Here is a 115,343-nt window from a genome sequence, read left to right on the forward strand (position 1 = left end):
ATAAGAACCAAGAACAAACATCTGCACAGTAACAAGCACACGAGACTGCGAAATACCAGAAACAAGAACCAGCAAAGCAACAACAGCAAGCAACAGCACAGCAACAACAACAAGCGCCAACACAACAACAACAACAAGCGCCTGCACAGCAACAACAACAAGCGCCTGCTCCGCAACAACAACAAGCGCCTGCTCAGAAACAACAACAAGCGCCTGCTCAGCAACAACAACAAGCGCCTGCTCAGCAACAACAACAAGCACCTGCTCAGCAACAACAACAAGCACCTGCTCAGCAACAAGCACCTGCTCAGCAACAAGCGCCTGCACAGCAACAGCAACAAGCGCCTGCACAGCAACAGCAACGACCGCCTGCTCAGCAACAGCAACGACCGCCTGCTCAGCAACAGCATGATGTTTCTATGGATTTTGATGACGATATCCCGTTCTGATCCAAAACTTAAGTTATTGATTTTAAAGGGATAAGTTAAATAACGGCTTGTATTTTATACAGGCCGTTTGTTTGTCTGGACTTTGGTTTACATATTGACACAAGGTTATATAATGGTTATAATTAGTCAAAGTTATTAACATTTGTTAATTCAGATTAATGTTAGGAAAGTTATTATGTTAGACAGTGCTCTTAAAAAGCAAAATGAAATAAAATTAAGTAAAGAATCAAATAAAGTACAAGTTGTTGCAGCGCCTAAGAGATTTGTCTCTGATGAAGATATTGAAACATCGAGAAAAATCTATAATTTATGGAAGGAGTACAAAAAAGCACATAAAGATGTATGTCAAAAAACATTTGCTAAAGAAAAATTTGGTTGGTCACAAGGTTTATTCTCACAATACTTAACAGGAAAGGTGCCTATTAGTCTAAAAACAGCATTAAAGTTTGCTGAAGTTTTTGAATGCGATCCTGGTGATATACGAGATGAGTTCAAAAACACAAAAGCATATGATTTAAATGTGAAAATGGCTAAGCAACTAACTCAGGTGCTTTCATACCTTAAAAATAACTGCGGAGTTGATGTTGAAAATGATAGTTTATGTACTGAAATATTAGCTACGTTATCTACACCATCTATATTACTGGCTCTTTTAGATAATTAGCGGACTAAATTATTAATCTTATTAAATATTGCCACTATAGGTGGCAAATAAAGTAAAAAATGGTTTTAATTTCTTATTTTTGGTATATTTTGTCAAAATTAAATTTAAGGCCTTTTAAATGAAAAAACTAACACTAGTAGCACTTTCACTGGTTCCACTTTTTGCGTCAGCAAGCCCAGTTCTAAATTCATGCGACTACTTGGGAGACTCTGGAAGAGAGTTTACTTTTCTGCAATCTGATCCCTCTTTATCTTTCAAAAATAGAATGACTGAAAACACTTACCCATTCATTGTCAGTGACAAATTCCATGGTAATAAATTAAATGTTGCAAAGTATGAATACCGCCACGCAAAACTTAACGATAAATCCTTTTTTAGACGAACAGAGCTATCTTCTAATGGAGTTGAAGAGCCAGTAAGATATTATAATGCTCTTGTAGATAATTGCGATACAGTTTGGTTCAAGGTTAATGAGAGTAGTGGCCCAGCAGAAAAATATATGGACTCGGAAAATGACAATGTAACCGGGAGAGTTCCTTGGGATAGGTTAGAGGATGAACTTTCGATCAGGTTTACCGACACTTTCTTCAAAATTAAAAAGCACATTGGTAAATTCATTACTGCAATGCCGGCTTCAAGTGGTGAAAAGTTAAGAGGTAAATCGCTAGATATACAGCAATGGGTTGATATTGATGACTTTGAAAAGTTGAAAGTCCTGAATGTTCTAGCGAGTGACTTCGTCTATGAGGGTCGTAGGTTAGGTAGTACACAAATTAAAGTTAGTAACGAAAGTGGAAGTGAATTTTACGTTCCTTGGAATATAGAAAAACTTTATTTGGGAAATCCATTTAATAAAAAAGAAATCAGGTCTAAATTTTATGGCGATATTAAACGAGGCAATATTCGTTTCGGTATGAATTATGATGAAGTTACAATGACCTGGGGCGAACCAGACTTTATTAAAGATCTTCCTTTATACAAAAGAAGTGACCATCGAATGTTTGTTAAAGATGTTAGCTATCCATACGGTGATGTATTTACTCGCTATACGGTAGCTGAGCCTATCGAAGGAACTATTAAAGGAAAGTTTGTAGAAGCTCATTATCTCAATCGCCTAAGAGCTGGTGAAAGCCTTAAGTTTGATACTAACGGTGTTCTTCTTGAAGACAATCAAGTAAATAATCTCCACAAAAATGAAGTCAACACGCCTTTAGCTCTTCCACTTAAATAAATTTAATTTATTTATCTAATACTAAAGCCTGAAGTTATTCAGGCTTTATTACTTTTTAATAATAAATATTGACTGAAAATACAAATATTGATATATTATTTGCATTGCAGAAAGCAGCCAAATTAAACTTATTATTGGAAGGTTATCATGAACAAAGTCGCGTCAATTTCATCTCTTACTCACTATATTAATAGCGTAAAAGATATTCCTTTATTAACACATAATGAAGTAATTGAACTAAGTAAAGACTATTTACATAATGAATCATTATTGTCCAAAAATAAGCTAATTAAACATAACTTGCGATTAGTTATTAGTCTCGCAAAAAAATATGAAACAAATGATAGCGCCATGATCATGGATTTAATTCAAGAGGGCAATGAAGGCTTGATGACAGCCGTAGAGAAGTATGACTATGAAATGGGTTATAAGCTATCAACCTACGCCTCAAATTGGATAAGATACCGCATAGAGCTTCATTTAAATAAAAATAGAAAGATTGTTAGTGTTCCTGTTCATACTATGAAGTTACTAAACAAAGTTGCAAAAGAAGTAAGCTTAATGAGGGGGACGGATGCGCTTATTACGCCAGAGTCTGTTGCAAAGAAAGTTGGCATGGCTGATGAAGTTTCAAAAATCAGTGCGGTCATGGATCTAATGCAGTGGGAACACTCATTAAACCATAAGCCTAATGATGATGAAGATGGTGATGAAATGATAAATCTAATCAAAGGCGAATCTTCAATGGAGAGTGATGTAGAAGACAGAGAAGCATCAAACTGGATAAGCGTAGCACTTGAAGAGCTTTCGCCTAAACATAAAGAGATTATCTGCATGCTATATGGATTACACGGGTATCCAGAGCAGAATAGATCTCAGATAGCGACTGTATTCGGATTAAGTAGAGAGCGAATCAGACAGATTGCTAATGTAGCTACCGACAAACTACAAAAGTTTGCATCAAGAAAAGGCATCGAGTTCTCTCAGTTAATATAGAAGAAACACACGACACCAGTTTGACCATTTGACTATTTTTAATTATAATTATTATTAATTATATAAAGGTCGAACTAATGAAAAAACTAAAACCAGTGAATAACCCCGCAAAAATTGATTTTTGGGCTAAGTGGGTTGGTATAGCACTAACAGTTAGCGTTGTGTGTTCTTATACCGCCTACAAAGCTCATAGTGTACAAAAAGACCACGATGACAATCTATCTAAGTCAGCACATATAGACGCCGTAGCACTTAGACAGTACGCACGAGCTATACAAATGTATGAACACGCTGCTAATTTAAGTGGAGGCGCTTCATTATCAACATTTGGCACCATCGACCGAATTGAAACTGAGCTTAAGAATCATAAGCTCATTGCAATTACAGCAAAACCTCTTCTTGGTTCTCGAATTGAAGTTTATAAAAACATAAAATTTGTTGGATTTGAAGCTGACTCGAACCAAAGTTGCGAGATTTTTAATCATTACTATCAACAAAGTAAAGAAAAAAAGATTGCCCATGATATTGATAAAGCCTACGAGATTATCGACAATAAATCAGATCCCTTTTGCGTCATAAACAGTGTAGATCTCAGTGCTAATTCAGATATCGAAAAGCCAATAGTAATCATCTCTATTAGAGACCAGGTTCTTAATAACTCAATGAATATTTATAACTAAATATTCCCGAAACAAGGAAAGGGCTAAAGGTTATTTGTGTTATTTAAAGTAAAATTTAAGCTTTAGCCCATTAAATATATGATCAAAAAAGAAGACGTAGTAGATTATTTTTTCATGTTAATGGGTTCCATTTCTACAGTTAATTTCTCTATAGGTAGAACATCATTATTGCTGGCAGCAATAAAAGAAATGGAGCCTGAATTTTCAGAAAACTCGTTTGAAGAATTGCTTAACGAGTTCGATGATGGGACTAAACATGGAATTGCTAAATTTAGAGAAAAATTCCTAGTTAATAATAAATGATAGGCCCTTGGGTCTATCATTTATGCAAAAGACTTAATCTTAGATTTAAATAAAAATAATAATAAAGGATTTGTTTTGACTGAACATGCCAATAAAAAAATTAACTTAAAAGACATTAAAAACAAAGGCTTTTCTGTATTAGAGATCCCTGAAATTAACAAGTTTGATTCTAGCAGTCTGAAAAAAACAATGTCTGCAGGCTCTGGTAGCGGGGAGGAAAAAGCAGTTGATGGGAAAATAGTTTTAGCAACAACATTTCCTTTTGGGACATTGAAAATTGCCTACTATAGAATTCGAGATATTATTAATAATTCTCCTCTAGGTAAGCTAAATTATTTTGAAAACTATGAAGCTTGGATTCAAATTATTACTATTTCTAATAATGAAAAGTTTACTCTTAGTAAAAGCTCATCAGATTCAGACGTCGAAGTTTTATTTATTATTAATAGCGACAAACAGCCTTATTGGCTTAGCTCTAAATGTAATAAAACTGTCAAAGGAAGTATGCCACTCTTACCAGGAACGGCAGTTGTATTTAAGGAATCAAATAATGACTTCACCTACGACCTTACAAAGGGTAAAGGCAAATCTCTAGCTTTTAGACTGATCCTTAAAAAAATGTAATAAGTTAAAACCAATCCTCAGATAATGTCTATTGTTTAAGGGTTGGACTTTCTATTTGTGTCATACATAGCGAAACCAATTTTGTTAAATATGTTATATTAAATAGAAAAGGATATTGTTATGAATAATATTACAAAATCGTTCCTTTCTCGATTCGGAAATATTGAGTCATGGAATACTGATAGGCTTTATCCGTCCGACGGTATCGAAGGATACCATGGCGTAGATTCTGTCTCTTTTTTAAGAGATCTAATCAATGATTTTGATGACAAAACTCCAGACGACATTAAAGAAGAAATTACCTACCTCAATAGAAACCGAATCGACTACGACGAAAGCACCCCAGAAGCGTTACATGAACAACTAAGTTTTAGGACGTATACCATCCCTTTGGTTAGAATTGAAAAGGGCTATGCAGCCGGGCTTATTGATGCTGTAAGTAACTCATATGCGAAAACGGACAAGGGCTGGGTTGATACACATTTAAATGTGGTCGCGGATAAGAATAGTTCATTCGAAGAAATCCTTAATCTCGTTCGTGAGAAAGCAGAGATAGTCGATTCATTTTCAGTCAAAGACTTAGTTGAAGCCGAAGAAAAAGAACAACTGATTGTTAATAAGAACATAATCGCTAGTAAAAATGAGCAGGGTATGTGGATTAACCAGTACGGTAAGTTATTTAAAGCCGGTGAAGTGTCAAGAATTATTGCTCATTCTGATGAACCAGCATTCACGCTAATGGGATATGATGAGGATAAATACTATCACGGCCATGCGTCTAATAAGTTAGAGCCTGAAGCGGAACATCATTCTAGAGGCTTATCTGTCCAAGGGAGAGCCGCATACGCAACCGGTTCGATTAATGAGGCTATTACGTATGCAAATCCCTATGGCTTTGAAACAAGCGGCAAGCTGCTTAGTCTTCAAGATTCAGGTGAGATACAAAATAGAAAAGATTTTGTGTTTAGCCATATTTATGAATTAGGTCCAGGTCTTTCCACTCTCTTTCATGCAGATGCCACACCTGTTACTAGCAGCTTATTAGCCAAACCTAGTTTATCTTCACTTCTTTTGATGACGAGATTAACGGGAGGGAATGAAATATACGTAGCAAAACAATGGGTAGACCTTATTAATACAAAAACTTCTTTTGATTCATATGCATTAATGAATAATTTAAACTCTTATTTTATGCAGCACGACAATGAATTTGAAGCTCTTAGGAAAATGACCAGTAGCTTAGGCTTCGATGGATTAAAAGTGGTGTTTCCGACCGAAAAAGAACTAAGTGATATTGAATCTAAAATTGAGAAATTTAAGGCTGAATTTGAAATTGAGTCTTATAGTGATTCTCAGGTTTTAAAAAACTCATTGAAAGCGCTTGATAAGGGAATGACGTCTTTAAAATCGGCGATACCGGCTAGAGCAAAGCACAGCCATTTAATTCTATTTGAAGACAAAAATCTTGTTAAAGAGCACTTGAAGTTGCTGCCTTTTAATGAAGGGGGATTCTTAAATCAGGACCCGCTATACAGTCAAAAAGTCGAGATGAAAAAAGAAGATTTACTTGCATTAAAGAGCCCTGAAGTCAGTGATGCCAAGCTGTACTTTGTTAAAAGAAATGAAAAGGAAAACAACGTCTCTTTTTCGCTTGCTTAAGTAATGACCCTAAGCTGTAAATTGGTATAATATTTGACGATATTAAGGGGATCGTTTATATTTACCCCTTACTGCAGATCACATTAAAAAACTCTAAAATAAGGCGGACTAAATTAGTGTAGCTTACTGATTGCCGCCTTAAGACAGGAATGAGACTAATCTCTATGATAATAACTACGAAAAATATTAACGCTCCTCTAGTTTTCGTTCTGGCCTTGACTGTGGGGCATCCAACTTATGCAGAAACATTTACAATAAGAGCACCAATGTCAGATTCGATTTCTGTCTGGGAGGACATATCAACAGTCGAAGGTGACTGGACTGATGTTGACGGGCAAAGGACTTGTACATCTTGGAGTCCTACTACTTCTTCGGTTCTTTTAGATGAAAGCTTTATTCAGAGCCGCGATTGTGAGCAGCTTCAAGAGCAGGAAGTTACAGCGGAGCAAGAAGACAGTGTTTCTGGAGAGACTAGGACGACAACATATACTAATGAGAGATATGTTACCGAAACAGAAGTTCAGGACGCTATTGGCACCATGAGCTCTTGGATATTCACAGACTCAGAATTTACAGACTGGGAATATACCGGGGAGACTGAGTATAGTAACTGGTCACCAGTTTCGGCAGATCAAACAACTGACTATGACCAGGAGGGTACTTACTATATCTACAAGGAACAATATGAACAGCAGATGCAGATTTACAACTCAACGGGTGAAATAAGAGAGTACGGTAGTCCAATATTGATTAGTAGTTATGATGAAGAAGATGCTGAGCGCTCTGTTACTGTAACAGAAGGAGAGTGGGTATATGACGGAACATACTACGACTGTGGTAGCTGGTCAGATGAAGACGAGGACTTTGAAACTGATGAAACGTATTATCTTCATGAGAAAACTTGCTTATGGAGTAATACACGGGATTGGACTCATACTTCAGAAGATGAAGTTATCTATACCTATACCGAAGAAAGAACGCCTAGTGGAACTGTTTATCAGTACGTCCAGACATATTCATGTACCTCTACAGCTTCCACTGAATGGGGTCTTCAGGACATATGGGATTCATGTGTTGAAAGAGAATAAATAAAGTTCTTTTTATTGCCTATACCGAGCCACTTAGCGATTTGTTAAGTGGCTTTTTTAATGCGGGCTTAACCACTATTTCACTCATTTTGTTTTAGCATAAACTTTATTTTCAATCCCGTCGCTGTTAAGAATGAGTAATAGGGATTATTGCTATGCTGCATTTGCAAATATGAATATATTGACTTTAAAGCTAAAATCATTATACTAAATATTATATTAATTGGGGACTAGGAAAGAAGTTATGCTTGACGCAAATTTTATTAGAAACAAAATATCAGATTCAATCTTAATGATGCATTTAAACACGGAGCACTTAACAGATTTTGGCGGAACAGCCAATATTAGCGCAATCGATCTTGGGTATGGGTACGTTAAGTACATTAAAGATATTATTAATGGTGACATTGTTTGTGATTTGTTTCCATCTCAAGCGGCATATTCGCCAGAAGAAGAGATTTCTGGAGACTTTTTTACAACCAGAAATACCAAACGAGTTAGTTTTGGCGGTAATAATTGGGAAGTCGGCCCAGACGTTTATGACATTATTTCTAAGAATGATGTAAGAGCAATGCACGAGGACTTTATCTCTACTGAGCAGTGGATGGTTTTATTTCTAGGCACTTTAGCCTACATTGACAAAGAAGTTATTGATGTATTGATTCTTGGGCTGCCTGTAAACAACATGGGTAAAGAAGAGCAAATGAAGAGGCTTGTTATCGGCGACCATGTTGTAGGTGATAAAACGTATAAAATTAAAGACGTTCTCGTTGTTCCTCAGCCTCTGGGAGCTTTATATAATCATGCAGTCTCATCTACAGAAAGCTTTGAACGTTTTTCTAAAACAACAACATTAATTGTAGACCCTGGATACCTGACGTTTGATTTCCTTGTGTCAAAAGGATTTAAGGTTATCTCTCATCGCTCAGGTGCTAGACCAGGTGGAATGAATGCCGTTTTGTGTGCAATTTCAAAAAGCATTTCAGAATACATTAATGACACATATGATGATCACAATGAATTAGATATGGCGCTAGACTTAAAAAACTACTCAGGTGTAAAAGATACTCGTCCAATATATATTTATGGCGATGAAATAGATTTAAATGATCATATTCACAGCACAAGACCAGTTATTGATGCTAGTTTAAATTTCATGCACAGTAGAATAGGGTGGAGTAAGGATATTGCTCAGATCATTATGGGTGGTGGGCCATCGAAGATATTTGAGAAATCGATTAGAACTCAATTTTCAAAGCATGAAGTGAACACAATGGAAGATGGGATCTTTTCAAATGTCATAGGATTCATGTACTGGGGTATGATTTTGTACTATGCAATGAGAATGAAGAACGAAAAGATGCTTGCTAATGCATAGAAGATGAGTAAAGCCCTCAGATAAGGGGGCTTTACGTTACTGATGAGTCTTATGGGTTAAGAGACTCTTTCATGAATTTTCCAGGTTTGAAGGCTGGTACTAGCTTTGCGCTGATATTCATTGACTCACCTGTTTGTGGGTTTCTTCCAGTTCTAGCAGCTCTAGCTGAAACCTTAAATGTACCTAGAGAGGGGATTTGAACGCTTTCACCGTCTTGTAACGAGCTAGTGATTGTATCTAACGTAGCTTCTAATGCCTTTTTTATCTCTGACTTTGACATTCCAGTTTTGATAGCGACATCTGCAATAAGTTGTGTTTTATTCATTTTAATCTCCGTTATATATTTAATAATATACTAAGAATAGCTTGTCATGGGCATACATTACAAGAGTATTAAAGATATATTTTCATTCATAACCTGCTGAGTTAAAAGATAATTGATTAATTGACCAAAAATGCAATTGTTGCTATATTATATCACCAGAAAATAACTAGGGTGCTAAATAAAAAATGGTAGATAATCTGACCAAAAAACTATCTTGTGGGATAGTGTTTGTTAATTCAAAATCGCAAGTCCTTATGCTGCATCCGATGGACCAAAGACACTGGGACATTCCTAAAGGGACAAAAAATACAGAAGAAACTGAATCTGAAGCAGCTATACGTGAAACAAGAGAAGAAACAGGTATTGTTGTTGATCCATCAGCACTGCTTGATTTAAGCTGGTTTGAGTATAATAAATATAAAGATTTATGGCTGTTTATTACAAAAATGCCTGATATTGAACTTGACCAGCTTTATTGTACTAGCTTCTTTACAAATGAAGATGGTAAAGAAGGCCCAGAAGCTGACAGTTTCGAGTTGGTTGACCTGTCAGAATTTGAAGAAAGAGCATGCTATAGCATGCAAAGAATTTTCCGCGACGGTGGGTTAAAAAGAGATATTGAAGATTTTGTTGCAGACAATTTTAAATCTAGTTCGAACCACGAGTAAGAGAAATATGTAAGTCACACACAGGACTTGCATCATCAAGTGCTTCTTTCCATTGGTCCATTTCAGATTCGTCTTCTGGATAATTATCCATATGGATATTTATAATGGAAAGTAAGCCATCTCTAAGTTCATCGAAGTCATAGCTTTTATCAGTAAAAGTATGAACCCTAGAATCTTCATCTAGTTTCATCTGCATTTTGGTTATAAATAAACTTTCATCTGTATCATCGGTGAAGAAAGCTGCAGAACATATTTCATCAATACAGTTCGAGTTAATGAGCATAGCTATTAAAGAGCTTTTTTGTTCCTGCTCTATCTGTCTTATTGCGTTACTCTTCATAATCTAAATCCACTTCTTTAAAGTCTGTAGTATTGGTAACGATATAATCGTTACCAATCCATTATACTTACTACTTCCAATATAGCAAATATAGTATACTTATTTAGAGCGAATTCCTGATACCTTTATTCTTTGTTTTTAATTTTAATATTTGCATTAGTATTTTCTGATAATTTGTTGGTTTATCTAATATAGACTTAAAGTATTTGCTAGATTGTGGTGCTTTGGTTACTGCTCTATCGGCAGTAAGGCAAATGATTGGAGTCTCTTTGTTATGGTTAGAATTTGAAATGCTCTTCGAAATGTCCGCGCCATTTTTTGTCGTGAAATTAAAGTGAAAATCAGTAATGATTATGTCATATCTTCTGTTTGTTAGTTTGATCAACGCATCTTCATAGCCTAACGAAGCATCAACCAATGCCCCATCATTACGCATAAGCTCAGACATAGTCGCTAAATGATCCTCATGGCCGTCAACCAGCAGGATTGTAGTCCCGCTAAGAAGCTTTTCGTCTTCATAGGGAATGCTTTGTATAAGGTTACTTGTTACGCTTGTTCCGATTGATGATGCGGTGCCTATTCTTGAAATGTTACTCGACATTTCCTTCTGACACATAATTATTCTCTTAATAAAATCGTATGGGCTAGTGTGACGATGAAGAATAAGATCAATGCCTACGCTTTTGTACAAGGACATATTGTTTGTTGAGTTAACCTCGAAAACAATAAGTCTTTTACATCGACTCTTAAGCTTAGACACAATATCCTGTGAGTAACTAGGAATGTCGACACAAACTATGATGTCATGGTCCTTAATTTCATCAAGTGAGCTGTAAAAACAGCAATTAAGCATTAGAAGCTGTAAAATTCCTCTGTGAGACTTTATTAACTCAGGATCATAGGTAAATAATGCAATATCCACATCACACTGCGATAACGCTCTATCGGATCTTATTTGGGCAGGCGATTTCTTCGCATGTATCGAAACAGGTATGATAAAAGTAAACTCAGTTCCAGAGCTTTGATTGCTATCAACAAAAATTTCTCCATTCATGCCCTCTATCAGAAGTTTACAGATATATAGACCAAGACTCGCACCATGTATACTATGTATGCTTAAATCAGACTGGTATGAGTCGTTGCGCAGCATCTCTAATTCGTCTTCGCATAGGCCCAGACCATCGTCTTTAATCGTTACTTTTAGGAAGTCTCCATTGTCGTCGCTATAAGCGTTAAAAGTAAGAAAGATGCTTCCTTCATTTGTTAGTTTAAGCGAATTACTTACCAGGTTGTTTACAACCCGGTTAACCCATTCTTTATTCATGTAGATGAAGTTATGTGAGGTCTCATCAATCCGCGTGTAAACCTTAACTGATTTGTTCTCGTTAATTACTCTTGCATTAACAACACACTTTACCAACAATTCAAGAAGATCAACTTCGACTTCTGTCTGTGCAGAGTCAAGCAGGGAAGAGTCCATTATATTTTTAGCAAGATAATCGATTTCAGAAGATGCTCTTGAAATTCTGTTGATCCACTCTACGTCTTGTGAGCTTAAGTTCGTCGCTTGAATTATCAACTCTGCAGTTTTTTCAATAACATCCACAGGGCTTTTAATATCATGACCAATGGAGGCAACCATTGTTTTGTGCTCTTTATATTTTTCACCTAATATCACGATACTCTCATTCAGATTCGCAAAGTTCTTTTCTAACAACTTTAGCTTTTTAGTCGAATCACTAGCCTCTAAAATAAGATTTTCTTTTTGATCTTTAAGCTTGTTAATTATTGCACTCGAAAGCTGCTTTAACTCTAAAACATCAAATGTGGAAGTGTCCAAAATTAATTCAAACTTATTTGCTGGTGTGTTTTTAATTTTATTAGTTAGTGCGTTAAGCTGTTTTAATTTTAAGTTAAAAATAAATGAGATAAAAAGAAGAAATGCCATCAAAAAAACTATTGCAACAATCGTTTCATAATATACATATGAAGTAACATAGTAATAATCAAAACTGATCACCACATACCCAATGGGCTTCTTATTAATGAACTGACTTAAAGAGGGGATATCCATTTCACGTTTATGAATGGATTGGTATATCGGCGTAATTTTAGATGTCCTGCCGTTCTCAATAAAATAGCTACTTATACTATACTTTGATATTTCATCGGAATTAGATGAAATAGTATTTTTAGCTAGCACTCTTTTTTTATCATTAAGAATTTCAACAGAATGTATGGAGTCAGGTTGCTCTAATGATGTTATTAAAGCGTAAAGCGCTTCAGAATTATGACCTACAATGTCCCCTATAACCGCTTTAGACATAATGTTCCCATAGTAACTTATCTGCTTAGATAATCGAATTCTATTATCTGATGCTTTGGTTGTCTGGTAATAGACAATTAAAACCATGGCCAGTAAGAATAAAGGAATGATGACCTTAAAAATAAATTTGGTAAATGTACTACTCATTTCTGTTGCTGTTCCTTGGGGGATGCGAAAGGTTGCGTAGTATGAAGAAGAATTGACACAAAAAAAAGAGCAGATATGATTATGTGTCTTCTCATTCATCAATATAACGACTATCATTGAGCTCTTAAGATGATAAGAACTTGTTTGTTGGAGAGAACTTTTTGAATTCGAAAATAAAAAAAATAATAGATGAATCTGGATACGTAGTCATGAACGTGCATGATGGAAGCATAGAAGGTCTTGAAATCAAAAGAAGCCTGGCTGCTTTTACAATAGGCTTAAGTAGTGTTGTCGATGGGCCTGAGCTTATATTTGTAGATGAAGAAAGTGAAACTGTATCTAAATTTATTGACCGGTATTTATTTTATAGAAAGATGGATATTCCACTAGAAGAATTAGTTAACTTTACAAAATTAGGTGATTCTCCAGTGCAGTTCAAAGTAGTAAAGCAAGAAGTAGCAAGCAAGTACACTTCTCAAATGTTTGAATATTTTAAAGAAAAAGATAGCATTAAAGAACTTCCAGAAGTGGTCTGGATTGGCAGAAAGAGTGGAAGTTTCCCTTTCTTCAATATTGATAATTAAGACCTGGCATATGCACATTGAATTAAATTAAGAGGTTTATTGTTTTGGAAGCAAACTTTTCATTGGATGTAAGTAATACCAAAGGTGCAAATCAATTTATTGATCAAATCAAATTTAGAGTATTTAAAGAAGACCAACTCGTATTCTCAATTTGTGCAAAATCATTCAACTGGGCACTAGCTAATGAGCTTAGTCTTCATCCTGTGTGGGCGAAGAACATTGATCCTATGATTAAGAATTATTATCCAATTATTTTTGATGATGGTGCTAAAAAAATATCATTAAGCAAGGTTATGTCGGACATGATTTTTTTTGACGACCCAGTTGTTTACATTGAAAGTATTAATGCTTTCGACTCAAAAATATCAAGCTTAGAAATTTTTCTAGGGATGTTTAACAAATACTTTGAAGATAGAATCTCTTTGCTAGTAATTCCTAAATGGAAGATGCTTGGGGACGAATTTACGCTTCTGGAATCAGAGACGATAAATATATTAAGTACTTTGGGAATTTCAATTTATGATGATGATGTAGCGATCAGGTTTATGGAATCAAAGACCAAGATTGAAGAGAAAATCCTTGATTCCGATAATTACAGCTATTTCGATTAAGAAACCGACAATGGCTATTTTAGTTGCTGTAATGATGTATCTATTACAGTGTTGCTTGGAAGATAAATCGGGCAGTAGAAAAGCTTAATAGAGTTTTTACTGATGCCTGATGATGATCTTATGTTCTGTAAAGGTGCATCTGGTGTAAGTACATACTCTATGTTTTTCACCATCGCCTCAGAAATCGATGTAGTTAGATCAATTTTTCCAGTATTCGGAATTTTGAATCTATATCCGTTAATAAGTACATCTTTCACGCTGTTTACTTTTCTGTATGAGAGTTCGACAGAAAGACTATCTTTATCTAAGTTCATCCAGCCTGTGTATGATAGGCCCACCTTCAAGCCCTCAGGCGTAACGACAAAATTGTTTTCACCATCTTTTGATACCAATGAACCATGAAGAATATGTGTTTCCTCAGTCGTTCTATCTGAATGAATAATTGGATTGTCTTTACTGCTTTCTTGATTTCGATTGAAGTAAGCCGAAGATTCATAGTTTATCGTGCTGCTAGCATCCACAGAGCCGTCTTTATTGAGTTTGCTTTGCTCGATATATAAAGTGATGCCTCTTTGTGCCATGCCCTCTAATTTTGGTGCACACACAACATTATCAATATGAGATTCTTTAATGTTTTTATCATTCAGCAATGAGCATCCAGTTAAAGAGATGAGGGACGCCGTTGTTAATAGTTTTAAGATAGTCGATTTCTTCATTATTATTTATTAACAAATATCATCACTGGTATTTGTTGTTTTCCTTTTTTATAGTTCGGAAAGTGATATTTTGACTACTGCATAGAATTTATCTATCAGAGAATTAATCACCAAATTAAAGCTTGTAGCATAAAAGTTTTTGGGCAAAAAGCCCTTAGCTGACTCCTATTAATATATCCATTTTCGTTTACTAAGGCAAATATATTTGTTAGTATTTATTATATATATCAATTAAATATAGTGTTTTTTTATAAAAAATAATGTGCTTCCATTAAAATATTAAGAGGTTAGAAAAATGGCTCTAAAAGTTACAGATAAAGCGAGATTTGATACACTTGAATCATCAATTAAAGGCATGGTATCTGCCGGAGTGGATCTCGAAACTGTCAAAGCAGGTTTTGCCGAACAAATACGTTTTTTTGAGCAAGAAACGGGAGTGCTCATCAAGTTACGTGGTGAAGGTGAAGATTTTGAAGTGGGGATCATTGACAGCTCAAAGGACTTTGTCCGAGTCAGAAGTTCAAACCCTGAAAACAAAGTGCTAAGAACAAAAATATTAGGTGTTGGTATTGAAGTAAAAACATTTAAAAAGTGTGAGTTTGAACATAGCAATAAAGAAATCCATGATTCTCTAATTGCGTTAGCAGAAATTGTTTTGTCTAGCCCAGTCGATTTTGCTAAATGCGATAATTTAAATGTAGAACATCCTTTTAAAATTACTGCTGAACAGACTGAAGAAATTGAACCGGCTGAAGAAGCTGAAGAAACTGAAGAAACTGAAGAAGCTGAAGAAACTGAAGAAGCTGAAGAAACTGAACAGTAATCTCCGAACAGTTAGGCCAGCATTTTTTGCTGGCCTAAGATAAATTCATGGTTATTAAATCGCTCCTTCATCAACCATTCTCGCGATTTCTTCCTCGCTGTAATCAGATAGTTCACCTGTGCCTAAGTAATCATAGTCATCATCAGCCTCGTCGTCTTCAATATCATTTTCGTGTTCAGGTAAATCAAAGCCGTTAATTGACTCTCCTGTGTCGAACATAGAATGATTGAAAGATGGAAAGTCTTGTTCACCTGACATAGAGTGCGCTAGTTGAAAGACATCATCACCACTGAGCTCATCAGAGTCATGCTGGGCCAGCTCCTGTGAAGGGGTTGCATGTTCCTTTTTAACAGTATCTACCTTAACATTCTCTTTATTAGAAGGTTTCGTTTCAACGGTGTCTGCTTTAGTAATCTCTGTTTTAACACTTTCTTTTTTAACAGCTTTGGCTTTAACGGTGTCTACTTTAGCAGGCTTCACTTTAACGGTGTCTATTTTAGCATTGGCTGCTTTGTTGATCTCAGCCTTAGCATGTTCAGTTTTAGAAATATCTGAACTAGCAGGCTCAACTTCTAATTGGGATGATTTAACAAGACTTACTTTTTTCCCTGACGGATTAGTACTCATGACGTCTAAGGCAATAGCGCGTATTTTGTCCGCCTCATCGTTTCCAATTTCTTTATATTCTTCATCAATAGGTTCAGAAAGGAAAGTGAGCGAATCTTCTGATTTTTCACTATTATTTTGATTATCCATTATTTCACCAATAATCTTTCTTTTGTATTCTATGCTTGCATTATCACTGCCCGTCGCGGCATACAAAGAAAGAAAAAGGTTTATTGCAGTCCTACCTGAGATTCGATTGTTTTTATCGCTAGAATTCATTACGTAGTCATAGAGTACCGGTTCTACAGTATATACATCATAGCCAGGGTTAATCTCATTGCTTTTCTTTAGGGATGCAGCACAAGCCAGAGTGCATTTTTTTACTTCAGGGATTCTTGCTATAACACTAGCAAGTTCTTCTACTTCTTTTTTCCTGAAATAAAAGAAGGAGGTTAAGGCTACAAATGGGATCATTCCGAATAAAGAGACGTTAGCTACAGCCAGCCAAGATATGAAGAATATCGGCTTAATTATTTTATTATAGTTAGTATTGTGGCCTTTCATTACATTAACAGGCGACACCTTTGACGAAAGAGATTCCATAACCATTTTATCGATAACCGGAAATTTAAGTATTGCTTCCAGTCTTTCGATAACAGGAGAGAAAATCAACGATGCTTTAAGTCGATTTCCGTGAACATTATTATTATTATTATTGTTGTTTTTCATTTAAAATACCAAACGCATTAACTTTCAAATAATATATAGCTATTGTTAGTAAAGGTCAATATTAATGAAGTGTGTGATATTCGTAACCCACTTATTTAATTGGAGATTTTAAATTTAGTTATAATAAATCAGGGATAACATACATGAAAAAAGTTAAAGATATAAATGATTGGAAGATGATATTAGATCATCTAATGACAGTTGAGCCTTATGATAACTTAAAAAAAATGCGAGCTTCAATTTTAAATAGTAGAGGAATAAATAAGTTTTCAAGCCCCGAGGTGGTGATTGCCAAGAAAAGTACGATAGGGCATCACGAATTATCAAAAAGAGAAGTTTTAGCCGTTTACGTTTGTGATCTTATCGGAGGTCAAGCTTATAAGGACGAACAAGGAGACTTTTTCTTTTTTGATTACAAAATTAATTCAAGTGACTTGATGAACAATCGTTTTTTAGATGGGTTGAAACTAGTTGATATGGAAATAACTAATTCTTTTCCGACACAGATAGAAGACTATGATAGAAACTGGGGGTATCCGAGCATAATTAGAGCGGCAAGAGAGGGAAAGATAGAGCTTTCTGATTCTAAACTGTCTCTAACTCATGAAAATGGATCTTGGGCTATAGCGGGAGCTAGTTCATCATCAAAAGCTATTGTAAAATCATTAGAAAATTTTAATGAAGTCTTTTACGACTCAATTAATTCGATATTGGATTCACAAAAAAATCTAGAATCAGGAATGGCGTTCGATTAACACAAAAAATTGACTAAATTCAGCTAAGTATTTATATCTTATTTTACTGTAAAAATTTAATCAAAAGCTTGCGGTACTTATTCGTTTGTTTGATGAAGAATATAAAATAAGATATAATTTAGAGGAACTTACTTATGGAATTACCCAATGCAGTCCTTGATTCATCGACTTGTCGATAAAAAAAACAATTATAAAATTGATAAAGTTAGCCGATCAGATTTGTTTGGCAAAGGATCTGAGCACATGATTCATGTTGCTCATGTTTCAAAGGATACTATTCCATGCAGAATGTACCAAATTGTATTTACGGGCGACAGAGTTTTAGATATTGAACTAATTGGAAAGCTTTTAGGTGAAGATCACCTTTCAGTAAGAAGTGCTGGTAATTTAAATCGTTCAACGATTCAAATGCCACTAACAGAGCAAGATAGCTCAGACTTCATTACAGTATTTGATGAATCTATTTTAGAAAAAGAAACTGTGCACGTTGCTAAAGGTATTAATAACGAAGGAGTGTGGATTAGCCCAAACGAAATAATCTCTTTATTTCAAAACTATAAAATTCTTCCTGTATCTACATTGGCAAATACTGAAGGCCTCAACCTAGACACCAATGGTGAGGGCTTTAAGAAAGAAATGCTGGAAATAAAAAGTCATCTAAGTAAGCATATGTCAGCAAAGGACTTGCCAGTTCTATTTGATTCAACAAGAAAAGAAATTGACTTAATGGATACTGATGACATCGATTTTTTAGAAGAGATTATCGATATTGACCCTTATATCTATGGGCATATCCTAATGAATTACTATAAAAATGGTGGCCGAACAAAAAGCCCAAGTATTTATGAAATGATAACAGAAATAGGGCCACGCAATATCTATTTAACGCTAAAGGAATTGACTCTCCCTGGTGGTAGTGTTTCTCCATTAGATGTTAACTTTTCAATTGGTGAGTCTGTCTACAAGAACATCAGCATTATCACATTTTTAATGACGGAAATTCTCAAGACCACTAAGTCTAAATTAGGGATAGCCCCTCGACTAGGTGGAACATTAGGGCGATTAATTGGATATAATACTGCAAGGTGGCTATGTGATGGCGGGGCTGACAAATCACTTGATCTCTCAGACCAAATGAAAATTAATAGACACAGATATTTGCCAGATATTCAGAAGAAATTCAGAGGATTCACTCAAATATCGCTGTCTAGCTACATAATGGAAGAGTTTAACGTATCTGAGGATATTGCGATTCCAATCACAAATCATTGGAATCCATTCTATCAAGGTGAACACTTTGTTACTTGTAACCTTCTTTATATTGTAAGAGCCAAAATGGATGAGTTAGATATTCTCGACATTAGAATGTTTTCGCCCGTTTCTCGAATCCATAACATTCTCGCCAGAAATTTGGGCGTAGAAAATGAGATAAACGCAGCTTTTGAAAAGTTAGATACAGCGTTAGAGCACACAGAAAGAATGAGCTGGCGGTTTAGGTAAAGTCGACTAAAAATAACGGTTAATTAAACTTAATGATAATGTGTGACATTGCATAACACTCTTTCATTAAGTTACTATTTAAGAAATTGTTTTCGAGATATACAGATGAAGAACTTAGAAGAAACATACTCAAAGGAAATTCAGCCATTAGTTGAAAGAATTGCACTTATAGCAAAACAAGAAGATATGCCTATTTTCTTAACTTTTGAAGATAGCGAAAGCGGATTCAGCACAACCTGCCTTAACGAAGATAAATCAAAGTTTGAAAAAATACGACTTTATCGATGGATTAACGAAGTTTGGAACATCGATGAGCTGTTTAAAAAGATAATAGACAATGCCAGGAAGAAAGGGCACAAATCGTCATACTTAAAAGCGATGGGAGTTCCCTCGACGCCATCAGAGGAGTTTCCTATTCCTACCAGAGACTGCTAATAATTGGTCAAAAATAACCGTCTACCTCAAGAACCTCTTATTTGACAAAAAATAAATTGAAGTTATATTATTAAGATATTGAATCGTTGATTGCTTTCGTTTATATTGCGTCAATACTGGCGCTGTAGTCATATTGTATCTGGTTTTTAATTGGTAGAAGAAGAATTGCTTTCTTGCTTCCTTATAAAATAAATAAAAAAGCTTAGATGTTTGTCTAAGTTTTTTGTCTTTGTATAAGTTGAACAACAAACTTGTACTGGTTTAAGTTATTGAAAAGCGTTAGCTGTCCAATAATAGGATTATTCATGCGTTCTAAAGTTATGCATTATCTTAGTAAGTTATTCTCAAGCAATAGGAAATACTCCTTTTGCGACGAGCTAACAGGCCTAGGAAATATTAAATATTTTCATGAGTCCCTAGCCTTACATGCTAGCTCAAATAAAGATGCAGATAAATTATCAGTGATCCTAATAAATATTGATGGGTTCAAAGACATTAACAACTGTTACGGTTATAGCGCAGGAAATGAAATACTTCTCGAGATCAGTAAACGAATTCAATCTGCAATTAATTATTGTATTCATGAAAGCATAGATGAATTTATCTCCTACAACCTCTGTAGGGTCTCTGGAGACGAGTTCTCAATTGCCATTAATGGATATGATAAATCAAGCTTTATTACATCTGTGATGAGAAAAGTGTCCTCAGGCTTTAAAGAGCCAGTTGCCACAAAGTCAGAAACTCTGGTCATCTCAGCCAGTATCGGTGCGGCTGAATATTCAACACAGGCACAAAGCAAACAAGAGCTAATTAAATTTTCAGATATGGCGATGTGTAACGCTAAATCATCTGGCAGCAATCAGTACCGTTGGTTCTCGAGAGAAATGGAAACGGAATCAATAGAAAAATCGGTTATGATCTCGAAAATAAAAAAAGCTATTCAAGAAAATGAGTTCTCACTTTCATACCAGCCAAAAGTGAATTGCAAAGAGGGCGGTACAGAACTCAAGGAAGCTGAAGCACTCATTCGATGGAAAACAAAAAGTGGTGAACAGATTTCTCCTGCAGAATTTATTCCCTTTGCTGAAAAAAACGGGTTATCAAATGATATTGGCAAATGGGTGTTTGAGCAGCTATGCAAAGATATCAAAGGTCTTGAAGATAATAATATCTCAAACATTAAATTTTCTTTCAATGTGTCTCCGAATCAATTAAAAGATGAGGTTTTCAGGCTTTTCATTGAAAAGATGATACTTAAGTACAAAGTAAATCCTAATAAGCTACAAATGGAAATTACAGAACATTGTATCGCTGAAGATATAAGTAAAACAAAAGAAACCTTGCTGAAAATAAAGAAGTTGGGGATTGAAATATCGCTTGATGACTTTGGCACGGAATACTCATCACTTCAATTTCTCTCAGAGCTACCAATAGACATAATTAAAATTGACAGAATATTTGTGAGTGGATGCCATGAAAACCGCAAGAGAGGCGCCATAATCAATGCAATAGTCGCCTTGGCAAATGGTCTTGGAATGCAATCGGTAGCAGAAGGTGTTGAGTCTATCCAAGAAGCGAAATTCATAATAAAATCAGGGTGTACTCAAATACAAGGGTTTTATTACCATAAGCCGATGCCTTTAAAAGAATTTGTTACCGCGACACAGTAAATTGGCATAAATAATTAAAAGAGTTATAATAATCCAAGTTGATAACAAGAGGGTTTATAATGACTACAAAAAAAACACACGATGATTTTGTACTTGCTCATGCTAAGAAAAACGTAAGCATTATGTTTGATGACAAAGAAATGTTTAAGGGCAGTATAGAACTTCAAAAAAATGAATTTATTAAAACAAAGCTGCAAAGACTTTTGAAAGTAAAAAAGTCAGCGATATACGTATGGGTTGGTTGCATACTTACTTTGTTCACTCCCTTCAAGTTACTGTTTCTTTTATCTGTTCTTTACATGGCCGTCGTTCACTTGGCAGGCTCATCCCTTAAGTCATACATCATTGACGGAATGAAGAACTCAGAAGAATTTTATAATGAGGTGCTGGATAAAAAGCTGGTGCATTTGGAATATAAGTAACACTGCGCTTTAAATATTTAAACAAAGATTCCCAAAGTGTGAATTAATATGATTAGTTTATAGAATGTGGCCTGGTTAATTAATATATAATATACTTAAAAATAATAACTAGTCATTACATCTTTGGGAATTTAATCAATGAAAAAGAGAAAAATAGTAACATCTCTTCTTATGGCCTTCACTGTAAGCTCAAATGCAGCAAGCTTTTCATACACAGCCTACACGCCTGGAGACGAGACATACAGCGAACTCCTGTCCAAATGTGGAAGCTCATCAGATGTTGGATACTCATCAGTATTTGGTTCGTCGGAATCTTACGAATCAAACTTTCCAATAATGGGCCAATTCCATTCTGAAATTGAAACAATGCCAGCAATCTCCTCTTCTAGTAGTGCCTCCGCATATACAATATTTTATGAGGCAGAAATTGCCAAGAATAATCTTTATGGCTACTCATATGATATTGCAGCAATGATGAACCGAAATAGTGACTCCATTTCTGTAACTGAGGAAATATATGACAGCACAATGGATACCTACCAAGAATCAGCAGATCAAATTCAGTCAGAAAGTGACTACGTAACCGATACAGCCATAACAGATGCGCTTGACGTAATGTCTACCAATATATCAAGCTCAGAAGATTATTCTGACTATCAGGTTTGGTCAACATGCTTAGGGTGGTGGGTTTCTGGAATGCCGTTTTATTTAACTGACAGTGAAGTGGATGCCCATACGGTAAGATTAAATGGGTGGAGTGATGGTGAATTAACTAACTCTGTCTACGCTTACCCTAGCACAAGTATTAGCCAGATAGTTATTTCGGACGGCACATACAGTTATGACCGTTCAGCATATAATGACTATGTCGGTAGCGATGATGATTCTTCATTATCAGACACATCTGAAGCCGAAACCACTACAGATTCATCAAGTGATCAATGGTGGGAAGATGGGTATTCCTCTGATACGACTACAGATGATTCTGAATCCGTAAACTGGTGGGATTAAAAATAGACTTTAATACTTTAAATAGCTAAATTAAGTTGAAATTTAATTAAAGAGAAAGCCCTTAAGTAGGGCTTTCTTATTTAGTTAATCAATCAATTTCTTTCAATAAATTCAATCAGATCATCTTCTGAAATGATTTCAATGTTATTTTCATTTGCCTTATCTAATTTACTGCCCGCATTCGGCCCAGCAACGACCTTTGTTGTCTTTTTGCTAACAGAGCCTGCTACTTTCGCACCTAACCCCTCAAGCGTTGCTTTGGCATCTTTACGTGTAATCTTGTAAAAAGAGCCTGTAATCACCCATGTTTGGCCTTTAAGCGGTGTTTTAATAACAGGGATTTCAAATTCAAATCCTACTGCAAGTAAACGATCGATAATTGAAATATTATTCTCATTTTGTAAAAAATCATAAAGGTATTTAGACATCAGCTTTCCAAAGCCATCTACTTTATCTAAAAAGTCCTTTTCGCTCGCAGAGCGGATCTCTTCAAGGCTTGAGAATGCTTGAACAAGGCTCTTACTTGCTGTTGAACCAACATCACGAATTCCTAGGGACGAGATAAATGTAGATAAAAGCACTTTTCTTGTTTTATCAATGTTAGCAATTATCTTTTTAGCACTAACTTCGCCCATTCCGTCAATACCAGCAATATCGTTAACTGTTAAGTTATAGATATCAGGAATTGTTTTTACTTTTCCAGCTTTAAAAAGCTTTTCAGCTAAAACATCGCCTAAGCTTACAATATTCATTTGCTCTCTAGATGCGAAATAAATAATGCTCTTTATTGATTGTGCTTCACAATAAAGTCCGCCAGTACAATACATTTTTGCTTCTCCCTCTGCTTGTTTGACAGGAGAATCACAAACAGGGCAGGTAGTTGGCATTGTGAATAGAACTCTATCTTTTTCTTTTCGTTTCGAAACTGATTGGATGCCAGGAGCAACATCTCCGTTACGAGCGACAACAACTGTATCTCCAGGGGCAATGTTTAGCTTGTTGATGTTATCCATATTATGGAGTGTTGTGCTGCTTACTGTTACACCACCGACAAAGACTGGGGTAAGGGTGGCACAAGGAGTGATTGCACCTGAGCGACCGACAGTTGTGTGGATGCTTTCACAAATAGTTTCTCTTTCTTCTGGTGGAAACTTGCGAGCGATAGCCCACTTAGGAGCACGAGATATGTAACCTAAGTCTTCTTGTTGCTCAACATTATTAATTTTGTAAACAATGCCATCGATATCCATAGGAAGATTAGGGCGCTTTTCTTTAAGTTGATTATAGTAGTTGGTTGCTTCAGTCACGCCTTTAAGCGACTTAGTTTCTTTGTTTTTAGTGAAGCCAAGCTCTTGTAATAGATCAAGAGTTTCCGCTTGTGTTTCAGGTAAAAAACCAGGTGATACATCACCTACACTAAAGGCAATGAATGAAAGATTTCTTTCTGAAGTTACTCGCGAATCTAAGTTTCTGAATGAACCTGAAGCTGCATTTCGTGCATTAACGAACTTGTTTTTTCCAATGCTTTCGAATCGTTCATTATTTTGTTTAAAAGATTGATGGCTCATGAACACTTCACCGCGAACTTCTAGAAGCTCAGGAGGGTTATTGGTTCTAAGTTTAAGCGGGACTGAGTTAATGGTCTTAGCATTTGCAAATAAGTTCTCACCTACCTCACCATTTCCTCTGCTTCCAGCAGAAACAAGAATGCCGTTTTCGTAACGTAAATTACCTGTTAGGCCATCTAGCTTAGGCTCAGCAACAAGCTCAATTTGTTCAGGGTGTACTCCCAACTTATTCGCAGAATTAGTAATAAAATCGGATAGCTCTTTATCATTAAAGGCGTTATCAAGAGAGAGCATTGGGATTTTGTAATGAACTTCATCAAATCCAGGCAAAGGCATTTCGCCCACTCGTGACGAAGGAGAATAAGGTATTTTTATGTCAGGGTTGCTAGCCTCAAGTTGCAATAACTCTCGGTAGAGCTGATCATATTCGCCGTCGCTAATGCTTGGGGCTGCAAGAGTGTGGAATTCATGGCTAAACTCATTTAGTTTATTAACAATGTTGGTCATTTTTGCCAATACATTTTCATTATTGTTTGGAGTCATTACAAAATCTCATATGTTTTCTTAAGGTGCATATATTATATAAGATTTTGTATCTGAGGTCAATTATTTGCCTAGTCTAAATAGAAGGTTTCTTTTTATTTTTTTGCTCTCACTAGATAAAAATTTATTTCTTATTCTAATCAAATTATTACTTCGATTTTTAATTGACTCTTCAATCCCAGAGTTTTTAATTGTAGACGAAAATAGTTTTTGGAAAGAGCCGTCAGACATAGATATTTCAAGTCCTTTTTTTATAGTTTGATATAGCTTTTCATTGCTTTTATTTACATAAAAATAGAGGTAGTGAGGGTAAAATATATTTAAGTTATTGCACTCAACTAGCTCTTCGTTCTGAGTGATACGTTGCTTTTCAAGAACCTTAGACTCGAAAATGCTTCTTGTAAGAATATCAATTTTTCCTAACGATGTCAGTTCGAATAATGGATTTTCATTTAATCGAACAGTTGAGAATCCGTGATCGGCGTATACTTGAGTTTCAGTCCAACCATATCCTACTCCAAAAGTGAATTCAGTTAGATCTCTTAGCTCTCTAGAGTTACATATGTATTTTGATAAATGTTTACTTGTGAGCACCGCTCTATACCCTAAAAGTCCCCTATAAATTGGGAAGTAGATTGCCCTTGCTGATGATTCCATATCCCTGTTAGAACCACTCCACATAATGGTGATGTCATCGCCTTCAATTAGCGATAGAGACGCGGACAGGTCATTATTAAACCTTTTGCTTGATGGCTTAGGTAGCTGTTCGACACCTGATTTAGACGCAGCTAAACGAAGAACATCTTTGACGTATTTGCTTTCGTTAGGAATTTCCCCTTCAAATGCCGGGAATATGATTTGTGTAGATTCACTTAAGTTGGATTCTTCTGCAAACAATGACTGAGGGATGAAGGGTATGAGTAAGAGGAACAAAGACTTTATCACTAAATAATTCACTTTTATATATGTTGAGGGGTAATTGACACATACAATATCATGATTAAGTATTTATATAAAATCACATATATTGGTGATATTTTATTTTATAAAATAAAGACGTTGTAGTGGCCTAAGGCAATGAGGTGTGGATGTTTTTTAATGTCTTTAATTTCCGAAAATGTCAACATTACTTCTTTATTTACTTTTAAGGTAGGTCATTGTATTCTATATTTATTATTAAATACACTTTTCGAAGCTAAGAAGGACTTAATGAGAGCAGATGAAATAATAAAAAACAAAGATAATATATCTCTTGTTGAAATCACAAAATCAAAAATGACAATTATCACTTGTTCAGGAGCAAGGCACGATCTAGGTAAAGAAATTAATGGAATTAGCTTGGATTATCTAAGCGCTTCAGGAATTACAATTGTGGATTTCTCTAATTTATCCCTTGATAAAATAGGCGAACTTGCAGTGTTACTTCCTCTCCCTAGTCTACTTCCTGACCCAGCACCTTATGGCCCGATGAGTAGGGCGCCGATTGCTATATTCTTAAGTTTAGCTCAAAAAATTGGTGCTAAAGTTCATAATCATTCAATTTCTGAGTTCCCGAGGTTTATCTTTAAAAAAGATATCCAGTCTGAAATAAAGATGTTTAATGATGTAATGAAAGACAGTAGTTTTTTAAGTGATGAAAAAATAAAACAAGCACATGCTACTGACATCGCAGGTCTCGAAAGAAGAGTTATGGAAATGTCGCCTATAGACCTTTCTGCAGTATTAAAGAAAATTAAGTTAGTTACGTCTAATAATGCCAGCCAGGTTGTAAAAGACTACAAGTGGTGGGTAATGGGTCTAATTCAAGAATTTATAATTCTTGGTCATTTCACTGCTAATGAAATTGATGTTGAAAGAAGAATTGAGCTGATTGAAAGTGCTTTTAACTCGCAAGAGGGTGCGATGACTTCTGTTGATAAAGAATCTATCCTAACCTTAATTAAACTATTAAAAGGAATTGATTTTTCCCTTATTGCAAAGGGTGACATAACTAAATATCATTAATACGAACTTCTTTTAAAATTGCTTCCCTTTAGGGTGGCAATTAACCTCTTCCCCCTATCTTCTTCACGTACCTCAATTTATTTAAAGCCAAATTAGATTTTTAGCCTGTTCAATAAAATATGATACATAATATAGTATTATTCGATATAATGGCAAATATCGCGTATTAAGTAGTTTATTGTGACTTTGGCATAACTAAAATTCGCATACATAAAACTTTAAATAGAGGAAGGGTTGGTGATCATTACTATAATCATGGTAAATATTGCTTTTGCTCAAATAAAAACATGAATGATAGCAATATTGTGAGAAACAAGTTTCAAGAGCCAATGCTTAAACAGGTTGGCGGAAAAAGATGGGCCAGAGATTTTATTTATGAGTTCTGGAAAAAGAATGGGTCTTCGGTTCTTGTTGAACCTTTTGCAGGAGGAATAGCTAGTATATTGGCCTGCTCCCCCCAAAAAGCCTATGCATTTGACACCAATATTCATCTTGTTAATTTTTACAATAAAGTAAGAACAGGCCTTATTATCGATATGCCAACTAATAATAATTCTGAATATTATTATATGGCTAGAGATCGTTTTAATCATCTTATTCGTGAGGGCAAAGACGACTCTGAAGCCGCTGCAAAGTTGTATTATTACTTAAATAAAACCTGCTACAACGGACTTATGAGATTCAACAGAAAAGGATTTTATAATACCCCGTTTGGTAGCTATAAAAACCTTCAATACAAAGAGCACTTTCTAAACGAACAGGATGCGATTCAAAACATTGAATTTCTATCTTGTGACTTTAGAGACATCCCTGTTGAAATCATGCCTGAAGATACTACATGGGTGATTGACCCTCCATATTACGGCACCTCATTCGATTACGGCCTATGTAAGTTCACTTGGGAAGACCAATTAGAGTCAATTGAGTGGGCAGCGAAACTAAAAGGGCCGGTTCTCTATACGAATACTGCAGACCCAGAGATTATTAAAAACCTCAAGCGACTTGGATTTAAAACTCAGATTGTGCTTAAAAAACACACGGTAGGGGCTTCGTCTGAATCTAGAAAAGAATTTAAGGAAGTTTTTGCTTGGAAAAATGCCGAGCTCCCAGACATGTACCCAGAAGGCTCTGACTGGAAAAAAACGATGAAGAAAAGATCCGCCCTTGCTAAAAAAATCAAATAATAAAGGTAGATATTTATGCAATTTGTTCATGGTTCAAAACAAAAGCTAACTAAATTTCAGCTTTTTGATCATACAAAAAATAATAATGTATTAAGTAATGAATTTGTCGACAATGGTATTGATGCGAGAGGGCCAGGTGTCTATTGTTTTTCCATGGACGACCCAAATACTAGAAGTGCCGCCATTGAAGCTGCACAAAGATATTCTGGGCCAGATGGGTATTTGTACTTTTTTTCTGTCGATGCTGAGGAAGAAGACTTATTAAATAATATTGATGTTGAGGAAATGAGTGAGAGAAACTGGGAAATAGCAGTAGAAAATGTTGTCGATAGTATTCGCGGTCAGGACTGGGAAACTAACTTTGATCAATTGACACAATCAATAAAGACTAGGCTAGAAGATGGTGAAGAGATTGAAGCCAGTGAGGTTGTAAATCTTTTTTCTGCTTACGACATTAGAGCGGATGACTGTGATCCGACAGACCTAGACCCCGATGACTGGGAGCAGGAAATGCAAGATATCAAGCTTGTTGAAGATCCTGCATCGAGAATATTTGAAAATGGGGGGCCATCTGGAATCATTGAGTATGCTAGAAACAAATCCGATCACGGCTGGCAATTTTTGATGGCAGTATGGGAGGGTTCATCAGTAAGTTATACCAACGGAGGCATCGAGACACTTAACAATACTTTTTTTCATGCAGTATCACGGATATTTAAAGAAGAAACGCCTGTTGGTGCTTATATTGAGGAGGATGACTTTTACGTCATGTTCGATGTTGATGCAATTAGTATTGATAAGGTAATTGAACTAACTCCTGTAGAGCCTGAACTAGCTTATTAATTTATATTAATAGACTTGTTATGATTACTTAACAAATTTATGTTGGATTATAATTAATTTTAATCCAACAAAAACCTGTAACTCCCTCTGAATCATATCTAAAAAACTCTTATACTTGCAAATACACTTCAGTGTATACATACTGTGCCGCTTTTTGTGAGCAAATTAAAAAGGATATTCCAGCCTTTAAAATAAAAGTAATTATAGAATGAATAAAGTACTACTTATCTTATGTTTTTTGACACCTTTTTCCTGGGGAAATACTGTCGAAGAAAACTACCCATCAATAAATATTCTCGCTCAGAAAGGCGATTTTTCAACAGGTATTATTGATTTTGCAGAAAAAATATTAAAAGTTAACATTAAAGTGACTTTTGAGTCGAATGAAAATGAGATGCACGATCGGCTTCTTAAATCAGATGGATATGGATACGATATTATTTATGAGTCTGGCATAAACCTTAAAAACTTAGAGTGGCAAGGATGGATCGACTCTGTGCCTGAAATGCTTAAGGATGGCAGGATAAAAGTATGGAAAGCCGGTCTGTATGGGATTATGAAAAGAACAAGTATGCCTAATATTAGCTGGGCTCAAGCGTTTATGCTCTGTGAAGGATTAAAAGGCAGAATAAAAATAACAAATAATGGGCTGGTTAACACTGTTCTGGCGTCTGGAAAATACGAACCAACAGAAAGTGATATGGTGAAAGTAAGGGATAATGTATTTAATACATGTCGCTTTAGACTTCCATCCTCATCAAAATCAAAAGATATACGCAATCTCTATAATAACAAAATCATTTATTCACTTACAGATAATGAAGAAGCTAAAAAATCATCATCATTGCACAAAGAATTTCGCTTTTACATCCCTAAAGGGAAGCGGTATGGATGGTCAAAGAACTGGGTTATATTGGGCCACTCAAGAGATGTAGAGTTGTGCCGGTCGTTTATTGCCTTTATGTCTAGTGCTAGAGTTTTACGGTTTGAGTCAACCTTAAAGTATTCATCTATCCCAGGGTTAATCTATGAGAAAAATGATTTATTAGGAATTTCAAACTCATATCGACCAGAGATGCAAATTCAACCAGTTAATCTCACAGATAGAGTCCTTATTAGAAAAATACAGGCAAAAATAATAGGTAATTCAATTGATAATTAAAGTAAATAAAATGAGTCCTTACCTTATCCTTTGTCTTGTGTCAGGCGTAATATTTCTATCCATGTTTCATTTTGTTTATCAATACAAGAAAAACATAACTGAAATAAAACAACTATCCTTATCAGAACGAGTAATGGATTCGATCTCAACCTCAGTAAGAAGTAAAATATCAATGATTGCCGTTGAGAGCTTAAGGATCTCTGAATTTACTGAATATAGGGAGTATGAAAAATATGGCAATCAAAGGTTTGCTTTTCTTTACTCTATAGTCTCGGCAAAGATGTCTGATATTACTAGTCACTTTGGTGAAATTTCTAGAGTTTCGCTATACAACAAAGGCGAGCTAGAAATAGATTCATTTTCGAGAGAATATATTAAAGAAAAGTATAAAAGATTAGATTCCTTCAGTTACATAGAGAATCAATCTGTTATTAATTTCAATGTACTAAAGGGAGTTTCTACTGAGAAAATAATATTGATGGCAAAAATATATCTATCCAACGAATCGCTGACTCCAATCAATACTGGAGCATATTTCCAGGTCTACAGAGAATTGGATATAGATGGTTATTATTCATCTATAAAACACAGCTCAGCTTCTTTAATTGTTCTATCAGATCAATATGAAATTGAAAAAGAGATCGGTGCTGCAGAAAATAAAATAATTAATGAAGCTATTGAAATTTTGAAAGGTGAAGAAAATCTTTTCCGTTTGAATAGGGCGGAAAGAGAAGGCATTGACTCCAATAAGGAATTGATAAACACCCTAAAGAATAATCACATGGTTATTTGTTCGATAGAAATCAGTCCTAAGGTTAAGTTGCTCTATGTTGAAGAGTATAAGGGACATAGCGCAAAAAACATGATGGCCTTAAATGTAGCTTTTTTTTGTTTGTTAGTAGTACTTATTTTTTTAGGTCTGTTTTATGTCATTAAAAAGATTTATATTGATAAAAATATTGACCTACTTAATATTTGTATAAAACAAATAACACAGCTTCACTCAGACCAATTTTCAGACTTTAATTCCCCAAATATCGTGATGCCTGTTAGTACAAAAAAACACATAAGTCTCATTAAAAACATTCAGGCTCTAGAATCAAATGTAAAAAGAAAGTCGATGTATCTGCACAACCTTGAGAGAAGAGATAGTTCGACAAACTTACCTAATGATAAAGAATTAAAAAGTAATATCGAAACTCATGATAGAAATAAAGATGAAAATATATATCTAGCTCTTTTTTATATTCAGCCATCACCCGGCATGTCCAAGGCAGTCATGACGTTAATGTCGCAAACTAACTCAGTATACAGCCAGATTTCAAACGAGATGAGTGATTTAGTATTTGATTACAATTTATTAGAGCTTGGCAGTGCCACTATCTATAAGACGTCTTCTGAGACTTTCTCAGTTTTAATGGAGACTGAGCACCCAGAGCATTTTCATTTATTAATTAAAACCATAGTGAATACAATCTCGCAAGACAGGTATGAAAACAACTTTCATTTTAGAACATCTTGTTTTTGCGCGTGGTCAAAGTTGGATTTTAAGTCAGAAATAAAGCAGACCTATTATTCTAAATTAAATAGAACGATTGAATTTTCTGTTAAAAACAACCGTAAAATACAGGAATTCGATTATATTGTCTCTCAGAGCATAGCCAGAGAGAATGATCTTAAGTTTGAAATATTAGATTCATTTAAAAATGACGAGTTCAGCCTGTTGTACCAGCCAATATTTTCAGCAAAGAAAAGTATCATGACAGGCGTCAGAGTTTACCCTATTTGGAATCACAGTATTTATGGGCAAGTTAGCCCAGATGAATTTATGCCTATTCTAGAAGACTTAAGAATGGATCAGCAGGTCCAAAATTCTTTTATTTGTGAATCTTTAAGAGAAATTAATGAATGGAGCAAAAGTGGATATAGGAAGCTCCAGGTTTTTATAACTGTCACCCAAATTCAAATGTCTTCAAGCAATTTTTTTAATGACCTAATTCAAATGGCCAAACAGAACTCAGTTGTCCATAAGCAAATAAATATCTTAGTAGATCCCAAGATATTTGAATCTGAAAGCGATGTGATTAACGCGAATATTCAACATATTGTTGATAGTGACTTTAACCTAGGTCTATGTAACCAAAACTTTTCTTTTAATTCTCCTTCATTAATCGGTCTATTAAAATACAAGATCAATAAAGTAATATTAAGCGTTGAAAATATAAAAGACATTATTAATTGTGAGGAAAATAACAGTGTTATTACGCATACCTATAAAACATATAAAGATTTCGGAATTGATCTATCATTTAGCGACATAGATGACATAGACCTGGCTAGGAAGATAACTAAGTGTGGCGCAGAGGACTTATCTGGTAAATGTTTGGCGCTCCCAGTAGAGAGCTTCAAAATAAGTAGGTATTTTGACTACAATATAAAAAACAGACTTAACTTATAACACTTTAATTTCCTCTAAAGTACAGTTTGTGCTTTAGAGGAAAGGCAATGAGTTTAAATTAATCTAAAGTCTCAAGAAATTCCGTTGTTGTTTCCACTCGCATACCTAGTTTAACCATCTTATCTAAAAAGCATTGGCCTTGCTCTTCAAACCCAGTAACGGCACTTGAGGTGTCCACCAGCAAAACAAAACTACTTATCTTGCTTGGGCTTACGTTATCAACTATTTTCTGAACGGTGCCAGATAAACAATGAGATAGCGCTTGTCCAGAAAGAATAATAAGCTCATGTTCATCAACACTGTTGATAAAGTCCATATTAAGCAAAGTAGATGTGTCTTCAGCTATTGGATATTCCGCTTCACAGCCATCATAATGCTCGGTATCTGGATTAGTACCTTTAAATATCGTCGTAGTTGCCGAAAAATGGTGTTTTTCCCAGGATAGAATCGATTCCATTACCGGTGCGACAATATTGTGTCCAGGAGTACCCAGTAGGCAATGAGGAGGCCAAATAATCAGAGGCTGTTTGTTATTTTCACTTAGGTATTGTGTATAGCTCAGTGCATGGCTTAGCTTATCTTTGTTAGTCGGAAACCATTTTCCTGTCAGAACATCGTCGTGACTAATAAGAGTAAAGTGTTCAGGGTGATTACCATCAACATCGCTCCAGTACATCGGGCTCGCGATATGATACAACTGATGAGTGTCTAATGTGACGAAAACACTATTGATGCTAGCACGGAATTTATCAATAAAACTTGATAGGCGAAGAGAGTCATCCCAAGAGCCAGGAATAGCAAGAGATGGTTCTACAGTGCTTGGCTTGTCGTTAATAAGTGTTACCGCTTTAAGATTTTCAGGTACATCATGAAAGTCATATTGTGGATCAATGATGACTAGCGCTACTTTTTTGTTATTTATCATTGTTTATCGCCTTAAACTGTTGCTTTTTGATAGGTTAGTATCACTTCGATACAAAGTCAATATAATTACAATAAAGTAATTCCAAAAGCTCTTGTTATCGACAATAAACATAAAATTGGTTATACTATGTTTTGTATGCCTCTCCTCTTTTTACTAATTTAAGGACCAAAGAATGAGCTCTATTTACGACTTTGATATTTCAATGCTTGGCACGAAAGGCGACTTAGCAGGCATTGGTTCTAGAGCAGTATGTAAGAACAGATCCTTTATTATGTTTAAAGCAGGATTCGCCATGGCACTTTCTGGATATCACTTGAGGTCAGGTGCAGCGGATGGTTCTGACACGGCCTTTGAATATGGTTATCGATGTGCAATAGCGTTCTTATCACAATACATAGAACTTCCTATTGATATACAGGAACGAATGATGACAATTTTTTTGCCATGGAAAGGATTCAGTGGAAGGGAGTCTGGCAATGGCATTACCTGCTTCTTAAATGAAAATTCCGAGGACCTTAGCAGCAAATATCATCAGGGTTGGATCTATCTATCAAGTCAAGAGAGGCTGTTAATGGCAAGAAATGCGATGCAGGTACTTGGTATTTGTTTATCTAAGCGCGCTAAATTCATTATAGCCGACACAGATGATGGTGCATTTAATTTGTCGTCAACAACATCAAGAACAGGTGGGACAGGGCAGGCAATTAGAATAGCTTGTGATTACAATATCCCGGTGTTTAATTTGTCTCATCCAGAACACTCATCAAGAATTGAAAGCTGGATCACCAAAGTAGAAGCAGAAATGCTAGATAAATATGGTATTGATGCGGGCTCTTTTGCAAATAATTGGTACCACAACCACATCGGTATAGAAGACTGGTTAGAAGGCGACTTGATTAGCATGGCAAAACGCGGCGAAGTCGACGTTTTGGTACATGGATGCAACATATTTAATGTTAAGGGTTCAGGGTTTGCTAAGTCTTTGTTTGAAGCTTTCCCAGAAGCTTATAGTGCAGACCAGAAAACCTCAAAGGGCAGTAGTCGTAAGCTGGGCACCTACACCAGCGTTGATGTCATTGTTAATGGGCGCAAAATGACAATAATCAATGCTTATATTCAAAAAACATATGGTAGAGACCCTAATGTACTTTATTCAGACTACAAAGCTATCAGAAAGGTCTTTAAAGCCATATCAAGGGACTTCAAAAGAAGAAGCGTTACAGTTCCCCAAATAGGTTCAGGGCTGGCTAACGGGTGCTGGATAACCATTTCAAACATCATCAAAAGTGAGATGAAGTATACTGTGCCACCTAAACTTGTTTTATACCGGGGAGCACAGGCATATGCAGATGAAAAACTGTCTATGAGAGACTATGTTTTCCAGCTTGAACATAACGACCAGTTTGTTTTGTTTTTTGGGCAAGAGGACCCCTTTAGTAACTGGCACTATTCTCTCATTGTAGAAGACGGCATTAAGTTTAATAACATAGAGCAATATATGATGTACCACAAAGCACTCTTAATGGGCGATACAGGAAGGGCCTTTGAGGTGCTGAATGTAAAAAATGGCGATCCAAAAGAATGTAAAAGGATTGGCAGGTTAATTTGTTCTGATGTACCTGGATTAAGTTGGGACGAAGCTAAGTGGATTGAAAGCCGAGAAGATATTGTTCTCAAAGGTTCTATTTTAAAATATAGTCAAAACCCATACTTGTTGCAGCCTTTACTCCACTCTGGAAATAGAACAATGGTTGAGGCCAGTAAATATGATGCTATCTGGGGAGTTAAGATGGGGGCAAGCAACAAAAATATCTTTAACAGGAATAAGTGGAAAGGGCTTAATTTGTTGGGGAAAGTGCTTGAGCTGGCCAGAGATCACATCAAAAGCAATCCAGCCATCTTATGCCCCGTCGGACAACGATTGTTGTCTGAGGCAATTGAACTTAATCTTTTTAACGTTGGAGGGAAGGGTAAACAAATAATGTTGATATGAAAACGCTATTGTCATCGCCAAAAGAATGCATTAAAAAGCCTTCTCACCATAGGAAAGAAGGCTAATGTCGATACACACTAAACCGCGTATTCAAGATTTATTAGTAAAGGCTTTTTGGGAAAAAAGAGCCTGCAAATTCTTCGTTTAGCTGATAGATATTAGGTGGTGACCCGCCTGCATTGCCTGGTATCCCTTTGAGTGGTTTACCGTCAACAATAACTGCCTCTACTAAGTTTCGTTTTCTAACACGGTCTCTAAAACGACTATCGTTAATTGGTTCTCCAACCAGGACTTCCACCAACGTTTTTAAAGTAGGGATAGTAAAGTGCGTTGGAAGCATCTTTAATACAACTGGCGAATGCTCAGCTTTTGACTTCAGTCTTTCATAAGCAACAGTAAGTACTTCATGATGATTAAAGGCAAATGCATCTGAATCTATTTCCAGTAACTCACTCACTGACATCCACTTAGATGCGGACTCGTCATTTTCAGAGGAAATTATATTGATGTCTTGCTTCTTTAGAATAGAGATATAACAAATGTTAACTGTATTGATTCTAAGCGGATCGATGTAATCACCGGAGAAAGTGTATAATTGCTCAATGTATGGAAGCACAGCATTCACTTTGCTCTTAAGGGCGATTTTAGCTGCTTCATCAGAAGATTTAACGAGCTGTCTATCATAAAAGCCATTTGGTAGTGATATCTTATTAGGAAATACTTCAGCAGTTTTTTCACGAGTATAAATAAGCGTTTCAATTTCGCAGGTTTCTTCATTGTAAATTAAAGGAACGACGGTCACTCCAACATTAGGTCGAGAGTCATTGTGAACACTTGCGTTATATTTGTTTTGCATTAAGTATCTCTTTTTAACGATTTAGTATTGAGGATTGTATAACAAGTATAGTAGGTGCCAAGTATTTGGTAAAGATAGAATATTAGTATAGGAAATGGATAGTTGTACGAATTCAGTCATAGGATCGTACAACTATACAATTTTAATTTATTTACGACCTTGCTTTATTTTTATCTCTTCGATTTCTTGGCAAACAAGACAGCGAGCTGCAGTAGGATTATTTAGAAGGCGTTTGTGTTCGATATCACCAAAACAATCTTTACATAAGCCAAAGTCGTCGAAATTTGTTATCGTATTTCTAATCGCATCGATAGATATTTTTTTATGGTTTGATTTTGCGATCAAAGAATTTCTTTCTTCAATAGCTTGAGCTTGCTCGACAGTGTCTGGGCCGCCAGTATCTAAATTTCTTAGTTCTTCGTTTATTGCGCCCACATCATTCACTAAAATAGTCAGTTGGTTATTTAGGTCTTGGAATATTTCTTCTTTTTTTAAATCAGTTATTACATCGTTGCTCATAATTTTCTCTTTAAATAGGCAAGCAAAAGGACACTCGTAGAGTGCCCTGATTAATTATGGCGACATACTATATTACTTTTAACACATATGCCATATTAAAAAGCAAAAAATTAAAACCTATGCTATTTGAATATGCCTTATTTTATAGCGCCTTATGATTTTGAGGTTTTTTAAATTTAAAATACTAAATTATATATTCATAATTTTCACCAGTGCATTACCGCGCCGCAGAATGTGTTTATATTTAGACTTAAAGCTCACTGACTCAATACCACCAAACATGGCCGCATTAGAGTGGATCTCTGCAAGTCCTGTCAACAGCAGTGTAGCCGCTTCTCTTCTTTGAGAGAATGCATCCAGGTCGACTGCCTTCAATTGATGAATATCCATGTCCATTCCAATGAGTTCGCCTATTTCCACTTCATTGCTTATAGAATTCCAAATGATTTTTGATGTGGCAGCATGTTCAGGGAAGTGGACGTTCCCTTCATCGTCATATGTTATGCACATAGGTTTACCGCAGTCATGGAAGATATGGTATTGCTCAACCATGTCATCAGGTAAAGTTAATGACCAAAGAGACTTGTTTTTTACCCATGCTGGGAGCTTCCAGTTTCCCTTTAACTCGTCTCCTGTAATGATATGCGATTTTAGCTCCTTGTAGTATGAAGACACAGATACTCCATGCTCATAGATAGAAACACCTTTCGATTGCTCAAAAGACTTCATGCATTTAATGAGCGCTTGCTTGTTATTAATTTTGATACTCACCATCGCCCCCTAGACACAATTAAATTTCTTGGTGACTTCCCTACACTGCTCTTTAGTGCATGGACCTATCCCTAATGCCGTAATGACAGGGGAACCGTCGAAATGTGGTGGAAGTATATGGTGCTGATCAACAATAAGAGCACAAGGTATATTTAGCGCGATAAGCTTTTTGTATGCAGTTAAAAGTTGATTTGTATTTTTTGACTTGAGAGTGACTTTCGAACCACCTTTATCAAGGTCTCGATAGTTATTAACAACGTCGGGGGATTGCTCTAGTGCGACCATTAGCGCATCTGTGTATGCGTGGCCTGCCTGAGCAGATAACTTACCTGGGGGCATCTCGAGATCGCGTCTAACGACCGCGTACATATAGAGATGGTTTGATTTTTCTTCTGGAACAGGCCTTTTGAAGGCTTCAATTATTTTCTCTGCAGTTAATTCAGATGATGCAGAATCATTTTTCGGTCCAATCCGTTTCACGGCGTTAGCTAAATGGTAGTTTCATTTTATTTCCTATTCTATGGTGTTAATTTAAAAGTTGGCGCCTCATACAGGATTCGAACCTGCTACCGATCGGGGTTAATAATCCCGCCACTCTGCCAATGAGTTAATGAGGCATTGTTTGTTTGCTACAGAGATAATATAGCGACATTAATAATTAAGTCAATACCAATAAGAGGGAAAACTAACAACTTTTTTAAATACCATAAATTGAAAGAAAAAATTGTGTTTCCAAAGCACAGGAAAATTGACCATAATGCACAAATAAATAAATTAACTAGAAGGTATTACAATGAATTGGTTTAATGACGTTTTTCTCCAGATGATAGACAATAAAACATGGCTTTATAACTTAGGGTTCTTTAGTGATGGCTTGCTATTCATGGCAATAGCACTGTGTCTCGTCTCCGTATTTTCAGGGAAAATGACAAAAAAACACTATTTTCTATCATTCTCGATCGCCGTCATCATGCTCATCCTAGATAAGATGGTAGAGCTCCCGTTTTATGAGTTGTTTGAACACCCAAGGTTAAAGTTTTTAACAATGGACACCATACTATACGTATTAGCGATGGTAGTCGGATTAACTTCATTTATATTGATAGCAACCTTAAAAAAGCTGAGAACAATTGAATCCATCTCATTTACGTCAGCTTTGCTTGTCATGTCAGTCTTAATTTATTCTTATCACCTCCTTATTTTAAATGCCGGTTTAAAAACAGCAGTTAAAGTAAATGAATCTTTTTACGCGGAAATAATGTCTGGAGACAATCATGTCTTTGACTTTTTCTGTGAGGGCGGCAAGGTTACTTGCTATTCAGGTGATATCAATGACTTCCCTAAACACCTTGCTGAATTACCCAATGACTTCGTTCTTGCATATAAAGAGCTTGCAGCCAAGCCGACTCCCCCTGTATTCATGCTGTCCAATGTAGCGACCACAGCAGAAACGAAATACACGAGTGTTTTTGCGCAAAGAGGAAGTGAGTACAGGATGATTTACGACACAAAGAAAGCCGTTAGACTGTTTAATAGTCAGAAAATGCAATTTATGGCTTTGGCTAACGCTGCGGTTTTATTCTGGTTTATAGGATCATGTCTTGTTGTCCTTATCCATAGGAAAATACTGTTCAAAAGAAAGTAGTGTCATCTAGTTGCTCATAATGAGTTGTCGATTAAGTAACTAAAGATCACAACTCAATAAAGAACACAATTCAATATTGACTAAAACATTAAAACAGTTATATTATTTGCATTAATTCTTAAAAAAGGTAAAAAACAATGGAAAAAAATGAAAATTTAAAACTGAATAAAATGAAAAGTCTCCCGTTAAAGTCTATATTCACTGGCCTCACGGCTCTTACTATTATGTATAATAGTTTTTATACAGTAGATGAAGGTCATGTCGGTATTGTTATGCGCTTTAGCGAGGCTAAAAGTCAAGTTGACCCCGGCTTACATACAAAAGTCCCATTCATTGATTCTGTAAAAGAAATTGAAGTCAGAACACGTAAAAACCAAGAAAAAATGTCATCAAGCACAAAAGAACAAATGCCGGTGACCGTTAGTGTGTCAGTTAACTGGACCGTTGAAAAATCTGCAGCACTAGAGTTGTACATAAAATACGGCGGTTTAGACCAGTTTGAAAATCGCATCCTTGACCCACGATTCAGATCTGCAACTAAAGATGTGATCCCTCAATTTGATGCAGAAAAACTCATTCAAGATAGAGCGTATGCAATTAAGCGCATAGAAGAACGTTTGATTGAAGAAATGAGCGGTTACCCTGTAACTGTTGATAATATCCAAATTGAAGATATTAAGTTGCCTAAAAAGTATTTAACTTCAATTGAAACCAAGCAAACTGAAAAAAACCTTGCTGACGCAGAAAAGCATAAGTTGGCTCGTCAAAATCTAGAAGCACAAAGAAGTGTTAATACAGCAAAAGCAACTGCTGACGGCATTAAATATGTTGCGATTGCAGAAGCCGAAGCGATTCGCATTAAAGGTTTAGCTGAAGCTGAGTCTATTGAAGCTAAAGCTAAGGCGCTCATAAATAATCCATTGATCGTTAAGCTAACTGAAGCCCAAAATTGGGATGGAAAGTTACCAGCGACAATGCTAGGTAATTCTAATATGCCTATTTTAGACATGCGTAAAAAATAACTTAGTAAAAGGGCGATGATTCGCCCTTAGGTTGATTTATCTCTCCCTGGCCTCACCAGGGAGAATTCCCCCCCTCATCAAAGCATTCTTCAATCTCATTCAAAACCATTGCATTAAACACAAGTCCAACATGTTATTTCATATAAGAATAGATGGTGTAGGAAACACAGAATTTAAAAGATCATTTAATAGTTGTCGCTCAGCCCCAGGTGGGGCTTTATTCTCAAGGTGAGTATCTGGAAGTTGTTTTAGCTCTTCTTTGTGATAAGGGGGCCTAGTTTAGATTCAATCTCTTTGCTTCTGCTTACCCAAATTCGGTTTCTTCCTGAGTTCTTCGCTCTATATAAAGCCTTATCAGCATGAAAGAATACACTTTGATGGGTGTCATCTTTTTCAATGAAAAATGAGACGCCGATTGATACCGTTATATTTAATGTAATGCCACAAGTGGTAAACACTTTCTCCTGAAGGAACTTGTGCAACCATCTTGCAGTACTCATTAATAAGCTAGGGGTTGCGTTGTCTGAAATGATCGCAAACTCTTCTCCCCCATACCGATAAGATTTTAATTTAGAATTTTTTACTTTAATGACATTTAATATTTTCCCAAGCCACTTGATAACCTCATCACCAACTTGATGCCCATGCGTATCATTGATTTTTTTAAAGAAATCAATATCTATCAATATAAGGCCGAAATTCTTATTGTTTTCAGGTTCGCGCCACTGCCTTTGGATTCCCGCCATCGTATCATCGTAACATCTTCTATTGCCCAGGCCGCTTAAGCTATCTATGCTGGTCTGCGACTTAACGCTTACAAGCTCTTTACTTGCTTCATCAAGTTTTAAATTCGTAGAATCAATGATCTTAGACTGATTCTTAATTACCTTGCTCTGCTCATCTAGCAAACTTTGTTGTTTTGAAGTGAACTCAATGGTTCTTTTCTGCATCTTTTCTACATTGGCCATCAACCTTGCCTTCATCTCAGAAATGCTTGTTGCGTTGTTGCCCACGTTTTGAATGTCTTTTATTTGCATCTCGAAGTCAGACTCAAAAGCACTTATTTCTTCTGAAATTTCGTCGTTAAAGCTTTTGGTTTTGCTCAAGCCGGTTGCAAATTGTTTAAAAGCATTTGCGAGGGATGTTAATTCTTCTTTATCCTGACTAATCCGATTGCTGTTTATTCTGTGAATGGCCCACGTAATTCTAGACAGTACATCCATTGCTTCAAAAAACTTAGTGCTTTCAGATGATTTAACCTCTATCGCTTTGCCTCTTAAGGTGGTTATCTCATCATCATTGGGGTATTGCTGAGACAGTGTTGCAGATAGTCGGTCTAGATCTCGTCCAAGTCTTCGAGTGGCCACGGCTAGATCAGCCTGGAGTACCTTTTCGGTTCCCTCATAAAATATGCCGTCTTTTAGCTTCTGCTCTCCAAATATGCGTGATGTAAGTGCTTTAGAGTTGTCTGAAATGTCGTTTAACATCTCGGCCATCGCAAGCATGCCATCCTTTATTGATGATTCTTTTGATTTTACTTTTCTTTGGATTGAAATAAGGAGTTCTTTTTCCTTTTCACCTAAAAGCTGGTTTTCAAAAAGACTTAGTTTTGAAGACAAAGTAATGAAAACATCCTCTGTCACTAAGGACTCTTCCGACATCTTTTTATTGATGTCTTTTGCCATGAGGGAAAGTATCGAGTAAAAATCGGCGGTTTCACCAGATTTAATTGATTGAAGGCACTTATTTAAAGCGAGATTTATACTCTGATTTAAACTAGGAACATTTTTTCTAATTGACTCTAATAATTCAAAGATGCCCTTTAAAATAACGCCCGGTTTAGGTTCAGAATATTTTTCTGCGATAAGATTATTTGCCGTCATTTTCACCCAACTTTTCAGTTAAAATACGAAATGTGCCTATGATAATTTTATTATTGTTATAGCAGGCACCACACTAACAATACTAGAGTGACTAATTATTACGATCTTTAACGGAATAACGAACAAAATATCCATTACCAATGTTAACGTACCGCTATCGCCAGTCACTTTTAAGCGCATAAGTATACACTATTAAGAATAAAAGCATAAGTGAATTTATGTTGTTTTACTTGCATATAGTCAAACAGGTTTAATGCAATTATATCACTGGGTTGTGCTCGCTGAATCCCTTAATAAATTAATGACCTAAAACCCTAAGGTGATATAATAAAAAGAAAAGGAGTTAATATGGAAGAGCTAAAAGACAGAGTTGTAACTATAAATGGTATTGAAGAATTAGTGCTACGCAAACCAAAGAGTCGAGATGATTTAGTCAGGATAACCCAAGGGGGAATGAGTGAGTTTGCAACTGAAATTACGATTGAAGACTTTGAGAGTTATACAAATAAATATTTTAAAGGTCTTGAGCCTCACATGACAGGTGATTTAGACCATCATATCGAACGGCTGAATAAAGAGATGACCGACTTGGGTTTCGAAGTGGACTTAAACACTCAATACGGAATTGTCTCAGGGGTAGTGAAGTTCTCTACAAATAGCAGCGTATTCGATGTTGATTTTATTGTTAAGGAAAGTGATGAAAAGGGCTACTTATTTGCCGTTAGAAAGAGCGGGGGATATGGGTTAATTTCATCTTTAAGTTCAGACTCAAAGCACATTCAAAATGTTGTCGACAACATTGTAAAACAGGCTAAGAAGTACACCAGCGCAATGGTTCAGAACTTAACGCTAGGTAAGTCTCAAATGAAAAACAATACTGATAGAGTAAGAGAAATTTCAGATGATGGCATACCGAAGTTATTGCCTGATGAAACATTATCAGATTACTTCAAAACACAAGATATGCCAGCAGGCGCGGTTATTAACGGCAAGGGCAGATACCAAACATTTAGCTCTTATGTTGCTGTTGGAAACAAGCTAACACTGCATTATATTACTAAAGATTATGCCAGCAAGAAGAACGCTGAGAAGGCGTTAAATAAGTTTGGGTACGACATTGATGGAAAGCAGTTAGACTCTATGGACACAGCTTATGTAAAAGAGCAGCTATGTACCGAACTATCAAGAAAGATTGGTAGCTCATGGAGTGATGACTACATCGCAGAATGTAGTATGGGCGACGTATTTTTTCAAGTATCTAACATCCAAAGTAAAGAAGATCCAAAGTTTGGCGTTGAGTATTTTGTTAATATAAATATGGTAGACATTATCAGCGGCAAAGAAAAGTCAGAAACTATTAATATCGACGCTAGAAGTGGCGGCAACGTTTACTCTATACAAGCTAATATCAATGACAAAATAAATGATTTGATCAGGTCTTATAAAGCAGTGGAAGTAGAGTTTGACGAAGACTTGCGAACTGACGCTGAAAAAATTGCTTATCATCATGAACAAATCGCGGGCCATAAGAAACAACTGGTACATTATAAAGCTCGATCTGAAGAAATGACGGCACCTCGGGATAAAGAAAGATTTATTCAGTATGCAGAGGAACAAGAACAATCGATTGATAAGCATCTTGAAGAAATTTCAAAATTCGAAATAGATGAACCCTCTTTTTCGATGTAATCATTTGTGAATTAAAAGTTGAGGGGATTTTTTCTAATCCCCTTTGATGAACTTCATTAAAAAGGTATAATAAGTAGAAAATAATTCAGGAGTAACAAAATGCCTAGCTTAAATTTTCCAATTAAAATAACTGGTATTTCAGACCTTAAAAAATATCTTAAACAAGAAGGGCTCACTGCATCAACAGTGAATTCAAATGTAACATTAAACCATGATAAGTTAGGCCACTTGGATGAAGACATTGTTACTACATCTCTTCCGATAGAGTCAACAATGCTGACAAATGCAGAAGGCGAAAAAGCCGCTTTGTTTACTTATTTAGGGGACCAAACGCTCCGCTCTTTTGTTATTCCTAGTAATAACTTGGATTCAGTTACAGCGCTTGACCGTAGCGTATCGTCTAATGAGTTTTCTGCAATTAGTCTTAGTCCTAGCTATGACAGAGGTGTTGAGCACTCTCAGGTCAAAGAAATGCTGAAAAAAGAAGAACAAATCAGGGGCTCTGTTGATGTCTTTCATGTAAAAGTATCACCTGAACACAAGTTCGGCGGGGTTACTGAAGTCAATACTTTACCAACCCGAGCTAAGCGCGTTATTCATGATCAAAAAGTGATGTATTTAATTAGTAATGACTTTGATAACTATGCAAGACCAGATCTTGTTTCAGAAAACTATCTAAGTTCAGAGCCTGTCCTGTTGGAGTCTACGACACCTGTTGCGGATGCCGCAGCAAGGCAAGCTGAAAACAATGCTAGAGAGAAAGCTCTTCAAGAAAACAGACAGGCAAAATTGAGTGAACAGTTTGCCCGAATGAGTCTCAAAAAAGTGCAAAAAGGTAACGAAGTCCGTCAAAAGATTAATGAGCTGTTTCATAGTAAGCTGGTGACAGAAGCGGGTATGAAATTGCCGGTAGATAGACTTATTTCTCTTAATATGTTGGTAGACAGAATCACTGAAATGACTGGCCAGGCGCCGCTGCTGAGTGTTAATCCACAAGATGAGCCTATTGACATGCTTAACTCTCTTCATGAGCAAGCCAAGCTAGAAATGTTCAAGGAACTGAATGGGTTTTATGTTAAAGCTGACTTTAATGAGCCAACAAATAAATATGTCGCCTCACTTTTTGATAAAGATGACGCATTGTTGTCTACCATTTCTGTTGATGGAGATAGTTTTGAAGTTGAAGATGTGATTTTCAGTAATGCTTTCGAAGATGTTATTACAGAAAAAGTAGAAGTCATGCGAATTAATGAAGTTGAAGAAGGTTTATCCGTTATTGAGCTTGGAAAGGAAAACACTGACCAGCTTAAATTTGAAGCGTTTTTCAATTACATGTCGACACTTTCTTTTGCTTATGAGGATGCTGAACATCCGCCTTTATCACAGGCTGAACAGCTTAATTCATTAGCAGATTTCAATGGCACATTTATGATGGAAAACATGTATAAAGCACCTGGGGTTATTAGTGAAATCAAAGGTGAAATTAATGAGTTCATGGATAGTCTTCCGAAATATGATGATGAAAGTCATACATCAATGGCGATCTAGTCCTGGTCAGTTAACCATAATTGCTTACCCTATACCCTGAGATTAATCAGGGTATTTTTTTGGTAACAAATGCACTATTTCATCCAAAGCTTGGCGCGTGTTCTAGCACTTTATTTAAAAACCTTCTAATTGCCCCTTCATCTTTTTGTGCACTATCAGCCTTGGTTATGACAGTAGGGCTGGAGAAAGGTCCACCAGGGAAGCCAGTTCCTTTTACATGCGCAATTAAATTTTCCTTTGATTCGTCAAGAGGAGCAAAAAATAGTTTTGAAGTATGAACCTTTGCATCCCCATTTAATCCTGCATCTTTTAAATAATTATCTGAAACATCTCTTAAATAAGTAAATGTTGATGTAAATCGGTCACCATCCCTTACTTGTTCATGATTAATATTTTTTTTAGGCTTATAAGAGTTGATCATAAAACTTTGGAGCTCATTGCTTAAGCCACCAATTGACAAAGAAGCCTGAATTCGAGCGCCTTTTGCTGTCTTTAATATTTTAAATTTAGGATGAGAGCTCTTTAGTATTTCACTAACTCCTCCTTTTTTTTCAATCTCATTGAGCATCTTAACGTAATAAGGGTTAACCTCGTGTGATTCAGAGGACATGTGTCCCTCTCTTTTTTTATTATTATTCACCGATAATAACAACAGAAAAAAGGCTCGTAAACTAAACAAGATATAATATGTTGAAATAACAAAACCCCAAAAAAGCTTTTAAAACAAGGTTATGTAATGACTTTCTCTAAAAATTATGGAATGATTTTGACCTTTGATTATCAGCAAAGAAGCTGCATTTGACTAATTAAAAGTGAATTTTAAATCGAATATTATGAATAGTTATTCGAGGCGTTTACTTTATTTAAAGCAATTGATTTCCAAAGGCCCAAATAAGTTTATTGAAATGTGCTTTTTAACACTCTAGGTGTTACTATTAATCATAACGTAAACAACAAGGTTTACAGCATTATGTTTTTTAACACTAGGAGTGTAACTATGTCATCTAAAATAAACTGGCTAATTAAAAACACACTGCCAGGTGAATTGGTGCTGCAGAACTGGTTAACACAGAATGGGATCAGTTATTCATTGGCCCAAAAATATGCTCAAAGTGGCTGGCTAAGAAAAATGAGCACCGGTGTCTACTATAGACCAGGCTCAGATGAACAGTTAATGCCGGGATGGCCAGATGCTGTTCATGCTTTAGATAAGCAACTTAAAATGCCCGCTCATCTAGCTGGATTAAGCAGTTTGACTCACCAAGGCTTAAGCCATTATCTTCAGTTGAGAAAAGAAACGGTTTGGATTGGCGTCAAAAACAAGCAAACATTGCCAAAGTGGTTTCGTGAGTTTAACGAGCAGGCATGGATCTATTGTGGAAATCATAAAATAACTCAATTGTCTGAGAAAGACTTTAAGTTCGTCTATATCAAAGGAAAAGAGGTAAAGGCCAGTTGTCCGGAATTAGCCGCATATGAGGTGGTTGATGCTATCGGTAAGCATATTACCTTTGAGCATGCATCAGAGTTGTTTCAGGGGTTAGTTAATTTGAGTCCAAGAAAAGTGCAGTCCATTCTTGAGCGAAGTGCGTCAGTACAAACTAATCGCGTTTTCCTATTTATTAGTCAGTACCATGGCCATAAATGGGCGGAACGACTAGATGAATCTTCCATAAACCTAGGCTCAGGAAAAAGGTCTGTTGTAGAAAATGGACGATATAACGAGCGCTATCAAATCACAGTCCCAGATGTACTTAATCAAAAAAAGGAAATTAACTAATGGATAGAGAAAGTACCTACTACAAGCAAGTATCGCTCTTGATAAGAATGCTGCCCATTGTTGACAAGGAAGAAATTTTTGGCCTCAAAGGCGGTACAGCAATCAATCTTTTTGTACGTAACTTTCCAAGGCTATCTGTGGATATTGACCTCGCATACCTACCATTGGAGCCGCGTGATGTCGCACTGAGCAATGTAAAAAGCGCGCTCCAGCGAATAGCAAGTGAAATTGACGAACAACCCAATACAAAAGCAACAATTCAAGATAATAAGCCCGATGAGCTTAGAATTGTTGTTACAACAAATGAAGCAACGATTAAGATAGAAGTTTCACCTGTTTCAAGGGGGACTTTACACGAACCGGTTAGAATGAATGTGCAAGAATTAGTTGAAGAAGAGTTTGGTTATGCTGAAATTGCTGTTGTAAGCCTGCCAGACTTATATGGTGGAAAGTTATGTGCCGCTATGGATCGACAACATCCACGCGACTTGTACGACGTTAGAATGCTCTTGCAAACAGATGATATTGATAGAGAAATATTCATTGGCTTTTTGACTTATGCATTAGGTCATCCCAGACCAATAAATGAGGTTATGTCACCTATATGGCGACCACTTGAAGAAGCCTTTAATGCAGAGTTTGATGGGATGACAAAGGAAGAGGTTACCCTTAAAGACTTGTTAGCAGTGCCACAGGATATGGTCGCTGCCTTACAAAGTCACTTAACAGCTAAAGATAGGGCGTTTTTACTGTCTTTTAAGCAAGGAGCCCCAGACTGGTCGCTGTTTGACTATCCAAATGCAAAAGATTTACCTGCGATACAATGGAAGCTATTAAACATAAATAAGCTTGCTAAAAACAAGAAAAAGCATGAAGAACAACTGAAAAAGCTAGAAAACGTGCTGGATACATGGGTAGAAAATTAGCCTAAAACATATCCCTAATGGCCAGAATATTCTGGCCAAATACTTGAGTATTGGTGTGAATGGCAGGGCCTAAATACATAGATAATGCTCTAGTTATGGAGAATACTGTTGTGTTTATGTTTATGCTTTTTCCCAAGTGTATTAGTTAAAAACAAGTAATTACTACATTAAGATTCAAAGCTCACTGATCTTTAATGGCCAGAAAGTTCTGACCATTCTTTATAGATTAAAACATCATAGCCAGCATAATATTCTACTTATTATAACTAAACTGGCTTATTCAGAAAATAATATGCTTAAGCACAACTTAGATTTAGTATCCCATACTGCAGCTCATTTCATAATCAAGTTCAGATTTACTAACTTCTTTTATAGCGATACGACTGGCCAGCTCTTCATCAGTAATAATTAGTTCGGAAGCACCTGACTTTCCGTTTAAGCTCGATGCATAAAAGCCGGAGATGCCTTGCTTACAAAGAAATGATGAAGCTTTTTTCTTGCCGTTTGCTTCATTGACTAGCGCCTGCTCTACAGAGTTCAGCTTTCCTTCATCTGTCGTGAAAGCAATTGAGATGGCGCGATACAGGTCGCCATAATCAAAATCGTTATTTATAGTAAGATCATTATCGATGACCTTATCAAAAACTGACATGGTTTTTTCATCAAGAATATCAATAAAATCCTCATCGGATGATTTCTCGGTAACATCATCTCCTCTTAGTTTTCGATATAATAAGTCCTTTATATCATCTGAATCTATTAAGACGTCACTCGTCGACATTAATTCATATTCAAGGTGACTTGCCGTGTTATCGATAAATGTTTCAATATCGTCAGAGATCTCATAGTTTAAGCCTGTATCTTCAATCTCATTGGATAGCCGACCTATCTGAGCATTGTGGCCTAGCTTGTTATAAAGCTCGACAGCAATCGAGTTTAAAACGTCCTCATCAACGTTCTCGTTCCATTTTTTAATAGAAGAGAGATCAGAATTTCTAATAGATGCTCTGTAACAAACGCCATTATAGCTTTCAATGGCCTCATTTTCGTCGACTAGCTCGCCATATTTGTTCATATGACTCTTATCGGTTTCATCAAAATGCTGGTAGGTTTCCAGATAAGAGGAAACATTGTCCGCTTCCCCTAAATAAATACCGAAAGCATATCTATTAACTTCTTGCCCAGTTCCTACAAAGCTTAAATCGAATTTTTCAAATCTTTTTCTAGATGCATGAAACATGTCCACGGCGCACCTCCAATTTTTTAACCAATTCTATCAAAACATCCCGTCTGTAAAAAGAACATTTGATACTATTAAAATCTACAAAAAACATGTTTAATCAACAAAATGTTTAATCTTCTGTTTGAATTGCAGTGAAGGGGATTTTAGATGGTTGATAATAACTAACATAAGGGGTCAGCATGGCACTAATCATAATACCAGACCAATATGTAGAATCATTGTTTCATGGTTCGGATTTTGGTGCGTTAATAAATAATCGAACAACAGAAAAACGAAGCCATTTATATAAAACGATAACATCTCTATCTAAAGGGAATTGGTCTGGCCATTCATCTTATAGCATAGCTCTAAATGGCGGGTTTATCGCTGATGGCGATATTGGTTCACCTAAGCAGCTAACATTGCTTGGTACTGCGTTTATTGAGGCGTATGAGACAAAAATTGAGGCGGGGCAAGCCTGAAGTAGGTAAAGACGGTGACAGCAAGCCAGGGGGAAATAGGAACTGGAATATAGGCGCGAAGCGCGGACATAATCGATGCCCGCATTAATGAGTATTATACTTTTCTAACTTTCCCTGTTTTACCACGTTCCATTAGTGTTGACTGTATGTACTCTTTATCAGTTGTCGCCATGCTGGTGTGCCCTAGATCATCAGATAGATGTTTAATAGGGCGCGTTAGTGCATCAATACTAGCCCCAGTATGTCTCAGCCAGTGTGAGCTTGCTGACATTATCTCAGTCGCTTTTGATATCTGTCCTTCTTTTGTTAGTCTGTTGATCACAATAGTAAAAGCATCTTCAATCAGTCTTGATGATTGCTTTGTAGATATGCCACCTCTGCCTTTAAGCTTGGAAATAAGAGGGGAGTTATCCGACTGTGTAGGCATTGGCGTGAGGCCTCTGTATACGCGGTACCGTTTTAGATACTTAAAATAAGCATCAGGTATTGAGACGCGCCTTTTTTTACCGCCTTTACCAAACGCCCAGAACCAGTAGCTTTCATTTGACTCATGAAAATCAGACATTTTAGGCTGCCAGTTATCACGTTCAGATATTTCAGATATCCGAAGATAGAGAGATTTTAAAGTAACGACAGCAAATAGGTTTCTTTCATACAGCGGATCTTCATCTGCAGCTTCTGTAATGTACTGAAGAATGGTTTCCCAGTCATCTTCGCTAAACCTTTTAATAGTAGGGGGCTCAGACGACTTAATGATGTAAGGCGAGCGTTTTTTAGCAACTGGGACCGGGTTACCTAATGCATAGTCCTCATCTATCATGAAGTCATAAAACACTTTCATGATACTAAATTGTCTTTCAATGCTTTTAGTCTGAGGTGTTCTTTTTACTCTTGTTGCACGAGGACTAATTGGTTCAGTTACCTTAAATGGCTTCCAGGCTTTATTTGCCGTGTATTCTTCTAATTTATCGTCATCACCAGAAGTTTTTGAATTTTTACGCACAAAATGAGCCGCTTGTTGAGTATTTACCCACGAAACTGGCGGATTCATACAAAAGTCGATGTAATCGTTAATATCCGACTTTCTGAGGCTAATAACCGATTTTTCTGCAATAAGCCAAGACCAAAGTAAAAACCGCTCAGTTTCAGTTCTAAAGGCGTTAAAGGTCTGTGCGCTCCTGCGGCCATATTCAGAAAGAAAGTGAACTGCTTCAGCATAATCTTGCTCACAGAAAGGTAGTTGAGCTGAAATTAACAGAACCTCCCTTCTGATAAACGGAATATCTTCAGGGTAAGGAAAGTTCCTATTAAGTTCTCTGACTTGTTTATGCGTACCAAATATTGGAAAAGGTGGTTTTATTTTAGTATTCACAAAAGCTCTAAATGATTGGGTTATGATGGCATGTTAGTTTTGGCCAAAGGATATGTAAAGAAAGACATAATGTTTTTTTATTTTTAATGCTTTAAACTTGAGGTAGTTGGCATTTTATAGGGATTGATATATTTTAGGTTTACAGATAAAAAGGCTCGCAAGCCCCTGTTTTACAAAGCCTATACCATGTCTAGTAATAACCATTACTAGACATTTTACACTGATAGTTGCCCTATCATATTTCTAAACACACTGTGTATTGACAATAAAGTTGGCCCCTAAGCAAAATAGTTGGCCCGTAAGAGACAAAAAAACAATAAAGTTGGACCGTAGTGGTTAACTTGCTGATTTTTATATCTGGTTTGTAACACAAACAAACTTCATTGTTGCTGCTACAACGCAAAAGTGCACTGGTGAACAGCTCTTACGGGCAAACTTTAGTGTATTTTTGATGGTTGTTGCAGGCTAACTTTATTGTTCCTGCACACACACATATTGAAAGCAACTGACAAGGATTAAGACATTTGTTAGATACCTGTATTTTAATTGAATAAGTAATTTTGCATAAATATTCAGTATCAGAATATGATTACCACGAAACAACCAATTCTATTTCGATAATTCCTCAGCTAGACCTTTAGCCAAAAACCAAAACGGTTTCGTCGCATTTACGCGGAATACAATTGGTTGGCTCGAACACCTCAACATTCGACCATATGAACGCAAAAGCTTATATTATATAATAAAGCAACATTTATGAGTTATTCGCTAAGGTGCGAATTTAAGGAATGAAAATGCAGGATATTAATTTATTTCATGCGACAAATAAGGTTTTTAAGAAGTTAGATACAAAAAGAGGATTTGGTGCTCATCTAGGCACAAAAAAGGCTGCTTTAGCTAGAATGAAAGCGCTAATTAATGATCCTGTTGAATTCGAAATTGAGCAGATTAATCCGTCAAAAAAAGACTACAACTGTAAAAAGCTAATGGACTTGATACAACTGAAGGAATCAGACCCTACAGCACTGCGAATGCAAAGAGCTAAACAGCAAGGGTTTGATCCAACAAAAGTATATTATCACGGAACAACTCGTTTTAATGAGAATGCGTCGGTGGACATTCATCAGTTTAGTAAGGCTAAAGTCGGCGAACGTTGTTCGTTAGATAGCGAAGGCTTTTTCTTTTCTAATCAAACAGCTATTTCAAATAATTATTCGGCCCTAGAAAGCTTTGGCGAAGATTCAGATAACTTAAACGGTGCCAACTACCCTGTTTTATTGAAGCTAAACAAGCCAATGATTGTAGATGAAGCATTTTTAGCAAAAGAAAATATGAGCAATGTACTTGGAGTAAGAGAGGATGTGGTCAATTTTTGGGATATTTACCATCCATTTTTACTTGAAGAATATCACTCAGGAAACTTCGATAGCATCCTCATTAGAGATGAGTCTCAGTCAAAGGATAACCCGGTTGAGATGCCCATTGTTTTCGAGCCAAATCAAGTAAGGTCAGTTACTTCATTTTTCCACCCTAAAATGGCACATACAAGTTACCTACATGAATTGTCAGTGCCCTCTTCATTTGAACGCATTTTACTGATTGATAAATGCCTGGAACAAGTTGCACCGAAAACCTCTCTTGACCCTGATGAGCTTTTAAGCAAAATAGAGCTTATGAGCACTCAAGAGATTAAATCAGTGATGTCTCAATACAAATCCCTGCCTAATTCATATTCGTTCGACAAGTCGGTCATGGAGGCAAATATGGGCAATGCTTTCAGGGTAAAGGCCGACAATAGGTATTGTGGTACCGCGAAAAACAAATCCTCTGCAAATAAAATTGTAAGAGACCTAAAGAAATCGCTAATGAAGGAAGTAACACTTAGTGTTGAGCGCCCTCTCCGATTACCTGATCTGGGTATTTGGTCTAGTGAGATCATTGCCAATGAACTGTCTCTCTCTGGGCAGCAACGTGAAGAGATGGCACTTTGTCATGATGAAACGGATAAGTTTGATTATTTAAAATCGCTTATCTTTGAAATGGGATATGACTCTGTAGTTTATAAGAATGAGGTTGAAGCAAAGGGACATGACAGCTATATAGCATTAAAGGATGACCAGATTTTATATCCAGAAGAAATGGAGATGGAAGTTAGCTGTACTTTCTAAGATTAAACGCTTTAGTTATTTTATGCCCAGCTAGGACGCTGGGTTTTAATGAGCTCCCCCCCCCTTGCTTCTCACTCTAACGCTATCCATGAATTCTAAGTACTCAAGATGTGTTCTAACATTAAACGGAACGTCTTTCACGTAACGAAAATAATTTATTTAGCTCAAGATCGAAGTTGGAACTAAAGTCAGCTTCTTTAATTGTAAACAGGTTCAACTATACAAAGCACATTTAATTTTCTTTTTAAATGTTAAAGCATGCTGTACCATTTAAAAAAAGGACTTTTAAATGAATGGGTTAAAGTGTGTTTTGGCGGATATTTACTTAGCGACTAAAGTTGAGAAAATAGGTGAGATTTTAAAAGAAAATATTGATTTATTTGCTATGGAGTATTTTCTTTTAGGAGTTGCTCTTCCTTCTTCTGTCACAAGGACGCAAGTACTTATTGAAGATAACTTTCCAAAATCTTGGAGAAACTATTACGACTCAAATTCTCTGGTGAAGGCAGATCCAATAGTTCGATATTGTTTAAATAATCACTCTTCCATCACATGGTCGGAACTTCAGGAAGGTAGTTGTTCATCGATTGAATTAAATATATTCCAAGAAGCAAAGGTGAATGGGCTAGTTTCTGGTTTTAGTGTTCCAATCCATGGTAACAGAAACCAATTTGGAATGTTAACAATGGCATCAAGTGAAATTAAAACACCTGATGAACTATTCATGCCCAAGATTATGGCGCAAGCTATTGTGCCTGCAATTCAAGACGCCATAAATCGATTAGTTAACCCTGGATTGGAAGAAGCACCAAGCTTAACACCAAGAGAAATTGAGTGTTTAATGTGGGCATCTGAGGGAAAGAGTGGCTGGGATATGTCTAAAATAATGAATTGCTCAGAACGAACAATTATATTCCATATGAATAACGCGGGGAAAAAATTGAATGCAAATAATCGAACGCAAGCAATTGCAAAAGCAATTTGGTTAGGATACTTGGAGCCTTCATTAGATTATTAGAAACACTGGCAAGGCTAAATAGAGTCCCTACACGGATGACAAAATAAAGCAACTGGAATTAACGGCAGGTTACAAAATCATCTCCTTTGTTATGATTTAGATCAGGCGGGAGCCAGATAAAACTATCTTAATTGGTGTTTTGACTCACTCTCATCGATTTTTAATTCAGAAAAGTGCAAATATGACGATTGTAAAAGATGTAAGGGATGGATTATTATCCGAAGAGCAAGATTTAGTTAAGTTGAATTTGAAAGTCAATGGGTTTTCACATTACCAACCTGAAATTGAATGTGATGCCATTCAAAAACTTGATCTTGAGTTAGAGTTCGAACACTTAGAAAGTGATCCGTATGCTCCTGCCGGAGTAAATAGGTATAGACGATATGGAAATGGAGACTTAGGCATAAGCTCACCAGATTGTTTTCACCAAGATGGTGAGCCCTTCACGTTTGGGCATTTATTCAGCCGAACAGAAAATTCCCAAGGTGGGGTCAATTATATTGGGAAAATCAATTCAAGAAATAAATCTCTAAACGAAGTGGTTGCGGATGAGGTTCTTAGCACTTTTACCTTAGTTAACTTACTCGAAACCTTTGCCGTTTATGATCCCCTAGTATCACATTACGTGTCACCAATATTTAAAAATGATGAGACTGATTTGGCTGCAGAGCGATGTATGATTCTTATTGATTTTAGTCAAATGAAACAGGTTATTTAAATTATGAAAGACATATTGTATTCAATTTATCCTATATTATTAGCCTTAATTTTAGGTTATGTGCTAGGTAAAGCTTTGCCTAGCAAGTTACCAGCATTCGCAGCGAAGGTTATTGGGCCTTTGGTTTGGTTTTTGCTTTTTTCTATCGGTTTGGAGTTCGGAGAGATTTTTAAAGAGCCTGATGCCGCTGGAAATATACTCTATACCGCAGGTGTCTTTTCGGTATTTACAACATTAGGCGCATGTTTGCTCATTTATGCATTTTGTAAACCAAGTCAAACACAAAAAATTGTTACGATTGAACAGAATAAAGTAAATATAATGGAGCCAATAAAGGAGTGTGTAGTTGCATTATCAATGGTTTTTATAGGCGTTATTATTTCCTTTTTTACTCAAGAAAATAATGCTGTATTGCATGATCTACCAATTACAGACGCACTATTGTATATTTTGATTTTTTTCGTAGGAATGGATATTGTATCCGTTAAGCTTTTTTCTGCATGGCGTTCTTCTGCAATATTTTTTATACCTATATTCGTGATGGTAGGGTCCATGGGGGGCGGGGCTATTTCTTCATTTATTGTTGGTGAAGACTTAATGACCTCGCTTGCTATATCGAGTGGCTTTGGTTGGTTTACTTTATCTGGTGTATTGGTTTCCAGTAAAATAGGTTCAACTTATGGTGCAATAGCATTGATGACAGACCTTTTTCGTGAATTGTTTGCCATCATTTTAATGTACATATTTGGGCGTAGTTTTGCTAAAGAGTGTGTGGGGGCTGCTGGAGCAACATCTCTTGATTCAACCTTACCAATCATCAAGCAAACCTGTAGCCAAGAAACTATTCCAATAGCTTTAATGAGTGGGTTATTGTTAACGTTATTAGCTCCTATCTTGATCACTTTCTTCTTATCCAGCAGCATTTAAAAGTGCTAATAAATAGAAATTAACCATAAATAATAGATGCGATCAACTTTATAGTTATCTCATTAATATAGCATTAGAGGATGTCCAGATTTTATGCCCACTTAGGACGCTGGGTTTTAATGGGCTTCCTCTTTGCTTCTCACTCTAACGCTATCCATGAATTCTAAGTACTCAAGATGTGTTCTGACATTGAACGGAACGTCTTTCATATTGACTGTACTGTCAGGGTAAACCTGTTTAAGTACTTTTGCAGACATAAGTTGAGATGACTTCTCTATTCCTGACTCACGATAATTAGGGTCGATATAGTTTCCCATTTGATCAAAGGCAAGCAGTATTGTTCTATCCAGGTCAGAGTCATCCTTTACCGAGAATTTAGTTGCTATTTTCGCGGTTAGGTACCCTAAAAACGTAAGCGACCGCGCAATAGGTATAGGCTTGTTCTTGCTGATGTTTTTGATTCTCTTAAGCTGTGCACTCAATATGTTAACAGGGTCATTTGCAACACTGGGTAATATGTAAAAAGCGTCAACAAAAAGCACATCTAAAGATGAATGAAGTAAAACTGATTTCAGCGGTCTGTTTAATTCTTTGCAAATAAGATTGAAATAATAACTTGATGTAATGAATGTTTTTTCAGTCACCTTTTCTTTTTTGATTATATTGGTGTCAAAAACAACTACATTAATATTTGCATCTAGTAAATTATCAAACACTTCCTTAATAACTGCATTTGAGTCAATATCTAGCACATCGTTTACTCTTAAGGTAATTGCCAAGTCATAAAATTGCTTTCCGCCTGACTCTACATGCTTCTTAATGGCAGTCTTATACTTATTCACCTGTTTTTGAAGATCGTTCATATATTCAGATTTTAATATCTCAACACACTCAAGCTCTTTAAACAAAGTGCGAGAAATCAACTCAGCATTTTGCTTAGTAACTTCGTAAAATGAAGTTTCTGCAGCCGTTAAAGTCTTATTGGAACCAATTTTTATTGAATTATCACATTCATCTAGAATTCTATTGATGCGACTAAGACGGGATTTGATAGCGACATTGCTAGTATTGTCTTTAAGTAGAATGGCACTCTTAAATACCTGGCGAAGAGCTTGCTTTATGCTGGCCTGACTAATTTGAATCATAATTTATCTTATTTAACTGTAATCTAAATATGGCCCACACTAAAACAAACAGATGACTCGTAGGAAAGTTAACGTTCTGTAAAAAGTGGTTAAGTAGAGCATGCTATTTCTATGCCCGCATCTACTTAACAACTTGGGTTAGGGAGCTGCGAGTTCTGATGAGACAATTAAATCAACAGCCTGCTTTAAAGGCATTTCGACTGCTTTTCCTGACACTATCTTAACAAGCACAACATCTTGTGACTTAGCGATACTTCTACATAAGATCTCAAAATCTTTATGTTTAAGTATTTTTAATCCCACCAGTGCATAAAGTCGATAATAAGGAGAATCAGAATTTAACTGCATCTCAAATGTTTCTTCTGCTTGATGTTTGGAGCTGTGCTTTACTGTTCTCCACGTATCGAGGTAGTCAGAATTGTATCCTGCCCATAAAGGGCCTTTAAATATTGAAAATTCTAGCTTCTTTTTTAACAAAATGTCACCCGATATCATTAATAAAAATACGTTAGTAAAGTGATCAATTGACCGACCAAATAAGCAAACTATAATATAACCACAATGGCACCGATGTCAATAAATAGGTATATAAATGAAGTCCAAAAAAACAGCTATAGTCGAAAGAATTTCTCTTGCCGAATTCAAAGAAAAGCATCTAACAAAAGCGGGAGAGCAGAAGCCAAGAAATCCAAAGAGACTCACGCTGAATGTTGATGCCACAGGTAAGTCGATGTCAACTAAGGACTTTAGAAGCTCAGTCGCTTCTGTTGAAAATAAAAGCAAATTCAATGCAGTAAAAACATATGTCGATGGAGTACTGTTCGATAGCAAATGGGAAGCTAAACGGTATTCATTACTAAAAATACGAGAAAAGGCAGGTGAAATTAGTGATCTGAAATTACAAGTGTCATTTCCCTTGATCATTAATGACATTAAAGTCGCAACCTACATTTCAGACTTTACTTATTATGATCTCATTAATAACTCAAAGGTCGTCGAAGATTCAAAAGGATTCTTGACGCCTGAATACAAAATAAAAAAGAAACTTATGAAAGCTATTTTTGATATTGATGTACTCGAAACAATGGACATTAAAAGCAGGCCCCGTAAAAGAAAATAGTTAATATTGACCTGTTTATACTTTTGCAATATATTAATAAGACGATCAAACTGGAGTATTAAATGTCTAATATTGTTTTCTGTACTATAAAGAATAAAGAATTACCCGCCCTAGCCCGTGCACCAATGTTTGGCGAGCAAGGCAAGAGAATCCTTGAAACAGTTTCTAAAGAAGCCTGGGCTGAATGGGTTGGAATGCAGACAATCTTAATTAATGAAAACAGATTAAACTTAATGGAGCCTGCAAGCAGAGATTTCTTGAATGCAAAACTACAAGACTTTTTAAGTGGTGGTGCTATCGAAAAGCCGGTTGAGTTTAAAGAAGTAATGTAAGCATTGTTTAAATAGACTTTTAGTGATTGATTAAAAGTCTATTTATTACCCTAAACATCAAACAACAGTTGAAAAGCAAATCTGCCAAAAGCTACAGACATTAGAAGCACTAGGTGACAGATAAAAGAACGAAGAATCGTCATTTCCATAGATACCCTCATCGCATGCACCGAATAAAACGCAAATGTCCCTCCATAAACTATTGCTGGAGTAATCTCCGGGATTTCAACATTTAAAATAACTGAAAATAAACTTAAGAATATTGATATGAGCATCGATGATGCAAACATGTAATAGAAAGACCAGAGCATAAGCTTAAAGTGGTCTTGAAGCCTGCCTTTGCCTCCTAATAGGGATGCATAGTGATTAAAGGCTAATGTTATGCAGAATATGAATATAGGGAAAGTTAAGATCCCTCCATAGAGGATGTCAGTCACATTATTAATGAGTGAAGGCTTTATGAATGGGCTTGCCAAAATCAATAAGACTGCTGTCAATAAGCCAGCTAATAGTTGAAATCCTACCGTGTAAAAAATAATATGAAAATTTCTTTTCTTTAATTTTATTAAAAAAGAAACATTTGGAAAGACCAAATTATAAACTGACGAAGCCAGACATCTCATAAAATTTATTACTTTGTTTTTCATACCAACCCTATCGACTAAATATATTAAATAAAACAATGGTGTCAATATCATTCTAACTAATTCCATGAATTAATCAATTCATGTATAATAAATAAAATTTTTAATAATAATAATAACAATAAATATAGGCTCACTTATGGCTAAAGATAATGATGATCTAAATAAAAATAATTTTTTTAATACTGACCAGCAACGTGAAGAACAAGCTGAATGGGATTTAGAGAGAGAAAGTCTTTCTGAAGAAGAAGAATACTTCAATAGCCCTGAATATCAGACTACTGCAGTAAGCGAAGAAGACATTGCTGAAATGGAAGAGTTTTTAAGCGGCCTTGGTTTTCCTAACGAAAATAATAAGGAGACAGATCTCCAGGGCGAACTCAATGCTGAAGTAAAAGAAGAAGCGCTTAAAGAACACCAAAATGAAACCGAAGTAGCAAAAGACATTTCGGAAGCTAGAAAAAATGAATCTGAGGCGTCGGCAAATGAGCCTGAAGCAGCGGCAATTGAACCTGAGGCAGTGGTAATTGAACCTGAAGCAGCGGTAATAGAACCTGAAGCAGCGGTAATAGAACCTGAAGCAGTGGTAAATGTGCCAGAAGCAGTGGCAAATGTGCCAGAAGTAGTGGTAAATAAACCTGAGGCAGCGGTAAGTGAGCCTGAGGCTAAAAACAATGCATTAGTCGAAACCACCAATACACCTTCGAGTGTATTAAATACAACCAATACAAAAAAGAATACACCTAAAAGGCGCCCTCAAAAGACAGTGCTTGATAGTAGCAGACCAATACGTAATCCCGATCAATACACCTCACCAAGTGTGGTTGACCATCAAAGATACTTATTGGCCGTCGATGAGTTAAGTAAACCTCAAAATGAAGTTGAGTTTGATGCATTTGTTAGGATTGTTGCAGACAAAGTTGGTCTTGATCCACAAACGGCTACTGCAGAAGACTTGACAAAGATTGATACAAGTATCGCTAATGTTAATTTAGAGGCAATGGAAACGTCTTCGCCTATCTCTCTTAAGACATCAAACGATAGAATTGATAAAAACTTTGATGTACAAGCAATCTTAGCTGAAGCTGGCCTTGATATTAAAGAGAAAGACCTGCCAATTGGATTCAATAAAGACATCAAAGTATTGGCCGCTTTCGACGAACGATTTGGTGATGGTAAAGGCCCCTCACTTAAAGAAAGACTTAAAGGCATGAAAGACGATATTGTCAATGTTGTTAGAAATGACGATGTCAAAACCGGTCTTGCGACTCTTTCTTTTGGGTTGGCTGTATCGGCTGGTGCTGTCACATTACCTATAGCAGGAGCCCTCTATGCTGCTAAGCTAATGGAAAATGAGAAGGTCCAGACATTTGCTAACAATCTTCATTCTAAAGTTTCTAAATCTTTAGTGAAAATGGGCTTTAAAGAAGAAGCCGTGAATGAAAGAGAAGAATTACTAGGCGATAAGTTCAAAGCCATCAGTGAAAGTAAATGGGGTAAGGTCGCTAAGATTGGTCTTACCGCAGGCGTACTTGGATTTGGCGTTCACTCACTTATAGAATTGACTGATTTTAGTATTGATAAAATTCCACAATACTATGCCGATTCTACTAACTATGTATCTAAAGTATTTTCTGGTGATGTCATTCCTGGTCAAGATACATACGCCTTTGTTAAAGACAAAGTTGTAGATTATGTTGAAAAAGGCGAGTTCCCAGGCAAAGATGCCTACGAATCTTTTAAACATACGCTTGGCACATCCGTGCTGGACGAAGACTTTGATAATAACCCGGAAATAAATGGCAGCCCAAGCCAAAGTGAAATTGATGAATTAATTAAGGAAACAAGAGAAGCAGAAGCTGCAGAAGCTGCAGAAGCTGCTAAGAATGCTGAAGCACCGGAAGCAGCTACAAATGTTGAAACGGAGACTTCTGACACTTTTGATATTGTAGCAGAAAAAAATGACACAGCATGGACCTTGGCGAGTGAACATTATGAGGCAATAGTGGGCGAAAAACCTACTCCTCAGCAGGTTGTAGCCATGGTTAATGATTTAGGGCTTGATGATCCAAATGCAATTCAAGAAGGGCAAGTACTTAAATTTAATTCTGACCTCTCTGAGTACAAAGATGTTACTAATATTAAGGCGTCTGATGCCGATTGGCTTCAGGAAAACGATGCAGTTAATTCTACTCAGGCTAGAACACACTTATCTGACGCTTTCAATGTCAATCATATTTCAAATGGAGCTAGCTTAGCAGATTTAAAAGCCATGAATCCTGACATTGAACTTGATAATTTATTACCAGGTGATGAAGTTAAGTTTTCAGGTGACAATGGTGACATTCAAACCTATGTAGTGCCTAGCATTGAAGATGCTGCAATTAAGTCTATTTACCCTGGCGGAGTTTCTGATTTAGTCAACAAAGATGCTCTTTTCGAATTAATTGAAAACTCAAATAAAGATATCGACTTAAGTGATGGGTATTTTGGGAATGGGGATCTCGGTCGAGACATTGTTAATAAGAATGATTTAACGCCACCAGAAATTGATATAAATTCAGTCAACCCAGAGGTGACCGGAAAAATTACTGTTGAAGGTAAAAACAGTATGGAGCAAGCAATTTTAAAGGTGGCCTACCCTAATGGTGTGCCAGAGTTGCTTGATAAAAGCGCTTTTTTAGACGCGGTAAAAGAAGCAAACCCTAATATCCGTAGTGTTGGATATTCTGAAACATTTAACGAGGAGATAGTTATCCCAGACTTTAGTGCCACCTCAGCTAAATTAGATGCGTCACAGATTAAATCTGGCTCTACTATTTCAGGTGAAGCATCAGATACAGTGAAGAAAAGTTTCTTAAATCGCGTAATGAACAATGATGCCGAAACGACTTTGGGCTAAAGCTCCGCGTTAAAAGCACAAATACATTAAAAGTCCCTTAATTGGGACTTTTTCTTATTGACTCTGAAACATTAAATAGATATATTATCGCCTTTCATTAGTATGACAATACAGTTTAATATATTCTAATTAAATAGTTGTTGTAGCAATTAGGGCCGCATTATTTTGGCAATGCTTATAGTTATAAGCACAATATTTATATAGAGGAATGGTTTTGAAAATTTTAATCGTAGATGATTTTTCAACGATGAGACGGATTGTTAGATCTCTATTAATGAAAATTGGCTTCAAAGAGTTTGAAATGGCTGAAGATGGACTTAAAGCTATAAACATCCTTAAGAAGGATCAAGACTTCGGCCTTATCGTAACCGATTGGAACATGCCTGATATGGATGGCATCGAACTACTTAAATATGTTCGAGCGACACCAAATCTAAAACACATTCCAGTTTTAATGGTTACCGCAGAAGCCAAAAAAGACCAGATAATTCAAGCAGCACATGCAGGCGTTAATGGGTACATCACCAAGCCTTTTACCCATAAAACTTTAGAGAGCAAAATAAAAAAGATTTTCAATAGGAATAGTTAGCCTTACATATTGACCAGTTAGGAATCAATAGTTATATTATATAGCAAGTTCAAATTATTGATAAAAACACAAACTGGTGAAATAACATGATAGAAGATAAAAAAAGTAAGAACAGTCTTAATAAAAATATAGAAGACACTGCTGAACAACAAACACAATCTCCTCCTATTTCAAAAAAGAAAAAGCGTAGTGTAATCCTGTCGGCTATCATGGGCCTACTAACAATTGGTGTATGGAACCGAATTTTCCCAAGAAACAAAGGCACAAAAGGTTCTTGGGCTTATACTTCAATAATTCTGTTCTCAATTACCTCTGCATTCATCTGCCAAAAATACTTTAGAGCCGAAATTAACACTATGTTTAAGGACGTTTTTGCGGTCGATTTTGAATTAGTGGATAAAAGCGATAAAGAAGAGTTGCTAACAAAAATACATGCTCTCAATGATTCAACTCAGAGACTGTACTCAAAAATAGACCTAATCAATTCTGACCTTATCGAGATGACTGAAAAATACAATAAATACTATGGCCTATATTCCATTTCCTTAGATCAGTACAGTAAAGTGAGTGAGAAACTAATGGAATTAACCAATAACCCTAAGGTTGTTGTTAAGTATTTAGAACCGGAAATCTCCCTCATTAGTTTTGATAAAATTCTAAGTGAAGTAGGCTGTAACAGTAACTTCTCAGAACAAAAGCGATTGGATATTTTCAAAGAAAAATACCAGGGTAAATGGGTAAATTGGAGTGGTGTTATTTCGTCTGCTACAAACAGCACAGTATTAGTTAATGGTAAAAGCTCTTCAGGTTTTTCTGTCGAATTCAAAGAACAAAACGCCGGATATGATCTAATGACTAACGAACCAATCTCACTGACTTTTAAACTGGCGACTCAAGGTAATTGCGACATTCCCTTTACTGGCCATAATGGCTACATCGAATAACCCCTACATTTCTCTATTTAATGACTTAATACATTGATTGAGTCATTAATTATACTTTAAGCGCAACATGCCCCGCCAATCCGTCCTCAGCAACAAAAAGTAACAGCACTACCGTTTTACCGTATTGAACCCATACTCCCTTCATAGCGCTTATTTGCACCATTAGAATAGAATTAAAGAGTGATAGCATACTTGAAGATATCGGCTGGTGGATATTAGTTGCGGGTGGGGAGAATGTTCGAACTTAATGACAGATAACCTAGCTATTATTTACGCGAGGTTATCTGCATTTCATTAAAAAATAAGTAGAGGAAGGTCTTTACTTAATATAGACATAATAATAAGAGCAACCCCGCCAAGAAAATGAGGAACAAATAACACAAAAGCGCTATTTAGCTCGCTTTCAATCTCTGATTTACTTACTTTTCTGATATATGACTCAGCACTGTCTTCAGGATTAACAAATACATTTATTTTTGATCCAACCTTTACTTTATTAGCAATATCGAAATCTAAAACTGAGGGAAGTAACCCAATAGCCCTACTTGTCATGATCTTTCCATTGTAAGTATATTCATACGATACGTTTACTCCACCGTAAATGAGATTATCTTCTTTTACTTTAGTTAGGTTTTTAATAAATTCAATTTCAAATCTTTCTTTTTCAATAGGTCCTTCAATATCTGATGAGTCTGGAGAAATACCAGGGAATGCATGATCACAATTAACTTCAACCTTGATAACTTTAGCTGTTATTTTTTCCCAAGAATTAATCTCTTTGTTTAATGCTCTAAGTGTATTAGAACTTGCTACTCTCATCCGTAAATTATTAGATGCATTAAATACAAGACATGCTCCGCACATGAATATTAAAATAGTTAGTAATATAGAGAACATTGCTTATTCCTAAATAAAAAAGAAAAGTGTAAATAGAGACAGGAGGATAACCGACAAGATGAATAGCATAGTGTTAACTAAACTTCCGTGTTTTAATGGTGCTATCAATACATTTTTATATGGTTTTTCGGGGCAATGATAAATATCAACACTTGAGCCCGGCTTTGTTCTGCCAAGTATTCTTGAAACTACTCTTTTGTCTCCTTCAAAAAGACTGGGCGTAAAGCAGCCGTATCTTGTTCCGTTGACTTCAAATGACGCGAAGAAGTGATTTACAGTTTTTTTACCATCGATTCTTTCATATGGTGTCGTTGTCACCCTTGAATCTTCAACCGTGCATGTTGTTTTTACCCAGCCGTTGGCTGCTTCAATACGAGCCAACAGCGCGAAGAGCCTCTTGCCTCTCCAAATTACGATCCCTAATAGAAGGATGAATGACAGAAAAATAAGCATAATATTTACCAGTTAAATAAGAAACATTTTAACATAAATATATTGACCATACAGGTGTTTATTGGAATATAAAGTAATTATGCAAATTGTTATTTTATCGAACGAATAAAGAATTCAAAAATTTCATCACTTTTTAAAACTGTCTTTAGCCCTACTTCGAAATCATCTAAAGATTTTTTATTAAAATCTACTTCATTAAGTATGTAGCTGGTGGCATATTCTACTTGTCCATTCTTTTGAAACTCAGTTAATCTTTCTTCAGCTACTAAAGCAATATCGCTTTTACTCCTAGCATATAACGCCAATGCGTCAGCATATGATTCTGTAAGCAGGCCATTGAATGCCTTGGTGTATATTTGTAAATTATCTCTTCCTAAACGAGACTTAATTTTGTTTTCAACATTGATCCCCTCATTGTTGGGGAAAAGGTAGTTGAACGTATTGCTAATACCTTTGGCCTCCAGATAGCAGTGTGCCATTTCATGCTCCAGTGCAATTCCCTTTAGGCCGGGATAATTGAATCTATTGCGCAAACTTATTAAACAAAGTGAGGTTCCATTAAAACTTATATATCGCGAGTCTGAAAAATATAGATCTCTAGTTAGTGCAGAGCTTTCAATGGAACTTGCAGCACTGTTCATTAACAATTCAAATGTCACTTGATCACTATTTTTAAGGGGAACGTCCGAAATAAACGATAAAGCATCTTCTTTATCGTTTATCGGAACAGAAATAAAAAGCTCTTTGAACTTATCGAAGCCACGGCGATAGTCGTCAATATCTGACAAAGGGTCAGGACTATTAGGAAAATGCTTTTTTAAACCATTGTAATAGTTAGTTGACTTGTTTCCAGCTAACTGATCTAAAACTATTAATGAAGCTAAAATAAATAGTGGAATAAGGAAAATGTACTTTTTATTCTTTAAAATCAAAACATCACCAATAAATGCAACAGAGACACATTTTATAGTCACAATTTAGAGGATTGTCAACTATCCGTGTGATAGTCCTTGCTCATTACTCTCTGCTCTCGACATTTGTGCTGCCTTTTGCATAAATGAATTAGTACACTCGGCTTTTAAACTATCGAAGGCTCTTATTTTAGGATTCATTATTAAGTTAGAGATAGCATCTGAGTGACTTAGTCCTCCTTCTATTTTTCGCCTAGCCTCATCAACCCTTTCAAGCACGATATTCGGTAAAATTTCTTTGAGTAAGTCTTCATTAAAAAATCCTGCTGGCTTAGTAGAAATAAAGCGAACCGCCTCATCTTTTGAAAAGACCGAAGCATTAATATTTTTTATAAAAATGTTTTTAGGTATTAATTTATTGCTTAAAGATAAATCTGGGTTATTTAAATAAAGTAAGTTTGCTTGTATTGCTTTAATTACCCCAAGAGTAGATACCTTATCGGCCTTATGGTTGCCAAGAATATCTTCCACATACCTCCTTTCAATTTTATTAAAATCATAAGGGTTTATTTCTTTTGCCTCTTCATCAGATAAAGTATGCGACCTAATCCATCTAGCACTAAGGCTAGTTATATTAGAGTCTTGGTAAATGCAGTCACTGATTGCTTTCCATATTTTCAGGTTTCTAAACTCCGCCCTTTCAGATTTACTGGCGCTTTCCATCGCGTTCTTCGACCGCGTATGAAAGTCATGAACATGATCCCAAATGTCTTTAAGTCCCGTTATAACATAAGCGCTATCTGAAACTATCTCAATGTGACTTGGCTTATTGTTATATTTAAGCGCTGACAAAACACTGTATAGTTCTGCTTCTGTAGCAGAGGTATTATCTATTTGTCCATACCTTGAAAACTCTTTGGAGTGTCCGAAATTATTAATGCTTTTACATGCAAAGCCATAGCCACCAAAAGACCTTCCGTCACTCGTTACATCAGCCCCATAGGCCGAACCATCTGTATAAATTGTTAGTTTTCCGCTTCTATCAGTTTTCCCTGAAAATTCTTTAATAATGTGCATTTTATTTAGTGCATCATCTTTCGCTGGTCGATAGTTATTTAAAATGCTCGTCCTATTTTCATCCCTCATATCAATCACCTTAAATTGACACTGCTTTTGTCTGGCTAACAGTATCTGTATTGACAAAAACATCATTTATTTAATTATTACTTTAACTTACAATAAGTAAAAATGATACGACCTGGAGGCTTGATACCACCGACCATACTAAAAATTGTATATTTATGTCTTTAGCTAACCCTCAGATATTAAAAGGTTTTAAGGTAAGTAAATATCAATATAAAATATATTTAAATACATGAAATTGCTTTTTAGGAAAATCACATGATAAAAATAATAGAACAAGACAGTAATTGGTCTCATGCTATTGTGGAGTTCGACGATCAAAAATACCTGATGAGCCCACCCTACGTGTCAGGCAAAAAAATAAAGCACTCAACAGAAAGTAAGCAGTATTTAGCGACGTTCAAAAGCCCGGAAGATGCTCAAAGATATATGATGACCGTATTTGCTTCTGACAATCTGGAAAGTATTATGGCCATCTGGAAGAAATACAGCTCCTCTGGAATGGGCGCAATTAATTTAAGTAAAATGGCAGAGATGGCAATAAAAAATGCACAGTCAGACTTTAATATTGGCGTATTTCCAGAAAGAGAGCTTGTAGAATTACACACTCTTCATGTCGGTTTTGGTTTGAGTGATGGATGCAATAGAAAGGTAGCCGAGCTTATTAGGAAAAATGCTGAACTTTACCCAGAAGAAATGAGCTCTTTTAGTTTGAAAATGAGTAGGAAGCCTGCTTGTTATTCTGATAGGCAAGCAGATATTCTGGATTATGCAGGAAGAATGCTTCGCATTAGTGATAACCCAAGGAAATCTCTTTATATTCTCATGTCTTTTAGTTTGCACATTAATATAGAGCCCAGATTTAAAGACCGTTTTGATGCATTGCTTACAAAAGCAAAGAAGGAAGAAACCAAGTTTGCGATTAAAAACGGTGAAAGTTTAGCTAAGCCTTGGCAAAAATATGTAGGCTCAACTCCGAACATGAAAATGAACGCCTATAACAAACATGGTGTATCACAAGGAGATCAAACAAAAAAATCATCTACCAGTTAATTAAAATTAATTTTTCTTCAAATAACTTGATAACTTTGGAGGTCTGTTTAAGTGACGCACAACAGATCTTCTACTTTTCATGCCTTGCGGGGAGCTCGCAGTAAGAAGTGCCTTTTTCCAAGCTTTTTTCCAGCCTATTTTAGCAATTGAAATATGAATAGTCCCTTCTCGCATCGTCACTCTGAATACAGGTGTTTTTCTTGTGCGGCCAGCCATGTATCTCGTCTTTAATTTAAGCGAAATCTCGTTAATAAACGTCGGTTGCAAGTCTTTTTTAAACTTAACCGTTCTCCAATCAGGATTTCTTGTGCTTCTGGCGATATTAGTCTCTAACGACTGGGATTTTAATGTCATAAAAACATGCCTTATTTAATGCTTATATAACTTATTATTTCACTAATTGTTAATTTTGGCAAGTTCCACCAGCGGCGCTTAAACATAAGTGTCGAGGAACGAGACATTCTACTTATTAACCAAACAAGATAACGGTCTACTTTTCGAACAAATTAATTTATTTTTTATTGGCATTATTTTTCCATAAACGTATATTGACAGTATCGAAATTATTTGGAATGAATTTATGTTTACTGCCATCGATGTTAGAGACTCGTTATTAAACTTTGAAAACTCACTTCTTGGGTTTATCCAAGAGATAAGTAGTTGTAATGATATAAATGTGCCCGCCTCTAATTTCTTTTCGGATGAAGTAAACAAAGATGCCTCAAAATTAGGCTCAATTAACAGAGCAATTAAAGCTTATTCAGACATATGGTATTTAGATGATGAAGATGGAAGAACGACCAGGACTTATCAGGGCATTATTTCTGGAGGTGATTCGTTAATAGACGCGGCTCGCTTGCTCAATACACACAAGACCGAGTTCCAAGAGGCTGTTAAAGGCTATACTAAAGGCATGTCTCTTAATGACATCAAAGACGTTAAGAGCTACTTATCTTCATCTTTGCATGGTAGAAAACGACTAGTCAGACTAAATTTGCAGAGATTAAACCTAAATTCGTGTTATCGAAAAGTGCCATATCTGATAGAGCCGGTAAATAAAATCACCTACTCACTGCTGACCCGTGGAAAATCGATTAAAAAGCTTAAGGTATCTGAAGTCAGAGAGATGCTTAAAGCGTTAGGAGGAACCCCACCTTACCCAGAAAGAATAGATATTCAGCTTAATATACTGGCACAATTTAGTGATCACATGGAAATGGCTAGAATTCAGGAGAATAGCCCGATCATTAAGGCCAATATAAGCTTAATAGAGAGAGATCTGGATGGTAAGCTTAAGTATCTATCTAAAAAGCCACCGCTGCCTATTGTGTTGCACTCAGATGTTCTTCCTGCTTATAGATTTTATACTGATTCACATTCAAATAAAGATGATGATGGATTTAGAAAAATTAGAGATGATAAGAAGCTCGAAGATGAGCCAACAATAAAAAGCTTAAGAGTTCATCGCTATTTGTCTTAGCATTGTTAATCTATATGCACTAAATTAACGGTGTATATAGATATATTTTTATCATGAAAAACATTTTACATTGTAGTATTTAACTTTAAGTTGAGTTAATTTCATTAATATTTTTCTGTAAAAATATACAAACCTTGAAATTGACTTTTATATTAAATACGTTATATTAATGAATATTAAGTTATTGTTAACATTTTAATAAATTGGAGAATTAAGTATGTGGGAAGAGACAGTAAAGCAGCTTGAAGAAGAGCAGCAGAAGCAAGAAAAGGTAATTACAGATGCCTCTATTGCTTTTGAAGAAATCAGTGAAAAAGCAAGTATTGGTGATTTTGAATTTGAAGTTGATATTGAAAATGCAAAGTTATCGGATGTTAAAAAGTCAGGTGAAAAGTTAAATGACAATATTGCACGAATGATTTCTGGCTTAGATAATACAACTCGTGGTATTGATGGCAATCTTTCTGAAATGGGAAAACTAACCTTTAGTGAAAAATTCATTAAAGTATTTAGTCGTGATAAGGCACAAGAAATGCGCACCACTCGTATTTCTGAGTCAGATATTTCAGAGAATTTAAATGAACTTATCTTGCAATCAGATTCTATTCAAAATATTTTGATCCGCCAAGAAAGCTTGCTTGTTACAGAGCGTGATCGCGGTACTGTGAATTATAAAAGAACACTTGATTTACGCCAAGAAACGGTTGAAGAGTTGGATTCTGTTCGCACGAAAATGCTTGAGATTGATCCTATTATTATGGGTATGCAATCTGAATTAGACGTAGAAACATCGGTAACTGAAAGAACAATTATTGAAACCAAAATTTCTGAACAACAAGAAAAGCTTAACGTGCTTAAAAACGAAGAATCTAAGTTGTTATCACGCAGTCAGTCTTTAGAAAAATACATTGTTCAAAACAAAGTGCATATTCAATCACTTGAAAGTCAGCTTACGTCACAACAGGTGCTTATTGATCGTCTGAAGACGGATACTGATCAGCATTTAGTTCTGTTTAAGCAGTATGAAGTTTCTTTGAAGACAGCTCAACAACAAGAAGCGGCCCACCAGCTTACTGAAATTGGCTCTAAGGCAAGTAAGGGAGCAATGGTTGGTATGGCTCAAATTGGTGCTGCGACGTCAAATCGATTGGCAGATGCGCTTGAAAACCACGCGGGTGAAATGATTGATGTTAAAGAGGTTGCCAGAAAACAAATTGAATCTCATGATCGATTCAATCGTCGTTTTGCTCATGTTTTAGATGACCATGATAAAGGAAGTTACACTGATTAACAGTGTATGTTCTTGCCAATGGACTAATAGCATTTTGTTATTAGTCTTTTTATTTTTAGTAGTAGATTTAATGAAGGTAAATTAATGACCGACCATAATAGAGAGTGTTCAGAGTTATTAAGTAATGAAGACACTAAGACCTATTTTAATGTGATTAATGGGGTATTTGATAAGTTAATTAAAGTGTTTGAACAATCAGGCGATGGCGAGAGTGACTTTATTAATAACCTTGTAATATGTCCTTACTTAGCTTCATTAAAGAAGACAATGATGGCCATTCATATGCGCCATTATTTTAATGCGCAGCCGAACAATCGTAATAATGACCGACTTTATATCAGTATCGTTGATTCAGGCTTTCCACTGGAGAAAGAGATTAGATATATTGAATCTGGCTTATCTTCTTTAGATGAGAAGCTGAACGCGATGAGTACTGTTGAAGAGTTGAAAAGCCAAATTTTAAATACTGCTATATCGGACCGAAAAATAGATAAGAGCTTGCAATATGAGTTATCTCAGCGTCTTTTTTATGAGTATATTAAAGAAAATAGAGAAGACTTATTCTTATCATTCAATAACCCAACGTTAGTTGATTTGGGTGTCAAAGAAAACGAAAAGCATTCTTATATGGTTTATTGGTCTACTTATGATCCAGTAAAGAACCACCCTACTGTTTATGTTATGTATTTTTATTCTTCATTTAGTAATGTGGCGGAAGTATTGTCTTCTCCTGACTATAAAAAAATGTCTGATATTATTAACAATAATTCGCTTACCTCAATTTTATTGTTAAATATGGTTACGAACATTGATAAGAACTGCGAATTTATACAGCCTAAGAAAATAAGTCGGTACCACTTGGGCCCTATTTATAAAAACGGCATTACACAACATAACGATTCTATTAACGACATTCTTGATGAGTGCAATAAGCCTGAAAATAATTGGGTATTTTGTTTAAGTGAGGAATGCATCCTTTCTAAGGGAGAAAAGACAGAAAAGAAAAGTCTTTTCTTGGATAGTACATATCAGATATTTGACGTCGACTCGCAAGATACTGCAGCGAATCAGTCTCGGGTGACTTCATTAAATCAAATGATTGTTGTCCCATACGAAATTTACCAAAGGCTTGGGGAGTTCCCTCTCAACCCCTTACACAGAAGCAAAAAATTCGTTGTTAAAGACGACGAAGTTTTATATTTATAGATTGATAGGAATAACATAATGAATAAGATAGGTTTAGTAATTAAAGAGAGTGAAATAAGTAAAAATAGTCAGAATGTATTTAATTCTCTTGATAGCTGTAAAGCGAAGATCACTCGTCATGAAGATGATCACTTACCTCCATCACAAAGAGGTTTTACGAGTTCGGTTTCACACTTAGGCGGTTCTGATCCAGCCAAGCAGTTTAGTATTATCAATACAATTAAAGATATTGATAAATCATCACCTGTTGCTAGTCGTATTCAGCATGAGATCATTTTAGCACTACATCGCGGAATCTCGATTGCATCGGTTATTTCTGAGAAGTTTGCAGAACATGAAATGTCAGATCTTAAACAAAAGTTAAAGACGAACGCATCTTTAGTTACTGATTTAGAGAAAGCCCGTATAGCGAGCCTGACTAAAACTGAGTCAGTTATTTTCACACATGTGCTGTCTAGTTACTTAGAGCATGCATTGTCATCACAAGACAAAGGTACAATGACATTTGACCATTCGACTAAGGTGTCTTTTACAACACCTATGGCGGCGATGTCTACTTTCTTATACCGTTTAAATGAAGGTTTGAAAAATGGCGTTACGAATGACAAAGATGCTATTGCTTTAGTACTTAGTTTTTCTGAGCAAATTCTTGATAATATTGAGATGTTGAGTGGTTCTCTTGAAGGTGCTGAGACATTTACAAGTGGCGTGACTTATGAAGTTAAGAAGTGTTCATTTGAAGTAACAGGCTTTGAGCGCAATGCTTTAGGGATTGTTAAAGAGCTTGTAATGGATTTTGTTGATCCTAAAGAAGTGATTGGTAATGCGATAGCTAAACACCAGGCAATGCGTCTTTCTAAAATGATACTTTGTTATGACTTTGAAAAACAAAAAAACCCATTTGCAGAACTTGGCGGTCATGTCTTTACCTTTTTAGGAGATGGTAAGCCTGGTACGGGTAAGACGACAGTCATTAAGATGATGTGTGGTTTAATGAAGAAATATTGTGATATTGCTGGTTATGATTTTTACTATGAAAACTTTGGTCCTGAACAATTAAGCGATTATCAGTCTCGATCGGGTCATAATGCCGCTTCATTTATTAAAAACGTAATGAACCCTAAAACGATAGGTTTTGGCACAATTGATGATATCGACCAAATTGCGGGTAAACGTGGTGATAAGCAATCTAGCTCAGGCCAAAAAGAAGTAACTGCGGCGTTAATGGAAGGTTTTGCGGGTGCGAATACGATCATCCGAGGCAACTGTACTTTTGGTATGTTTTCAAATTTCCCTGAAATGATTGATGATGCATTACGTCAGAGAGCGGTAGCGCGTTTCAGTATTGATGGGCCTCAGACGGTTGAGGACTACACTGATATTTTTGCATTACTTCTTGGTGAAAATCATAAGGTTGCTAAAGGAGATGTTGAGTTGTATGCAACCCAAGATATTTCTGTCGCGGTTAAGAAGGGATATGAGAGTCATGCATTGCCACATGAGCCTAAGCTACTTGCTGTTTATGAGGCGACGGTGTTGGAAGTTGGTGCTTTAACGGACATGAAGAAGATTGGTACTTACATTTACAACATTTCTAAAGCGATTGAGGGTGACAAATTTTCTGGCCGTTCAGTAAAGAACATTACCGACTCTATCAAAGTTCGCTCTATGGATTTTGACATGCCTTGTGAGTGGTTTGAAGATGCTTCACTGTTTCTTCATAAAACTTATGATGAAAAGCTTGAAATGATTAAGTCTTTACGAGAGGAAGTGACGGTTGGTATGGTTATTCAAGAAATCAATCGTTTTGCTGACTCTGAATTCCGTTATGTTGCTAAGTCTGAGAACGTGGAAGTACAAAAAGCTTATGATAGTTTAATGGTCCAAAAAGAAGCACTTAAGAAAGTAGCTGTAAGCTAATATTTGTTAGACGACAACTGACGAAAACATAAAGGAGCTTTTGCTCCTTTTTTTCATTTTTTCATTTGCCCCTATCCTTTTGACAAATTGACTTTATTTAGTTATATTATATTGACTATAATAGAGAGAGTTCAGATGAGACAACAACTTAAACTGCATGGATTAATGAAAATTAATTCGACCCACTTAGTAGATAGATATAATCGAGCACTAAAAGCCTCATGCCGTATTGAAACCAATTTAACAAGCTTTCATATTGACTGCTCAGGATATTCTCCTGAAATAGCAGAAGAATGTGGAGATATTGATTATCTAAATACCAATGGTGCGAACAAAAGATTTATTATCGTAAGTGTTGAACAAGTAAAATTGCCTATCGCACAATCATATTTTAGCTCAACGGTACATTTTGTTAAGCAATTCATTACAGATAACTACAAACAAATCCTATCAATGACAGCCATTGACTCTATTTATGGCGAACTTGAAAATAACACCTATCGAATAAAAAACCTTGATGATCTTGTTTACGCGACTAAGATTGAGGTTAAGCTTGAAACTAGCCGTGGCCTAATAGGGTCAGAGCTAGCCTTAAAATCAATGCTCACCAATTTGAATGAATTGGACGATGAAAGTTGGCTTGATGATTATTTTCTGAGTGAGGTTATCAATGTAGTCGATAAGATTGGTGACATTAGAAAAAACTCTCTTCAACCTTCAGTACTTCATTATGAAAAGAAGTTTTTTCACACTAAGCACCTGGGAGGCGTTTATGTCCTTAAAAAAGAGGCAGAAATTATTGTACTTGGCACTGATGACGTTCTTGATGAATTAAAGACCAGCAACAGTGAGTTTATTTTAAAAAACAATGTCGTTTTTCATAGTTTAAATAATGTATCAGCTATTTACTCACTTCTTGTTGAGGAGAATATGATTGATGAACTAAGTGTCATAAAAGTAAATAACTCAGTCGGTGAGATTGATGAGTACATCAAGCGAATTGTTATCGAGCATATGATTAGCATTGACGATTCTTTAACCTATTTAAATGACCAATTTAGTGAATCAGAAATAAAAAGACATATTCTTGACCATTACGATGATCTTGGCGAACTATTTCACGTATTGAGTGACTTAAGCAAAAGAATTAAACGAGGGGAAGAATTAGAGACGATTGAAGAGGAAATATTGTTTTACTTTTTGAAATCATCTTCACATTCTAGTACGACCGGAAATCAGGATATTGTTAACCACCTTATTTCTAATTACACGCCCTTTAAATATGAAAGCAACTTCATAAGCAATAGAGATATGTTTTTTGCCAGCCATAATGATTGGTCAGACAAAAAAAAGAACTTTGTTGAGGATTTGATAACCAGGGCTATCTAAGTCATTTAAGCTTATTAGCATTATTGTTCCATTACTTGACGATACTTAAGCCTTAGACTATGTTAAAAGAGTGTTATTTATTGCTAAGTACGGGCCTTGTTCACACTAGTAAAGCATCATCCTTGCATGTTTTTTAAAGTAATGAAAAATTGAGCTGCATTGGTTTTAATGTTAGTTGCAAAGAACAAGTAAATGTTAAGTAAATGTATAAATCTTCTATTTTTAGGAGATTTTTTTATGCGCTTGAACTAGCCATGCGGCTATTTGACTAAGCTATTTATTGTTGATATATTACAGGTACTTGCGCCGAATCATGTGGCCAATATAAATATGAAGATTAAAACTTTAGATGAAAAAAGTTACACAAAAGGTAATGTTTTGAACATGGAAGGCTTTCACGGCTCAAGTCTAGGATTAGCTATATCAGAAATATTTTCTGAGCAGAACAAAACAACCCTCATCATTTGTGATTCTAATGCACATGCTGATAATATTTATAAAGAAATCATATTCTTTTCTGACTTTTCTCAGGAAAGAGTTGTTCTTATTCCTGATACAGAAACATTGCCCTACGATAATGAATCCCCTCATTCAGAACTTATCTCCGAGAGAGCACTCGCATTTCATAAATTATCTAATGTCGATAAACCTTTGCTTGTTATTGCTTCTTTATCTAATGTGCTGAGAAAGACATCATCTAAAGCACACTGGGCGAATCAGTTTATAATTTCTGTTGGAGACACAACCTCTACCGAGATTATCAGAGAACGCCTTAATTATCTTGGCTACAAAGAAGATCCTAGAGAGCTTTCTGACTTTGGGCAATTTTCTATTAGAAATAGTATTGTTGATATTTACCCAATGGGAAGCAAGCACCCCGTTCGTGTAAGGCTAGAAAACGATTGTGTAAAGAGAATAGATTCTATTTTCCTGAGCACCCAATTATCAAGTGATAACCACTTCGACACAGTTACTGTATTACCTGCCCATGAAATGCCTGTAAATGATGATTCTAGAGATCACTTTCGTCTTAAGTTTAGACGAACATTTAAAAAGGCTTTAGGTAACTACTATTACGAGTCCGTCCTCTCTGGCGAGCTGCCACTTGGGATTGAATACTTTCTTCCCCTATTTGGCGAAGTGGAAAGTGTATTTGATTACATGCCACAAGACTCAGTCATTATTAAGACCGGCGACTTAACGAAAAGCCTTAAGAACTCAATAAATTATATTAATCATCGATATGAAGACCTCTCAGGTGACCCCTCTAGAAATCTCGTGCGACCTGAACAACTATGGTTAACAGAATCTGATTTCGAAGAAAATGTGGCCGCTGCAGCTAAAGTCATTACATTAAAAGAAGGTGGCAAAAAACTTTTAGCTGTGCCCAATGGTATTGGGCGTCAAGAGACCATCTCTCAAACCGTCTCAATGCTGACAGAAAAGCTAGGCTCGCTCAATAAGATAGTCTTTTGCTTATCCTCTCAAATAAGAGAAAATCAGTTAGAAATCATCTCTGAAATGTCATTCGGTAGCATCTCTCATTGCAAGACCTGGAAAGAAGCTATCGACTCTAAAGAAAAAGTCACTCTTGTGTATGGCGACATAGACTCTGGCTTTACTTTATTGAAAAACAAAATAGTACTAGTGACAGAAAAAGAACTCTTTGGGCAAGCTATTTTTGCAAAAAAAGAAGAGGAAGATGACGCAATAAGCTATAACCAAATACAAGACCTTAAAAGCTTAAAAATTGGCGACCCACTCGTGCATATCAAGTCAGGTGTTGGACGTTACGATGGTTTAGTTGCGATGCCTGTTCAAGGTGTTAATCGAGAATACATGCGCATTAAATATGCAGAAAGCGCTTCTATCTTTGTCCCTATGGACGAACTAGACATGGTTTCAAGATACGGCGGCATGAGCACAGAAAACATTCCGCTAGATAAATCTGGTACGCCAAAGTGGAAAAAAGGTCTAGAAAAAGCGGTAGAAAATATAAAAACTACTGCCAAATCATTAATTGAATTCAAACACTCTCAAAAACTTATCTATGGAGTGCAGTTCAAGAAGCCCGGTTTTGAGTATCATAAATTATGTAAAGAGTTTCCTTTTACTGAAACAAGAGATCAAAGAAAAGCAGTTGACGATATCATCACTGATATGACGTCTCCACACCCAATGAATAGAACCATTGTTGGGGATGTTGGATTTGGTAAAACTGAAGTAGCTATGAGGGCTGCCTTTATAGCTGCAAGTCAAGGATACCAAGTAGCTATAATGGTGCCAACCACACTGCTGGCTAATCAACATTATGAAAATTTTAAAGAAAGAATGAGTTCTTTTGATTTTGAAATCGACTGCCTATCTATTTACTCTACCGCTAAAGCAGAAAAGGAAGCTGTAAAGCGAATTGCCTCTGGGCAAACTAAAATTGTAATTGGTACGCAACGATTAGTACAAAAAGACATTCAATTCGATAACATTGGCCTAGTTGTTATTGATGAAGAGCATCGATTCGGTGTTAATGATAAGAAAAAGTTAAGAGAAATGAGTATTAAACTTGATACTTTAACACTCACAGCAACTCCTATCCCGCGTACATTAAGTATGTCGCTTTACGGTGTAAGAGATATTTCTATTATCGCAACACCACCGGCTAAACGTTTATCAATAAGAACAATTGTCTCCAAAGAAAGTGAAAAAACAACTCAAGAAGCCGTATATCGTGAGCTAATGAGGGATGGGCAGGTATTTATCCTTCATAACTCTGTTAAAACTATTGCCCAACGAGCAAGCGAAATACAGGAAATGTTTCCTGATAAAAAAGTTGAGTTCGCTCATGGTAGAATGAAAGACGACCAGATGGAGAAGATCATGGCCAAGTTCTACCGCCATGACTTTGATGTCTTAGTTTGTACGACTATTATTGAGACCGGTATAGATGTTAAAAATGCCAACACAATTATAATTGAAGATGCAGACAGGTTCGGTGTATCACAACTACACCAACTTCGAGGCCGTGTAGGCAGATCAACCCGACAAGCTTATGCTTACCTAATGCACAAGCCAGCCGTTTCTGATAGTGCAACAAAAAGATTAAAAGCACTCGAAACAGCCACAAAACTAGGCGATGGATTCGTACTAGCTTCACATGATCTTGAAATTCGTGGTGCTGGTGAATTGTTAGGCGAAGACCAAAGTGGCCACATCCAAAGCATCGGATTCGCGCTCTATATGAGGTTGTTAAACAAAGCGCTTGATATGATTGAGCATGGCGAAGAGATTAATGAGCTTTATGATAGTGCAAGTGATGTAAAGATTGACCTGAACATATCATCTCTTATCGATGACAATTACATTGAAAATGAGCAAGCTAGACTATCGATGTATAAGCGGTTCGCCTCTGTGACGCAAGTTTCCGAGTTGATTGCGATACAAGATGAGATTATAGACAGATTTGGCGAAATGCCAGAAACAACGAAAAATATCATCGATGTAAGTAAAGTAAGGTGCTACTTCAAAAAAATAGGCATTAAGAAACTATCAATGTCTAATAGTGAAGGTGTGATAATACTTCGTGAAGATACCGCTTTATCTCGAGACAAGTTAGAAAAGCTGGTGGAAAGTAACCCGGGCTACACTAGCGATGGCAAAAACAAGCTTATGTTTAAGTCCAAAACGAATGGGCGTGATGAACGTTTTAGGTTTGTTTTGGGGTTTATTGAGATGGTGACGGCTTAGTTCTGGGGCCTTCATTGGCATTAATACCAAGTAAATATCAATGCCAAGTAAATATCGATACCAAAATAAGGGCTCTTAGGGGCCCTTATTATATGAAGCCAATAATCAGTAATCCCGCATAAATGAAGTTGCCTGTGATCACTACCGAAGGAAGCACTGTTATTAGCGAACTGATACTGCCTTTTCTTGAGATTGCAGATTCCCATGGCTTGATTGAATTATAATAAACCTTGACCATTTCACCTTTTAGCTCTGAATGAGAATCAAAGTCTTTAATGTGGATGTTCATTTTCATTTGAGAAGGCGCTATTTCTTTGCGGGTAAAATCAAACATATTGTTCGTGTAGCAAATATCATCAACAGTGTAATCATAATTAACGACAATTTTCTCATTACCGAAAAGAGTTTTGATTTTATCTATTCCACTTATGTGGCCAACAGTACAAGACCAAAGCATTTTCTTTTCAATCGAATGATGCTTTAGCGTAAATATTGCGTATGAGAAACCAAGCACAAGAAATGAAAGTCCTAGGTTTTCACTGTAAATAACAATACTGCCTTCAGCAGCGTTTGAATAAACATTCGAACATAACACTAAAATTAATGTTGACAAAAAAAGCCCTATCCACATTTTTTCTCCCTCCAGGATTTTGAATATATGAGAGGAAAAATCCCTCTACAATGATACATATTATAACACTTTTTAATTAACCTGCAAAGTTGCACTGCCCTTACTAATTGTTATATTATAGGGCTATGTCCTTTGCCCTAAGATATTGATGAATAGCATAAAATACGCAATAAACTCGACAATATATCTACTTCTCTCGTTTGTACTTCTTTCTGTAATTACTTTCGATTTTGAGATCATTAAAATTGAAAAACACTCATTAGATTTCTTCTATTATTTTTATGCTGATAATAAAGACTTGTTATTTAAATATTCAGCAGGCTCTATATTATATTTAATTTTTATTAAATATGTGTCGATCAAACTTAGAAACCCGAACATGAGAAAAGTTAAAAATAAAAATAATAATTTGAATCACTTATCCTGGCGAGAGTTCGAAGTGCTTACTAAGGAAATTTTTCAGTCACAAGGTTATAAAGCAGAAGTTATAGGTGGAAGCGGCGGAGACGGCGGAATTGATGTTCTACTAAAGAAAGGTGGTAAAAAATACATTGTACAATGTAAGCACTGGAAAAATTCTAGAGTTGGCGTGAAAGTAGTGAGAGAACTTTTTGGTGTTATGCTTCACGAAAAAGCTGATGGTGTTAAAATAATTGCCACCAGCGGATTCACTAAGGAATCATATAATTTTATTAAAGGAAAGAAAATTGAATTGATTGACGGTAAAAAACTAATGACAATGTTATAAGCTACTTCTTATTATATAAAAACTACGTCTTGAAATATCTAAACTAATCGTTCCGTATAAATTATCTCCTGTAGACAGTTCAACGATATAACCACTATCTGTTCGTTGAACTGATTTAATCGCACTATTAGCTACCAGGCTTGTTCTTGAAATTCTTGTAAAGTAACACTTCCACTTTTCTTCCAAGCTTTTTAAAGAAATCTTTGTAACCAATAATCTTTCTCTACCTGCGATATGGAGAATTATATTTCTTCCATCGGTACTGACCATGTGTGGCTCGCAAACATTGATCGTAAAACTTTGCTTTCCATCCATACTCTTAGCGGTTACCGATAGAACATCCTTCTCTAGAATTTCTTCTGCATACTGCTGAATTTTTAAAAGAGCCTCTTCACCCTTGTGAGTTAAAGACTCTTTATTAAGAGCCTTTAACTTTTTAAGGATTTTCTTTAAATTAATTTCTACCATTATTTCTTGCTTCTATTACTTGAGGAAAATGTAAAGCAAGCCGAATAAAGAAATAAGACCACCAGACAATAAATACGGAGCGTATTTATTATTAAATAAAGTTGGGTGATTTATATTGTCATCATCAGGAGAATTAGTGTTATTCACTGAACCGGTAGATATATTATTCTTTTTGCCAGTTAATGACTTAATGTGCTTTCTCATCGACTCTGAAGAGTTAAGGAGATCTTCTTCCGCTAAGGCATTTGGACTTAGTGAAATATCAAAACCATTAACAACATCTACCAAGCTGTAGTATCGATATTCACTTGGTTCAATGCCGACATTGTCAATAACGATAGTAGGGACGTTAAATGCATCGGAAATATCGACGCAAAACATTGGTTCAGTGATCAGGAGGTCGACGTTTTTAATTGCAGCACAAACATACATAAAGTCTGATTTTAGCAACTCTGTAATATTGCTATATAATATATCTGTTTCTATCTTATAACTAATGTCTGTAAAAATTTTATAATCAGGGAAGTTTTTATAGGCCAGCTCTAATGCCCTTTCCATTGCTTTTTTGCCGCCCTGGAACTGTGGTAAAAAGAGGGTCTTTTTTCCTTCCGCTAATTCACTAATAACAAGTTTAATTTCCAATTCTACGCTATCAGTTACAGTTAATAGATTTAACGCAGATTTCCCCATTGCACTTATGCCGTACTGCTCCACATAAATATCTTGATAGTTCATATTGGTAGTGGTTAATTTAACTTCATTTGCAAAATCATGATCAGAAATAAATACGACATCATATTTATTTAATTCGTAGACAGAGATAGGCAGTATGGCTGAAGATGGTTGAGAGAATGCCATGTTTTGTACTATGCTTGCCACTTGGTCACAGGGATCAACATAGGTGTCTGCACTTGGCTGTAAACCCATTTCAATCATAGTATGAATTGTTTTTGCAAAAACAGAAGATGAAACAATACTTTGTTCTAGCGTATTGCCAAAGCCACCAATATTAGCAACTATCACCGTTTTACTGCTTTCATCAGGGGTTTCAATATCTTTTAAATCATCCAGAGTTAAGAAGTTTTCAAAACTATCGATGTATAGATTGTGCTTTCCGATAAGTTTAGTGCTAATTAAGTCTTTTTCTGTAGCAGATGCTTTGTTGAATGCTCTAACTTCAAATAAGTTAGGGTAGTCTTCATTGATCTTGGTAGCGATATCATTAATTTGGCGATCATTTGATAGATAAAGATTTGAATGCATTAATCCTTCATCATCATTTACTGTCGAGATGTTTACAGAATGCATCGATTGCTTAAAACAAATCTCAGAAATTTGCTTTCCTGAATTTTTGATTTGTTTAACGTAAAAAAACTTCATAATAAAACCCTTTCAAAATTTAATAAACTATTACACATTATGATTTAACTGGCAAGTTGGAATATTAAAATAAAAGGGTTGTAAGGTGCTACTTTAAATCACTTTATGTTGCTAATATTATGAATTATGTTTGTTTCTTGAGCCCTTTCTGAACATTCTAGAGCCACGGTATTCACTGCCTAAAGCTTCTTTTTTAGTAGGCGCATGTAAGACAGGCTTACATGTTTCATGAGCCACAAACACTGCTTCCGTAGCTTGTTTGTTATGGAGTCCTAGTTCATTATTTTCTTCAAGTAATGAATTAATGTCGATCACACGACCACCTTCTACAGATTTACCATTTGCAATAGCTAGCGCTTTTTCATCACTTATTTGCGGATATGAATGGATAAAACGTCTATTGTTTTCACTAGGACTATTATCGTAGTTTGTTTTAGTTGTTTTTTTAAAGACAGGCTGTACGTGTTTCTTTAGCGATGAACTATTCATAAGAACTCCATTAATTTGTTTATTATTTTTAATTGCTGCTGCTTATTAACTATTGTTAATATATCAATATATACAGCATCAGTCAATATATAATATACTCTTTTTTGTATTAGAGTCAGTTCGTAACCCACTGCGTCTATTATGAAATTTGCGATAGATGCATTCTGTAAATGCTGTTAAAAGTATTGCCAATAGTATCTGTTCTTTTCTTGTTTTCATTTGCAGCAGATTTAATGAGTGAAACCTGCGTATCTATAAGGCGTTGGCCGGATACTGGATGTATCTTATTGTTATCAATAAGCCACTTAACAAAAAGTCCGTATGGTAGTTGAATGAACTGATTTGTCTCAATATTCAATTCAGAATAGCGCATTATTTTTTCATTAATATCTTCTAGATTTTTGATATGAAAGTAAAAACCTTTTAATAAGTCCCTTGTTTCCTTGGCTTCACCCTCCCTTTTATTCAAGAGTGGAATAACCCTTGTGTCAGTTGGCTCACCGTTTTTAAAGATCACGTTAGTCTCTTCGTCCCACCCTTTACAAGGTATGTGCGCTAGTCCCTCATATGCCTGGTTCCTTTCCCTGTTGAGCCCTTCATCAATAAAGGAAGTTGGCGTATCTATTCTCACTGGGTACAGGGTACAAACGGATGGTTTCTCATTGTAGATTGAACACCTGTTTAATTCATTTAAATGAATGCACGGTGAATCAGGCGGTACCAATGTCAATATTTGAGGGTGAATAACAATTTTACGTTCATCTTCTGTTTTGTCGTAAAAGCCAATCGTATCGCGTGTGAATTTTTTCATCCCTTTTGCGTACCTAGACTTATCTTTTTCTACTGGCACATTTCTAACATCCGAAACGACGAAGGCCACCACTAGTGGAAAATCATCATAAAACTGGTATTTAGCTTCTTTTAGCGTGAGCGCAATAGGCCCGTGACAGCATCCAGCGCAACTGTGACAAGAAAATTTCTTCATTTGATAACCACATTAGACATAAAATTAATTTATATTATATTTTTAGTCCATATTGTCAATAAGCTGGCATCAGCACGATTCGGCCTTTCTTGAGTTATTTAAATAAGTTAGTAGTATAAAAACAGGTGGGTATGTCAACATTTAAACATATGCAACCTAAAATATTCCTTAAATAATCTATTTTTTATAATGAAGTATAAAAATAAGTATTTTTTCAAATAAAAGATTGGTTTTTAGAGTCATAACCTCTAAGGTGTGTCAGTTTTAAACGGTCGACATGCCGTTTTTATTAATTTCTGGACAGCCAGAAAGCAAAAAAGCTAACCCGAAGGCTAGCTTTTTAAACAAACAGTAAAGCAGATAAATGCTTCCAACATTTAAATGCTCGTCTTGACCTCAAAAAAAATAAAACTCTTTTTTTCAAAGAAAAGAGACAGACAACTGAGATCGTAGCGCACTGTTTGTTTGAAAGCAATACCATTGTATGGTTTTTATACTTTAAATATGAGCGCATTTATGATTTCATTTTCATCAATTGCATTTATTAATCGTGAGCACGTTTAATGATGCAAGATTTTAATAGTAATATTGTCCAGGCGAGTTCATTGAATGCTTGGTTTAACAGTAGATTTAGAGATGGTCTTCCTCATAGACCTTATGTGGCAAATGTTAAAAACATGTGCCATTTCGGTAAAAAAGATATTGAGGAAAGCTATAAATACATCCAGGCTAATAATCCAATAAAAACGTCATGGATAGTTCTCGATATTGATTGTGGGATTGATTCAACTTTCCTATATGAACAACCAGAGTTTTATAGGCATATTGATGCCCCTGCGCCGAACATCGTACTAAAGAGCAACGAAAACGGCCACTACCAGATATTCTATGCAATTGATCCTGTCTATACCGGGATGAATGCGCGAAATAAGCCTCAACGATTCCTAGATGCAGTTAAAAGAGCTTTGATAGCGACTATCCCTAGTGCTGATCCAAATTTTATTGGAAGCAAAGTGATTTCTTGGAATCCTTTATCTGACAACTGGAGTCGATTTGAAATCCATAATGCTGTTTATTCACTGAATGAGCTTAAGGATATGCTGAATCAAGAACTCTTTATGTCTTCGTCATTCGATTTAAAGTGCACTGAAAAAATAGCATACGCGGAAGAAGGTGAACGGAATATGAGTCTGTTCAAGAATCTTCGTCTCTGGTCCTATAAGCGAGTGTTGTCTGCAAAAGAAAGCATAACGTACCCCGACTGGCTTAAGTTGCTTCAGACTGAAGCTATGGCAATCAATGAAAGCATATGTTCTGTTCCCATGCCCCTGAAAGAAGTAGAAGGCATTGCAAAGTCTGTAGCCAGATTCACATGGTTTAGATACACCGGTAATCAAAGGCAAAAAACCATGGAGTTTTCTGACGGGGAGTCAATAGAGCAAAAGCAAGTTGCCTCAGCCAAAAGAACACACTCAATAGTTAAAAACAATACGATTCAACTGATATCGGCTGCAGTAGCAACACTGGTTAAAATAGGAAAAAAAGTCACGTACTCTGAAATATCAAGAATAAGTGGAAAGCACAGAAGTACCGTTTATCGTTATAAAGAGCAGATAACACAGGAAGTAGACCGTCTATTAACTACATTAAGCGGTAAAGAGAAGCATCACAATAAAGATGTTCCTTATGCTGTATATCAGGTAACAGGCTCTTATAGATCTTTAATTTGGAGTTTATTTTCTGCGCCTATTAAATCCTTTTTAAATAAGAAAAGTATCAGTCACCGTCTTGGTTTAGGTTTTAATAAAAGTAAGAATGGGATGTATTGTGATCTAAATATGAATCAATCTCCGTACATGAAGCATGAAAAAAAGATGATGTTTAATAGCTATGCTGAAATGTTTAATTCAAGCCCTCCACTATTAATTAATTAAAAAGCAAAAAATTGATTAAAACGACTTTTTTTCGTATATTAAAAGAAATTTATAATAAGGATTTTCACCTGAATGAGTAAGTTAACTAGAATTCTATTTCTTAATGTGACCAGGCAGTGCAATGTAAATTGCCCTCGGTGTTACTTAACTGAAGAAGTAAGAAATAAAAAAGAATTGTTGCCTCTTGAATTTATTGAAAAAGCGATTACTGACCCTTTTTTTCAAGACCCTAATTATGAGTCAGTTGTTATTTTTGAAGGCGGAGAGCTTTCTCTTATAGGAGAGAAAAACTTACGGAATATGCTTGAATTAGTTAAGTCAAAGCTTCCAAACTGCCGAACAACAATGGTGGCTAATTGTTATTCGTTACCCGATTGGCTTATTAAAATTTGTCATGAATATATGGGCAGTGAATTTGAAACCACCTATGCACTGGATAAAAAATATTCTTTAACCGGTGATGCAGAGCTTTATCAAAAAAGGTTTAAGCAAAACATTAAAAAAGCACATGAAGCTGGGATCACTGTCGTTGTAAACGTTGAGTTAAACAAGGAAACAATTGATCTGGGTGTTGACGCGCTCATGGAAGTAATTAGGGAGACAAAAATTCAATGTTGGGAGTTTGACCATAGTATCGACTTTCAAGAGTTTATGAAGGACCCAAGGTTTAATATGTACGGGAGTCCATTAGTCGAAACGACGACGACTTATGAAGAATTCTCTGATTATATTATTGAACTTGCTGAAGTGCATGGTAAAGAGATGCAAGCATTAGGCATTCAGATTGGAGCAATTCAACAAGCCATTTATAATGAAGAATCGATATTTTTTAATGTTAAGAACACCGCGAACATGCTGTCAATTAATGCAGACGGCACTTGCACCACAGATGTTCTGTACAGTGATGTACCTAGAATGTTCATTGGTAACCTGAATGTGCAAACAGTCAGCGAGATGATGCAGTCTAAAAGCAGGAAAATGCTGTTGCGTTGGGAAAACTCAGTGAGAGTAAAAGAATGCATTGGTTGTGAGTTTTACAATAAATGTAAAGGCGGGCCCAGCTATATGCCTCTCTTTGATGGTTTATCTGCTGAGTGTGCAGGGGCAAAGAAAATATGGACTTACATGAGAGATATATATGATGGTGATTATAGGCAGCAACAAAGGAGGTGAGACAACATCGCCACACCCGGTAAATTTGGTGTTGATGTTTGAATGTCTACATTTCTAAACCTAATGATTTATTTTGTATACCTTGCTCAAGCCAAAAAATATGATCAGGATTTGACGATGCGCAACAAGCTAGTACAGATATTGCGCCTGCGTCATTACCGACCCATTCCCTAATTCTGTTTTCAATCATTATTCTGGTTTTAAGATAAGAGCTACTTTGATAGTGTCTTATGTTTTTCCCTTTAGATGTCATCTCAGAGATGTGTTTATAAAGATGAGTTGTAATACTTATTTTGATAAGTAACTTATTCGTTTTTTTATCTAATATATTCACATCATAATCAATAAACCCATCAATTTTAAATGTTGTGGGATTTGATTTTATGTCAATACTGACATCTGTCTGCCAGGAGCTTCTATTAACATGGTTTGAAATTGGCGATCGTACTTTGAGTAACCAGTCTGAAATTGCTTCATGGTATTTATTTGTTTTGAATTGATGAGATATTTCATTTTCGTTAATTGTTTCTGTTACTAAATAGCAAATTCCGGCGCACATAATTTTCCTAGGAAGCCTGTAGGTATTGAATCAAATTTTGAAACGGATTAATCTATAATATATACTTAATTATTTTAACTGGCAAACCATAGGATTTAACAATGAAAATACATTTGAACTATTTCGGCATGATCTTGATTTCTGTTTTCGCTCTTACTGGATGCAAAACAGTGATAACAGAAAGTGAAGCATCAGATAATTTAATAAATTCCATTGTAAAAGCCAATGTAGGTAATGTTTCTAATGCATTGGATTCAAAGAATTATAACTATAAAATTATCATCGATAATGCTGAAGTCGACTTTTTAAATACCAATAATCCAGGAAGTTCTAAGGTAACTCTGGTTGGTAACATTTCAATTAATGACAGTATTATACAAAAAAACAAAGTAACAATGATATTTGAGATGGATACTTATCTCAATAAATCAGATGGTTACGTAGGAATCAGAAGCCCAAGACTTATAAAACTTGACGTATCTAATGTTTATTCGGCATACTACGGCGCTTTTGAGAGATCACTCTTTTATAGTGCGCAAGATGTAATTGGATATAGTTTGTCCAATGCAACTATTTCTTCAGTTTATGTTGATGATATTAAAAGTAATTTATCAATTACAATGAAGAACACAAATGATAGTTTAATTCTAAAGGTCGGTGAATAAATGAATGAAATGAACAACAGTAAAATAAATAAAAATAATTTTAACAGAGTGTTTTTTGTGGAAGATACACAAACAAATATGTTTATCGATATTGTTAGTAATGGCATTTCTTACTTTACTAAATTAAAACTATTAGACGGCACACTAATTGACGCAAAATTTCAAAACAATAACATCTCATCTAAGCCAACTATCAGGGACTTAGTTCGTGAGCATATTAAGTTTTCTTCTGAAGCGACTTTAGAGCAGCTTGCTTTACAAATCCAAGAGATTACTAAAGAAAAAGCGTTAGACTTTAATGATCCTGTATCTGCAGAAGAAGTTGCCAATAACTGTCTTGAATTTTTACTCGACTTCCCTATGGAAACGCTTGATGACTACGTCCGTGAGAGCCGTATAGATGTCGTCAACTTAGTATATGCTAATTCGATATGTGGCTCAAAAATCCTTGGCGAGGCAGACAGAAAAGCAATTGCTGACATAATTAAACTAAATCCAGCACGATTCAAGTTTAATGACAGCATTCAAGAGTGTATTAATATATTAGGGCCTAAGATCAATATTGCGCTTTCCAATAAATACTAAAAAGCTTAACGTCGAACCTTCAAACCTGTTATTTACTGCTTTATAAGTTACTTTAGAGCAGTAATAAACACTCCTCCTTATCAATAATTGCATTCCCCATTCATTAATTTGACATAATCACCAACAGATAGAATAATATGTAAAATAATAATAATAATAAAAGTGGATCGCGCTAATGCATCAAATTATCTTTAACCTCTATCAAATCAACCCTTTTTTTATATCCTATCTAGCCATCCTAGTAGGAGTGTGTGTCGGAAGCTATATAAACGTAGTTTGCTACAGAACACCTATAAAACTAAAAAGCGAACTAATAAACTCTTCCTTTGAAGTCCTCGAATATTTCAATATAAAAATAAATAAACATAAAGAGTTATCTTCTGAAACTAACCAAATATCAGATAAACGCTCTTACTGCCCCAGGTGTAATAAACCTATTCCTTTTTACCTAAACATTCCTGTTCTTAGCTGGCTGTTTTTAAAAGGCAAGTCAGCTTGTTGCCACCAAAAAATTTCAGTTAGGTATATATTGGTTGAGATTATTTTTGCAGCCGTATATGGACTGATGTTTACTTATTTTGATTTCGGTAATGCAGCGTTACTGTCCATTGTTTTTACTTTTCTATTTGTTATCTCATCAGTAGATTTAAAAATAGAAATCATTCCCGACCCGCTCGTGTACTTTCTGATTTGGTCAGGTCTGATTTATCATGCCGCGTTCGATAGCGCTGACATGCTGGCCACTTTGCTCTCCATCGTTTTGTGTTACTTTATTATCTCTGCTTTAAACGTGATTTTCAGGCCATTGGGAAAGGGCGATGCAATAGGTATGGGTGATGCCAAACTTTTCTGCGCTTCTGCAGCCTGGCTTGGATTATTTGGGCTAGCATGGACCTTTGTTTTTTCGCCCTTCGTTTTCTTTTGTTTTTGCATGCTGCAAAAAAGGAGAAGAATGGCCTTTGGTCCTTCGATATCCTATATTTTTATGTCGTTGATGATCATAAAGTTTGGGCTAGGAATTGAAATAAATGAAAATCTACTTGACCTTGCCTATTGACATTTTAATTGATTGGCACTATAAACATTAGTACGATAAAATTGATTTTGTGTGACCGGAGGCAATACTTTTCTTCTGGTCGTCTCAGCGCAACTTCTGTCGAAAGATTTTAGATTTATATTAGGAGACAATGATTCGATTATATAAGGTTTATTATGACTAAGTTTATAACCAATAAAATGTTGAAGATTGCGAGTGGTGTTTTGTTAACCACAACAGCCGTTGCAGGAACTTTTGCAGCCATCTACTTTGGCTCTAAGCTGATATACAGCAACTTCGCAATCGGCTCTATGTTAATAGCTTTTGCTCCTTTAGTGATTTTCCTGACGGCCTTTTACTATCAAAGCCGTGTTGTTTTCTCTATTAGACAAGTCATCGTTGAGTCCTGCGATAAAATGAGCCAAAATGAAAAGCGATTTGTTAAATCTGCTAAGTCGAGTTACGGATTCGCTAAATATATTCCTTTGATCATAACGGCCTTAGCGTCTTTCTTGTCAGTTACTATTATACCTGGTCTCATTGGCCACGCAGCACTTGAAAATGGTAAAATGATTGAAGTGGGCATTGCCAGTCTTTTAATATCGGCAAACCTTATTCTCTTTATGAGAATGACTAATCAAATAGCATTATCAATTTCAAAAAATAAGGTAAAGCTGTAATGGATAATACTCCTGATATAGAACATGCAGGTCAAAAGATCATTGGGCTAATCAGAGCTTCACAGATGTGTACTGAGTCTGTCCCTGATGGGTTTCTTGCTTACTTCCAAATAAGCGCTGAGACCCTGTCAGAAGATGAGCAAAGCCTCCTTAAGGAATTAGTTGTTGGCTCATTTTACGAAAATGAATTTAGAAACTATATATCCGACAATAAAGAAAACCCTATTTTGTTTGATTCCAATGAAAATGCTTACGGAACTTTGATGAAAGAAGGAAAGTCAGTCGAAAAGAAATTCCAGTTTTCATTATTTGGACATAAAGGCATTATGGTTTCTTTACCTAAAAGTAACGTTGTATCATTTGTTCCTAAAAAAAATAAGAGTATTTGAATGAAAAGAAAAGCAATAATCATTATGTTGGCATTATCTACCTTTGTTTGTTCAGCTAATGCAGATATGACTCTAAAGTCTCAAATAAAAAGCTTAGAAACAAAAGAGGAAGCCATTACTGCAATTGAAAATTATGGTGAGCCACTTACCCTGTTTAATTATGCCTCAAACAATAATGATGATATTCAATCACCCGGTAACCTGGCGGTCGAAAAAGGGGTTGAATATGTTCCTCCTTATGAAGAGTTTATTGATCTGTATTTTGATTTCATTGAAAAAGGTTCAAAGCCTTATGAAGCGGTCTTGATGACATATACTTCTCCTGAAGCACTTGAATTTATTCGTATGACAAAGCAAGAGGAGCAAGATAGGCTGTCTGCTGAAAATAAACCTGCCCATTAGCTATTAATTTTGGCACACGATGTGTGCTATTCTTATTAGCCCTTTCACTCACTTGGTTTTTATATGTACCAGCACAACCCTAATATTAATAAATCGTCGCAAAACGAAGATGTATCGCTAAAAGCCATAGCATTATTACTTAATGGATTCCCAATAAAGGTTAAAGGGAAAGAGCTGGTCCTGCTGGATAAGTTATATGAGAGAGTTGACATTAGGGGTGAGCCATCTGCGGTGGTGTCATCGGTTACCTTGTCAGAAATTCCATTTATTATAGCCAATATAGATGAAGAGGAAGTTAACTTTATTGTAGAGTCATATCGGTACAATCGGTGCGACAAATCTAAAACAAAGTTTGTTACTGCTATTGTTTCCTCACTCATAAAGGACTTTTCAGAGCTAAAAGACGCTTCATTAGAGATAAATGAATATTACGATCGCGTTACACTTGAAAAGTACAGTTCCCCAGTGCCCATAATGACTAAAATAAGTAGTAATTCTAAAATATCTTTTTCATCTGATACTTTGAAAATGAAGGGAAAGAGAATTAATAGAATAGATAGTGTTTGGAATATTGACATCCCAGATAAAAATAATAAATTCATTTGGGGATTTGGAATAGATTTAAACATGAAAATAACTCCTCCAGATTGCAAGATTGGTCATTCAAATGAATTTGAGCGTGATATGCTCATACCTTCCCTCTGATATTGACATAAATCATATATTTAGATATATTTAGTTATAAGTTATCAATTACAAAGGTTTTTATATGAATTTTGTACCAACGGTTATTCAATCAAATGGCACTCAAGAGCGAGTGTCTGATATTTATTCTGCAATGCTAAATAAACAAGTCATCTTTTGTACTGGAGAAGTTAATGACATGATGGCAAATGCCGTCATTGCACAATTGCTATTTCTAGAAAGTGAGAATAGTGATAAAGACATTTATATGTATATTAACTCGCCGGGTGGCTCTGTTTCAGCAGGCATGGCTATTTATGATACGATGAAGTTTATTAAGCCTGATGTTCATACTGTTGTTACAGGTCAAGCATGTTCAATGGGTGCTTTCTTGCTTGCTGGTGGCGCTAAAGGTAAACGTTCATCTCTTCCTAATGCTAAAGTTATGATCCACCAGCCTTTAGGCGGTTTTCAGGGGCAGGCTTCTGACTTTGAAATTCATGCAAATGAAATGGCGCGAGTTAAAGCCAAGTTAAATAAAATCCTATCAGAGAACACTGGAAAGGATTATGAAACGGTTGTTTTGGACACTAATCGTGATAACTTTCTCACCCCTGAAGATGCTGTTGCCTATGGTCTAATTGATAGTATTGTCGAGAGCCGTTAATTCGTCAATTAATTGTTGTTTTTTGAATGAAAAGGAGGGTAAAATCCCTCCTTTTTTGGGAGTGCTGTAGTGGACAAGTTTTTGAGTTTTTTTGAGATGATGGCAAGAAAGATTGTAAAACCTTATGACGAAGACAAAATAACAGATAAAACAAAATATCTTTCGGTTGGACTTATATCTGCTATCGAAAATTTTTGTATGGGATTCATCCTTGTTTCGTACTTCTTTTTTGCAGGGTACTTGGGAACGTTTGTTTTTATTCAATTGGTTTTCTGTTTATCTGTTCTAGTTATGCTCTTCACAATTATCTTTAACTCTTATTTCTTCATGGAGCTTAAGTTGAAGCATATGGGTATAAAGAAAAAGGTGCTGCAGGTCAAGTTTGATAAGGCAGAAGTTGAACTCGTCAAAAAGCATACAAGAGAGCGCATGGAATCTCAAAATAATCAAAATGAAAGCCCAAGTGCTGTTTAGGGGAAAGTTTTTGTTATATCTTAATTTATTAAGTTTTGTCGAAGTAAGTTTAGTTGTCGCCGCTTTAATGTTGTTTGCAATATTTACGGCCACATCAATTTTAATGGTTATTGTGTTTTTAATTGCTTTGTTTCTTCTTCATTATAGTATTAAAAGAATTAAGCATTTTTATGCTGTTGTTAAGCCTCTTTTAAACGATTAATCCTGTTCGAGAGTCAGCAGAATTAATCGTTTTTCCATTACAAATAAGCCATGAACGAAAATGCAGAACACCAGGTTGCACTTGCTCCTCCAGATGCAGTAATAGAGAGAGAGCCTTTATCAAATTCAAACTTACAGCTTTCCTCAACCGCCTCCAAGCATCCACAATGGTCTTCAATCACAGCTTTGGGGCTTTCTGTAGCAGACTGAATGTAACAAGCGTAAAGGTCTTGAGATGGGTCTTGTAGCGCATCATACGCATCTGAAATAGCTTGTTCTTTATCAAACCCTCCAATTGCTGATCCCTCATCAAAATTCTCGGCCTCTGTATAGCAGCTTGTACTCGCAAAGGTAATACTTGGTAAAGAGGCCAGCAAAGCTACGATAATCGTTTTTTTTATTTTATTTTTCAATTTATACCCTTTTTATAGATATTATATCTATATTCGGCAACCAGTAACAGTTGCCGAAATGATAAATTAATCTTCGATTTTAAACTTCTCAGTAATTTTATTTAGTTCTGCTTCTTCTTCCCTTATTTGATCTGGGAATGCAAGGAAACATGTTTTAACAAAACTCGCCTTTATTTCTTTGGTCATCATTTCAAACAATACGAGTGCGTCTTTGCCGAACTCCTGAAGCGGTTCTTTTTGGGCATAACCTCGAAGATGTATTCCTTCTCTTAATTGTTCTAAGTCGGTAATTTGCTCTCTCCATTGGCTATCAATAGAAACCAATAGGGCTTGCTTAGAGATACTTTCCCTTAACTTCTCGTCAACTTTAAAAGCCCAGTTATTAATGGTCGATTTTATTAGTTTTTCTAACAGCTCATAGATAACTTCTTCATCTCGATACTCATCATTGTTACAGATAGCAATCAAGTCAAATTCAATGTCAAAATACTCATATAAAGCAGCTTGCATGCCCTGTATATCCCACATTTCAAGCATAGAGTCCGATGGTAAGAACTTGTTCTTAAGCACCAAAAATACATCAGAGGTCAGTCTGTATACATCTTTCCATGAGTCATTTGAACTTAAAACATATTGTCTGTAATCATAAATAGCCATTCTTTGCGAGTTTGTAATGTTGTCGAACTTAAGAAGCTCTTTTCGCATAGAGCTGTGTTGTGCATCTATTTTAGCTTGAGAGCTACGTACTGCTTTACTGATTAATGGATGGGATAATCCCTCATCATCGGTTAAGCCAAGCGCTTTGATGGCAGAAGTATATTTGCCGTCTCCAAACAGCCTCATGATCTTATCATCAAAAGAAATAAAGAATTTTGAAGCGCCAGGGTCCCCTTGTCTACCTGCTCGGCCAATAAGCTGGTCATCAACTCGTCTAGAATCATTCCTGCTCGTTCCGATCACATAGAGTCCACCAAGTTCCAATACTTTTTTATTGATTGACTTCCAAGACATCTTAATCATCTCTACCGCCTTATCATCAGTTGGATCACTAGAGTTGGCAATCATGTCCCCTAAGTTACCACCAAGCAGTATATCTGTTCCACGACCAGCCATATTGGTTGCAATTGTGATAGAACCAGGTCTCCCCGCTTCTGAGATTATTTCTGCTTCTAATGCGTGACTTTTAGCATTAAGGACGCGGTGTGAAATCGATAGGTTATTTAATTTTTGAGAAATTTCATCCGATTCTTCAACACTGCTAGTGCCGACAAGGATAGGTTGCATCACTTTTCTCTTTTCTTTAATTTTCAACACTATTGCGTTTATTTTAGCTTCTTGAGTCAAGAATATTTCATCCGCATAATCTTTTCTGATAATGGGCTTATGTGTTGGAATAATTACGACACCGATACCATAAGTGCTTTCAAACTCTTCTCTTTCACTTTGGGCTGTCCCACTCATTCCACTTAACTTATCGTAAAGTCTAAAGAAGTTTTGTAAAGACACTGAGCCTAGAGTTTGGCTATCTGGATTTATTTGGACACCTTCTTTGGCTTCAATAGATTGATGTAAGCCTCCCGACCATCTTCTGCTACTTTCTAGTCGGCCAGTACTTTGATTAATAATTTGAATTTTCTGATCGCTGCTTACAATGTAGTGGATTTCTTTTTTGTATAGGTATGCCGAACGTGCTGCCGTTGTTAATGCATCAACAAGCATTAAATTTTGAGGAGAGTAAAGTTCTTTTTCAGAGGCAATAATGTTGTTTTTCACCAGGGCTTCTTCTAGCTTAATGAATCCTGACTCAGACAGTTTAGCATCCTGTTTTTTTTCATTAATAATAATGTCTTCTTTGACATCAAATAATTCAATGTCATTTTTATCGTTCCACCAATGAACACTGAAATCCCGAACAATTTTATTCATAAATAAAGGAATTTTTTCATTTAGGTCTGCTTGTCCAGAAATAATAAGCGGTGTTCTTGCATCATCAATAAGAATAGAATCTATTTCATCAACAATTGCGAAGTTAAGACCTTTTTTCTGTAGCAATTCATTTTTATTCATTGCCATGTTGTCTCTCAGATAATCAAACCCGAGTTCACTGCTTGTTGCATACAAGATATCAGACTTATAATTAGCAATTCGTTCATTTGTTTCCATTTTTGACTCAACGTGACCAACTGTTAGACCCAGCGCCTCATAAAGCGGTCTCATGATCTCTGCATCTCTTTTTGCTAAATAGTCGTTTACAGTTACGATATGGACTTGGTTACCCGATAAGGAATTAAGGTAGGCTGGTAGTGTGGCAACCAATGTTTTACCCTCACCAGTTTTTATTTCAGCAACAGAGCCTTTATGAATGCTTACGCCTCCCATTAATTGTACGTCATAGTGTTTCATGCCCATAACATCTAGGGATGCGGCCTGACACAACGAAAAAGCTTCTGGGAGAATTGCATCTAATGTTTCACCAGAACTAATTCGATCTTTAAATTCTTGAGTAAACTGAGGGTAGGTTTTTCCTGCTTTAATTTTTTCGATGGTCAAGTTTTCAATTGATTTAATTTTTTTAACTAACTTGAAAAGTTGTTTGTGTGTTTTGTTGTGGCTGTAACTATTGATTAATTTTTTCATCAAATTCACTTAATATGCATAAAAATAGGCTTTATGTCATTCTATCAGTAGTTTTTTACCTTGTAAAACAGAGTTGAGCCAACATTAGGCTCTTTAATTTGTTGGTTGATTTAACTTTTTGGCTGGTAGAAATAGACACGGTCATCGAAAGTGTCTATTTCTATGAATTAACTACATATTTTCAGGCTCTTTTGGTAAATAATATGTGCTATCTCCGTTTTGATCCATTGTAAGGAAATTTCCCTTTGGTCTCGTAAAGGCATGAACTGTTGATACGAGAATGTTTCCAGCATCTTTCTTATGCGCAGGAACCTCATACAACCTGACCGCAATGTCTGCAAAAAGAAAGTTATTATCTTTAATGACATTAGGATTTGGCATTTCATGGTATTCTTTTGGCACATACGTTTTCATGATTTTGGCAGTTTCATGTCCATCAAATTCTTTGTTGAATTTGTCCGTACCATTAGGTCCACAGTTAATTCTGATTGTAGGAATCGCCTCAAGGATGTAGTTATTGTTTTTAACTTCACGATACATTTTATTCCCATAGAATTTCATGAAGTTGTTCAAGACTTCCTCCATGTCCGATAGACATTTCAAGCTATAATTGTATTGCATATTACATGCTCGACTTAGCCCTTTAATTACTGTGTTACCATTACGAACTCTAAATTGAACCCCTCCGTACATGCCTTTAATAGTATATTTTGTCATCATTTGTCTTGCAAAATCTTTGATTGCAGAATCCGTAACAGGGTTAATCAAACAGATTTCTTTGTGTCTCAACATAACGATCGTAAACCATTTTTTTTGAGCTTTCATGATCAGCTTGTAGAGCGTTTTTCGTTGCTCATCTAAGCTAAGTGGAGATATGTGTTGATTCAATTCAGGAATACTTAGTTCTTGGTATTGAGTAAGCAATTCATTCACACTGGGATCAGTTGATTTTCTAAACCCGATTTCAATATAACCTGGGCCCACAGGGCTTCTAGGCATTTCATCGTCATTTCTGATCACGCTAGCCCATTTTGCCACATATACATGTAATCCCTCGAAGTCACCAGATTTGCTTCGTTCTTTATCGTATTCGATTTGTTCTAAAACCATAATGCCAGAAGGCTTTCTTATGCAATTATCCAGTTCAGCAAAACAAGGGTTTTGAGCTCGTCTACTTGTCTGAGCAAACTCAGATAAAGTTGGGATTGTTTTCGCCGAGCTACCTATCAAAGCAGCTTGTTGGTTAGCTTCTGTAGGGATTATTAGCACTGCAAACTTCTGATCCTTGTGGTTAACCCCAATTGCATAAGATAAATTAATATCTTGATTTATTTTATATTGTTGAGGGTAAAAGATCATTCCACCACTTGGCTTTTGTTTGACTTCTGACATTTTCAATCTCCTAAATTTATACTTAACTTAGTATATCACATTTAAAAACAAAGGCCAATATAATTGGCCTTTGTGGGTTGAAGAGGTGTCGTTAAAAACCGCAATTGCGGGACAAATTAAGCTTCAGTTGTGTCTACCTCATGAATTAAGTTGTAAACTAAATCTAAGTGGAACTCTTTAGTCTTTTTGCTCGGAGTTGGGTTTGTTGGGTACCTACTTCGTTGACTAAGTATATCCATTCCGCGCTTAGATTCCTCTTTCGCTTTTGTTTCACTGGCACCAGAAATTTTCTCAATTTGCTCAAGTGCATTTCTTGGCTCTGATTTCTGTCTTTCGCTTTGAGTAAGTGGCCTGTTTGCTTTTTTCTCAATGTCATTAACAACGGTTTCAGTTAAAAGTTTTTCAAAGCTCTTGCTGAACTCATTGGCTTCATTTTTTACAGACGAATCAGGGGTTTCTTTGGTATCAATAGCAACAAGCATTTCTTCATCTTGATCTTTCAATAGGCTTTCAAGCTCTAAAGGAGATTTTGCAGAGTCAGTAGCAGGAGTGGCTGTTTCGATTTTTTGATTAGTCTGATTGGATTTCACCTCATTTGCAATTCGAGCATCTTCATTAAGTTGTGCATCTTTATTGTTCTCTCTCCATTCAGCAAAGCCGGTTGCTAGTATTGCAGAGTTAAGATTATCTTCGCCACGGGAAACCGACAATTTATAGTCAGATATTAAGCTAGATAAACCAATATCATTAGACTCATTCGAGAATTCTTCCACATCTTCTTCTTGTTCACTCATTTCTGCTTTATTTTTAGCGTTATTAAAGTGATCTTGAAGAGTGCCGAATGCATTATTAATCGCGTCTATTCTAGTTTTACTAGGATTATTGACCATTACAAACTTATTCAGATATGCTTCAGGTGAGTTAGTTGGTTCTGCATAAAATAGTTGAGAACGACATAATTCATCACCAAATAACACATGAGCCTGGCCTGCTTTTTGACTAACAAGGTCACGATAACTAACACGCTTAACCTTCTCAATCCTAACTTGCTCACTGTCTTTATAATTTGTAGATAGAACGTCATTAGTCCTTTCAGAGCCTGCCGTTACATTTACACTCGCATCATCAGCGCGATCAATGAATATTTTGGCTGTTTCATCTTCTTCAACTTTCATCGAAATCTTTATATTTGTATTCGCGATCGTTGCCTGGGCCTCTTCAGGTGACGATTTTTTAAAGCTAGGATAGTCTTGGCCTGCGAATATTACGGATACGCCAAGTGACCTTGCTTGTGCTGCAACAACAGCAAAACCCTTTACGCTGTAATAACCATATTCGTCTAAAATTAAAAAGAATGGTACTTTAGAGTTGGTTGGTTTGGTCTTAATTACCTCTTCTTCACGCCCCTCTGGATTAAGTCCTAAAGCCGGAGCCAATGCTGAACGAACACCCGCAACTACAAGTTTTCCTAGACCTGCGAGAGCATCAGGGTCCTTTTCCAAAGCCGGAAGCATAACAAAAAGTACTCTTCTGTGAAAAACGACATCTTTAAAATCGATTTCACCCAAAGGTGCTGCAAAGATATGCCCGTATGTGTCCTCAAGGTCACTTAGGATCTCGGAAAACTGCATAGATCTGTATCCGTGCTGTTCATAAACCTTAGGGTTAATGCGACCAACCATCGCTTCTTCTTCTACATAACCAGGTATTTCAGCTAGGTATTTTTTAATCGGTGCGATAGCAATTGGATCAATATCTGTTCTTCTTGCAAGTTTAACAATCTGATCTAATGGTAGATGTTCACGAATAACAGAAACATCAAGATTAATCTCACCTGTATCTCGCATATCAACAAGAGCCTTTAGCAGTCCACTCATCATTGCAGATGCCATACCTTTCCACATGTCCCCATCTCCACCAGACTCTCTCATTAATCCAACAATTAACGATCTAAGTTGGGTGTGGTCACCAAAGGCAAAAGGATTATTTGTATTGGATATTTTTCCTAATTTTTTATCGGCACCACGCTTAAATTTCTCTCCACCGGTTAGATAGTTCATTACAAGTAAATCATCCTCTCGACCTACCCGTCGACAAAAAGTAAATACAAGCCACCATACGGTGTTGTCCCCCTTACCGTCACAGTAAAGGCAGCCTGAGCCAAACATTAGTGCTTGGTAAAGAATCCCTAGCAAGAATCTTGTCTTTCCTGAACCGGTACTCCCAAAGACGAGCATGTGTGTCCTGAGGTCGTCATTGCTATACCAAATTTCTGAGCCATCGATAAGGTCATTTCCAACGAGAGCTATACCGTCATTAATTACATTTCCATTAGAGTCAATGCTCTGAGGGGTCTTGTATTGCAAGACAGTGACTTTATTTCTAGCATAGAGCCAAAAAAAGAAGCCTAAAAATAACAAAGGGTCGAAAGCCAAGGTGAATCCTAGGATCGGCAAAATTGTAATACCACCTCCAAAGACCATCATTACAAATCCTGCATTTTGATCTGCTACAAACATCGATGCAAATCGATGCCTGAAGGAACGGGTATCTCTAGCGATTAAACTAGGATCTAGGTCAGAGACCTTATCCACTCCTCTTACTACATTTTTGTTACTAGCCATAAATAGTTCTCTTTATTATTATTTTTGTTGAGACTGTTAATGTTGATTACTCTGCGTCACACTCTAGGGCTATATACAAGCCATTAACCGCTTCAGAGGTAACAGGGTGAGAAATAGGTCTGCCGATATCGATCTCTAGAAGCAAGTGAGCTAATGGGCCTGCAGATTCAACAAAGGAAACCTTTCTTCCCATTGTTGACAATCCAAACCAAAGCGTTCTGTCTATTTTCTTAAGCCACCTAAATTGCTCAGAGGCAACCACCCCACTCTCTCTAGATACTTCTAGCAATCTCATCATTCCGCACCTAGTAAATGCGTGTGAAGTCATGACGCTTTCCGACTTTATTAGCTTAAATAATTTTTCTAATGCGCTGTCTGTAACGAACTTTTCAATTCTATTAACCTGCATATATTTTTTAGGGTTAAATTTTAATTTTTTGGCTACGGCTAACTCTTTTTCTTTAGCTATATCCTCTTCAATTAATTTTTTTAGCTTGAGCATTCCAGACGATAAAGAGCTTGTAGACGTAGCCTTAACGTTTTTAGCTTTTAGTAATGGCAATGCAATAGACTTAAAATGACTCACCCTGTCTTCTAACGAGATAGACAAAAAGCTGGTCAATTTTTCGAAGACTATCCTTTCATTTTTAGATAAGTGTTGTATGCCAGTAAAGCTTTTGCCTAGCTGTGCATTAAAAGCCCTTTCTGCTAAATCATGATCGAAACTTTTGTCTCCGTCCCATATAGGGGCATTTAATAGCTTGTTTTTAGTCGATTTCTTTTCCAAGCCTAAAGGGGGATTCATTAAGCTAAAGTCTCTTGGAGATATTGACATGGCCCATTGATGGGTAGATTTTTGAGCCCTTTTAAAAATAAGAGGTTTTGTAAGGGGATCATCATTTAGGTATGGCGCCAGGTCCCCGTAAATTGTTCCAAATTTAACGAGAAGTTCTTCCATATTGTAGCGGTGTGATAGTTTTCCTGAAGACAAAAGTCTTTTAAATCCCCAGTAAAACATGATGGAACCAGGAACCCATGAAAGCCACGTTAAATAATGTAGATCTATTCTTTTTGCCGTTATAGGCATGATGTCAGTGAAGGGCGTTTCTAAAATATAATTAAACGCCCTATCTATTTCTAGTTTTCCATAAAAAGGAAGCCAGTCAGGTATCCAAGTAAACGGGTAAAGAAACGCTAGCCTGATATACTTCCAGAGTAAAATAACATACTCGAAATTATACTTTATTCCAAGGAAGACAATTGCAGCCCCAAGGCCGATTATGAATAAAAAAGATTCAGAGCTGTTAGACTTTTCGTAGCTGCTGGACATATTATATACCTAGTTTGTTTTTCTAGTTAATATATCAGTTTATGAGCTACGGTCAATCTAGAATCCAAGTCTCGCAAGTGGATCTTCAATGTCAGAATTTTCTTCATCTTCTAAAAGGAAATCCAATGGTGGTTCATCTGAAAGTATATCAACATCTTCAATCTCTGGAATAGATGCGTTTACTTCTTCATTAATAGCATTAACACTAGGTGTATAGCGCTTAGTTAACGTTGAAGAACTCCCTGCCACATTAGTTTCGTCGTTAGGCACTTCCGCTTTCTCATGTTCATCGATAGTCGTTTCAATGCTTCTACTCGGAGCTTTGTTTTCATTTGGAGGCGGAGAGTCACAGGTTTTTAAGTCTTTCGATGAATCCGTACCAGATAACATCTGAGCTAAAGAAGAAACAATGTCACTATCATTGCTTTTTCCTGATAATAGTTGCTCAAGCAGTATTTCTTCTTGAGACTTACCTTTATTTTTAAGTAAGTTTATTAGCTCAGATATTTGACTTGAGTCCTGGTTTCTTTTCTGCTCAGATTTAGCATAATTGGAAATAACTCTTTGTAGACCAGGATCATAAGAATTAATGACAGATTCTTCTTCTGTTTTACCTTTTATCATCATTTGAAAGCCAATAAGACAAAACCGCCTGATTTCTTCTGACCTCTTAGAACCTTGAGGGTGCCTTTCAAGGTAGTCAGAAAGTTCAGATTCAAGTTCACTCTCTGTTTGAAGATTAAGCTGGTATCGTCTACGCATTTAAATATTCTACTTTGTTAGTGCCATAACCTCTGAAAACTTACACATGCCATTTGCATTTGCTTTCCCAGGGTTTGATGCAATCTCTTGGTTTTTAAACCAGCCGACAATGAATGATGTTAAGTCAATAACTGTTCCACCAACAAATACGACTCTATCAATGTCTGCAGCACTACCAAGTAATTTTTTAGCCTTAGCTTCTATTCTAGATGCAATCATTCTTCTTGAATTTTCAAGCATGATGCTCACGCTATGATATTGGCCCCATAACTTAATTCGACCATCAGTCATTACTTCGTTCATTTGTTCATTGGTTGCAGAAATTCCATCGAATTTATCTGAGATCATCTCAAAAACAGATTCTCGTACATTCAGATTACCAATATCAATTGTGCCTGAACGTTCACGATCTAAATTACCAGCTTTGATTACTGCAATGTCAGTAGTTCTGCCGCCAATATCAATAATGGCAATACGTTCCATTACTTTTTGTTCGTTTTTAACTAACGAATTGTCTGGCTGTCTTTCAAAGATGATATCAAACCAGGCTGCAATACCTTCTGAAACAACATCGTGGTTAACAATTTTATGGAGTAGTTGGCCATCATTAGAATAAACATCATTAGTTAACAAGTTTGCTTTTTTAGCTTTAACTAACTTTTGATTGATTTCTCCGCCTTTGTAGAACCGGTTAATGGGCAGGCCAGAACAAATAGAAACCTTTTGCCCTGCTTTAAGGCCCGCTTTTCTTAATGCATGAGTTACGATAACTCTGTTCATTGCGCTAATCGGATAATCATCGAATGATGTGACGTCTGATTCACGAATGTCACCAATAATATACTCGCCCTTATTTGTTTGATAAGAGAAAACAGTTTTGTCTGAATCACCAATTGATATTTGATTCAGTTCACCCGATTTAGCTTGTGATTTAATTTTACATTCAAAACCATTGCTTAAGACGACTTTGGTTTCATCATGACCATCATCAACGCCACCGTAAATAATATCGTCATTAATTTTGTCAGTCATTCTGTACCTCTTTATTATTTTTATACACCTCAAAAAACACTATACTATACATTTAAATTTTAATTTAGTCATTATATTTAAGGCTAACTGGTAAATAATAAGGAAATACAAATGAACAATTTTAATTTGTTAAATTTTGGGACTTATTGATGAAGGGATTCGAATGTGGAAGTAAAGCATCCCTCCTCTGCAAAGGCAAAGGAGGCGTTTTGCTATACGGCATTGCATATTATTTGATTGAGGTTTATTCCTAAAGGCAGTCCAGAATTTAGGCTGACAAGGTATCGTGCTCTCTCGACTTCTCGTCTAAATGATTCAGTGTTACTTTCTTTTTTGATTTCAATAGAATCAATGTTGTTTAACATGTTGTCAATAGAGCCATATTGAAAGATTAAGCTCTCCGCTTTCTTCTTACCAACACCACTAACGCCTTTTATTCCCCTGCTTTTGTATCCAGCTAGTGCAATGAAATCCGACCATGCTGATACACTTAATTCGCTCACATCTCTTAAAGATTCCTGCCTGAAATATTTTTTATTATTAACACCAAATGGGTTGTACATAATCAAATCATCTCCAATTAACGAGTAGAGTCGTTTATCAGAAAACATCAGTGTATAACTTGCTTCTAGTGAAGCATTTCGTGACTTTGAGACCATTGTCGCGGCGATATCATGTGACTCAGAGAATGATACACTTAACGATTTAACACTAATTAATTTAAGATTTTCTATAAAATTAGGCAATAAAGGTAGGAATTCCAAAGGCAGTGAAAAGGAATCAAGCCTATATTCTGGGCATGTGATTTTTTTCTCCGAACGAGATAAGTCATCTAGACAAAACAAAGCATGCGTTGGTTTCAGGTCATTAATCGAATTTTTAATGACTTTTAGGCAACGGTCAAAAAATACAGTAGGATTAATTTCACCATCTTTGAGTAGGAGATAGTGCATACTTCCAAAAATTAAATTTGAATCGATAAGTAATATTTTCATTTTCTATTCCTTTATTATATATACAAAATATAACATAAATAGAATTTTTGGTCAATGTTGTTTAAAGTGGACTTTTAAAAAATAGTGATCATTATTATTTCGGTCTGCAGCAATTTTAGTTAAATTTTGACAATCACAAAGTTTGTGAAAAATTCTGATTTACAAATTAACAGAAAAGTTGACTTGGACCATTTTAAATGGCCCAAATTGTTACCCTCTATTCACAACCCCTTTGTACAAAAATATTATTGTTTTTTTGAATGTCTGCAATATTTTTTTCGCGCATACACTCCCAAGCACTCACCGGATACATTTTATCCCAAGCAGTCATTAACTGTTTTTGTGAACTACTCATGTTATATCTTGAATAGGCCTCATCCATATAGAGATAAGCTCTGGCAATTCGGCCACGAGCATCAACAGGCGGCTCAGCCTTTCTGTCATTTATTTTCATAGCGCAACTACCAAAGTCACTTTCCACTCCTGGCTGCATCTGAAAGTTATAATTGCTTCTCAGTGCATTCACAGCCCCAATCGCCGGGAACAAATTGTGCATATCTGCTTGCATATAGCGATATTCATTATTCACTTTTTCTGCGCATTTACGCCCTTTAAATGACTTGCCTTTACTACTGACACACAATGCATCCCCATCACGCCATTCTTTGAATGTTCGACCGAAGTTTTCCGCTGGAACGATATGCTCCCATTCGACTCGCTTAGAGCGCTTTATATATTTATCAGTGTGGAAACCCGTTGGTGGAGTGATGTTCTTCTTGGCATCAAATGAGGCTCCACAATAAAGCGTAACTCGATTATCTGAATAGACTCCTGTTTCTAGCTGTTTCTTAGCCTTACTGAATGATTGGTTTGTTTCATTTTTCGCTGTTGCCTCGAATGAAAACAAAGATAGAATTATTATAGTGGCGATCGTTTTCATTAAAAAATCCTTTTAGGGTAATTGTTTAATAAGATATATGTGGAATATGCTTCCAGTTGGTCTTGTATTGAGATGTCAGTAACTTTGGCCTCATAGCCCATTCTCATCTATTCCTTGTGCCATAAAAAGCACTATTTGTTTCATAGTGTCGATTAGTTTTTCAAGCACATTCATCGGCGAGGCATTTTCTGTTGTAGAATAAGCAAGCTCCATTGTTGATGGCCTTATGAAACCAATCCCTATTTTATAATAAGAAATGCTTGAATCAAAAAGAAGATTGATATTTTCACTTATCGCTTTGAGAAAATGAGATGTGTCATTCGCTGCAGGGCAAAAATTGTGTATAAATTTGTATTTTTGTGTTATTTATTAAGCAGACTATTGGTGATAAAGACCATCGATATAACGCATATAGAGCTTTGTTCTCTTAGTTTTACTGATGTAATGCGAGCATGTTTTGCTAAAGCTTGGCGTAATGCTTCGACTTTTGTAAAAGTAGAAGTTATGCAGATAGTAAAGAGGAGTATCTGGTGACTTTCGCCGAAAGGCGAGACAGATAAAAAACTTAACTCGTTCTCATCTTCATAATAGCAAAAGGTAAGACTCGACCCATGGCGTTGCGGAAATAATATTTTATATTTTTTCATGCAGTTAACTAAATTTGATCTAATTAACGTAATACGTAGGTCCAATAAAAAACTCTTGTTATATTGAAGTCATAAAGTAATGCTACTATTCCTTATATTTACTTGATTAGATTTTAATAAAACACTTTTCGTGGACAGATGGAGCCTGGAGTTGTAATGAGCCTAATAAAATTCAAAAACATCGAAACGACTAAATTAATAACCTTAGACACCCACCTCAAAACTTTAAGTTCTTCAGGGCGTGAATTATTTATACAAGATTCAGCCGTTTTCGCTGTTTTTATACAGCTTTTGACTTTAAAAACCTCTGTGATTAGTTACAAAACGATAGCGAATTTAATTAAAGAACAGAAATCAAAATACCACATGGATGATTGCTCAAATAGCATAATTGCAAATAAGTATATATTTAAAGTAAGAACTCTTTTAAAAAGCGTGATGGTAGAAGACTTTATTGTCACTGTAAGAGGGCTAGGTTATAAGATATCTAACAAGTGGTTGTCAGTTCAGGAAGAAGATAATAACGAATATAATAAAAGTGCTTTTTTAAAAGAAATTACGCTGATCATTGATGATTGCATTATCTACACTAAATCTGTAAGTATTGTACAAGATAAGAGTGGATTCACATACATTAAACCATCGCAAGATATCGTAATTAATAACTTCAATAGAATGAATGATTGTTACCATTCATTTCTTAGTCAGTATTCCACACCAGGTAATAGCGCTGAATTGATTGATCTAAGAGAGAAAATAACGAAAGTACTCCTTTATGCTATTTATTGGAGGGTTGGAGATAGCCTGTCTGATGAAAAATTTAGAGCAGACTATAAAAACGAACTTCAATTTATTTTAAAACAGGTTATTCAAGCAGTTACGCTTCTAGATTAGTTTGATAAAAAACAGGTTTAATTACAAATGGCAATCCCACAGTTTCACAAACTTTACTGAAGCTAGAGTTTTCAGGTAAAGCATCAAGAAATAATGGTATTGGTACGTTTTTGTCTTTGAGCCATTTTTTCATAGTAATTTTATCTCTAAATCGCTCTAAATTTTCACTATTTCTTATATTTTGGCGCAATGAATCTGTCAGCTCTACGCAACCTTCGTCAAAACTAACAAAATAAACTTCAGCATACTGATCTCTAATTGGCTTTACTATCGAGAAAATTTCTTCAGTATTGTATTCAATAATCACTCCGTCATTAGCTTCGATAGAGACAGTATACTTGTGTGAAAAACAAGATGAGATTGTACTGGGTAAGCCAAGATGCTCCTCTTTTGAGGCGATAAGTAATAAGTCATAACCATTCAAAGGCAGGGTTGAAAATTTACTTGGGTTAGCTGTCTAGTAGAAAGAAATATAATTGCCTTATTCATCGTTCTTATCCTTAATATTATTTGGTTTTAAAATTAATTGGCACAACATCACTAACGCAATTAAAAATGTTAAACTGATTTCTAAAATAGAGAAATGCTGTTTTTCTATGAGTGCCATAAACATCAAGCACAAAATTGGAGTAAGTGGAGTAAATTGAGCAGTTAACTTAGGGCCCAAAGTTGTTATTGATTTTTGCATTAAAAACAAAGGAACAATGCTCCCTGTTACTGAAATCAAAAATAGTAATGACAAATCACTGGTGCTAATACTTTGATGGCTAATCGAATAGACACTGTAAAAACCACACAAAACTATTACCAAATAGAAGCGAATTGAAAGGATCTGTGGAACTGATATATCTGTTTTAGTATGGAGCATGGCACTTTCTCTCATATAGAAAGAGGCAAAGACTGTTGAGGTAAGTGTTAAAGTAACACCTGTTATTGTGTCGACTAAGTTTGCATTAGACATCAAGAATGATATGAATACTGCGAGACTAATAGCCAACATGTTTATCGTCATTTCTAAAGATCTAACATCTCGATAATTATATAGAGAATTAAAGAATGAAAGACCAGAGAAAAAAACGATTATGTAAGCTATTGGACTAATATATAAAACAACATAGAACGCTAATAATGTGTTCATAAGAGTAGAAATGTTAATTTTAAATACAAGCATTTTTTCTCTTAATAGAATATTTAATGTTTCCCTTAGATTTTTTATATTAATCAGAGTAAAAAAAACTGTAGCTATCCCATAGGTAATAAATGTAGAAACTATTGGATCAACATTTTTTACGACTTTTGACATAAAAACAAATGAAATAGAAAAGAAGATACAAAAAGCAATAATTTCCTTATATTTACACATAATGATTAAGTAGCCTTTTATCTGATTTTCGAAAAGAAAAAGCAATGTCGTCAACTATTTTTTTTGCCTGTGTAGCTGATGAGCGGACATAGTTAGTTATAGGAACCTCTCCTGTGGCAGGACCTCCAATAGCATACAAAGGAATATTGCTTGAGTCAGACAAGATTTAGTTTGTTGTTTAACTGTTTGTTAAAATAGATAAGAAATAAACATGTAAATCCCCATCAATAACATAAGCCCTCCAAGTAACCGGTCAATTAAGTAAACCTTGCTGTCAAACAACACCTTTACTCTCGGAAGAGTGACAATAAAAATAAACGTAAAATACCAGCTCATTTGGACTGAAATTATTAAGGCAATAATTAAAAAAAGCTTTTCAACCTCCATTGAAGGAGAAACGACAACTGAAAATAATGAAATAAAGTAAATGGCTGCTTTGGGATTAAAAACATTAACCATGAGACCACTAAAAAATGCAGAAGTTGAAGTAGTATTTTTATTATCTAAGTTAGATAAGTGGCTACTTTTTAAAAAAGAACCTTTTATAGATTTATAACCTAGATACATGAGGTAGCACCCTCCAACTAGTCCAATAATTTGAGTTAAAAACCTAGAGTTATGCAGGATCACTGCTAACCCAGTTAAAGAATAAGAGATGTGAAACAGTATTCCTACACAAACACCTATGCCGCAAATTACACCAGCCTTGCGCCCTTTAAGCAAAGTCGTTTGTGAAACGACAGCAAAATCAGGCCCTGGTGAAATAGAGGCCATTAAGTGAATGGTCAATATTGATAACAATGCTGCTGTAAAATCCATACTGACTCCTAATTTATTGAATAACTTACTTTAATACGATCTTTCTTACGACGAATACGTGTGATTTTTAGGTTACTCAACTCAGATGTATTAGAAACATGAGTGCCCCCACATGGAACGGGTAAAAACCCATCAATGGCAACCATTCTAATTTTTGTAGTTTGAGGAATAAATTTACTTAATAAAGGCCGGAGTGATTGAACTTCTGATAAGTTTAATTCGATAGATTGAACGGCTCTTGAGTTTTCCTTAGTAAGTTTCTGAATTTCCAGACTAATAAGCTCTAGAGAAAAACTATCATTAGACCTTTCACTTTCTATCAATTCAATATATGAGGAATCAGGGTGATGATGCCCTTTAATGGGAGATAAATTATTGTTCATTTTTTCAAATATATGGGATATAAGATGGCCTGCTGTATGTGATTTAGCATTAAAAATACGACGTCCCATGTTAATGTTTTGAATACATTTTTCCCCTAACCATTCTTTGTTCATGGAGTTAGCTTTCATTAAATGAGCTACCCCTAATTCTGTAATTTCAACATAATCCACCATATGGTCTAGGCCATCGATGGTCATATATCCTAAATCACAAGGTTGCCCACCACTTTGAGGATAAAAAATAGTGTCGTCACAATACACAGCAATAGAATCATCCATGTGAACTATATTAGTAATTGTTGCGGCACTTACATCTAAATAAGTATTTGAAAGGTATTTGTTCATAGGGTTAACTCCATAATTGTAAGGCTTTTGATTCGTCCTCTAAACCAATGAAGCAAGACCATGTTAGCCTTGCCCCCTTTGACGATATTCTCAACAGAATGAATACGCGCAGGGTTAAATAAAATTAACTCACCTGTTTCTGGTGTAATCTCAAGATAGCCGTTATTCAAATGATCTTCCTTTACGCCATAACTTCCTTCAATACGAATTTCATTGTATTCTTCTTTTGTCTCAGGCCATTCATGCCATCATCTCAACTCACCCCCTTGTTCTGACGTCTCTAAATAGACATTAGCTGCAAGTTGGTTGCTGATATTAGTTTTCATTTCATTCATTAAATCCCAACTGAATACATCATTATGGGGCTCAGCGTAAGAGCCTTCTTTAAACTCCCGAACTAAACCTGCGAAAAGCTTATGTCCTTCAATTTCAGCTAAGTTACAATGACTAGGCCATAAATCGCTTAATTCCAATCTGAATCGGTCAATTGGAGAAAGAAATGGGCTAACTTCTTTCCTCATTTCCTTAATCCACACTTTAGAGAACTCGCGGTAACGGTTAAGTGATTGTTCATCGTTCTGACACTCAAAGAAAGCTTGACCAATTCGACCAATTTTAGGAGCGTTGGCGTAACTACCAAAAAATTTACTTCTTCTTATTTTATCCGAGATATCTGCAGAGACTTGTTTGCAGAAATATCCTTTAATTCGCACCGCATCAATGGTTCGATTGAATAAGCCATCTAAATGCCATTTTTCTAATTCATTGGTAGCAATAATGTTGTCTTGTGGCTGGAGAGAAAGTGCTGCACTGATGTTTAATTGAGGCATCTGATTACCTAGCGTTAATGTAGTTGCTTGTATGCTAAGTAATTACTCAGTTGAAATAAAATACGAATTAATTTTAAATAAAAAAATAAACTTTGAATTATTCAAATAACCTTAAATTTTGATTGGTTCCCTATAGGTATGTTTGGACCCCTCGACGCTAACAACTAGCTTAGAATATTAACTGCTTAAGATATCTGCAATGTTGAAAACAAAACAAATATTTACAAAAAATAGCCATTAACAATTGTTTATATGAATTTACATATTTTCGGTATTGTCAACTTAAGGTAATTTGAACCAATAACAGCTAAAAATTTAAAAGTAACCTATTAATATATCGTTGTGGAGTGAACCGTATTTCACAGCTAAATTTGTTATTTGGCCTTAAGTTGACAGCACCCTATCTGACCTCTTTTTAAAGCCTGTTTAAGTTTTTTGTTTAAAAATAGCTTGTTGTTTTTCTGCATGGCATTACTTTGTAAAGCAACGTTGATGTTCTGACCAAAGATTTTCTTATAAGCCCTGAGCGATCCTCTTTTCTACCGCGTTACACCCATGATAAACCCCATTAAAAATACAATATAACTTTATTATTAAATATTTAAGCTTAAATAAAATTTACATGACTTATAAAGCAAATTTTCGTTAAATGTTGTATTGCGCTTCATTTACTCTAAAATTACCGCATCAAAACAGTATCTTGAAAGATGCATCGGCAATGATTTGTCTGAAATGGAGGTTTTTTCGGAGAGGTTAACCAATAATCGAGAGCGTCCAGGGAAAGAAGGATTTAATTTTAACCCTAAAATTTCGCAAGCTTGCAAACTTCAAATTTCTGTTTTGCTGATATGTACGCTATCGGAGTACTATTTTTTTTATGGTGCCATTTTTTACTTCAAATTATTTATGGAAAAATTCAATGAAGAAATCTCTCGCTCTAATAATAAGTTTATCAACTCTGTTTGTAGGTAACTCTATGGCGAAATCTATCGATGAATACAACGAAAGAGCAAAATTAATCGTACCAGCAGACGTTGCAAATGTAATAGTAATTGAGCTGGCAAAAGAAACAATTGATAGCAAAACCAGCGAATACATTAAAGGTATTAATGCATTCAATGGAGCAAATGGAAAGGTAGCATTAAAAAAGGTGCCTAAGCTTGAGTATTACGACGAAAATAAGGAATTCTTACCTGCATATAATCATCTTTATATAAATGCTCAAGCAGAAAGTTTAAAGTCTTCGTCGCATATAAATGCAATAACTAATGTATTTCAAGTTAAGAGCAAGGAAACTCCCTATGAATGTATCATTGTTTATAATACAGGAATAACTGACACGACATTTGATCATGAACTAGGCCATTGCTTCAGCCAAATCTTATTTAAGCATGTAAAGGTTAAGAATCTTATTTTTGGAGAGGTTCATAAACCGCGCAATAATTATAACGATAGTTATAGCGATTATCTATATGAATTATTCGCAGAATTCGCAGCTGCAACACGTACATACTATGTAGATGGAAATGCTGATTATATTAATAAGCGCGTATTAGAAAATGAAAAGAAATATGGTTTAAATGTATACAAGGTAACCTCACCCGCACTTAAGAGGTTAAGTAAGTATTTAAATTATTATGGTACACAAAATAAAGATTTGTCGGCAACTGAGCAGATAGATCATATGATTAATAATGCTTATGGTTCTAATGAAAATCATAGCAGTAGACTTACTGTTGCAGAGTTTGTTGATAAGGGTTTTAAAGGCGTTTGGGCTGGGAAAGGAAATGAAGCCAATGAAGCAAATGAAGCAAATGGTCATTCGTGGACTATCGATTTAACAATAAATAATGGATCTTTTAAAATTAAATACCCGTCGCTTAAGTGTGGTGGTGATTTAAAGTTAAAACACAGTGATTTAAATATGCTTTCGTTTGAAGAGGTGCTAACTTATGGCCACAAAAAGTGCCTTAATAATCGAAAGATAAACCTTTATATTAACAAATCAAATCGGAATGAATTAGTAATTGTTTATGATGAAGATGATAAAGATGATAAAGATGGTAAAGATGATAAAGATGGTAAAGATGATAAAGCTACGGGTATTCTAACAAAGCAAAATAACTAGGTTTTGATGCGTTTGCACCAAGTTACTTTTATTTGGTGCATATATCGCCATTGATTTAGTCGACGGTGTTAAAGCGAAGAAAGACCAATACACGATGCTTGGAAATGGTTTGAATGGCCGTGCTTCTACTGCTTTCTTTTACGCTATCGCTAAGAGCTTGATCACATTCATAACTTGTCTTTGAACAAAAAAGATCTTAGTTAACTCTTCTATTTATTTTTATTTTTATTTTTGTCCTAGTATTAAAATCAAATATGTACTGGTTTAAATAATCAGGACACTTCAATAAAGGAATCCCCCTAACTTTAGTTGTTATGGCCGGAGAATCTTAGTTACAATTTATGACTTTCTAAGTCGCAATGAGCCCCAAAGCGAGCTAGAGATGAATGCTAACAAACACTCGTTTTGTATAATTAATGATGTTCTTAATGACAGAACGGAAGGTAACGATGGTCAACGAGATACGGATTATTTATATGTTTGGTATGCTGCAGTTGGCAGTGCTGTAAGCAATAACGGTGAACTGAAAAAGAGCGTTCACGAAACGCTCTTTAATGTTTGTCCTTCATGGAATGACGACCAAAACTAAAACCAATCCGCCATTAAGCGGATAATTAGGGTTTATTTGTACATTAAACAGTGCTTAACAAGCTGTTCTTTAATAGATTGCCTTTCTCCTAATAAAAGAAGAGCAGTTATAATTATTCTATTATCACGCTCATTTAGTTCATACAAAAGCCTATAACCATTTATATTCGCTTCGCGAATGCTCGTTAAGCCAGCTATATCAAAAAGGCTTGCTGAGACGGAGTAAATCAAAGGGTTGGCGCTAACGCTATCCTCAAAGATATTAATTGTATCTTCTATCTTGTCTAAAACTCTGATTTCATCATTCCATAGTGAAAAATGTGTAATAGCAAGGTCTGTAGAATTACTAAAGGTCTCGGTGTATTCAATTACTGTTTGAATCATAATTGGTTGCTTCTTTTAGGGTTTGTTTACGTTGTGCTAACCGATCCTTAAAAGAGCTTGATGAAATTACACTGCCTGCTTGCATATCGTTTTTAGCGAAGCTAACAAGCTTTAAAAGAGCAATCGCCTCTTCACGTTTCTCTCTTTCCGCAATGGATTCAATAACGTAAGCAGGTTTACCATTCTGTGTAATTATCAACGGCTCTTCTAACGGAAGATTCGCTGCATTTTTTTTCAAAAAACTTACTGTTTCCACATGCATAACTTGTCCCCTTGGTTATTAAGAAGCGCATTATGTTAGTTATCACCATAAAGCGCTCCATAGAAGTCCTTGATAATTAATGATGCAGTCTGCAGTACAGACATCACAATATAATTTCAATCAACAATATGATTATAACACGCCACGCTCATAGGTTCAAATAAAGCCTAAATATAGTCTCCTTTGTTTTGATGCATGAAAACGTACATAGGAATGACTTCACTTATGAAATAACCCATAGCTATATCTCAACTATCTTCCACGAAATCAGAAAGTCAGATACTTACTTTAAAAGTCTAATACCTGAAAGGTATGAATGAAAAAGGTAATTGCAAGATTGTTAGCAAGAAATTATCGGAACATGATTCCAATTTGTTGTGTACTGAGGTGTTAATAGGTCTCGACGCATACCCCACTTTTCCTGTGTCCCTTGCGCTACAAAAAAAGCACTATCTTTTCCGTATCGTTCGTTAATTTTATCTAGAACATTCATTAACGGCGCATTAGTTTGAGGAGGATTAAATAAGTCCCATTGCATATGGCTTTCGCTTGACAGTTCGATTAAACCAACTCCTATCTTGTGGTAAGAAACACCTGGTCTATAAAGGAGGTGGATATTTTCACTTATTGCTTTAAGTAAGTGAGCAGTATTATTTGTAGCGGGATAAAATTGTGTCAAAAACTTAAAGCTACATGGGTTATGATCAAAAGGACTGTTCGCCGAAAAAACCATTAGTGCTGAACACACTAGGCCTTGCTTTCTTGCTTTTTCTGCTGCAATGCCCGCATGTTTTGCAAGAGCTTGATTTAAACTTTCACGATCATTAATCCTTTCCCCTAAACTTCTAGTTGAAAATATCTGTTTTTTGTCAGCCCTTACACTGTCCCAATTTTTACAGGGTATACCATTAAGCTCTCTGATCGTTCGTTCTAGCTCAACATTAAATCCTGCTGCAGGTAAATTTTTTACATCTGCTTTACTGAGTTGCCAAACATTTGTAATACCATTTTGCTTTAGTTTTTCGTTAGTTTTTCTGCCAATCCCCCATACATCTCCAGGACATAATTGCTCAAAAACTTCCTTTTTTAATTTTTCATCATCAAACACGCAAACGCCATTAAAGCCTGGCCACTTCTTAGCAACATGATTGGCCACCTTAGCTAAAGTAAGTGTTTTTCCTATTCCAACACAAACTGGAAGTCGATTTTCTTTCCAAACCGCTCGTCGTATTTTTTGCCCATGAAGCATTAAGTCAGGTATAGCCTTGTTGCATTCATTCAGGTTTAAGAAAGATTCAT

Annotated in this window: 111 protein-coding genes and 1 tRNA gene (1 of these 112 running past the window's edge); 63 read left to right on the forward strand and 49 right to left on the reverse strand. The window is 35.8% G+C overall.

Going from position 1 to position 115,343, the window contains the following annotated elements; genetic code table 11:
- Positions 1-351: hypothetical protein (locus SP041_RS08850; protein ID WP_137297584.1), on the reverse strand; the 351-nt coding region annotated here is incomplete at its 3' end.
- Positions 352-624: 273 nt separating this feature from the next.
- On the opposite strand from SP041_RS08850, the gene SP041_RS08855 reads away from it, so the two are divergent.
- The 9 genes from SP041_RS08855 (at position 625) to SP041_RS08895 (ending at position 9,072) form a co-directional block, all read left to right on the forward strand.
- Positions 625-1,113 carry a helix-turn-helix transcriptional regulator gene (locus SP041_RS08855; protein WP_025562819.1) on the forward strand — a complete coding sequence of 163 codons (489 nt, stop codon included), beginning with the start codon at positions 625-627 and terminating at the stop codon, positions 1,111-1,113.
- Between the two features lie 118 nt (positions 1,114-1,231).
- Entirely contained in the window at positions 1,232-2,344 is a 1,113-nt protein-coding gene (locus tag SP041_RS08860) for a hypothetical protein (RefSeq protein WP_025562820.1), read from the forward strand.
- Between the two features lie 147 nt (positions 2,345-2,491).
- Positions 2,492-3,340, forward strand: a complete 849-nt coding sequence (locus SP041_RS08865; RefSeq protein ID WP_025562821.1) for an RNA polymerase sigma factor RpoD/SigA — start codon at positions 2,492-2,494, stop codon at positions 3,338-3,340.
- A 77-nt stretch (positions 3,341-3,417) separates the two neighbouring features.
- Positions 3,418-4,020 (forward strand): hypothetical protein, encoded by a 603-nt coding sequence (locus SP041_RS08870; RefSeq protein WP_025562822.1) that lies wholly within the window; start codon positions 3,418-3,420, stop codon positions 4,018-4,020.
- Positions 4,021-4,098: 78 nt separating this feature from the next.
- On the forward strand, positions 4,099-4,323 hold the full coding sequence (locus tag SP041_RS08875; RefSeq protein ID WP_025562823.1) for a hypothetical protein: 225 nt from the start codon (positions 4,099-4,101) through the stop codon (positions 4,321-4,323).
- A 75-nt stretch (positions 4,324-4,398) separates the two neighbouring features.
- Positions 4,399-4,947, forward strand: coding sequence for a hypothetical protein (locus SP041_RS08880; RefSeq protein ID WP_025562824.1), 549 nt, complete (start codon positions 4,399-4,401; stop codon positions 4,945-4,947).
- A 120-nt stretch (positions 4,948-5,067) separates the two neighbouring features.
- The gene (locus SP041_RS08885; RefSeq protein ID WP_025562825.1) at positions 5,068-6,606 is read left to right on the forward strand and encodes a hypothetical protein; all 1,539 of its coding nucleotides are present in this window, start codon (positions 5,068-5,070) and stop codon (positions 6,604-6,606) included.
- Positions 6,607-6,770: 164 nt separating this feature from the next.
- Complete coding sequence (locus SP041_RS08890) at positions 6,771-7,694, forward strand: hypothetical protein (RefSeq protein ID WP_025562827.1); 924 nt, start codon at positions 6,771-6,773, stop codon at positions 7,692-7,694.
- Positions 7,695-7,938: 244 nt separating this feature from the next.
- Entirely contained in the window at positions 7,939-9,072 is a 1,134-nt protein-coding gene (locus tag SP041_RS08895; RefSeq protein ID WP_025562828.1) for a PRTRC system protein D, read from the forward strand.
- Between the two features lie 49 nt (positions 9,073-9,121).
- Here the strand turns inward: SP041_RS08895 and SP041_RS08900 are convergent, their stop codons facing one another.
- Positions 9,122-9,412 (reverse strand): HU family DNA-binding protein, encoded by a 291-nt coding sequence (locus SP041_RS08900; RefSeq protein WP_346763644.1) that lies wholly within the window; start codon positions 9,410-9,412, stop codon positions 9,122-9,124.
- Between the two features lie 170 nt (positions 9,413-9,582).
- Between SP041_RS08900 and SP041_RS08905 the strand changes: the two genes are divergently transcribed.
- On the forward strand, positions 9,583-10,065 hold the full coding sequence (locus SP041_RS08905) for an NUDIX hydrolase (RefSeq protein ID WP_025562831.1): 483 nt from the start codon (positions 9,583-9,585) through the stop codon (positions 10,063-10,065).
- On the opposite strand, the gene SP041_RS08910 is transcribed toward SP041_RS08905, so the two are convergent.
- Together SP041_RS08910 and SP041_RS08915 are read right to left on the reverse strand one after the other, a co-directional pair.
- Positions 10,046-10,348, reverse strand: a complete 303-nt coding sequence (locus SP041_RS08910) for a hypothetical protein (RefSeq protein ID WP_137297585.1) — start codon at positions 10,346-10,348, stop codon at positions 10,046-10,048. The genes SP041_RS08905 and SP041_RS08910 overlap by 20 nt on opposite strands.
- Positions 10,349-10,508: 160 nt before the next feature.
- Positions 10,509-12,878, reverse strand: coding sequence for a hybrid sensor histidine kinase/response regulator (locus SP041_RS08915; RefSeq protein ID WP_025562833.1), 2,370 nt, complete (start codon positions 12,876-12,878; stop codon positions 10,509-10,511).
- 161 nt (positions 12,879-13,039) lie between these two features.
- Between SP041_RS08915 and SP041_RS08920 the strand changes: the two genes are divergently transcribed.
- Together SP041_RS08920 and SP041_RS08925 are read left to right on the forward strand one after the other, a co-directional pair.
- A complete protein-coding gene (locus tag SP041_RS08920; protein WP_025562834.1) occupies positions 13,040-13,462 on the forward strand; it encodes a DUF4262 domain-containing protein in 423 nt (140 codons plus the stop codon).
- A gap of 44 nt (positions 13,463-13,506) precedes the next feature.
- The gene (locus SP041_RS08925) at positions 13,507-14,073 is read left to right on the forward strand and encodes a hypothetical protein (protein WP_025562836.1); all 567 of its coding nucleotides are present in this window, start codon (positions 13,507-13,509) and stop codon (positions 14,071-14,073) included.
- A gap of 14 nt (positions 14,074-14,087) precedes the next feature.
- On the opposite strand, the gene SP041_RS08930 is transcribed toward SP041_RS08925, so the two are convergent.
- Entirely contained in the window at positions 14,088-14,723 is a 636-nt protein-coding gene (locus SP041_RS08930; protein ID WP_025562837.1) for a hypothetical protein, read from the reverse strand.
- A 361-nt stretch (positions 14,724-15,084) separates the two neighbouring features.
- On the opposite strand from SP041_RS08930, the gene SP041_RS08935 reads away from it, so the two are divergent.
- A complete protein-coding gene (locus tag SP041_RS08935; protein WP_025562838.1) occupies positions 15,085-15,612 on the forward strand; it encodes a hypothetical protein in 528 nt (175 codons plus the stop codon).
- A gap of 54 nt (positions 15,613-15,666) precedes the next feature.
- Here SP041_RS08935 and SP041_RS08940 read toward each other — a convergent pair whose 3' ends face one another.
- Positions 15,667-16,947 (reverse strand): hypothetical protein, encoded by a 1,281-nt coding sequence (locus tag SP041_RS08940; protein ID WP_025562839.1) that lies wholly within the window; start codon positions 16,945-16,947, stop codon positions 15,667-15,669.
- Positions 16,948-17,090: 143 nt separating this feature from the next.
- On the opposite strand from SP041_RS08940, the gene SP041_RS08945 reads away from it, so the two are divergent.
- From SP041_RS08945 to SP041_RS08970, 6 genes are all read left to right on the forward strand, one after another.
- Positions 17,091-17,702, forward strand: coding sequence for a hypothetical protein (locus SP041_RS08945; protein ID WP_025562840.1), 612 nt, complete (start codon positions 17,091-17,093; stop codon positions 17,700-17,702).
- Between the two features lie 147 nt (positions 17,703-17,849).
- Entirely contained in the window at positions 17,850-19,202 is a 1,353-nt protein-coding gene (locus SP041_RS08950) for a hypothetical protein (RefSeq protein ID WP_025562841.1), read from the forward strand.
- A gap of 105 nt (positions 19,203-19,307) precedes the next feature.
- Positions 19,308-19,637 (forward strand): hypothetical protein, encoded by a 330-nt coding sequence (locus SP041_RS08955; protein WP_025562842.1) that lies wholly within the window; start codon positions 19,308-19,310, stop codon positions 19,635-19,637.
- Between the two features lie 305 nt (positions 19,638-19,942).
- On the forward strand, positions 19,943-21,307 hold the full coding sequence (locus SP041_RS08960; RefSeq protein WP_025562843.1) for a bifunctional diguanylate cyclase/phosphodiesterase: 1,365 nt from the start codon (positions 19,943-19,945) through the stop codon (positions 21,305-21,307).
- 59 nt (positions 21,308-21,366) lie between these two features.
- On the forward strand, positions 21,367-21,729 hold the full coding sequence (locus tag SP041_RS08965) for a hypothetical protein (protein ID WP_025562844.1): 363 nt from the start codon (positions 21,367-21,369) through the stop codon (positions 21,727-21,729).
- A gap of 171 nt (positions 21,730-21,900) precedes the next feature.
- Complete coding sequence (locus SP041_RS08970) at positions 21,901-22,740, forward strand: hypothetical protein (RefSeq protein ID WP_137297586.1); 840 nt, start codon at positions 21,901-21,903, stop codon at positions 22,738-22,740.
- A 92-nt stretch (positions 22,741-22,832) separates the two neighbouring features.
- Here the strand turns inward: SP041_RS08970 and ligA are convergent, their stop codons facing one another.
- Together ligA and SP041_RS08980 are read right to left on the reverse strand one after the other, a co-directional pair.
- On the reverse strand, positions 22,833-24,851 hold the full coding sequence (gene ligA, locus SP041_RS08975; RefSeq protein WP_025562846.1) for an NAD-dependent DNA ligase LigA: 2,019 nt from the start codon (positions 24,849-24,851) through the stop codon (positions 22,833-22,835).
- A gap of 63 nt (positions 24,852-24,914) precedes the next feature.
- Positions 24,915-25,796: a hypothetical protein gene (locus SP041_RS08980; RefSeq protein ID WP_025562847.1), complete on the reverse strand. Its 882-nt coding sequence runs from the start codon at positions 25,794-25,796 to the stop codon at positions 24,915-24,917.
- Between the two features lie 153 nt (positions 25,797-25,949).
- On the opposite strand from SP041_RS08980, the gene SP041_RS08985 reads away from it, so the two are divergent.
- The 5 genes from SP041_RS08985 (at position 25,950) to SP041_RS09005 (ending at position 32,502) form a co-directional block, all read left to right on the forward strand.
- Positions 25,950-26,855, forward strand: coding sequence for a hypothetical protein (locus SP041_RS08985; protein WP_025562848.1), 906 nt, complete (start codon positions 25,950-25,952; stop codon positions 26,853-26,855).
- 287 nt (positions 26,856-27,142) lie between these two features.
- Complete coding sequence (locus SP041_RS08990) at positions 27,143-28,039, forward strand: Dam family site-specific DNA-(adenine-N6)-methyltransferase (protein ID WP_025562849.1); 897 nt, start codon at positions 27,143-27,145, stop codon at positions 28,037-28,039.
- Between the two features lie 15 nt (positions 28,040-28,054).
- Positions 28,055-28,882 (forward strand): hypothetical protein, encoded by an 828-nt coding sequence (locus SP041_RS08995; protein ID WP_025562850.1) that lies wholly within the window; start codon positions 28,055-28,057, stop codon positions 28,880-28,882.
- 208 nt (positions 28,883-29,090) lie between these two features.
- Positions 29,091-30,044: a hypothetical protein gene (locus SP041_RS09000; RefSeq protein ID WP_025562851.1), complete on the forward strand. Its 954-nt coding sequence runs from the start codon at positions 29,091-29,093 to the stop codon at positions 30,042-30,044.
- Positions 30,034-32,502 carry an EAL domain-containing protein gene (locus SP041_RS09005; protein WP_025562852.1) on the forward strand — a complete coding sequence of 823 codons (2,469 nt, stop codon included), beginning with the start codon at positions 30,034-30,036 and terminating at the stop codon, positions 32,500-32,502. Before SP041_RS09000 ends, SP041_RS09005 begins: the two co-directional genes overlap by 11 nt.
- A gap of 58 nt (positions 32,503-32,560) precedes the next feature.
- On the opposite strand, the gene SP041_RS09010 is transcribed toward SP041_RS09005, so the two are convergent.
- Positions 32,561-33,427, reverse strand: a complete 867-nt coding sequence (locus SP041_RS09010; protein WP_137297587.1) for a hypothetical protein — start codon at positions 33,425-33,427, stop codon at positions 32,561-32,563.
- A 172-nt stretch (positions 33,428-33,599) separates the two neighbouring features.
- Here SP041_RS09010 and SP041_RS20855 point away from each other — a divergent pair, with 172 nt between their 5' ends.
- Positions 33,600-35,420, forward strand: a complete 1,821-nt coding sequence (locus SP041_RS20855; RefSeq protein WP_170968536.1) for an NADAR domain-containing protein — start codon at positions 33,600-33,602, stop codon at positions 35,418-35,420.
- 100 nt (positions 35,421-35,520) lie between these two features.
- Here SP041_RS20855 and SP041_RS09020 read toward each other — a convergent pair whose 3' ends face one another.
- The 5 genes from SP041_RS09020 to SP041_RS09040 form a co-directional block, all read right to left on the reverse strand.
- Positions 35,521-36,276: a hypothetical protein gene (locus SP041_RS09020; RefSeq protein WP_137297588.1), complete on the reverse strand. Its 756-nt coding sequence runs from the start codon at positions 36,274-36,276 to the stop codon at positions 35,521-35,523.
- A 147-nt stretch (positions 36,277-36,423) separates the two neighbouring features.
- Positions 36,424-36,795: a hypothetical protein gene (locus SP041_RS09025; RefSeq protein WP_137297589.1), complete on the reverse strand. Its 372-nt coding sequence runs from the start codon at positions 36,793-36,795 to the stop codon at positions 36,424-36,426.
- A 189-nt stretch (positions 36,796-36,984) separates the two neighbouring features.
- Positions 36,985-37,566: a hypothetical protein gene (locus SP041_RS09030; RefSeq protein ID WP_137297590.1), complete on the reverse strand. Its 582-nt coding sequence runs from the start codon at positions 37,564-37,566 to the stop codon at positions 36,985-36,987.
- A 9-nt stretch (positions 37,567-37,575) separates the two neighbouring features.
- The gene (locus SP041_RS09035) at positions 37,576-38,046 is read right to left on the reverse strand and encodes an aminoacyl-tRNA hydrolase (protein WP_205961189.1); all 471 of its coding nucleotides are present in this window, start codon (positions 38,044-38,046) and stop codon (positions 37,576-37,578) included.
- Positions 38,047-38,105: 59 nt separating this feature from the next.
- Positions 38,106-38,183: transfer RNA gene (locus tag SP041_RS09040), tRNA-Asn, on the reverse strand.
- 176 nt (positions 38,184-38,359) lie between these two features.
- On the opposite strand from SP041_RS09040, the gene SP041_RS09045 reads away from it, so the two are divergent.
- Positions 38,360-39,211 carry a hypothetical protein gene (locus SP041_RS09045; RefSeq protein WP_137297591.1) on the forward strand — a complete coding sequence of 284 codons (852 nt, stop codon included), beginning with the start codon at positions 38,360-38,362 and terminating at the stop codon, positions 39,209-39,211.
- A 170-nt stretch (positions 39,212-39,381) separates the two neighbouring features.
- Entirely contained in the window at positions 39,382-40,233 is an 852-nt protein-coding gene (locus tag SP041_RS09050; protein ID WP_240791442.1) for a prohibitin family protein, read from the forward strand.
- Positions 40,234-40,481: 248 nt separating this feature from the next.
- On the opposite strand, the gene SP041_RS09055 is transcribed toward SP041_RS09050, so the two are convergent.
- The gene (locus SP041_RS09055; protein WP_137297593.1) at positions 40,482-42,116 is read right to left on the reverse strand and encodes a GGDEF domain-containing protein; all 1,635 of its coding nucleotides are present in this window, start codon (positions 42,114-42,116) and stop codon (positions 40,482-40,484) included.
- 348 nt (positions 42,117-42,464) lie between these two features.
- On the opposite strand from SP041_RS09055, the gene SP041_RS09060 reads away from it, so the two are divergent.
- Together SP041_RS09060 and SP041_RS09065 are read left to right on the forward strand one after the other, a co-directional pair.
- Positions 42,465-43,805 (forward strand): hypothetical protein, encoded by a 1,341-nt coding sequence (locus SP041_RS09060; RefSeq protein ID WP_137297594.1) that lies wholly within the window; start codon positions 42,465-42,467, stop codon positions 43,803-43,805.
- Positions 43,806-43,904: 99 nt separating this feature from the next.
- Positions 43,905-45,353, forward strand: coding sequence for a hypothetical protein (locus SP041_RS09065; RefSeq protein WP_137297595.1), 1,449 nt, complete (start codon positions 43,905-43,907; stop codon positions 45,351-45,353).
- A gap of 79 nt (positions 45,354-45,432) precedes the next feature.
- On the opposite strand, the gene SP041_RS09070 is transcribed toward SP041_RS09065, so the two are convergent.
- Complete coding sequence (locus SP041_RS09070; RefSeq protein ID WP_137297596.1) at positions 45,433-45,963, reverse strand: hypothetical protein; 531 nt, start codon at positions 45,961-45,963, stop codon at positions 45,433-45,435.
- Between the two features lie 387 nt (positions 45,964-46,350).
- Between SP041_RS09070 and SP041_RS09075 the strand changes: the two genes are divergently transcribed.
- Together SP041_RS09075 and SP041_RS09080 are read left to right on the forward strand one after the other, a co-directional pair.
- Positions 46,351-47,133: a type IV toxin-antitoxin system AbiEi family antitoxin gene (locus SP041_RS09075; RefSeq protein ID WP_137297597.1), complete on the forward strand. Its 783-nt coding sequence runs from the start codon at positions 46,351-46,353 to the stop codon at positions 47,131-47,133.
- Positions 47,133-48,059, forward strand: a complete 927-nt coding sequence (locus tag SP041_RS09080) for a nucleotidyl transferase AbiEii/AbiGii toxin family protein (RefSeq protein WP_137297598.1) — start codon at positions 47,133-47,135, stop codon at positions 48,057-48,059. The genes SP041_RS09075 and SP041_RS09080 overlap by 1 nt, the downstream gene beginning before the upstream one ends.
- A gap of 313 nt (positions 48,060-48,372) precedes the next feature.
- Here SP041_RS09080 and SP041_RS09085 read toward each other — a convergent pair whose 3' ends face one another.
- On the reverse strand, positions 48,373-49,299 hold the full coding sequence (locus SP041_RS09085) for a hypothetical protein (RefSeq protein ID WP_137297599.1): 927 nt from the start codon (positions 49,297-49,299) through the stop codon (positions 48,373-48,375).
- Positions 49,300-49,481: 182 nt separating this feature from the next.
- On the opposite strand from SP041_RS09085, the gene SP041_RS09090 reads away from it, so the two are divergent.
- Entirely contained in the window at positions 49,482-49,763 is a 282-nt protein-coding gene (locus SP041_RS09090) for a hypothetical protein (RefSeq protein WP_137297600.1), read from the forward strand.
- Between the two features lie 94 nt (positions 49,764-49,857).
- On the opposite strand, the gene SP041_RS09095 is transcribed toward SP041_RS09090, so the two are convergent.
- Positions 49,858-51,135 carry a site-specific integrase gene (locus tag SP041_RS09095; protein ID WP_137297601.1) on the reverse strand — a complete coding sequence of 426 codons (1,278 nt, stop codon included), beginning with the start codon at positions 51,133-51,135 and terminating at the stop codon, positions 49,858-49,860.
- A gap of 794 nt (positions 51,136-51,929) precedes the next feature.
- Between SP041_RS09095 and SP041_RS09100 the strand changes: the two genes are divergently transcribed.
- From SP041_RS09100 to SP041_RS09115, 4 genes are all read left to right on the forward strand, one after another.
- Positions 51,930-53,303 (forward strand): hypothetical protein, encoded by a 1,374-nt coding sequence (locus SP041_RS09100; protein ID WP_137297602.1) that lies wholly within the window; start codon positions 51,930-51,932, stop codon positions 53,301-53,303.
- A gap of 289 nt (positions 53,304-53,592) precedes the next feature.
- Entirely contained in the window at positions 53,593-54,321 is a 729-nt protein-coding gene (locus SP041_RS09105) for a LuxR family transcriptional regulator (RefSeq protein WP_137297603.1), read from the forward strand.
- Between the two features lie 181 nt (positions 54,322-54,502).
- Positions 54,503-55,039: a 2OG-Fe dioxygenase family protein gene (locus tag SP041_RS09110; protein ID WP_137297604.1), complete on the forward strand. Its 537-nt coding sequence runs from the start codon at positions 54,503-54,505 to the stop codon at positions 55,037-55,039.
- 3 nt (positions 55,040-55,042) lie between these two features.
- Positions 55,043-55,966 carry a lysine exporter LysO family protein gene (locus SP041_RS09115; protein WP_137297605.1) on the forward strand — a complete coding sequence of 308 codons (924 nt, stop codon included), beginning with the start codon at positions 55,043-55,045 and terminating at the stop codon, positions 55,964-55,966.
- 116 nt (positions 55,967-56,082) lie between these two features.
- On the opposite strand, the gene SP041_RS09120 is transcribed toward SP041_RS09115, so the two are convergent.
- Entirely contained in the window at positions 56,083-57,111 is a 1,029-nt protein-coding gene (locus tag SP041_RS09120; RefSeq protein ID WP_137297606.1) for a hypothetical protein, read from the reverse strand.
- A 138-nt stretch (positions 57,112-57,249) separates the two neighbouring features.
- Positions 57,250-57,588, reverse strand: a complete 339-nt coding sequence (locus tag SP041_RS09125) for a hypothetical protein (protein WP_137297607.1) — start codon at positions 57,586-57,588, stop codon at positions 57,250-57,252.
- Between the two features lie 115 nt (positions 57,589-57,703).
- Here SP041_RS09125 and SP041_RS09130 point away from each other — a divergent pair, with 115 nt between their 5' ends.
- Together SP041_RS09130 and SP041_RS09135 are read left to right on the forward strand one after the other, a co-directional pair.
- Entirely contained in the window at positions 57,704-58,231 is a 528-nt protein-coding gene (locus SP041_RS09130) for a DUF1064 domain-containing protein (protein WP_137297608.1), read from the forward strand.
- A gap of 62 nt (positions 58,232-58,293) precedes the next feature.
- A complete protein-coding gene (locus SP041_RS09135; protein WP_137297609.1) occupies positions 58,294-58,563 on the forward strand; it encodes an oxidative damage protection protein in 270 nt (89 codons plus the stop codon).
- A gap of 50 nt (positions 58,564-58,613) precedes the next feature.
- Here the strand turns inward: SP041_RS09135 and SP041_RS09140 are convergent, their stop codons facing one another.
- Positions 58,614-59,210, reverse strand: coding sequence for a hypothetical protein (locus SP041_RS09140; protein ID WP_137297610.1), 597 nt, complete (start codon positions 59,208-59,210; stop codon positions 58,614-58,616).
- Positions 59,211-59,346: 136 nt separating this feature from the next.
- Between SP041_RS09140 and SP041_RS09145 the strand changes: the two genes are divergently transcribed.
- The 3 genes from SP041_RS09145 (at position 59,347) to SP041_RS09155 (ending at position 63,642) form a co-directional block, all read left to right on the forward strand.
- Positions 59,347-62,109, forward strand: coding sequence for a hypothetical protein (locus tag SP041_RS09145; RefSeq protein WP_137297611.1), 2,763 nt, complete (start codon positions 59,347-59,349; stop codon positions 62,107-62,109).
- Between the two features lie 208 nt (positions 62,110-62,317).
- Positions 62,318-62,698, forward strand: a complete 381-nt coding sequence (locus tag SP041_RS09150; RefSeq protein WP_137297612.1) for a response regulator — start codon at positions 62,318-62,320, stop codon at positions 62,696-62,698.
- Between the two features lie 86 nt (positions 62,699-62,784).
- A complete protein-coding gene (locus SP041_RS09155; protein WP_137297613.1) occupies positions 62,785-63,642 on the forward strand; it encodes a hypothetical protein in 858 nt (285 codons plus the stop codon).
- 294 nt (positions 63,643-63,936) lie between these two features.
- Here SP041_RS09155 and SP041_RS09160 read toward each other — a convergent pair whose 3' ends face one another.
- From SP041_RS09160 to SP041_RS09175, 4 genes are all read right to left on the reverse strand, one after another.
- Positions 63,937-64,539, reverse strand: coding sequence for a DUF3592 domain-containing protein (locus SP041_RS09160; RefSeq protein WP_137297614.1), 603 nt, complete (start codon positions 64,537-64,539; stop codon positions 63,937-63,939).
- 9 nt (positions 64,540-64,548) lie between these two features.
- Positions 64,549-64,992, reverse strand: coding sequence for a DUF3592 domain-containing protein (locus tag SP041_RS09165; protein WP_137297615.1), 444 nt, complete (start codon positions 64,990-64,992; stop codon positions 64,549-64,551).
- Positions 64,993-65,081: 89 nt separating this feature from the next.
- Positions 65,082-65,924, reverse strand: a complete 843-nt coding sequence (locus SP041_RS09170; protein ID WP_137297616.1) for a hypothetical protein — start codon at positions 65,922-65,924, stop codon at positions 65,082-65,084.
- Positions 65,925-65,984: 60 nt separating this feature from the next.
- Positions 65,985-67,049 (reverse strand): RNase H family protein, encoded by a 1,065-nt coding sequence (locus tag SP041_RS09175; protein ID WP_170968537.1) that lies wholly within the window; start codon positions 67,047-67,049, stop codon positions 65,985-65,987.
- Between the two features lie 255 nt (positions 67,050-67,304).
- Between SP041_RS09175 and SP041_RS09180 the strand changes: the two genes are divergently transcribed.
- Positions 67,305-68,099 (forward strand): hypothetical protein, encoded by a 795-nt coding sequence (locus tag SP041_RS09180; protein WP_137297618.1) that lies wholly within the window; start codon positions 67,305-67,307, stop codon positions 68,097-68,099.
- A 6-nt stretch (positions 68,100-68,105) separates the two neighbouring features.
- Here SP041_RS09180 and SP041_RS09185 read toward each other — a convergent pair whose 3' ends face one another.
- Positions 68,106-68,453 carry a hypothetical protein gene (locus SP041_RS09185; RefSeq protein WP_137297619.1) on the reverse strand — a complete coding sequence of 116 codons (348 nt, stop codon included), beginning with the start codon at positions 68,451-68,453 and terminating at the stop codon, positions 68,106-68,108.
- A 226-nt stretch (positions 68,454-68,679) separates the two neighbouring features.
- Here SP041_RS09185 and SP041_RS09190 point away from each other — a divergent pair, with 226 nt between their 5' ends.
- From SP041_RS09190 to mfd, 6 genes are all read left to right on the forward strand, one after another.
- Positions 68,680-69,579 (forward strand): hypothetical protein, encoded by a 900-nt coding sequence (locus tag SP041_RS09190; protein ID WP_137297620.1) that lies wholly within the window; start codon positions 68,680-68,682, stop codon positions 69,577-69,579.
- A 217-nt stretch (positions 69,580-69,796) separates the two neighbouring features.
- Positions 69,797-70,870, forward strand: coding sequence for a hypothetical protein (locus SP041_RS09195; protein WP_137297621.1), 1,074 nt, complete (start codon positions 69,797-69,799; stop codon positions 70,868-70,870).
- An 84-nt stretch (positions 70,871-70,954) separates the two neighbouring features.
- Positions 70,955-72,076 (forward strand): hypothetical protein, encoded by a 1,122-nt coding sequence (locus SP041_RS09200; RefSeq protein WP_137297622.1) that lies wholly within the window; start codon positions 70,955-70,957, stop codon positions 72,074-72,076.
- 18 nt (positions 72,077-72,094) lie between these two features.
- Positions 72,095-73,996, forward strand: a complete 1,902-nt coding sequence (locus SP041_RS09205; protein ID WP_137297623.1) for an ATP-binding protein — start codon at positions 72,095-72,097, stop codon at positions 73,994-73,996.
- A gap of 135 nt (positions 73,997-74,131) precedes the next feature.
- Complete coding sequence (locus tag SP041_RS09210) at positions 74,132-75,385, forward strand: DUF6638 family protein (protein WP_137297624.1); 1,254 nt, start codon at positions 74,132-74,134, stop codon at positions 75,383-75,385.
- Between the two features lie 384 nt (positions 75,386-75,769).
- Positions 75,770-79,126: a transcription-repair coupling factor gene (mfd, locus tag SP041_RS09215; protein WP_170968538.1), complete on the forward strand. Its 3,357-nt coding sequence runs from the start codon at positions 75,770-75,772 to the stop codon at positions 79,124-79,126.
- 88 nt (positions 79,127-79,214) lie between these two features.
- Here mfd and SP041_RS09220 read toward each other — a convergent pair whose 3' ends face one another.
- Complete coding sequence (locus tag SP041_RS09220; protein ID WP_137297626.1) at positions 79,215-79,739, reverse strand: hypothetical protein; 525 nt, start codon at positions 79,737-79,739, stop codon at positions 79,215-79,217.
- A gap of 397 nt (positions 79,740-80,136) precedes the next feature.
- Between SP041_RS09220 and SP041_RS20860 the strand changes: the two genes are divergently transcribed.
- Positions 80,137-80,505: a restriction endonuclease gene (locus SP041_RS20860; RefSeq protein WP_170968539.1), complete on the forward strand. Its 369-nt coding sequence runs from the start codon at positions 80,137-80,139 to the stop codon at positions 80,503-80,505.
- Here SP041_RS20860 and SP041_RS09230 read toward each other — a convergent pair.
- From SP041_RS09230 to SP041_RS09245, 4 genes are all read right to left on the reverse strand, one after another.
- On the reverse strand, positions 80,500-80,973 hold the full coding sequence (locus SP041_RS09230) for a LytTR family transcriptional regulator DNA-binding domain-containing protein (protein WP_137297628.1): 474 nt from the start codon (positions 80,971-80,973) through the stop codon (positions 80,500-80,502). The genes SP041_RS20860 and SP041_RS09230 overlap by 6 nt on opposite strands.
- Positions 80,974-80,988: 15 nt before the next feature.
- The gene (locus SP041_RS09235) at positions 80,989-82,353 is read right to left on the reverse strand and encodes a hypothetical protein (RefSeq protein WP_137297629.1); all 1,365 of its coding nucleotides are present in this window, start codon (positions 82,351-82,353) and stop codon (positions 80,989-80,991) included.
- 117 nt (positions 82,354-82,470) lie between these two features.
- Positions 82,471-82,842, reverse strand: coding sequence for a hypothetical protein (locus SP041_RS09240; RefSeq protein WP_137297630.1), 372 nt, complete (start codon positions 82,840-82,842; stop codon positions 82,471-82,473).
- Positions 82,843-82,981: 139 nt separating this feature from the next.
- Positions 82,982-83,827 (reverse strand): YkgJ family cysteine cluster protein, encoded by an 846-nt coding sequence (locus tag SP041_RS09245; RefSeq protein WP_137297631.1) that lies wholly within the window; start codon positions 83,825-83,827, stop codon positions 82,982-82,984.
- Positions 83,828-84,390: 563 nt separating this feature from the next.
- Between SP041_RS09245 and SP041_RS09250 the strand changes: the two genes are divergently transcribed.
- Together SP041_RS09250 and SP041_RS09255 are read left to right on the forward strand one after the other, a co-directional pair.
- Entirely contained in the window at positions 84,391-85,761 is a 1,371-nt protein-coding gene (locus SP041_RS09250) for a replication initiation protein (RefSeq protein ID WP_137297632.1), read from the forward strand.
- A 72-nt stretch (positions 85,762-85,833) separates the two neighbouring features.
- Positions 85,834-86,934, forward strand: a complete 1,101-nt coding sequence (locus SP041_RS09255; protein WP_137297633.1) for a radical SAM protein — start codon at positions 85,834-85,836, stop codon at positions 86,932-86,934.
- Between the two features lie 46 nt (positions 86,935-86,980).
- On the opposite strand, the gene SP041_RS09260 is transcribed toward SP041_RS09255, so the two are convergent.
- Positions 86,981-87,493, reverse strand: a complete 513-nt coding sequence (locus SP041_RS09260) for a hypothetical protein (protein WP_137297634.1) — start codon at positions 87,491-87,493, stop codon at positions 86,981-86,983.
- Between the two features lie 101 nt (positions 87,494-87,594).
- On the opposite strand from SP041_RS09260, the gene SP041_RS09265 reads away from it, so the two are divergent.
- The 9 genes from SP041_RS09265 to SP041_RS09305 all read left to right on the forward strand — a co-directional run bounded on the left by SP041_RS09265 (position 87,595) and on the right by SP041_RS09305 (position 93,075).
- Entirely contained in the window at positions 87,595-88,158 is a 564-nt protein-coding gene (locus SP041_RS09265; protein ID WP_137297635.1) for a hypothetical protein, read from the forward strand.
- Between the two features lie 57 nt (positions 88,159-88,215).
- Positions 88,216-88,743: a hypothetical protein gene (locus SP041_RS09270; protein WP_137297636.1), complete on the forward strand. Its 528-nt coding sequence runs from the start codon at positions 88,216-88,218 to the stop codon at positions 88,741-88,743.
- A 175-nt stretch (positions 88,744-88,918) separates the two neighbouring features.
- Positions 88,919-89,800 carry an A24 family peptidase gene (locus SP041_RS09275; RefSeq protein WP_137297637.1) on the forward strand — a complete coding sequence of 294 codons (882 nt, stop codon included), beginning with the start codon at positions 88,919-88,921 and terminating at the stop codon, positions 89,798-89,800.
- Positions 89,801-89,955: 155 nt separating this feature from the next.
- The gene (locus SP041_RS09280) at positions 89,956-90,459 is read left to right on the forward strand and encodes a hypothetical protein (RefSeq protein ID WP_137297638.1); all 504 of its coding nucleotides are present in this window, start codon (positions 89,956-89,958) and stop codon (positions 90,457-90,459) included.
- Positions 90,459-90,848, forward strand: coding sequence for a hypothetical protein (locus SP041_RS09285; RefSeq protein WP_137297639.1), 390 nt, complete (start codon positions 90,459-90,461; stop codon positions 90,846-90,848). The genes SP041_RS09280 and SP041_RS09285 overlap by 1 nt, the downstream gene beginning before the upstream one ends.
- Positions 90,849-91,250: a hypothetical protein gene (locus tag SP041_RS09290; protein WP_137297640.1), complete on the forward strand. Its 402-nt coding sequence runs from the start codon at positions 90,849-90,851 to the stop codon at positions 91,248-91,250.
- 63 nt (positions 91,251-91,313) lie between these two features.
- Positions 91,314-91,955 carry a hypothetical protein gene (locus SP041_RS09295; RefSeq protein ID WP_137297641.1) on the forward strand — a complete coding sequence of 214 codons (642 nt, stop codon included), beginning with the start codon at positions 91,314-91,316 and terminating at the stop codon, positions 91,953-91,955.
- 64 nt (positions 91,956-92,019) lie between these two features.
- Positions 92,020-92,601, forward strand: coding sequence for an ATP-dependent Clp protease proteolytic subunit (locus SP041_RS09300; RefSeq protein WP_137297642.1), 582 nt, complete (start codon positions 92,020-92,022; stop codon positions 92,599-92,601).
- A 69-nt stretch (positions 92,602-92,670) separates the two neighbouring features.
- Positions 92,671-93,075 carry a folate/biopterin family MFS transporter gene (locus SP041_RS09305; RefSeq protein ID WP_137297643.1) on the forward strand — a complete coding sequence of 135 codons (405 nt, stop codon included), beginning with the start codon at positions 92,671-92,673 and terminating at the stop codon, positions 93,073-93,075.
- Between the two features lie 239 nt (positions 93,076-93,314).
- Here SP041_RS09305 and SP041_RS09310 read toward each other — a convergent pair whose 3' ends face one another.
- From SP041_RS09310 to SP041_RS09350, 9 genes are all read right to left on the reverse strand, one after another.
- Complete coding sequence (locus tag SP041_RS09310; RefSeq protein ID WP_137297644.1) at positions 93,315-93,689, reverse strand: hypothetical protein; 375 nt, start codon at positions 93,687-93,689, stop codon at positions 93,315-93,317.
- 66 nt (positions 93,690-93,755) lie between these two features.
- Entirely contained in the window at positions 93,756-96,326 is a 2,571-nt protein-coding gene (gene secA, locus SP041_RS09315; protein ID WP_137297645.1) for a preprotein translocase subunit SecA, read from the reverse strand.
- A gap of 171 nt (positions 96,327-96,497) precedes the next feature.
- Complete coding sequence (locus tag SP041_RS09320; RefSeq protein WP_137297646.1) at positions 96,498-97,718, reverse strand: hypothetical protein; 1,221 nt, start codon at positions 97,716-97,718, stop codon at positions 96,498-96,500.
- Between the two features lie 116 nt (positions 97,719-97,834).
- Positions 97,835-100,342, reverse strand: a complete 2,508-nt coding sequence (locus SP041_RS09325; RefSeq protein ID WP_137297647.1) for a TraM recognition domain-containing protein — start codon at positions 100,340-100,342, stop codon at positions 97,835-97,837.
- Between the two features lie 46 nt (positions 100,343-100,388).
- Positions 100,389-101,672 carry a hypothetical protein gene (locus SP041_RS09330; protein WP_137297648.1) on the reverse strand — a complete coding sequence of 428 codons (1,284 nt, stop codon included), beginning with the start codon at positions 101,670-101,672 and terminating at the stop codon, positions 100,389-100,391.
- 57 nt (positions 101,673-101,729) lie between these two features.
- Complete coding sequence (locus SP041_RS09335) at positions 101,730-102,434, reverse strand: hypothetical protein (RefSeq protein WP_137297649.1); 705 nt, start codon at positions 102,432-102,434, stop codon at positions 101,730-101,732.
- 9 nt (positions 102,435-102,443) lie between these two features.
- A complete protein-coding gene (locus SP041_RS09340; RefSeq protein ID WP_137297650.1) occupies positions 102,444-103,466 on the reverse strand; it encodes a ParM/StbA family protein in 1,023 nt (340 codons plus the stop codon).
- Positions 103,467-103,678: 212 nt separating this feature from the next.
- Complete coding sequence (locus SP041_RS09345) at positions 103,679-104,461, reverse strand: 5'-3' exonuclease H3TH domain-containing protein (protein ID WP_137297651.1); 783 nt, start codon at positions 104,459-104,461, stop codon at positions 103,679-103,681.
- A 217-nt stretch (positions 104,462-104,678) separates the two neighbouring features.
- Positions 104,679-105,401 carry an endonuclease gene (locus SP041_RS09350; RefSeq protein ID WP_137297652.1) on the reverse strand — a complete coding sequence of 241 codons (723 nt, stop codon included), beginning with the start codon at positions 105,399-105,401 and terminating at the stop codon, positions 104,679-104,681.
- A gap of 803 nt (positions 105,402-106,204) precedes the next feature.
- Between SP041_RS09350 and SP041_RS09355 the strand changes: the two genes are divergently transcribed.
- Positions 106,205-106,942 carry a helix-turn-helix domain-containing protein gene (locus SP041_RS09355; protein ID WP_137297653.1) on the forward strand — a complete coding sequence of 246 codons (738 nt, stop codon included), beginning with the start codon at positions 106,205-106,207 and terminating at the stop codon, positions 106,940-106,942.
- Here SP041_RS09355 and SP041_RS09360 read toward each other — a convergent pair.
- The 5 genes from SP041_RS09360 to SP041_RS09380 all read right to left on the reverse strand — a co-directional run bounded on the left by SP041_RS09360 (position 106,926) and on the right by SP041_RS09380 (position 110,682).
- Positions 106,926-107,366, reverse strand: coding sequence for a hypothetical protein (locus SP041_RS09360; RefSeq protein ID WP_137297654.1), 441 nt, complete (start codon positions 107,364-107,366; stop codon positions 106,926-106,928). The genes SP041_RS09355 and SP041_RS09360 overlap by 17 nt on opposite strands.
- A 57-nt stretch (positions 107,367-107,423) precedes the next feature.
- The gene (locus SP041_RS09365; RefSeq protein ID WP_137297655.1) at positions 107,424-108,305 is read right to left on the reverse strand and encodes a DMT family transporter; all 882 of its coding nucleotides are present in this window, start codon (positions 108,303-108,305) and stop codon (positions 107,424-107,426) included.
- Between the two features lie 189 nt (positions 108,306-108,494).
- The gene (locus tag SP041_RS09370; RefSeq protein ID WP_137297656.1) at positions 108,495-109,124 is read right to left on the reverse strand and encodes a LysE family translocator; all 630 of its coding nucleotides are present in this window, start codon (positions 109,122-109,124) and stop codon (positions 108,495-108,497) included.
- Between the two features lie 8 nt (positions 109,125-109,132).
- Positions 109,133-109,852: an alanyl-tRNA editing protein gene (locus SP041_RS09375; RefSeq protein ID WP_137297657.1), complete on the reverse strand. Its 720-nt coding sequence runs from the start codon at positions 109,850-109,852 to the stop codon at positions 109,133-109,135.
- A 248-nt stretch (positions 109,853-110,100) separates the two neighbouring features.
- Positions 110,101-110,682 (reverse strand): 2OG-Fe(II) oxygenase, encoded by a 582-nt coding sequence (locus SP041_RS09380; protein WP_205961190.1) that lies wholly within the window; start codon positions 110,680-110,682, stop codon positions 110,101-110,103.
- A gap of 919 nt (positions 110,683-111,601) precedes the next feature.
- Between SP041_RS09380 and SP041_RS09385 the strand changes: the two genes are divergently transcribed.
- Positions 111,602-112,810: a hypothetical protein gene (locus tag SP041_RS09385; protein ID WP_137297658.1), complete on the forward strand. Its 1,209-nt coding sequence runs from the start codon at positions 111,602-111,604 to the stop codon at positions 112,808-112,810.
- A gap of 382 nt (positions 112,811-113,192) precedes the next feature.
- A complete protein-coding gene (locus SP041_RS09390; protein ID WP_137297659.1) occupies positions 113,193-113,399 on the forward strand; it encodes a hypothetical protein in 207 nt (68 codons plus the stop codon).
- A 32-nt stretch (positions 113,400-113,431) separates the two neighbouring features.
- On the opposite strand, the gene SP041_RS09395 is transcribed toward SP041_RS09390, so the two are convergent.
- The 3 genes from SP041_RS09395 to SP041_RS09405 all read right to left on the reverse strand — a co-directional run.
- A complete protein-coding gene (locus tag SP041_RS09395; RefSeq protein WP_137297660.1) occupies positions 113,432-113,782 on the reverse strand; it encodes a type II toxin-antitoxin system RelE/ParE family toxin in 351 nt (116 codons plus the stop codon).
- Positions 113,763-114,044 carry a type II toxin-antitoxin system prevent-host-death family antitoxin gene (locus SP041_RS09400; protein WP_137297661.1) on the reverse strand — a complete coding sequence of 94 codons (282 nt, stop codon included), beginning with the start codon at positions 114,042-114,044 and terminating at the stop codon, positions 113,763-113,765. Before SP041_RS09400 ends, SP041_RS09395 begins: the two co-directional genes overlap by 20 nt.
- A gap of 340 nt (positions 114,045-114,384) precedes the next feature.
- Positions 114,385-115,343, reverse strand: the 3' portion of a protein-coding gene (locus SP041_RS09405) for a Y-family DNA polymerase (protein ID WP_137297662.1). It continues 301 nt past the right edge of the window; only the last 959 of its 1,260 coding nucleotides appear in the window; its start codon lies off the right edge, out of view; the stop codon is at positions 114,385-114,387.

This window comes from Psychromonas sp. SP041 (assembly GCF_000470315.2).
Lineage (GTDB): Bacteria > Pseudomonadota > Gammaproteobacteria > Enterobacterales > Psychromonadaceae > Psychromonas.

Coding starts and splice junctions, on each gene's coding strand:
- SP041_RS09075 (WP_137297597.1), top strand. CDS start 46,351: ATGTCATCTAAAATAAACTGGCTAATTAAAAACACACTGCCAGGTGAA.
- SP041_RS09070 (WP_137297596.1), bottom strand. CDS start 45,963: ATGTCCTCTGAATCACACGAGGTTAACCCTTATTACGTTAAGATGCTC.
- SP041_RS09230 (WP_137297628.1), bottom strand. CDS start 80,973: ATGGTAGAAATTAATTTAAAGAAAATCCTTAAAAAGTTAAAGGCTCTT.
- SP041_RS08965 (WP_025562844.1), top strand. CDS start 21,367: ATGACTACAAAAAAAACACACGATGATTTTGTACTTGCTCATGCTAAG.
- SP041_RS09160 (WP_137297614.1), bottom strand. CDS start 64,539: ATGTTCTCTATATTACTAACTATTTTAATATTCATGTGCGGAGCATGT.
- SP041_RS09055 (WP_137297593.1), bottom strand. CDS start 42,116: ATGACGGCAAATAATCTTATCGCAGAAAAATATTCTGAACCTAAACCG.
- SP041_RS09155 (WP_137297613.1), top strand. CDS start 62,785: ATGATAGAAGATAAAAAAAGTAAGAACAGTCTTAATAAAAATATAGAA.
- SP041_RS08890 (WP_025562827.1), top strand. CDS start 6,771: ATGATAATAACTACGAAAAATATTAACGCTCCTCTAGTTTTCGTTCTG.
- SP041_RS09325 (WP_137297647.1), bottom strand. CDS start 100,342: ATGGCTAGTAACAAAAATGTAGTAAGAGGAGTGGATAAGGTCTCTGAC.
- SP041_RS09045 (WP_137297591.1), top strand. CDS start 38,360: ATGAATTGGTTTAATGACGTTTTTCTCCAGATGATAGACAATAAAACA.
- SP041_RS09260 (WP_137297634.1), bottom strand. CDS start 87,493: ATGTGCGCCGGAATTTGCTATTTAGTAACAGAAACAATTAACGAAAAT.
- SP041_RS09290 (WP_137297640.1), top strand. CDS start 90,849: ATGAAAAGAAAAGCAATAATCATTATGTTGGCATTATCTACCTTTGTT.
- SP041_RS09175 (WP_170968537.1), bottom strand. CDS start 67,049: ATGAGGGATGAAAATAGGACGAGCATTTTAAATAACTATCGACCAGCG.
- SP041_RS09375 (WP_137297657.1), bottom strand. CDS start 109,852: ATGAACAAATACCTTTCAAATACTTATTTAGATGTAAGTGCCGCAACA.
- SP041_RS09355 (WP_137297653.1), top strand. CDS start 106,205: ATGAGCCTAATAAAATTCAAAAACATCGAAACGACTAAATTAATAACC.
- SP041_RS20855 (WP_170968536.1), top strand. CDS start 33,600: ATGAGCTCTATTTACGACTTTGATATTTCAATGCTTGGCACGAAAGGC.
- SP041_RS09190 (WP_137297620.1), top strand. CDS start 68,680: ATGTTTACTGCCATCGATGTTAGAGACTCGTTATTAAACTTTGAAAAC.
- SP041_RS09300 (WP_137297642.1), top strand. CDS start 92,020: ATGAATTTTGTACCAACGGTTATTCAATCAAATGGCACTCAAGAGCGA.
- SP041_RS09020 (WP_137297588.1), bottom strand. CDS start 36,276: ATGCAAAACAAATATAACGCAAGTGTTCACAATGACTCTCGACCTAAT.
- SP041_RS09345 (WP_137297651.1), bottom strand. CDS start 104,461: ATGAAAATATTACTTATCGATTCAAATTTAATTTTTGGAAGTATGCAC.
- SP041_RS09285 (WP_137297639.1), top strand. CDS start 90,459: ATGGATAATACTCCTGATATAGAACATGCAGGTCAAAAGATCATTGGG.
- SP041_RS08960 (WP_025562843.1), top strand. CDS start 19,943: ATGCGTTCTAAAGTTATGCATTATCTTAGTAAGTTATTCTCAAGCAAT.
- SP041_RS08870 (WP_025562822.1), top strand. CDS start 3,418: ATGAAAAAACTAAAACCAGTGAATAACCCCGCAAAAATTGATTTTTGG.
- SP041_RS08940 (WP_025562839.1), bottom strand. CDS start 16,947: ATGAAAAACAACAATAATAATAATAATAATGTTCACGGAAATCGACTT.
- SP041_RS09110 (WP_137297604.1), top strand. CDS start 54,503: ATGACGATTGTAAAAGATGTAAGGGATGGATTATTATCCGAAGAGCAA.
- SP041_RS09145 (WP_137297611.1), top strand. CDS start 59,347: ATGGCTAAAGATAATGATGATCTAAATAAAAATAATTTTTTTAATACT.
- SP041_RS09395 (WP_137297660.1), bottom strand. CDS start 113,782: ATGATTCAAACAGTAATTGAATACACCGAGACCTTTAGTAATTCTACA.
- SP041_RS09050 (WP_240791442.1), top strand. CDS start 39,382: ATGAAAAGTCTCCCGTTAAAGTCTATATTCACTGGCCTCACGGCTCTT.
- SP041_RS08955 (WP_025562842.1), top strand. CDS start 19,308: ATGAAGAACTTAGAAGAAACATACTCAAAGGAAATTCAGCCATTAGTT.
- SP041_RS09150 (WP_137297612.1), top strand. CDS start 62,318: ATGGTTTTGAAAATTTTAATCGTAGATGATTTTTCAACGATGAGACGG.
- SP041_RS09265 (WP_137297635.1), top strand. CDS start 87,595: ATGAAAATACATTTGAACTATTTCGGCATGATCTTGATTTCTGTTTTC.
- SP041_RS09140 (WP_137297610.1), bottom strand. CDS start 59,210: ATGAAAAACAAAGTAATAAATTTTATGAGATGTCTGGCTTCGTCAGTT.
- SP041_RS09135 (WP_137297609.1), top strand. CDS start 58,294: ATGTCTAATATTGTTTTCTGTACTATAAAGAATAAAGAATTACCCGCC.
- SP041_RS09025 (WP_137297589.1), bottom strand. CDS start 36,795: ATGAGCAACGATGTAATAACTGATTTAAAAAAAGAAGAAATATTCCAA.
- SP041_RS09060 (WP_137297594.1), top strand. CDS start 42,465: ATGGAAGAGCTAAAAGACAGAGTTGTAACTATAAATGGTATTGAAGAA.
- SP041_RS09100 (WP_137297602.1), top strand. CDS start 51,930: ATGCAGGATATTAATTTATTTCATGCGACAAATAAGGTTTTTAAGAAG.
- SP041_RS09280 (WP_137297638.1), top strand. CDS start 89,956: ATGACTAAGTTTATAACCAATAAAATGTTGAAGATTGCGAGTGGTGTT.
- SP041_RS09080 (WP_137297598.1), top strand. CDS start 47,133: ATGGATAGAGAAAGTACCTACTACAAGCAAGTATCGCTCTTGATAAGA.
- SP041_RS08865 (WP_025562821.1), top strand. CDS start 2,492: ATGAACAAAGTCGCGTCAATTTCATCTCTTACTCACTATATTAATAGC.
- mfd (WP_170968538.1), top strand. CDS start 75,770: ATGGAAGGCTTTCACGGCTCAAGTCTAGGATTAGCTATATCAGAAATA.
- SP041_RS09000 (WP_025562851.1), top strand. CDS start 29,091: ATGAATAAAGTACTACTTATCTTATGTTTTTTGACACCTTTTTCCTGG.
- SP041_RS08895 (WP_025562828.1), top strand. CDS start 7,939: ATGCTTGACGCAAATTTTATTAGAAACAAAATATCAGATTCAATCTTA.
- SP041_RS09340 (WP_137297650.1), bottom strand. CDS start 103,466: ATGACTGACAAAATTAATGACGATATTATTTACGGTGGCGTTGATGAT.
- SP041_RS09130 (WP_137297608.1), top strand. CDS start 57,704: ATGAAGTCCAAAAAAACAGCTATAGTCGAAAGAATTTCTCTTGCCGAA.
- SP041_RS09090 (WP_137297600.1), top strand. CDS start 49,482: ATGGCACTAATCATAATACCAGACCAATATGTAGAATCATTGTTTCAT.
- SP041_RS09350 (WP_137297652.1), bottom strand. CDS start 105,401: ATGAAAACGATCGCCACTATAATAATTCTATCTTTGTTTTCATTCGAG.
- SP041_RS08860 (WP_025562820.1), top strand. CDS start 1,232: ATGAAAAAACTAACACTAGTAGCACTTTCACTGGTTCCACTTTTTGCG.
- SP041_RS09085 (WP_137297599.1), bottom strand. CDS start 49,299: ATGTTTCATGCATCTAGAAAAAGATTTGAAAAATTCGATTTAAGCTTT.
- secA (WP_137297645.1), bottom strand. CDS start 96,326: ATGAAAAAATTAATCAATAGTTACAGCCACAACAAAACACACAAACAA.
- SP041_RS09250 (WP_137297632.1), top strand. CDS start 84,391: ATGATGCAAGATTTTAATAGTAATATTGTCCAGGCGAGTTCATTGAAT.
- SP041_RS08950 (WP_025562841.1), top strand. CDS start 17,850: ATGCAGTCCTTGATTCATCGACTTGTCGATAAAAAAAACAATTATAAA.
- SP041_RS08905 (WP_025562831.1), top strand. CDS start 9,583: ATGGTAGATAATCTGACCAAAAAACTATCTTGTGGGATAGTGTTTGTT.
- SP041_RS09245 (WP_137297631.1), bottom strand. CDS start 83,827: ATGAAGAAATTTTCTTGTCACAGTTGCGCTGGATGCTGTCACGGGCCT.
- SP041_RS08875 (WP_025562823.1), top strand. CDS start 4,099: ATGATCAAAAAAGAAGACGTAGTAGATTATTTTTTCATGTTAATGGGT.
- SP041_RS09380 (WP_205961190.1), bottom strand. CDS start 110,682: ATGCCTCAATTAAACATCAGTGCAGCACTTTCTCTCCAGCCACAAGAC.
- SP041_RS09255 (WP_137297633.1), top strand. CDS start 85,834: ATGAGTAAGTTAACTAGAATTCTATTTCTTAATGTGACCAGGCAGTGC.
- SP041_RS09330 (WP_137297648.1), bottom strand. CDS start 101,672: ATGTCCAGCAGCTACGAAAAGTCTAACAGCTCTGAATCTTTTTTATTC.
- SP041_RS08990 (WP_025562849.1), top strand. CDS start 27,143: ATGAATGATAGCAATATTGTGAGAAACAAGTTTCAAGAGCCAATGCTT.
- SP041_RS09105 (WP_137297603.1), top strand. CDS start 53,593: ATGAATGGGTTAAAGTGTGTTTTGGCGGATATTTACTTAGCGACTAAA.
- SP041_RS08970 (WP_137297586.1), top strand. CDS start 21,901: ATGGCCTTCACTGTAAGCTCAAATGCAGCAAGCTTTTCATACACAGCC.
- SP041_RS09180 (WP_137297618.1), top strand. CDS start 67,305: ATGATAAAAATAATAGAACAAGACAGTAATTGGTCTCATGCTATTGTG.
- SP041_RS09390 (WP_137297659.1), top strand. CDS start 113,193: ATGAATGCTAACAAACACTCGTTTTGTATAATTAATGATGTTCTTAAT.
- SP041_RS08910 (WP_137297585.1), bottom strand. CDS start 10,348: ATGCTCATTAACTCGAACTGTATTGATGAAATATGTTCTGCAGCTTTC.
- SP041_RS09400 (WP_137297661.1), bottom strand. CDS start 114,044: ATGCATGTGGAAACAGTAAGTTTTTTGAAAAAAAATGCAGCGAATCTT.
- SP041_RS08995 (WP_025562850.1), top strand. CDS start 28,055: ATGCAATTTGTTCATGGTTCAAAACAAAAGCTAACTAAATTTCAGCTT.
- SP041_RS08915 (WP_025562833.1), bottom strand. CDS start 12,878: ATGAGTAGTACATTTACCAAATTTATTTTTAAGGTCATCATTCCTTTA.
- SP041_RS09185 (WP_137297619.1), bottom strand. CDS start 68,453: ATGACATTAAAATCCCAGTCGTTAGAGACTAATATCGCCAGAAGCACA.
- SP041_RS09065 (WP_137297595.1), top strand. CDS start 43,905: ATGCCTAGCTTAAATTTTCCAATTAAAATAACTGGTATTTCAGACCTT.
- SP041_RS09370 (WP_137297656.1), bottom strand. CDS start 109,124: ATGGATTTTACAGCAGCATTGTTATCAATATTGACCATTCACTTAATG.
- SP041_RS08855 (WP_025562819.1), top strand. CDS start 625: ATGTTAGACAGTGCTCTTAAAAAGCAAAATGAAATAAAATTAAGTAAA.
- ligA (WP_025562846.1), bottom strand. CDS start 24,851: ATGACTCCAAACAATAATGAAAATGTATTGGCAAAAATGACCAACATT.
- SP041_RS08885 (WP_025562825.1), top strand. CDS start 5,068: ATGAATAATATTACAAAATCGTTCCTTTCTCGATTCGGAAATATTGAG.
- SP041_RS08935 (WP_025562838.1), top strand. CDS start 15,085: ATGGCTCTAAAAGTTACAGATAAAGCGAGATTTGATACACTTGAATCA.
- SP041_RS08945 (WP_025562840.1), top strand. CDS start 17,091: ATGAAAAAAGTTAAAGATATAAATGATTGGAAGATGATATTAGATCAT.
- SP041_RS09275 (WP_137297637.1), top strand. CDS start 88,919: ATGCATCAAATTATCTTTAACCTCTATCAAATCAACCCTTTTTTTATA.
- SP041_RS09240 (WP_137297630.1), bottom strand. CDS start 82,842: ATGAATAGTTCATCGCTAAAGAAACACGTACAGCCTGTCTTTAAAAAA.
- SP041_RS09365 (WP_137297655.1), bottom strand. CDS start 108,305: ATGTGTAAATATAAGGAAATTATTGCTTTTTGTATCTTCTTTTCTATT.
- SP041_RS09010 (WP_137297587.1), bottom strand. CDS start 33,427: ATGATAAATAACAAAAAAGTAGCGCTAGTCATCATTGATCCACAATAT.
- SP041_RS09120 (WP_137297606.1), bottom strand. CDS start 57,111: ATGATTCAAATTAGTCAGGCCAGCATAAAGCAAGCTCTTCGCCAGGTA.
- SP041_RS09200 (WP_137297622.1), top strand. CDS start 70,955: ATGACCGACCATAATAGAGAGTGTTCAGAGTTATTAAGTAATGAAGAC.
- SP041_RS09210 (WP_137297624.1), top strand. CDS start 74,132: ATGAGACAACAACTTAAACTGCATGGATTAATGAAAATTAATTCGACC.
- SP041_RS08985 (WP_025562848.1), top strand. CDS start 25,950: ATGTCTTTAATTTCCGAAAATGTCAACATTACTTCTTTATTTACTTTT.
- SP041_RS09205 (WP_137297623.1), top strand. CDS start 72,095: ATGAATAAGATAGGTTTAGTAATTAAAGAGAGTGAAATAAGTAAAAAT.
- SP041_RS09385 (WP_137297658.1), top strand. CDS start 111,602: ATGAAGAAATCTCTCGCTCTAATAATAAGTTTATCAACTCTGTTTGTA.
- SP041_RS09115 (WP_137297605.1), top strand. CDS start 55,043: ATGAAAGACATATTGTATTCAATTTATCCTATATTATTAGCCTTAATT.
- SP041_RS09335 (WP_137297649.1), bottom strand. CDS start 102,434: ATGCGTAGACGATACCAGCTTAATCTTCAAACAGAGAGTGAACTTGAA.
- SP041_RS20860 (WP_170968539.1), top strand. CDS start 80,137: ATGAGAAAAGTTAAAAATAAAAATAATAATTTGAATCACTTATCCTGG.
- SP041_RS09235 (WP_137297629.1), bottom strand. CDS start 82,353: ATGAAGTTTTTTTACGTTAAACAAATCAAAAATTCAGGAAAGCAAATT.
- SP041_RS09165 (WP_137297615.1), bottom strand. CDS start 64,992: ATGCTTATTTTTCTGTCATTCATCCTTCTATTAGGGATCGTAATTTGG.
- SP041_RS09295 (WP_137297641.1), top strand. CDS start 91,314: ATGTACCAGCACAACCCTAATATTAATAAATCGTCGCAAAACGAAGAT.
- SP041_RS09320 (WP_137297646.1), bottom strand. CDS start 97,718: ATGTCAGAAGTCAAACAAAAGCCAAGTGGTGGAATGATCTTTTACCCT.
- SP041_RS09195 (WP_137297621.1), top strand. CDS start 69,797: ATGTGGGAAGAGACAGTAAAGCAGCTTGAAGAAGAGCAGCAGAAGCAA.